Consider the following 111,649-nt stretch of genomic DNA (forward strand, 5'->3'; position numbering starts at 1 on the left):
GAGGCTCGCACGATTACTGTCACTCCGGGGATCTAGGCCGAGGCGGATTCAAGGTGCCCTTGTTACCATCATCGTGTGGATACAACGCAAAACGTCTTGCTTACGGCGGAGGAGGCCGACGCGTTACGGTCCCGTATGCGGGACCTCCAAGCTGCCGTGTCGAGGTACTACGCCGCCACCAGCAAGCAGGGCAATTTTGAGTCCGAACTTCGTGCTTTCATTACACACACGCAAGCGATCAATGATCTTCTAACGGAAGCAATAGCCAATAGGACGTCCTTTAAAATTGCTCTTGAGTCACAAGGAGAGGACGCGAAGAAACTTCTAGACGCTATCAAGTACATCCGTAATATTGATCAGCACCTGCTTTATTCCGTCACACCTGATTCCGAGAACGTGCGTATCGTCGGAGGGTCATTTGGATTTCGCTTTTTCCCCGTCTGGAAGTCGATCCCACTTGCCGTGCACGATCGGCTGCGCTCTAGCACTCGGAAACTGCAGCCTGCTTTTAACGACCGTCTCGTGGGGCGGGAAATTTCCGGATCAATGATGGAGGTGCTTCGCCTTTTGGGCGCGCTGATTCCTGAAGCGGTGCATCGTGACGGCAATAACGAGTGGTCGGGATTTCCGTTAATGTCTCAACCCGGTATGGGCTACCCGCTGCATCCGAACGAACCACTTGATCATTCTCAAGTAATGGATTGGCTTTCTAAGCGAATACCGAACGGAGACCTTCGCGTTGCCATGGGTCTCCGCATTCATCAAGGCGTGAAGTACTTGTACGGCAACACATGGGTCAAGAACTATTCATTCACGCCATTTATGGAAACAATCGAGCAAGTGCAAGCGGATATCTCTGCTGGCTTCACGTATCTAGTTTGCGAAGATATGCACACGCTGAAGTCAGTTAGTGATGAGTTTGCCGATGCCTTGCAAGGTGGGGTTCTCCGCTCTATCGTCGACGTCGCCGAACAGGGGCCACCGGTGACTGAGCTTCATCTCACCGAAGAATGGATCACTCCCGGGTCGGAAGTGTTTTGGGACGACGTAAATATCGAGGTTCACAAGAACTTGCCCGAAAGCTGGCTCTTCGAGGTTCGACGCGCACGTCGCCTGAACGCGCTCGTGCCGCCGTCGTTCATTTCTGCCTGATCGAGCACGCCGCCACTCAGGTTTTGGTGCAGGGAGCGGCTCGTCGAAATCTTCTCTGGCGCGTACTGTCCGGTAGGAGATCCTAGGGCGGTAGATTCGTTGCATGGCAAGTGATCATGTCTTCATCTCATATATCAGCGAGGACGCTGAGCAGATCGATGAGTTGCAAGGGGCTCTGGAAGCTGCTGATTTCATTGTATGGAGGGACAAGGATAAGCTCTGGCCGGGCGATGACTGGCAAAGCGAAATCCGCAATGCGATCCGGAGCGGCTCGTTTGTTTTTCTAGCTTGTTTTTCTTCAAACCTCGCCAAGAGGGAAAAATCGTACCAATTTGAGGAGCTCACGCTCGCTGCGGAAGAGTATCGCTTGAGACCACCGGGTGCGTCATGGCTTATGACTGCTCGATTGGACGAATGTGAGATACCCGAGATTGATCTCGGGACTGGACGCACTTTGGGGAGATCAATTCACAGAGCAGATTTGTTCGGAACCTCAAAGAGTGCTCAGCTCAGTCGGCTCGTTGTCGCAATTCAGCGATCCATCGGGTCCTCGCCTGGTATTCCGCCTGCGTCGGTGTCTGCCGTTGCTTCAGAAGCCGCCGAAGCAAAGAGTGACGTCGTGGAAACGCTCAGGAATCTCCTTCGGAATCCATCACTGGTAATGGACTACGACGACTACCTGTCTGATCTGCGTGAACCAATTCGTGACGCCCTTAAAGATCGGAATCGATTCCCGCTGTCCGTGCCGCAAGGAACAAAAATGGACAAGGTTTTTGCGCGAGAATGGGTCAACCGTGTCAGGCGCTACGATGATCTGCTTGCTCCGGCGCTAGTGCCACTGAAGCTGATAGCAATGTACGGAACACAGTCTCATGAACAAGAATTGGCGCAGACGATAAGGATCCTCGCCCAAGAATCGAAACAAGATGCTGGAACCGATATCCTTCGGTCTGTTAGTGAGTACCCGGCAATTCTCGCGACCTACGCCGTTGCACTCGGCGCCCTCGCAAAGCAAAACTACTCGATGCTGCGAGCCGCAACCGTTGACGTCCGAACTGTGATGAGTCGTGGCCAGTCAATCCCGTTCATTCTCGACTCCGGAAGTCAAAGCGTGATCGGCATCGACCGTTGGCGTGCACTTGGCACTTTGCTGTGCCTTGAGGACGATAAGAAAGCACCCGATGACGAAGCGGCCGAGAAGCTCTTGGCCGCTAGTGGCGGGCATAGACTTACGCCTATCTCGGATCATCTGTTTACAGTGCTCGCGCCCCTGAATCACCAGCAGTTCGCGGGAGACTCCGAGTACGCAGAAGCTTTTGACAGGGTCGAGGTTTTCCTTGATGCGATTTCTGAAGACGCGCGTGCTCAATCGGGTGAATTTTACGGCCCGCACGGCGGCTACGGCCGCTACACTTGGCGCCACAGGCACAGTAGTCAGGGCCCTGAGACAACTATGCTCCAGGAAGCACGAGCACAAGGTCAGGGGTGGACGCCTTTGCTTGGCGGCCTGTTCGGCGGTGAGTCGGAGCGGGCTATTGCCGCACTTGAGTCCGTCGAGGAACTGGCAGGTCATGTTCGTTCTTCGCGGTGGTGATAAGCGCAGGCCCAGGCGTTTTAACGTTCAAAGGCTAGACAGACCCGCACCCGATATTCCGAAACGGAAAGCGTACGGACCTAGTTGAGGGGCGAATCCGCTCCCATAGGTATCTACTGAGGATTCGACCGGGCGCCCGCTTCACGATCGTGAGTATTCGAGGGAGCCCTAGATGCGTTTTCGCGCGGGATTGAGTTCCGCGCTCCCGGCGCTGCTGAGGTCTGGAATCTCTCCGCGATCAATTCGGGCCTAGCCGTGCCCCTCGGGCGCCCCAGCGCTGACGCCGAGGTCTTCAGTTCCAGATTTGGCAGATTTGCCGGCGCGGGCCAGAGCGATTGAGGGCTGTCAGATCGCTCCGAGATCTAGCTTGTGCACGACGAGCCTTCGAAAAGCAAAATGAACTCGATGCTAACCAAGGAGAAGGCAACCCCGCTGTTAACCAGATCCCAGGAACTCAGTGTGTAGCTCGCATTGTGTGTGCCTCCGGGGCCGCATTTGCTGCTTGGATTGGGTCATGAAACTATCGCCGTTCGAATCCGAGTATGCAGATTCAGCCCTGCCGACATTTGAGGGTGGCCCAGCCACACATGATGTGGCACGCACCAACGCGAACGCAGAGGCTCCATGGACACAGATGTCGGTCCTCTTGGGGACAACAGTGATCCAAGCTGTCCAGAGCTTCTACCTGGCAAAGCGGTCCAGACAGTACTTCCGTGATCTACCGGAGAACGACGATCGGGTCGGTCAGGCGATCGAGGGCATCAACAGCCGGTTGATGCGAATGGCGGTGCTTGACATCGCCGCGCTCAACGACGGCGGGCTGGGGCGCCACGATCCCGACAACAGTCGGACCGCGTCATTGCCCACAGCCCATCAACGAATGAAGCGGCATCTAACCGACGCCGACGCGTCCGCTGCCGACCTGGAGAACCTGAACAAGCTGCGCACTGACATTAACTCGGATCATTACTTACCGTTGAAGTATGTCCGCCACCTCCGCAACAAATGGGCAGGGCACCCTTCTTTGGACCGCCGTTTCGACTCTTGGGCGAGTGCCGACAAGACGCTTTCGATCGCTGCGGTAGAGGCAGCCTTAGCTCGGCTAGTCAACAATGCCCATGACACTGCACTGTTTGTCTCTACAGCCCCTGCTTTGCAAAGCTTTCGCCAGCCCCTGGCGGCAGCGAGGCCTGACGGATCGATACCTATGCAGGTTGAACTGAGCGAGGTAATAGTCTGGGCGGGACTCATGCGGGAGTACACCGGCAAGAATATCCGTGCCCTCCGTGCTCAGATCACAGGCGAGAGCATGCTCGAGCGTCTGGTTCATACGGAGGCCTACCGAGGTGAGCAGTACTAATACTGCGTAGGTCTGCGTTGTTGCGTGAATACGCTTCAGTCGTGTCATGGGCACCCGTGCAACGCTGTCAGCCCCGCTGCGTTGCCGCGTTGCGGGACTCCTTGGGTTATAAAACCTCGTGCTAATTCTGTTGCCTTCCGTAGCAGCCTCGCCGCGGATGGTCGTCTGCCGACCACATCACTCGCTTCCGCACCTTAGCGGTGCGCTTATGGGCCCGCCAGCGTTCGCCCGCTGACCGGCCCAATTTCGAACCCGCGGGCGTTCAGAACGGGAGTAACAAGTTGAGTTGAACTTTCCATTCCTCGCTGATCGCAACCGGAGTGCTACACCGAGTTGCCGTGGGACCGAACTACTTCCGCGCAATATCGACGAGGGTCGGCTTCTGCGCGGTCGCCTTTGAGCGATACCGGCAGTGGAATCCTCGAGGTTGGGCCGCTCGCATCTCTCTCGCACAGTAGCCAGATCCCTTTCCGCAGGGGATCCGAACGGGATAGCCTGAGCAGAGACCTGCGATAGTCGATCTCGTGACCGCGCCGTAGCGAGATCATTCATTGTGAGGAGTGACATGTCCGGCAAGCCAAAGCGGCACCATACAGTGCCGAAGTTCTATCTCGAGGGTTTCGCTGACGGAAAGATGCTCCACGCGGTCAATATTCAGGATGGCAGTGAGCACAACACCAACGTTGTGAACGCAACAGCGGAGTCGCACTTCTACAGGGTTCCGGATCATCCGACGGACCCTGATGCCTTCGAAGCTGCGCTCTCGGAGGCCGAGGGCGTTGCAGCTGGGATTCTGCGGTCGATTGCCGCGGGCGCCTGGCCTTTGAGCGCCAACAATCGTTTTGCGTTCGCGCAGTTCATGACGTTGCAGTTCCTCCGTGTGCAGAGTCACCGGCGACAGATGCACCACGCCATCGCCGCCATCCTGAGAGGGCTGGCGACTGATGAGCCAGCTGAGTTCGAACGTATCCTTGCACTTCCCGGCGCCCCGGAAGGTGTCGACTTCGCGAACGGAGAAGTGCCCCCGCTTGTCTCATCGGCTGTCCACATCCAGCAGATATCGACGTTGATTCCCGCACTCGTGGGGCACCTACTTGACCGTCCCTGGGGACTGGTCAGATTCGATCAGCCATCACTCATTACGTCCGACGAGCCGCTCACTCCTATTCCGAACCCACGCGAGAGTCATAACCTGGGTCTGGGACTCGAGAACTCTTGGGCGTTGCTCTTTCCATTGACGCGCGAAGTCGCGCTCGTAATGTTCCGGACTCCCATCCCTTCGCAGATGACGCCTGTGGATCAACAAATCGTCGAGGGCTACTTTGACTACAGCCGCGAGGGTGACCCAGCCTCACTTCAAGCATTCAACGCCAACACAGTGATGCACGCGCTCAGGTTCGTGTTCCACCATCCGTCCGACGCTCACCTAATGCCCTCGAACGCCATGGATCTCGCGAAGTTGGGTGGTCGAATCAACCTCGATGACTTTCGAGAAGACCTTCGAGCGGCACCGTGAGAAGCCGAAGCAAACGGGGCGGTCCGGGCGGCGGTGTGTCTAGACCCCTGAGACTCCTAAACTGCTGAGTGTTGGGCGGTGTCAACGGCGGGTTGTGTTGGTGTTTATCCATCAATTTGACATTGCCTGATCAGGATCCGCCGCAACTGAAGAACGGGCTAAGTGAATTGCGCCGCCGCCGCTCACCTGCGAAACGCATGTCTTCGCGACGTCACGAGACGCCATCTACGCATTAGTGAGTCGCCGATCGTTGCATTGTGATGCAGCCCGCTAGGCCGCAATTGCCTGCAGCCTAGCGAGCGCGTTTTAGCCCCAGGTGCGCGCGTCGCCGTTCTGGCGGTAGTCAGGCCAGGGGAGATCGATCGGCGGCTGGAAGTCCGCCGGCAGCAGGGCGGGCATCGGTTCGTCAGCGACGCGCTGGTCGAACTCGTTCTTCGCCTCGGCGAGGAGTGCCGGGTCAACCAGCAGGTCGATGAACGTGCCAGCAACGGTCTTGCCCGCGGTCTCGATCGTAGGGTCGATTGTCTCCGGGATTCCACCAAGAGCATTCATGACCCAACCGGGGTAAGCGCCCTTGCCGGGTGCAGGCTTGAGAGCAGGTCGCGAGACATAGAAGCGCACGGTCGGTGCGTAGTGCGTCATCTCGACGTAGTCATCGCTCGTCCAGTTCTGCTGCCACGGTGCGAGGTGCTCGCGCAGTGCCTTCTCGGCATCCTGCGGGGTGATGAGCTGCTCGCATTCGTCGAGGAACGGCTTCTCCATGGCGTCGAGGCCAAGGTTGCGCTGAATCTCTTGCGCAACAGCGATCGCGTCAGCGCCGTAGCTGGGGGCTCCCACGGCTTCGAGGTTGTTGTAGAGAACGGTCGACATCGCATGGTTGGTGCGGCCGGGGCGGCTGCGCGCCACCCACGTGGTCTCCACGTCGCAGTGAGCCATCGCCCCGGCGTGTTCAGCGTTGCGGTCGAGCACGGCGAGCACGTGCTCTGCCATTTCGATGTTCGGGGTGCGCCACGAATACTGGATGCGGGCGACGCGCGCCGGCAGATTGTCGGCGGTCGCTTGGCCGTCAAGCAAGATGGCGTCACTGAGACTCCACCCTCCAAAGCTCGGGAGCATGGCATCCTGCATGATGCGCGACGAGGTGTACATCGACATCAGGGCAACGTTGGCGCCGGGAGCGCGCGCTGCGGAGTGCGAAGCAGGGATGGGGGAGTTGGGGTTGGCGTTGAGCTGCCACGACTCCGGCTCGTCACAAATGAAGGTGTAGACCTTGCTGTAGTACGCACCGCACTGAGTGTCCCAGCGGGCGGTGTTGCACAGCGGCAGCATGTAGAAGGGGTGAAAGCTCACGATGGCATCCACGTCGTCGTAGTAGCCGCGCAGGCCGTGAACGACCTTGGAGCCGTGCATCTTTTCGGCGGGCTCGCCCGTGTACTTGAGGGTGCCGGGGATGTTGTGCTTCTCCATGGCGTGCTTGGTGGCGAGCAGCCCGGCGAGCGTCGAAATGCCGAGCGCGGAGTGCGGGTCGGTGTGACCTGGAGCGAAGCGGCTCATGCCCTCACGGCTGTCCTCGGTAACGGATGCCGACTGGTTGTTGCCGGGCACAGCGTCGTATTCGGCGTAGCTCAACATCGTGGGGCCGCCCGTGCCGTTGCTCCATTCCGCGCTGAAAGCGGTCGGCATCCCGGCCGAACCTTCTTCAACCGTGAAGCCCTCGGTGCGCAGCAACTCGACGTACCACTGGGCCGAGCGGAACTCGCGCCAGGCAGGCTCGGCGAGCTGCCAGATGTGGCTGTGCCACTCCGAAAGGCGCGGCATATTGTCATCCACCCACGTGCGGGCGGTGGCTTTAGCGTCGGCGGCGAGAGCGAGTTCTGTCATGTCGTGATCCTTGAGCTGAAGAGAAGAGGTGAAGTGGTGAGGTGAGGTGTGTTGCTGCCAGGCCGGCCCGCGGGCCGCAGTGCTAGCCGTGTGCGGCTTCGAAGATGCCGAGCGGCACATGAACGAGCGCGAGCCCCGGAGTCGCAATGGCCTGAGCCACCGTCTCGGTGAGTTGCTCAGGCTGGGTTACCGAGAAGCCGTGACCACCAAAGGCTGCCGAGAGTACCGACCAGTTGGGTTGCGCGAGCACAACTCCCACAGGAGCGATGCCGCGGTCGCGTTCGTTCTGGTTGATTTCGGCATAGCCGCCGTTGTCGACGCACACGATAGTGACATCGAGGCCTTGTTCGATAGCAGTGATGAACTCTTGAACGGCGAACATCAGCGCACCATCGCCCAATACACAGACCACGGGACGATTGGGCGACGCTACCTTGGCGCCCAGCGTTGCTGGCAGTCCGTAGCCGAGCGTGGCGTAGGCAGGGGTGTAAAGGAACGAGTGTGAAGTTTCTTGGCGTACGACGCTCGCCATCCCGAAATATGTGATCTGCGAGGAGTCGCCCGCGACGATCGCGTTCTCGGGGATCGCTTCGTTGATCATGGTCGCCACTCGGTGCAGAGTCGGCGAGACTTCTTGTGCCTCACGAACCGCGGTTTCGCGCACGGCGTCGAGTTCCGCAGCCGTTATCGCGTTGCCCGTGATGGGCTGTGTAGCCAGAGCGTCGCGCAACTGGCCAACGATTACCGCGCTATCTCCCACTAATCCGAGATCGCTCAAGACGTTCTTGTTGAGTTGCGATTCCAAGATATCGATGCGGATGACCGTGCCGGCCGGCGCGATGACGCCGCCCCACAGCTCCGCTTCGCCCAGCTTTGAACCGATGATGAGTAGGGCATCCGACTGGTTAATGAGCTCGTGAATGACCGGTAAACGGATCTCGGAGGCCAGCGAAAGCGGGTGAGTCTCTGGAATCGACGCCTTGCCGTTGAGCGTTGTCACGACGGGCGCATTCAGTGATTCGGCGAGAGCGGTGAGCTCGCTGCCGATGCGGCTCGCACCACCACCGGCGATGATGACGGGATGCGCGGCGGACGCCAAGATCTCGGCGGCGCGTTCGACGGCGCCGGCATCAGCGGTGGCGCGGGCACGCTCAGGGCGGGCCTGCAGCAGCTCCTCCGGGCAATCGCTCGCTGACTCGAGCACGTTGAGGGGAATCTCGATGTGCACGGGGCGCGGACGGCCGTAGCGGAATAGTTCGAAAGCATCGTGAACGGCGGTGACGGCATCCGTTGCGCTCGTGACTCGACGGCTCCACTCCACGATCGCGCCAGCGGCACCCGTGGAATCTTTGGTCTCGTGCAGTGCGCCGTTGTCGGCAAACTCGCTGCCCTCGGCAACGCCGGGGGAGATGAGGATCATCGGGCGGGATTCGCAATAGGCAGTGCCCGCGCCCGACAGAGCGTTGAGCAGGCCGGGGCCAGAGGTTGTTATTACGACACCGGGCAGGCCGGTCTGCTGCGACCAGCCATCCGATCCGTAGCTCGCTCCCTGTTCGTGACGAGTGGTCACGGGGTGAATACCGAGCGCGCTGAGGGGGCGATACAGCTCAAGGTTGTGGGTGCCGGGAATCCCAAACACAGTGTCGATGCCGTAGTTGCGCAGCACCGTCATGATGGCGAGACCCGCGTTGTTGACGTCGACTCCCACGCCTAACGCTGTCGCTGTCGCCTCGGCGGTGTAATTGTCGCTGCTATTCGAGGTCATCGCGGTGCTCACTTCGCTTCGGCGCTGTACTGGCGAACGCCATCAACCCACGTTTCGGCGACAGTGATCGCACCGATCTGAGCACACTCGGTTTCGAAAATGTCGGCGGTCAGCACGGCAAAGTCAGCACGCTTGCCGACCTCAAGGCTGCCCAAGTCATCTTCACGCCCCAGAGAATACGCCGCGTTGATGGTGTGAGCGCGCAATGCCTGTTCGCGACTAATGGCAAGCGAGTCAGGCCCAAGCTGAGCGCCGCGGCGAGTGATGCGCGTGGTGGCCGCCTGAATGGCTTCGAGCGGGCGCGGGTCGGCGACCGGGGCATCCGAACTGATCGTGATCGGAACGCCAGCAGCCGCAAACTCTCCAAGCGGGTTGAAGCGCTCGCCGGGAGTACCGATGGCCTGTTCAACGCCTTCGCCCCAATTGAAGTGGTGCTGCGGTTGGTTGACGGGCCGGATGCCGGCTGCCGCCATCCGGTTAATCTGGCCGGCGGTGGGAAGGCCACAGTGTTCGATGCGGTGCCGGGCGTCACTCGTGGGGTTTTCTGCCTGCGCCGCTTCGATTGCGTCGACGACCATTTCGATGGCGGTGGGGGACTGGGCGTGGGTTGCGGTCTGGAGACCGACGGCATGAGCGCGGCTGATGAGCGCCTTGTAGTCGGCGGGCTCGTGGTAGAGCTGGCCGGTGCGGCACGGGTCTCCGACGTAACCGTCAGGGAAGTACGCGGTCCAGCCGCCAAGAGTGCCGTCGGCGTAGAACTTGATGCCCGAGAAGCTCAAGTGGGCGTTGCCGAAGGCTCCGTGCATTCCGGTTTCGATCGCTTCGTCGAGCAAGTGCGAGAGCAAGTACATCGAGATGCGGGTCTTGAGCTGGTTCTCCTCGGCTAAGCGTAAGTAGGTGTCGAATTCGCGACGGGAAACCTGGGCATCACCGATTGTCGTGACGCCACCCTGGAGGAACGTATCCTGCGCCACCGCAAGCTGGCGCACGTGCTCCGCGGGGGTGTCGGCGAGGTGGAAGTTGGGGCCGTGGTGGCCGACCTTCACCCCACCGAGGCCGGTGAGGATGTTGCAAGCGGCATCCGAAAGCTCGCCAGTGAGATCGCCATCGGCGTCACGGAAAAACTCACCGCCCTGGGGATTTTCGGTCTCACGGGTGATGCCAAAGAGCTCGAAGGTGTAGCTGTTAACGACACCGCCGTGGCCGGAGGCGTTCATGAGGTACACCTCGCGGTCGAGGGCGACTTCGTCGAGTTCGGTGCGGTGCGGATGACGCTGCTCAGCTAGGTTGCGCTGTTCGTACCCATAGCCACGGATCGGCTGACCCTCGGGGACGGTGTCGGCGGCCGCTTTCAACAGCGCCACGATCTCAGGAATGCTCGATGCCTTGTCTGGCCCGCAATCGACCCAGCTCATCATCTGACCGAGCATGAGCGGGTGGGCGTGGGCGTCGATGAAGCCCGGCACGATCACCTGGGTTCCGAAGTCAACACGTGCAGGCTTCGCTGGTGACAGTGTCGCGGCTGCGGTGAGGCACTCGTCAACGGTCCCGGCGGCGGCGACCTTGCCTGCGAACATAAGGATGGCGCTCGCGACGGTGTTCTCGGCATCGAGAGTGTGGATCGCGCGCGCGGTCACAATCGTCGGGGTGAATTCTGAAAGTGGCACATCAAAGGCCGAAAGCTTGCGCATGAGTACTCCGGTGAGGTTCTTAGTGAGTGGAGGAGAGAGAAGGTGCCGCTATCGGCACGAGAGGAGTGTCTGGTGTACCTCGTTGGGCCCACGAGACAACATTGTGGGCTTGCATCCGCACGTATTCTGCTTCGCTGCGACCAGAGAAGTAGGCGACGTGCGGCGTGATGAGAGCACGCGGATGACCGAGGAGCGGATGCTCGGAGCCCGGCGGTTCGACATCTAAGACATCGAGGCCAGCGCCAGCAAGGTGTCCGCTGTCGAGGGCTTTGCGAAGTGCTGAACTATCGACGAGACCGCCCCGGCTCACGTTGATGAGGTACGAGAGCGGTTTCATCGAGCTGAGGAACGCGGCGTCGACCATGTTGGCGGTGTCGGCGGTGAGGGGCAGATGCAGCGAGAGAAAGTCCGAGCTCGAACGAGCTGTTGCTGCATCGACCCGGCGCACTCCAGCTGCCGTGAAGCGTTCACGAGTTTCATCAGTGTCAGGAACAAGCGGATCGTAGCCGATGATCTCGCCGAACAGCGGGCGAGCGAGTTCAGCGAATTTCATGCCGATTCGGCCCAACCCCAGCAGGCCGAGAGTGCATTCGCTCAGGCGCGGCTGCACGAGAGTGTCCCGGTCGTTCCAGCGGTCAAAGACGACGGCCTGCTGCGAGAACGTGATTCCACGAGCCAAATGAAGCGCCATCGTCAGTGCGTGCGTCGCTACCTCTTCGGTAGCAGCCCCCACGATCGTCGTGACCCAGATTCCGTGTTCGGTTGCCGCATCCACATCGACGTTGTCAAAGCCCATCGACATGAGAGCAATGATCTTCACCGAGGGCATCCGTTCGATCATCGAACGAGTGACCCTGGCGTAGCCGACGAGCAGCGCGCTGGCACCGGCTGCACCGGTGACGATGGTCTCGGCATCCAACGAATCAAGATAGCTGACGTCGAATCCTGCAGAACTTAAGAGTTCTCGTCCGGCGGTGAAATCTGTACCATCGAGATCGGTATAGACGGCGCGAAGTGCAATGCCGCTATTAGTGGACATGGCTCAAGAACTGCTTTGTACGCTCGTGCTGTGGGTTCTCAAAGAACGCGGCAGGTTCGGCCTGTTCGACGATCACTCCGCCGTCAAACAGAGTCACCTCGTCAGCGGCTCGACGGGCAAAGCGCACTTCGTGGGTGACGACGATCATTGTCATTCCCGCAGCGGCAAGATTCTCCATTACTTCGAGCACTTCACCTACCAGCTCCGGGTCAAGAGCGGATGTCGGCTCATCGAAAAGCATGACGTGTGGGTTGAGAACGAGAGCGCGGGCAATCGCAACACGCTGTTGCTGGCCGCCGGAGAGCTCGGAAGGGAAATGTCCGTCGCGCTCGGCGAGGCCGACCTTGTCGAGAATCTCGAAGGCTCGTTCTCTGGCCTCCACTTTGCCGACGCCCTGCACATCGGTAAGCCCGAGGGCTACGTTGTCGAGCGCGGTGAGGTGCGGGAACAGATTGAACTTTTGAAATACCATGCCGATATCGCGTCGTTGCACGGCGAGCCTGCGCTCGGAGTGATGAGCGATGCGGCCATTGTTATCGGAGGCGCCGATGCGTTTTCCGTCGAGCAGAATCTCACCAGAATCGGCAGGCTCTAGCAGCGCCATGAGGCGAAGCATCGTCGATTTTCCCGAACCAGACGGTCCGAGAACGGCCTTCACTTGCCCCTTATTGACGGCAAACTCGACGCCCTTGAGCACTTCATTTCCGTTGTAGGCCTTGTGGAGGTTTGACACTTGGAGGGTAGGCACGGTGGCCGGAGTCTCGTTGCTCATGCTTACTTCTCCTTGGGGATCGTCGCGAGGGCGCGTGTGCTCAGTGAGAGCGGTGAATTGTTCTTCTTGAGACCTCGCGAGGTCCACAGGAATCGCTTCTCAATTCGACTCTGAATGAGCGTGATAATCGACACGATCACGAGGTAGTAAATGATCGCGACGGCGTAGTACTCGGCGTAGCGGAAGGTGATGTTGACCCCAACCTGAGCGGTCGTGAGGAGCTCCTTCAGAGAGATCACCGATGCCAGCGAAGAGTACTTAATGAGACCGATGAACTCGTTACCCGTTGGCGGCAATGCGGTGCGAATCGCTTGCGGCAGGATCACCTTGCGCATGACGGAACCGGGCTTCATGCCCAGGGCCCGGCCAGCAAGCTCTTGACCGTCATCCACACTACTCAGCGCCGAGCGGATGATCTCGGCCATGAATGCTGCTTCAACGAGACCGAGACCGATGGATGCCGCGATGAATGGCGTATACCAGTCAGAGCGCAGCGCGGGAAGAACTTGGGGCAGCGCGTTCCACATGATGAGAAGAACGAGAAGTGCGGGAAGGGCGCGGAAGAACCACACATAGAGGTGCGAAGGCCCCCTGAGGTAGGACTTCTTTGAGGTGCGTCCGATGGCGAGAAAAAAGCCGAGAACGGTCGCAATGACGAGTGACAGTGCTGCGACGCCGATCGAGGTGAGAGCTCCCCACAGATAGGCGGGGTTGACGAGTTGCTCGAAGAAGATTGCTGGATCAAAGATCATGTGGTGTGACTCCCTGGTTGTGGGTGGTCACTCGAGGCGACCACCCACAGTCGAGTGTTCTTAGTAAACGTCGACGATCGATGCGTCGAGGTTGTAGTCGGCGGCGATTTTTGCAAGCGTTCCGTCGTCGTAGAGTGCGCGAAGTGCTTCGGCGATGGCGGGGCTCAACTTGCCATCCTTGGGAGTGAAGACTCCGAAGGTGGTGTCGGGGTCAAATACGCCATTGGCGACTGCGAGGAGTCCGTCGTTTTGGGTCGCCATATAGGCAGCGGCAACGTTGGTTTCAACGAGAACGTCTGACTTGCCGTTGATCACGGCGAGAACCGTTTCTGCGGTCTTGGGGTACTCCGTGTTCGTGATGGGTTCATCGCCCGCAGCAACACAGTCATCGCTGAGCTTCTGAACACTCACGCTGTTGCTGGATGCCGCTTGGGTCGCCACTTTGAGCCCGCAGAGGTCGCTGCCCTCTTTCAGCTTTGCTGCGAGGTCGGGAGCTGCCAAGGCGGCGGGGCCAGCGTTCATGACGGCGGCAGCATCGGCGATCTGTAGGCGTTCCTCGCTCATGTAAAGGCCGCCGAAGATGACGTCGCACTTACCCGACTGAAGCCCAGGCATGAGGCCGTCGAATGAAGTCACTTCAAACTTGGTTTCGACTCCCCAATAGTCCGCGACAGCGCGGATGCCGTCTGCATCGAAGCCGATAATGTCACCACCGGTCGAGTCGGCGTAGTACTCGAGGGGAGCGTATTCGGGGTCAATGCACGCGGTGAATGTGTTCGCGTTGACGAGTCCTTCGGGGGCATTGGATGATGCAGAGCTGCCGGTGTCGGTGCTGGAGTCTGTGCCGGCGGCACAGCCAGTCAGCAGGGCCGCTACTGAAATGCCGGCGGCGAGGCCGATGATCGATTTCTTCATTGTTTCTCCTGGGGCTGCAGAACGATTCACCCGGTGACGGTGCTGGGAGGGTGATGTGGTTGTCACCATTGTGTTCACGCGCACCGATCTTGTCAATGCATATTTGCACTCTGGTAACTAAATCGACGCAAAGTTGAAACAATCTTCTCGTCTATATGGGTCAAATCGAGGTTTCTGCTTCAATAATCTGACAAAACGCTACTCAACAAGTGCTCGCTGAGATAGTCTGGCCGCGTGGACCAGATAACCGAGCAATCTTTCGCAATCTTGCGCCAAGACGGCAGAACGTCGTTTAGCGACATCGCGCGCCAGCTCGACACCAACAGGGCTAGCGTCGCCAAGCGCATCAATCCCTTGCTGCAATCTGGAGACATCCGCATCATTGCTGCTGTGCATCCGCGTCTCCTGGGGTTGCACGTGCTTGCCCACTTGTCGATTCAAACCGAGGGAGACGCTGGCGGCCTCGCCGAACGTATTTGCCAGCTCAATTCACCCGTCTTCGTCTCAGAACGCACGGGCAAGTACCAACTCATCTCCGAGTTGCACACCACCACGATGGCCGAACTGCACGAAGAGATCCGTGCGATTCGCTCGCTGCCGGGTGTAGTCGACGTTCAAGTGCTGGTCTACGAGCGCACGCTCAAGAGTTTTTTCTTGGGCGAAGAGCCGGAACTGGCTGACCTCCCCATCGACGCAATCGACCTCAAACTCATGGAACTGCTTCAGCATGATGGGCGCATGGGGTACGCCGAATTGGCCGACGCTGTCGACCTCTCGATTAGCGGCTGTCGAACGCGCATCAATCGGCTCACGGAGACCGGAGCAATGCGGATCGGTCTGATGCGCCAGCGCACCGACATGACCTCGCACCTTACGTTTGGGTTCGGTTTCATCACACACGGCGACATGGAGCCGATCTTTGATTTGATTTCGGCACAGGCCGGGGTCGAGTTCATGGCGCGCACAATCGGTCGCTTCGACTTCGTTTCGACGATCTCATTCCCGACGCTGAATGAGTTCAACGGTTTTGTTGCGGCGCTGCGGGCGATCGACGAAGTGACATCGCTCGAGACGTGGTTACACGCTCGCATTCATAAAGAGCGGTACCAGCACAGCCTCCACCGCATCCGCGAGGCTGCCGCGGTGCTGGTTGAACAGAGACCGCTCGCGGCCTCTTAGGCTGTGCCGCTAGCGCAGCTCTTTCTTCCACGCGCTCTCGTAACCGATGGGCTCGAAGCCGACGGCCTCATTGACCGAAAGCATGTGGCGGTTTTCTTCAGCGTTATAGGTAACGACCGAGGGGTGGCCCGGGGTGACTCGTTCGAGATGCGCGAGATTGAGCACCTTCAGCAGATTGCCGAGGCGGTGTCCGCGATGCTCGCTCACAACGATCGTGTTGTCCTGAATCACAGCGAGCTCCAGCTGCTCCGGCACGGTGAGAGCGGTGTACGCAACGAGCTCACCCGACTCGACATGCTCGATGGCCGCGTACACGGTTGTCACGGTGCTGCTCGCGAGTCGTCGTTCGTGCTCCATGAGACGTTCAACCGTCCAGACATCTTCCGGAGGCTCAAGGCCAGCACTCGGTTCATCAGTGCTCATGCGGGTGTACAGCAACGCGAGGTCTTCCCGCCACTGTTCCGGGCACGATCCGACCCACTCGTGAACGGCGTAGTCCCGACTGCAGCGTGCGATGGCGTCATCGACTAAAGAACGCAAGCCGGGAACAGGAAGCGCAAGTCGGCTCACGCGCTCGACTTGCTCAAAGCTGTAGCCGTGCTTCTGAAGAAACTGGACACCGGCGGCATCACGAGGAACAGCACCGTAGCCTGTGGGGGCGGCGAGGAGCGCACCGTCGCGGGGGAGGGTCGGCACATACATGTGGACCTTGCGCTTGCCAGCATCCGCCGCAATTTTCTCTAACCCGGCGAGGAGCCGACTGCCAATGCCGCGGTGGCGGTAGTCAGGATGAACGAATGCGTTGATCCACGCGGTATCTGCTTCTTCGCCCACATGCGTCTCGTAGTCACCACGCCCCACAATGCGGTCGTTGTCACGAGCGACGAGCATGGTGCGCTCGGCGAATTCACTGGGCTGCCACACGCCGATTTCGACAGCAGCGTCATAAGCGAGTTCGGGATACAGCGCCACGATTTCATCAGTGCTGTTGCGGAGGGTGTTCGCGACAGTGAAGTCATCCGAACCGTCCGGGGCGACAACGACAGGGATATCGAGGGGCGAAATCTCGATCTCTGACATGAGTGCACCAATCTGCGAGGGAAGGCGCTACGGAGGTAGCCGACCAGAATACGCCGAGAGGGCGCGCAGCGCTAGAGTCCGTGGTGCCATGCTCTGCGCGGCAGAACGGCGGAACCCCGCGCATCCGGTACCGTATACCAAGGTTCTGACCAGCAACTTGGCCAGCAGAGACAGGGCGGTGACGTGTACCTCAAGAGTTTGACCCTCAAGGGGTTCAAGTCGTTCGCTCAACCGACCACTTTTGCGTTCGAACAGGGCGTGACGTGTGTCGTCGGCCCCAACGGTTCCGGCAAATCGAATGTCGTGGATGCTCTCGCCTGGGTTATGGGCGAGCAGGGTGCCAAAACTTTGCGCGGCGGCAAGATGGAAGACGTCATCTTTGCGGGTACAGCTACGAAGGGCCCGCTCGGTCGTGCCGAGGTCGTACTCACGATCGACAACGCTGACGGCGCGCTGCCCATTGAATACAGCGAAGTCACCATCAGTCGCACCCTGTTCCGCAACGGCGGCAGCGAATACGCGATCAACGGCACTCAATGCCGTCTGCTCGATGTTCAAGAATTGTTGAGCGACTCGGGTCTCGGTCGCGAAATGCACGTCATTGTTGGTCAAGGCCAACTGGATGCGGTGTTGCATGCCAGCCCCGAAGACCGTCGCGGTTTCATCGAAGAAGCAGCCGGCATCCTCAAGCACCGTCGTCGCAAAGAGAAGACGTTGCGCAAGCTTGACGCCATGCAGGCCAACCTCACGCGGCTCTCTGACCTGGCGGGCGAGATCCGCCGTCAGCTCAAGCCGCTGGGTCAGCAGGCCGAGATTGCCAAAGAGGCGGCCTCCATCGCGTCTATCGTTCGGGATGCCCGCGCCCGCCTCCTTGCGGACGAAGTTGTCGAACTGCGCTCGAGCATCAACGACTTCAGCCGCAGCGAGAGCGAACGCAAAACGCAGCGCATCGTGCTTCAAGAGCAGCTCGACCAGAACAAGCTGCGCGAGGCCCGCCTCGAACAGGCGCAAGTTGGTGACGACGTCGACGAGGCCCGCCGTGTGGCCTTCGGCCTCGAATCCGTTCAAGAACGACTGCGCAGTCTCTACACGCTCGCCAATCAGCGACTCTCGCTTCTGGGGCAGCAAAGCGAGGCGCCGGTGTCGAGCAATAACGTCAGCCAAACCCTCGTCGACGAAGTCAACGCGGAAGCCGACCTTCTCGCTGCCGGTGTCACGGATGCCGAAAAAGCTGTCGCCGCCGCCGCTGCGGCAACCGCCACGGCGAAGGCCGCGCTCGACTCGCTTGACGAAGAAATCGCCGCACAAAGCGCGCTCGTTTCGCGCCACGAGTTGGAGAGCGCCGGACTCACCGCTCGCGTTGAAGTCGCCACCTCCACTCTGACGGCAGCCCAGGGCGAGCTCGTGCGCCAGCAGCAGGCGCTCGCAGAAGCTCAGGCTCGTCGCGAGGCAGCCCAGGCGGAGTTTGAGGCCCTCGAAGCCGAGGCCGGTAATTCCACAATCGACAGCGATGGATCCCTCGACAGCGCGTACGAAGCCAGCGAGGCGAAGGTCTCGAGCATCCAAGCGGAGATCGAAGCGCTGCGCGAAGCCCTCCATGCCTCCGAGCGTGAGCGCGATGCGCTCGCTGCCCGTAATTCAGCGCTGTCGCTCGCTGTTGATCAAAAAGACGGCTCGAGCGCTCTCGTCGCGGCCACACTCTCGGGCATCCGCGGTCTCGTTGCTGAGCACGTCAAGATCACGCCCGGCTACGAAGCGGCGATTGCTGCCGCTCTCGGAACGCTCGCAGACGCGGTGCTCGCCGATGACCGTGATTCGGCGATCGACGCGCTTGCCGAGTCTGCCTCGCGCGATTTCGGTCGCGTCGAAGTTGTCGTAGCGAACGCCGCGAAGCAGTCGGTGTCGTTGGGAAGCGCGGCTGGCACCGTGCCCGCTACTGACGTTGTCACAGCCCCGGATGGCGTTCACGGCCTCCTCACTCACGTGCTCATTGCTGACGACCTTGAGGCTGCCCGCGCAGCCTATGGCTCGCTCTCGAACTCTGCCGAACTCACCTTCGTTACCCGTGACGGCGACGTTCTCACGCAATTCGTTCTGCGCGGTGGCTCTGGCGCCAAGCGTTCGCGCCTCGAGCTGGTCGCCGAGCGGGATGCCGCCGCCGACAAGCTCGGTGTTGTCACGAGCCAGATTGAGCGAACAAGTTTCGAGCTCGACGAGAAGCGCCGTGAACTCACCTCCGCGAAAGCGGATGCCGAAGCCGCTCTCGGAGCCTTGCGTGAGTATGACGCGCAGCTTGCCGCGCAATCTGAGTTGCTCGGTCGCCACCGCATTCAGGCCGAAGCTGCTCAGGCCGAATGCGATCGACTCGCCCGCGCCGTTGACGTCGCCGAAGAAGCAGTGGCCGAGGCGACTACCGAAGTTGCGCGCGCTCAAACAGCCGCCGACAAATACCAAGCGGCGCCACGCCCCATGCTCGACGTTTCCGAACGCGAGCCGATGCTCGCCGAAGTGGATGCCGCCCGGGCTCACGAAGTCGAGTTGCGCATCCAAATGGAGACCGTCCGTGAGCGTGTGCGCGCCGAGCGAGCCCGAGCCGAACAGCTGGCAGCGCAGCTCGTACGTGAGCGTGAAGCAGCCCAAGAGCAGGCTCGACTGGCCGTTATCCGTCAACGTCAGATCGCCTCCGCGACGAAAGTCGTCGACATGCTTCCTGCCGTGCTTGATTCGGTCGACCGGTCGCTGTCCGAAGCACGCGTCTCGCTCGCCTCGAAAGAAGCCGAACGCTCGGCCCAGAATGAAGAGCTTTCCGGGCTCCGCCGTGAAGAATCGGCGCTGCGAGAACGACTCTCTGCCGTGAGCGACAGCGTTCACGGGCTCGAAATGCAGATCTACGAAAAGAAACTGCACCTCTCCAGCCTGCTCGAACGATCCGGCGAAGAACTCGGTCTCGTTGAAGATGTGCTCGTTGCGGAATATGGCCCGCACGTGCCCGTTCCTGACGATCGACTCGCGGATCCGTCCGACGAGAGTTCTGCGGGCGAGAATGCCACTGACGGCGATGCTGCGCACAGCGTGAGCCGCGACGGTGACGAGAGTAGCAGCGACGGCGACTCCGATGCGAGCGCCGAGCCCGCGGCATCCGGGCGTCCCTTTGTTCGTTCCGAACAAGAGGCGCGACTGCAGAAAGCAGAACGCAAACTTGCTCGGCTCGGCCGAGTCAACCCGCTCGCCCTCGAAGAGTTCGATGCGCTCGAGCAGCGGCACAAGTTCTTGACCGAGCAGCTCACCGACCTCACGAACACTCGCAAAGACCTGCTCACGATCATCGAAGAGCTCGACGACAAGATGCAAACGATCTTCTCGAGCGCTTTTGAAGACACCAAGAACGCGTTCAACGACGTGTTCCCTGTGCTCTTTCCCGGGGGCACCGGCAGCATTTTTTTGACGAACCCGGATGACCTGCTCACGACCGGCATTGAAGTTACTGTGAAGCCAGCGGGTAAGAAGATCGAGCGCTTGTCCCTGCTGAGCGGTGGTGAGCGCTCGCTCGCTGCTGTCGCCCTCTTAATTGCCATCTTCAAGGCGCGCCCCAGCCCGTTCTACATCATGGATGAGGTTGAGGCTGCGCTCGATGACGCCAACCTCGGCCGACTGCTCGCGATCTTCGAAGATCTGCGCAAAACGAGCCAACTCATAGTCATTACGCACCAAAAGCGCACGATGGAAATCGCGGATGCTCTGTACGGCGTGAGCATGCGCTCCGACGGAATCAGCGCCGTTGTGGGGCAGCGCGTCGCGAAAGAGACTGCCTCAAGCGAAGCGGTTTAAGCGCCTCGCGTGAAGCGCCTTGTGTCGACTGTGGTCTAGTCCATCCACGCGAGGGGTTCGCCGTTGACGGTGCGCACAGCCCAGCGGTCGCTGAGACGCTCAATGGTCGAAATCGAGCCATTCAGAATGTGGTCAAAGTCGCGCCCCGCAAGCTCAGACAGGGTGTAACGGATGATCGTGCCGTGGCACACCACAATGGCTTTCTTATCGCCGTAATCGGCAGACACCTGATCGAGAGCGGCAATACCGCGCTTCACTACGGAGTCCAAGGACTCTAGGCCGGGATACACCTCAACATCGGGCCATTTCTCATCGATCTCAGCCTTCGTGAGGCCCTCGCCCTCGCCATAATTGCGTTCGATCAGCAGGTTGTAGCTGCGTCCCAACTCAAGGCCGAGCCCGTCAGCGATGATCTGCGCGGTCTCGCGGGCGCGCTGCAGCGGAGAGCTGACAATCACATCCCAGTCGGTGCCGCGCAACGCCTCGACGGCATCCTGCGCCTGCTGGCGACCAGTGTCGTTGAGGGGAATATCGCTGGAGCCTTGCATGCGTCCAGCAGCATTCCAGTCGGTTTGGCCATGGCGAATCAATGAGAGCATCCAAAAACCCTAGCGCGGCACGATGACAGTCACGTTCACGTCGGAGTGTGCGGCAGGTAGGGCGCGGGCGCTTCCCTGCCTTAACCTGTACGTATGGCAGCATCATGGTCGCTCTCGGGCGCACTCAAATCTATGTTCGCGCGCGACACGATCGACGCTGACACCTGGAACGATCTCGAAGACGCAATGATTTCGGCCGATTTTGGCCCCGACATCACCGAGTCGGTCATTGACGAGTTGCGGGCGAGCGTTGCTAAGTACCGCACCGACGATCCTGCTGACTTGAAGCGTATGCTCCGCGAGACCCTCGAGGAGCGTCTCGCGCGTCTCGACCCGACTCTCACGCTCAGCGCCCGCCCCGCGGTCGTGCTGGTTGTGGGCGTCAATGGCGTTGGGAAGACCACGACGATCGGCAAGTTCACGAAGTTCCTCGTGGGCCACGGCCGCACGGTGGTTGTGGGCGCTGCCGACACGTTCCGTGCTGCCGCTGTTGAGCAGTTGGCGACGTGGGCTGAGCGCGGGGGAGCCGAGATTGTGCGTCCCCAGCAGCAAGGCCAAGATCCGGCATCCGTCGCGTTCCAGACAGTCGAGCGCGCCCAACGCGAGGGTATCGACATTGCCATCATCGATACCGCTGGTCGTTTGCAGACCAAGAGCGGCCTAATGGATGAGCTCGGCAAGATTCGTCGGGTTGTCGAAAAGCAGACCGAGATCGCCGAAGTATTGCTCGTGCTTGATGCAACGACGGGCCAAAACGGTGTCGCTCAGGCGGAAGCGTTTATTCAGCACGCTGGCGTGACCGGCCTCGTTATTACCAAGCTCGATGGCTCAGCGAAGGGTGGCTTTGTACTCGCGGTTCAGGAGCGCACCGGCATTCCGATCAAGCTAGTTGGCCAGGGTGAAGGCATCAACGACCTCACCGGTTTCACGCCCCACGTGTACGTGCAGGGTCTCGTCGGCTAGGTTGCGGCAACTCCGCTAGTTGCTGATTGCCTTGTGCGCAGCCGACAGCTCGAGGTAAAGCGCCGCATTATTGCGAATGCCAGCTTTCTCGTCGTCGCTAAGTTCATGGCGGACCTTCGCGGGCACTCCGGCAACGAGTGATCCGGGTGGGATGACCGTGCCTTCGAGCACGACCGCGCCTGCGGCAACGAGCGAACCGGTTCCCACTACTGCACCGTTGAGCACGGTGGCGCTCATGCCGATGAGGCAGTCATCTTCCACAGTGCAACCGTGGAGCACAGCGCCATGACCCACACTAACGCCCGCCCCTACGGTGGTTGAGATGCCTCGATCGCAGTGCACCGTGACGTTGTCTTGCAGATTGGAGCCTTCGCCGATCGTGATGGCGTCGGTGTCGCCGCGCAGCACGGCGCCGTAGAAGATGCCTACCCGCTCGCCGAGCGTCACGTTGCCGATGAGAGCAGCGGTGGGCGCAACGAAGGCGCTGTCGGCTACCTGGGGTGTGTGTCCGGCAAGAGTCACGATAAGAGCAGTCATGTCTCTAAGTTAGCGCGTGGCCTGTGTTGGCTTCGAGCGTGCGGTGCTCATTCACGCCGAGAACCGGGAGGCGACCTCGATCAGCACACTCTCTTTGCCGGCGTAGATGCCGTCGGCGCGCGGCCAGTGCCCAATGACGTCGGTAAAGCCCAGCACGGTGGCGCGCCCGACGGCGTCTTCCCAGGTGTCGACGCTCTCGAGACTGAACTGGGGTGCGCCATCCAGATTGAGGTAGCGATCGAGGCTGGCGGATGCTCGGCCTGCCTTCTCGAGGGCATCATCCATGCGCGCAGACGTGTCGGCGACAATCTGCCACCACTCGGCGAGGGTGTCGGCGGTGCGGCCGAGAGTAAGCCAGCCATCGGCCAATTCGGCGGCAAGGCGGAGCCCACGCGGGCCTTCGGCGGCAACCACGAAGGGCAAGCGTGGTCGCTGGGCGGGGGCCCCGACCATCCGCGCATTCACTGCGGTAAACCAGTCGCCGCTGAAGCTGATGCCGCCGCTGCCGGGATCCTCGAAGCGCAGTAGTTCGTCGAGGCCGCGCACGAATTCTTCAAACCGAGCATGACGCTCGCGCGGGGTGAGTTCGCTCTGACCGAGCACCGTCGCATCGAAGCCAGTGCCGCCTGAGCCAACGCCGAGCAGAAAGCGGCCAGCGCTCACATCGTCGAGTGTCGCGAGCTCTTTCGCGAAGGGAACCGGATGCCGGTAATTGGGCGAGGCGACAAAGGTGCCGAGCCCGATGCGGCTCGTCACGCTCGCGGCTGCCGTAAGCGTGGGAATGGTGGCGTACCACTGCTCGTCAGCGAGAGTCCTCCACGACAAGTGGTCGTAAATCCAGGCGTGATCGAAGCCGAGTTCTTCAGCCTGAATCCAGCGATGTTGGGCTTCAGCCCACGGTTGTTGGGGGAGTATGACGATTCCGTGTCTCACGTTCTCACCCTACTCGGAGCCTCTGTCGGCGGCGTGGGGTCGCTGGCTGACGAAAGACACCTTAAACTGGTGTGATCATGGCCACTTTTGGAAATCTCACCGACCGCCTCGCGGATACCTTCAAAAACCTGCGCGGCAAGGGCAAACTGAGCGAAGCGGATGTCGATGGCACCGTTCGCGAGATCCGCCGCGCCTTACTCGATGCTGACGTTGCGCTCGAGGTTGTTAAGGAGTTCACGGCTCGAGTTCGCGAACGTGCTCTTGGCCATGAGGTTTCTGGCGCGCTGAACCCGGCGCAACAGGTCGTGCAGATCGTCAACGACGAGCTCGTGACGATTCTGGGTGGCGAGGCGCGTCGCATCCAGTTCGCGAAGAACCCACCGACGGTCATCATGCTCGCGGGACTTCAGGGTGCCGGTAAGACGACACTGGCCGGAAAGCTGTCGAAGTGGCTTGCCGCCGACGGCCACACTCCGCTGCTGGTGGCAGCAGACCTCCAGCGCCCGAACGCTGTCACGCAGCTTCAGGTGGTGGCTGAGCAGGCTGGCGTTGCGGTCTTCGCTCCTGAGCCCGGCAATGGCAAGGGCGACCCGGTTAAGGTCTCAAAGCAGGCCATGAAGTTTGCTAAAGACAAGCAGCATGATGTTGTCATCATTGACACCGCTGGTCGTTTGGGTGTGGATGCCGAGCTGATGAAGCAGGCAGCAAACATCCGTAAGGCTGTCGACCCCGACGAAGTGCTCTTCGTTATTGACGCCATGATCGGTCAAGACGCCGTGACGACCGCTCGTGCTTTCCAGGAGGGTGTCGACTTCACGGGTGTTGTGCTGTCGAAACTTGATGGCGATGCTCGCGGTGGTGCAGCGCTTTCTGTTGCCTCCATCACTGGCCGCCCGATCATGTTCGCCTCCACGGGTGAAGGCCTCGACGATTTCGAGCCGTTCCACCCCGACCGTATGGCGAGCCGCATCCTCGACCTAGGTGACATCCTCACCCTTATCGAGCAAGCGCAAAAGACCTTCGACGAAGAAGAGTCGCGCAAGGTTGCGGAGAAGTTCGCCACTGACAGCTTTACGCTCGACGACTTCCTGCAGCAGATGCAGCAACTCAAGAACATGGGCTCGATTAAGGGCATGCTCGGCATGCTTCCCGGAGCGAAGGGCATGCGCGAGCAGCTCGACAACTTCGACGAGTCTGAGATCACGCGCACCGAGGCCATCATTCAGTCGATGACGAAGCAAGAGCGCACGATGCCGAAGCTGCTCAACGGGTCTCGCCGCGTGCGAATCGCTCGCGGTTCGGGAACGACCGTGACCGAGGTCAACGCTCTCGTGAACCGATTCGAGCAGGCTGCCAAGATGATGAAGACCGTGGCGAAGGGTGGCGTGCCGCAAATTCCGGGTATGGGCCCGATCCCCGGCGGTCACGGCGGCAAGGCGTCGAAGAAGAACCAGAAGAAAAAGGGCTCCAAGTCGGGCAACCCTGCGAAGCGTGCTGCAGAAGACGCGGCGCGCGCTCAGGGCGCGATTGCTCCCTCTGCTCCTTCTGGCTCAGGATTCGGCCTCGGCGGTTCGAAGGCTCCCGCAGGTGGTCCCTCGCCTGAAGAGCTGGAAAGCCTGCAGAAGTTCCTCGGTCGCTAGCGCGCGCTCAGGGCGCTGGATGCGTTCGGCGATCGTCGTAGAGCGCAGTGACCTCTTCGTCGTGTCGCTACCTCGGGATACTGTGGAGTCATGACTCAGAGCCGCCCCGTTCGTATTGCCGTTCAGCTTCAACCCCAGCATGCCGAGTATTCGGTCATTCGTGACCGTGTAATCGAGCTCGAGCAGTTGGGCGTTGACGTTCTCTTCAACTGGGATCACTTCTTCCCGCTCTACGGTGAACCAGACGGCCTGCACTTTGAGGCCTGGACCGAGCTCGCCTCGTGGGCCGAAATGACGAGCCGAGTCGAATTCGGCACGCTCGTGAACTGCAACAGCTACCGCAACCCCGACCTGCAGGCAGACATGGCCCGCACCCTCGACCACATCAGTGGCGGTCGTTTTATCTTCGGCACCGGTTCAGGTTGGTTCGAGCGCGATTATCAGGAATACGGCTACGAGTTCGGTACCGCCGGTTCGAGGTTGGATGCTCTCGCCGAGGCCTTGCCTCGCATCGAGTCACGCTGGAGCAAGCTCAACCCGGCGCCGACCCGCAAAATCCCCGTACTCATTGGTGGTGGGGGAGAGAAGAAGACCCTCAAGCTCGTGGCCAAGCACGCCGACATTTGGCACAGCTTCGCCACCGGTGACGAACTCGTGCACAAGCTCAGCGTTCTCGCCGGCCACTGTGACGCCGTAGGTCGCGATATCAACGAGATTGAGATCTCTAACGAGCTGCGAGACAAGAGCGTTGAAGATGCTGACAGCATGCGCGAGCAGGGCATCACTCTCTTCACGCTGGGCATTACGGGCCCGGAATACGACCTCACCGCGGCCAAGCAGTGGCTCGCGTGGCGTGACGCGCAGAACGGTTAACGGCACCCGTTTGGGTCATTATTGGCTGTCGGTTCCCGAAGCGTGCAAAACTCTGGCAGAATAGGCGGTTGAGTCCTCCGTAGCCCGACCCTCTAATCAGGCCCGGATGGAATCCACTAGAGCTTTTCTGCCGAGTGTGCCCCCACGCTCACGGCTAGCGGTTCGCCACCAATAAACATTTAAATCAGGAGAATTGTGGCTGTAAAGATTCGTTTGAAGCGCATGGGCAAGATCCGTGCACCGTTCTACCGCATCGTCGTTGCCGACTCGCGCACCAAGCGCGATGGTCGTGTCATCGAAGAAATCGGAAAGTACCACCCCACCGAGGAGCCCTCGTTCATCGAGGTCGAGTCCGAGCGTGCACAGTACTGGCTGAGCGTTGGCGCGCAGCCTAGCCCGCAGGTTGAGGCAATCCTCAAGCTGACCGGCGACTGGGGCATCTTCAAGGGTGACAAGAACGCTAAGAGCACCGTCAAGGTGAAGGAAGCCAAGGTTGAATTCCAGGCTGACGAGAAGAAGAAGCCTGTTCTCAAGCCCAAGGCTGAGAAGACTGAGCCCAAGGCTGAAGAAGCACCCGCCGCAGAAGCTGCTGAAGCTCCCGTCGTAGACGAGACTCCTGCTGCTGACGAGGCTGCCGCCGACGCAGACAAGGCCTAGCAATTGCTCGCTCCCGCTTTAGAACATCTCGTCAAGGGAATCGTTGACCACCCCGAGGAGGTTCAGGTCGTTGCAAAGAACACGCAGCGCGGTGACCTTCTCGAGGTTCGCGTGCACCCAGAGGATCTCGGCCGTGTTATCGGTCGCTCTGGTCGCACCGCGAAAGCTCTGCGCACGCTGATCACGGCTCTCGCCGATGGTCGCAAGGTGCGTGTCGACGTCGTCGACACTGACTTCTAGACAGTGAGCGAAGCAAAGATTCCCCGCGAAGGTCGCACACAGCTGCGAGTGGGGCGCTTGACGAAAGCTCACGGGCTTAAGGGAGCGATCAAGGTTGAGATGTACACGGATGCCCCGGAACGTCGTTTCGTTCCGGGCGCCGTGTTTTCTCTCCAAGTGCCCACGAGTTCTCCGTGGCACGGAAAGACACTAGAGCTCGTCGAGCTCAAGTGGTTCAACGCACAGCCGGTCGCGTTCTTCAAGGGCGTTCCTGACCGCAGTGCTGCAGAAAAGCTGGTGAAAGCTATTCTGTGGATCGATCACGATCCCAACGAGGCCCCAGAAGAAGATGCGTGGTTCAACCACCAGCTCATCGGGCTCAAAGTCATCCGTGACGGCAAGCAGGTCGGAACGCTCGCACAGGTTGATCATTTCCCTGCGCAAGACCTTCTTACTGTCACGACGGAGAACGGCGACGTTCTTGTGCCGTTCGTGAAGTCGATCGTGGCGAGCGTCGATATCGAAGCGGGCGAAATGGTTGTCACGCCGCCGCCCGGGCTCTTCGAAGAGATTGCGGATGAGTCGCCGGCAGCTGAAGCTCCCGCCGCCGATGCGGTAGCTGACGACGCCACCGACGTCACCGAATCCGACTAGCGGTTAGGGTCGACGGGTGCGCATCGACATTCTGACGATCTTCCCCGATTTTTTCGGGGTGCTCGATATTTCCCTCCTCGGCAAGGCGCGCGAGCGTGGAATTATCGAGCTCGGCGTGCACGATCTGCGGGATTACACGCACGATCGGCACCGCACTGTTGACGACACTCCTTATGGCGGTGGCGCGGGTATGGTGATGCGTCCAGAACCTTGGGGTGAAGCGCTGGATGCCACGCTCACGCCCGATACGGTAGTGATCGTTCCGACTCCTGCCGGTGTTCCTTTCACGCAGGCAGCGGCCCGCGAGTTGGCGCAGGAGAAGCATCTGCTCTTTACGTGCGGACGCTATGAGGGCATCGATCAGCGAGTGATCGACTATGCGGCATCCACTGTTCGTGTTCGCGAGATCAGTCTCGGCGATTACGTGCTCAACGGTGGTGAGGTTGCGACGATGGCAATGATTGAAGCAATCGGTCGACTCGTGCCTGGTGTGATCGGCAACCCAGAAAGCCTCACTGAAGAAAGCCACGAGCAGGGTCTGCTCGAGTACCCCAGCTACACGAAGCCGTCGACGTGGCGTGAACGGTCAGTGCCCGCGGTGTTGCTCAGTGGCAATCACAAAGCGATTGCCGATTGGCGTCACGAGCAGCAACTCGAGCGCACTCGTCGGGTGCGGCCCGACCTCTTGCCTGAGGGAGAGTAGCGCAACGCTCTTGCCGTGTTGCCCTACCCCCAGCCCAGCTACGCGCGGGCAGTCAGAACGAGCGGACCTTCGGGAGTCACTGCGACGGTGTGCTCGAAGTGCGCAGCGCGGGAACCGTCGATGCTGCGCAAGGTCCACCCATCATCATCCGTAAAGATTTCGTCGGTGCCGATCATGAGCCACGGCTCGATCGCGAACACGAGGCCTGGCTTCAGGGGCATGCCGCGGCGCGATTTGCCGTCGTTGGGGATGTGCGGGTCGCCGTGCATTTCGCGACCTACGCCGTGACCGCCGAAGTCGAGGTTCACTTCGTAGCCAGCACCATAAGCGACATCGCCGATCGCAGCAGAGATGGCTCCGATGCGGTTGCCGACGATGGCAGCAGCGATGCCGGCGTCGAGGGCGCGTGAGGTGGCATCCATCAATTTGAGGTCTTCGTCGCGCGGGGTGCCGACGGCAAAGGTGATCGCTGAGTCAGCAACCCATCCGTCGACCGAAACGGCGAAATCGAGGCTGACAAGGTCGCCGTCTTTGAGGGTGTAGTCGTGGGGGAGGCCGTGCAGCGCGGCATCGTTGACTGAGGTGCAAATGACCTTGCCGAACGGCGAAGCGCCGAAGGAGGGGTGGTAGTCGATGTAGCAGCTCTCGGCGCCGCGTTCACGAATCATGCTGTGGGCGAGCGCGTCGATCTGAAGCAGGTTTGTGCCCACCTTGGATGCCGCTTGCGTGGCCGTCAGCACGCTGGCCACAAACTCGCCAGCCGCTTTCATCTCATTGATTTCGGCGGGGGTTCTCAACTCGATCATGCGGTGGGTGCCTCTTTCGTGTGCGGTGCCAAGAGTTGCGCGATGAACTCTCGAAGTCTGGTGATGAACGGTTCTTCGCCGCGTGGGTTATACAAGAATGCACGTTCCAGCAGCGAATCGGCGATTTGCACCGTCACTTCGATGTCGAATGCGAGTTCTTCTGAGGCGGGAACCTGGTAGGTGGTGGTGAGTAGGTCGGTCAAGATCTCGGCCAGCGCCGTGTTGTTGCTCTTGCGGTCGACGTTGAAACGGCGGTCGATGATGTTTCCGAAAGACAACACGCGAAAGCCGGGCTCAGTGCGGCAGAGTTCAACATAGACATCGATCGCCGCGTTGAGTGCTTCAAGGGCATTCGTTGCGCGCTTTTCGAGAGTTGCGTTGAGCCCGGCGCGATACTTCTTGAAGTTTCGTTCGGCGAGACCACGAAGCAGAGACTGGATGTTGGGAAAGTAGCGATAAATGACGCCGACAGAGGAGTTCGCTCGCTTCGACACATCGCTCGTCGTGAGGGCGTCGATCCCGACTTCGTCGAGCAGCACTGCTGCTGCATCGAGGAGCACGTTGATGCGTTCAGCACTCCGCTCCTGCACTGGCTGGGTGCGGATGTTCGCCGGGTTTGGCACGGAAACTACCTATGTCTTTCGGAGCGGTTCTTCTCAGCATTCCTGAGCACTTCGAAGATACCCTGTGAACCATGATGATCAGGCGTGCTTTTTACTACTGGCAATTCATCGCTGTAATCGTATTGCCGCTGTGGGTGTTGATTGCTCGCGGCATCTACGGTTCGAGCGTGGGGTGGGACTTCGTGCTGTTCCTCATCCTGTGCCCCATCTTGGCTGTTGTGCTGTTGGCTATCGCCGGACTCACGACCGCAAGAAAGAGCGTGCGCAGCTCGAAGAGCGTCTCCTGGATCGATGCTGGAGTGCTCACGGTGTGGCACGCAGCGATCATCGTTTATGGTTTCGTTGATGCTTCCTTCCCGGCCGCTCTCATCGTCATTGTCGCCATCGCGGCATTCTGGATCGCACTGTGGCAACTCGTCACCGAGACGCGTAACCGCTTTACGAGCCTCGTTGAGGGTTTCGAGCGTGAGGCGCAGCGACCGTCCCGGCCGGGGGAGAACCTCAACAATGGTCGAGTGATTATCCTTGAGGCAGAGGAGAATCGTACTTTCGACTGAATGTGTGGCAGAATTATCGATTGTGCTCGCGCACGACTCTGCCATGAGGGCGTCGTAATCGCTTGAAGCACAACTTTTCTTATCTAACTAGGTGCGTTCGACTCATGGCGGGCGCAGAGAGCGATCAATAATGCATATCCTCGATGGCGTCGACAAGGCGTCTCTCAAAGACAACATTCCTGACTTCCGTGCCGGCGATAACGTCAAGGTTCACGTAAACATCATCGAAGGTACGCGTTCGCGTATTCAGGTGTTCCAGGGCGTTGTCATCGGTCGTTCGGGCCACGGCGTTCGCGAGACCTTCACGGTCCGCAAGGTGAGCTTCCAGGTGGGTGTTGAGCGTACCTTCCCCGTTCACTCCCCAGTAATCGACCACATTGAGGTCGTTTCGCGTGGACTCGTTCGCCGCGCCAAGCTGTACTACTTGCGCGATCTTCGCGGCAAGAAGGCAAAGATCAAAGAGAAGCGCGACAACTAACACTCTCGCAATTCACAAACCAACGGCTCCCGGCGGCATATGCTTGCTGGGAGCTTTGGGGTTAAATGACAAACAATACTGTTGATGGCGCGCTGCCGCGTAGGCACGATGAGAGCCGCCACGCGGCCAAGAAGACCGCAGGATGGAAGCTATTTCTCCGCGATCTGCTGGTCATCGTTGTGGCCGCGATTTTCATCTCCTTCATGATCAAGACGTTCTTGGTTCGATCGTTTTACATTCCATCGTCGTCGATGGAGAATACTCTGCAGATCGATGACCGCATCTTGGTCAATCAGCTGGAGCCTGCAATCTTCCCGGTTGACCATGGCGATGTGGTTGTCTTCACCGATCCGGGCGGCTGGCTTCCCGCAATCTCTCAAGAACCGCAGAACTGGTTTGTGGGCGCTGTCGATGGCGTTCTCGCCTTTGTCGGACTGAGCGCCCCAGACAGTAGCAATCACCTCATCAAACGTGTCATCGGGCTGCCAGGCGACACCGTGGAATGCTGCAATGAATTCGGCCAGTTGATTGTCAACGGCATCCCGCTCGAAGAGCCGTACATCAAGCTGCCGGATGCTGTGACAAAAGCAACCGAAAATGACTTCTCCGTCACGGTGCCTGACGACTCGATCTGGGTCATGGGTGACAACAGGTACAACTCTGCCGACTCGTCTTTTCACAAAGATGACCCCACGGGTGGATTCGTGAAGATGGATTCCGTCGTTGGGCGCGCTTTCTTGATCAGTTGGCCCACCGATCGGTGGAGCGTGCTCGACAACTACCCGACGACTTTTCAGCGGGTAACGCAGAACGCTGAGTAGACCGTGGCGGTGTCAGACCCGAACAGCGACGTCGAGCTCGAACTGTTTCGTGCGGGCGCGCGTGCTGTTATCGGCTGCGACGAAGTCGGCCGCGGCGCGATAGCGGGGCCGGTAGGCGTAGGAATGACGGCGATGATGCCTGCCCACAGTGCCTGGCCAGTGGGCTTGCGTGACTCCAAAATGCTCAGCCAGAAACGTCGAGAGCTCCTCGAACCTCTCACGTTAGAGTGGGCTCCGCTATCTGCTGTGGGCTACGCGGATGCCACCGAGATCGATGCTCTCGGCATCACCGCCGCTCTGGGACTCGCCGGCAAACGCGCGCTCATCCAATTGCACGAAGCGGGCCACGACGTGATGTCCAGCGTGGTGCTCTTGGACGGCAGCAGCGACTGGCTCAGCAGCGCCCTAAAAGTTGCGCCGCGAGTGCACACCCGCGTCAAGGCTGATCGTGACTGCGTATCGGTGGCTGCGGCATCCGTCGTGGCAAAAGTGCACCGCGATCGGCTCATGATTGAAGCCGACTTGGAGTACCCGGGCTATGGCTGGCCGAGTAACAAAGGCTACGGTTCGGCGGCGCATTTCGAGGCAGTGCGCAGCTTGGGGGCCACCGAACTTCATCGGCACACATGGTTGCGGTAGTGCGGCCTACAATAAGGGCAGCATGGATGAAGACGAGTTTGAAGACTACGACCGCGAGGTCGAGCTTGCGTTGTACCGCGAATACCGTGATGTAGTGAGCCAGTTCCGTTTCGTGATTGAGACGGAACGGCGGTTCTACCTCGCCAACGAGGTCGATTTGGTGCGCCGCGATACCGAGCACGACTTCTATTTTGAGCTCTCTATGACTGACGTGTGGGTGTGGGATGTCTACCGCTCTGATCGCTTTGTGAAGAGTGTGCGCGTGTTGACGTTTAAGGACGTCAACATTGAAGAGCTCAGCGCGAAAGACCTTGAGTTGCCGAAGGAACTCGCACTCGACGAGTAACAACTAGGGGAGCGCGGTGCACGTTGCCTCGCACGAGCGCTCCGAGGGGGAGAGTGGGATGTCCGCCACGGTCGATCCGGCAGAGTTCGTTCGCCTTATCCGTGCTCGTGCGCTGTCAGAACTTGCGAGAAACGTGAGATCGACGCCGATCGATGAGATCGTTCCTGTTCTCGAAGCGCTTCCCAGCGATGACGCGGCGATTGTCTTCCGGCTGCTGGGCAAAGACGAATCGATCAGTGTGTTCGATTCGCTCGATTCTGGTGCCCAGGCAGACCTCATCGCTGAACTCGGCGATGGACAGATCGCTGCCGTCTTCACGGCGCTCGATCCTGAAGAGCAAGCGTGGCTCCTCGATGAATTGCCGGCCAAGGTCGCGAAGCGATTGATGGCTTCCCTCAATCAGGCAGAGTTCAGCGCGGCGATGACGCTGTTGGGGTACCCGAACGATTCGGTGGGACGCCGGATGTCGCCGGTGCCCGCCACGATCGCGGCGACCGTGACGGTCGCCGAAGCTCTTGAGTCTGTGCGCCGAAGTGATGCTGATCTGGATGTCCTCGGCGCTATCGCTGTTATCGCGCCCGATCGCACGCTTGTGGGAGTTGTGGACTTGCTCGCGCTGACCCGCAGCCCCGAGGGCGCGCTCGTGGAGTCCGTCATGATGCCCGCGGTTTCTGCCCGTACCGAGGATGATGCCGAGCAGGTCGCTCGCCGCGCTCTCGATGGCGGAATCCTTGTGTTGCCTATCGTTGATCGTGAAGACAGACTCGTCGGCGTATTTCCTATCGTGGATGCCGCGCGAGTCGACCGTGACGCTGTCGCAGAAGATCAGGCGCGAGCGGGCGCCGCCGAGCCCCTGCGCCGGCCCTACTTACTCACTCCCATCCGCAAGGTCGTGAATTCACGAATCGTCTGGCTTTTGGTGCTTGCGGTGTCGGCGGTTCTTACCGTGAGCGTGCTGGAGTTGTTCGAGACAACGCTCAATCAAAGGGTCGCACTCGCGCTCTTCGTGCCCCTCTTGATCGGTATTGGTGGAAACACCGGTTCGCAAGCAGCAACCACGGTCACTCGCGCGCTCGCCGTCGGGGATGTCACCCCGCGCGATGTGGGAAGAGTCGCGTTTAAAGAGGTCAGAACAGGTCTGCTTCTCGGGTTCTTCTTAGCGATTTTGGGTTTCGCAATCGCGTCCTGGGGTTACGGCTTCGACATCGGTGCCGTCATCGGGGTCACGTTGCTCGTGAACTGCCCGATTGCCGCCACGGTGGGCGGCGTCATCCCTTTGGTGGCACGAGCGATTCGCGTAGACCCCGCCGTCTTCTCCACACCCTTTATCGCCACATTTTGTGACGCAACAGGCCTCCTCGTCTACTTCACCGTAGCGATCAACATTCTGGGGCTGTCTACCTAGACTCGTGCGTGCCTCTAGAGTCAACTCATGCCTCTGATTGCCACCATCGTGCTTGCCGGTTTCGGCTTTGGGCTTTCCCTGATCATCGCGATTGGAGCCCAGAACGCGTTTGTGCTTAGACAAGGCCTCCGCCGAGAGCACATCACGGCCGTTGTGCTGGTCTGTGCTCTATCGGACATTGTCCTGATCGTCGCGGGAGTCGCGGGCCTCGGTGCGCTCATTGAGCAGGCCGGTTGGTTGCTCGTGGTGGCCCGCATCGGCGGCGCACTCTTCTTGCTGGTCTACGCTTTTCTCTCCATTCGTCGGGCAGCCCGACCTCAAGCGCTCACCACAACGGCGGCTGGAACCGGGATGACGCTCGCCGCGGCCCTCTCGACAGCGCTCGCGCTTACCTGGCTCAACCCGCACGTCTACATCGACACGGTGCTGTTGCTCGGCTCAATCGGCGGAACCTACGGCGACAATCGCTGGTGGTTCGCGCTCGGTGCTTGCATTGGCAGCGTCGTATGGTTTTCGGCGATCGGCTATGGCAGTCGATTCTTGAGGCCGCTCTTTGCTAAACCGATGGCTTGGCGAGTGCTCGACATCGTTATTGCGGTAATCATGGTTGTGCTGGCCGCGAGCTTGATCGCAGGGCTCTGAGGTCGAACATCCATTCATTGACCCGGATGGGGTGGCCTTTCGGGTATTCGAAGTCAGCTTCGCCCGCGAGATCAAAACCGGTGCGCCGACACAGCGCATTCGATGCCGAGTTGTCGGTGCGCGGGAACGCGAACACCTGATGTCTGTCGCCTGTGTCTGCCGCATGCTGGAGGCACTCAGCGAGGGCGCGAGCGGCGATACCGTGACCTTGGTGGGCGGTGTGAACGCTCCAGCCAGTTTCATAGACATCCTTGTCGCGCCATCTCTTTTTCCAATAGCCCACTGACCCGACCGGTGCTGTTGCTGACGCGGAGCGGATGCGGAACATCCGTGCATCGCCCGTCTCCCAGAGATGAAGAAACTTGGCGTGCCGTGTCACGATCTGTTGATCACTTTCGGGGCCGCCTAAAAACACCGTCATCTCGGGTGTATTGCTGCGCTCAAGAACGGGCAGGTCATCGACCTGCCACTGCTCAAGCCATACTCGCCCGTCGTCACTGCGCGTCATACCGGCACGATACCGCGTGAGCTGTGAGGCTTGCATAGCTCGTTAGATCGAGCAGCTAGCTAACTAGTCCTCCCCATGCGCTCGCGCGGGGGAGTCTTTTCCCATTGGTGCTTTCTCGCGTTCTCGGTTGGGCTGAACGGCGAACCTTGAGCCATGGCAGCAAAAGACGACCTGGGTAGGCGGGGTGAGAGCCTCGCTGCCGACCACTTAGTCAGCACGGGGCTTAAGATTCTCGACCGCAATTGGCGGTGCTCACAGGGAGAACTTGACATCATCGCGCGAGACCGCGACGAGGTGGTTTTTGTCGAGGTCAAGACTCGCTCAAGCATTCTGTTCGGGCATCCGTTCGAGTCGATAACGGCATCGAAACTCTCCCGGTTACGGCGACTCGCTGCTGCGTGGTGCGACGATCATCCCGGGTCAGGTTCAACGGTGCGCGTCGATGCGATTGCCGTGATTGTGCCCTCGCGTGGTGCTGTTGAGATCGAGCATCTGAAGCGCATCTCGTGATCGGCAGAACCTACGCTGTATCGCTGCTTGGACTCGAAGGCGCGATTGTCGAAATTGAGGCAGACCTCTCCAACAACCTCCCTGGGTTCGTGCTCATTGGTTTGCCCGATACCGCGCTCGGCGAGGCGAAAGACCGTGTTCGGGCAGCCGCGACGAACTCCGGATGCGGGCTACCCAACCGCAAAATCACCGTCAACCTGTCGCCTGCTGCCCTCCCGAAACACGGCTCAGGCTTCGACCTCGGCATCGCGCTCGCGGCGCTCGCCGCCTCCGGAACGATCTCTGCAGAATCGATCGATCGGGTACTCCATATCGGCGAGTTGGGGCTCGATGGTCGGCTACGTCCCGTTAATGGCGTGCTGCCCGCCGTGCTCGCAGCTTCGCGCGCAGGATTCACGACCGTCATGGTGCCGAGTGGCAATGCCGACGAAGCATCACTGGTTCCTGGCATGGGAGTGATCGCCGTACCATCGCTGAGAGATGCCGCCATCTGGCACGGTGGGGAGTTCGAGCCAGAACCGGTCGAAGTGATCACTCGCCCCGCTCCCGAAGCGACGCCCGAGACCTCAGGCGATCTCGCCGACATGATCGGCGGCAGCGATGCGATCGATGCAATGCTCGTCGCGGCAGCAGGCGGCCATCACGTGTTCCTGCTCGGCCCACCCGGTGCGGGCAAAACGATGCTTGCGGCGCGACTACCCGGGCTCTTGCCGGATCTTGATCCGCAAGCGGCCCTCGAAGTCTCGTCCATTCGTTCGCTCGCCGGGCTTCCCGTCGGCAGCAGCCTCACCACGAGACCACCGCTTGAGGCACCCCATCACACCGCTACAGCCGCGGCGCTCGTGGGAGGCGGTAGCTCGCAGATTCGTCCGGGTGCTGCCGCTCGGGCCTCCGACGGAGTGCTTTTTCTCGACGAGGCACCCGAGTTTGCGCCGGCAGCTTTGGACGCGCTTCGACAACCGCTGGAATCCGGGGTCATCAGCATCCATCGGGCGAACGCGATCGCCCACTTTCCTGGGCGCTTTCAGCTCGTGATGGCGGCCAATCCCTGCCCGTGTGGGCAATGGGGTGCTCGTGACAGCGAATGCACGTGCCCACCCAACAGCCGCCGTCGTTACCTCGCCCGGTTGTCGGGGCCGCTACTGGATCGCATCGACATTCAGTTTCGGGTCGAGCGAATCACGAGTGCGCAATTGCGGCTAGCAGGAGAGCGACCGTCTCTCTCCACAGCGGATGCCCGAGCGCGGGTCACGGCGGCCCGCCAACGGGCAGCGGCTCGCCTCGAGGCGACGCCCTGGCGGCTCAACTCTCATGTGCCGGGCTCGTATCTGCGTGGTCGCGAACTGCGGCTCGCCCCCAAAGTCACCTCCGGGCTCGATCGCGCTCTCGAACGCGGCGGCATCACCATGCGGGGCTATGACCGTGTGCTCCGCGTCAAGAGAAATCGTAAAAAACATTAGTAGAAGGGATTGACTGAATATCGTGTTCGACCTCGACAGCCCCAACTGCATCAGTTGTTTAGAGCCGATGAAGCCGTCAGGCAAGGGCTCTGCGGTGGCGTGGGTATGCGCCTCATGTGGGCTTGCCAAGCTCTAAAAGCGGATCAAGCTAATTCTTGAAAGAGGGTCATACACGGCCCTTATGTGGCCGCGTAATCACGTCAAGGTTTTCGCGTCATACCCTGAATTGCAAGATTTCTTCGAGCCGTGCGCACCAAGCGCACAAACTGGTCGGGGCTGAGGACTCTTGGATAACTCAGGGATTCGTCCGACATGAAATCTGAATCAAAGGTCACTACATAGCGCTCACAGAGTGTGTCAGCGTCAGCGCAATCGCGCCCGGTGGCGTAAACCAAGCCGTCTTCGTGGCTAAGGGGAGGGGTCGATTTAGGAATCACTATATTGATCGATGACCCGGAACTTTCCCGCACCACCCAGTCCACTAGATCACACCGCAGTGATTGGGCGTTGTCCTTGGACCAACCGAGTCCAGCATCTTCGGGCTTCTTGAGTTTGTTTTCTTCCTGACCAGCCTTGTATTCGACCAAACCATCGATGTGATCGCTGGACCAAACTTGCAGGGGACTGGTGCCTGCCAAGAATCCGCTTGAGGTGACGGCTACTGCGAGAAGGCACCACTCATCTTTTGTGAGCTCATGCTCTAACTTTTTTCCCACGCTAATCACTCGATCGTTGAAATCCTCCATGGCAAAGGGTTCACCCAACAATCGAGCAATGCCGAGATACACGTTGACATCGAAAACAACGACATGTGTCGTCGGTTCGGGGTTACTCACTCTTCTGCGCGTAGCGCGACGCTGACCCGAGGTTCCCCGAATCGACTAGATTGCCGTTGAAAGCAGGCTCGTTCTCGAAATCAATCGATTTCGGAAGCGAACCCAGAATTGCGTCGATGTCGAGTTCTGTCTGATCGGCTTGAGAGAAAACGCCGTATATTCCGCCCGCGGCAAGGTCGGCAGCAGTGCGGTTGCCTAGCCGTCGGCTAGACCTGTAAAAGCGAGCAATCTCTGCTTCGTTCAGGGGCTCGCGTGAAGTTTCGCCGTCAGCTTTATCGCCCCTAGCGTTCTTCCACGGAACTTCAGCATGCGTGAGCGCAGACAATTCATCGCCGGTTCGCCCACCAAATTCAGCCATAACCAAGTTCAGGATCGACTCTGCGGCCGGAGTTAGTTTGCCGGTCGATGTTCCGTGCATGCGCGTAGCCATATCCATGCGCTTATGTCGGACGTCTTCATGGACGGGGCCATCTTTGTACGCACGAAATGGTTGATCCGTAATCAGCCGTTCGCCTTCGACGGCAAGGTGCCATGCGTCCACGTAGTACATAAGCTTCTGCAGCTTCATCGAGGAGAGTCGAGGTTCTCTGGAAATGATCTCTTCTGCGATCTCGTTTCCTAGCATTCCCGCCTCCATCCTTCGAACATTAGACCATATCCTATCTTTGGTATTTCTGAATCGCCTGTATCCGCGCCGCAGCAGAGTTAAAGGCGCCCGTCGGTTCCGACGAGAGTCTTCAGTTTCAGCCGCTTTTCGAAGCCACACAAGAATGTTCACTCGCTAAATCTCCCTCGCGCGAATCTCTCGCTCGAGCGCGTAATGCGCCTGAATAACCGCCAACCAGCGACGAGTAGTTATCTCAGGTGAACTCACACGCGGAATAACCGCACGACGAGCAGCAAGCCACTTCCGCATCGACTTATGCGTCGCCTTGTCAAACACACGAAGCCCTGCGGGGTAATCCCAGCCGTCTTCTAACGCCACACGACGCTTACGAGCAACCATCAGCGGCCACCCGCATAAACGCCCCGCACAGAGCGAGCAGCAGGCATAGAGCCACCGTCCTCAGTCAACGGCGGAATACCCAAAGTGGCCAACAGTCGAGCCATGACCAGGCGCTGTTGACGAGCCTCAGAAATAGCCGGATGAACACGCAAACCCTGCGAACTCTTCATCATCAAACCATCAGCCTCAACACGCTTATCGAGCTGCACAATACGATCACGAGTACGGCACGCTTCCTCGAGCATCGCCAACTCGTGCTGAGCCCACTCAAAGTCTTCAATACCTGCATCCCAAAGCTTCCTGCCAGCAGCAGCAAGGCCACGAGGTGCATACACTTTCGACCCACTTGCGGGGCCTTTCATTTCATTCATTTTCGCTCCAAATATGTGCAATAGGGGTAATCAAGGGCCAAACGTTTCGACTGCGCACACACAAGATGCGCCTATGCCGCCAGAGGCGCAAAGGGGTGGCCGGGGGGTGGGGTGCCGGGGTGTGGCTGTATGTCGGAGTTCTTCGTTCTTCTTGCTTGGCGCTGTGTGTTGCTGGTGTCGTGCGTGGAAGTTTCTTTGTGTGCGCAGTTGTTGTGTTGGTTCTGAGTCCTGCGTGTGTTCTGTCTGTGGTTCTGTTTGGCAGGTGGGGGTCGGGTTGAAGTTTTGGCTGGGCATCGCCGTTCCTGTTCACTGCAGTGTGGGCCGGCAGCCATGGTTGAGCGCCGGCCCACGTGCTGGAGGTGGGGGTTAGCTTTCTGCGGGGTCGGGGGTCTGGTCTTCGGGGTCGAAAGAGTAGGCCTGTTGCCCGAAGCGTGTGCGTTCGTAGCGTGTCTCTAGCGGCGCTGGTTCGCGGTATGGTGTGTGGTCTTCGAGGCAGCAGGCCTCGATCGATAGGCCGAGTGCGTGAATCGCTGCCCATCGTCCGGTGCGCCCATGTGTTTGCCATGCTTCCCAGACTCGGCGGCGGTGAGAGGTTTCCGGTGCGATTGTTAGCGCGAGCAGTCCGGTGTCTGAGCTGACTTGTGCTCCCGCTAGTCGTGCTGCGGTCGCGAGAGTGCGTAATTGAGAATTGAGTTGGTGAGCCAGAATTCCTGAGTCTGTCCATGCTTTACGTGTCGCGTCGTCGGCACTGATGAGGCCGGCAGGGTCGCTTTCAGGATCGATAACGCTCGCTGCTCTACTGAATGCTTTTCCTGTTGCTGTGAACTTTTTTGCAATTGTTTCGTAGTTCGATTGTGCTGCCTTTGTGATTTCGGCACGCACGGCAGGGTAGATGCTCTCGGCTGCGATGATGCGGATATCAGCGGCTGCGATGGGGGTTGCTTGTTCGGCAAGGGCGAGGGCTTGAAGTTCTCCGACACGTTCCATCGGGGTATCTCCGAGGATTGCGGCGGTGAGTGCTTTAGTTGCTGGCTTGCCTAGTTCGGTGAAGTCGTCCCAGCGGCGGATAAGTCGATCGTATTCTTTGGTTGTGGTGCCTCCTGCGGCCACTACGGTCTTCACGTCGTTGCTAAGGGTCGAGAGTGTTGTGATGGTGTTCATGTGTTGCCTTTCAGTTGAGAGTTTCGTGGTTGTTGTCGATGGGCATTCCGAGTATTCGGGCGATTCCCACGTCGTCGTTGAGTGCTAGCGGGGTTCGGTTGCCCTCGGGGCGCTGCTCGTTGAAGATCGCAAACCCTGTGGGGGTGATCGCTCGTTTGAGCGCTGTTAGAAGTCCGTCGTCTTCGTCCGGGGTGCTGCGGTTCACTGGGTGCCTTTCGTCGTGTTGTTTCGGGGGACTGTGAAGGTGTAGCCGGCTAGTCGTTGTTCTCGGTTCACTGGTGCATAGACTCCGCAACCTGGTGCACGGTGTTCGAGGTGCCCATATTTGAACCGTTCATGTTGGTGTTCCCCTCCGCAGTAGGGGCATTGGACGATCACTTTTCCTCGTGCGGTGACTCTGAGGACGTTGGCTTCGGGTGGGGTTTTCACTTGGTCTCCTCGGGGGAATTGTTTGTTGGCGAGGTGTTGAGGCTCGCCAGAGTGCTCTCGAGCGTTTCTAAGCGCGAATTTATTTGAGCCAGCTCCCGCTCGTGGGCGCGTCCAATGACAGTCATGCCCACTGCGCCAAATGCCGCGTAGTCGATACCGATGGGCTGCTCATCGCGGATTGTCACGAACTGTTTCAGCCCGTTCTCGATTAGATGCTCAGCCATATATCCGACTTCTTGCGGGATGTCATAGGCGGGGTTGTAGTACTCGCTGTCTGGGTCGTCACGCATGGCGACTTGATCTTTGTACTCGTACAGGTATGCGGCACAACGTAAAAACGATTCCGCAGAGTAGGGAACTTGCTCAAGGTTCGTCTTTGTGGTTATCGAAGACGGCGCGTACCCATAAAGGCCAACGTTGCTGCCGTCATATATTTGCCATACGGCTTGCCTGTTGCCCGGAACGGAGCCAAGATTCGTTGTGGCCGCGCCCGAACTCTTCAGCGCGGATGCTGCACTTATTGTTCCGGACGATGTGACATTTCCCGATGCGGAGATGCTGCCCGATGCGGAGATGTTCGCCATGTTGACTGTGCCCGAACTTAGGTAGGAACTCGTTTCTGCGATGACGGTTGCGCTTAGGTCGGCTAGTGCCGCTTGCACCTGATCAACCAGTGATGCGATGTTTGTTCCTGAGGGGCGAGCTAGTTCCTGAACTTTTCTCTCGACGTCGCGAATTTTCTGGACGATTGGTTCTAGGGATTCGCCGGGTGGGGTTGGATACATTGCCATGTCAGTTGTCCTTTGTCGTTGATTTATTGGTGCGGTAGCGTTTGCCGGCCCATACGCCTGCTTTGGGGCGTGCGATCTCTGCATATTCAGCGCAGAGAGTTCGCAGGGGGCAGTCGCTGCAGATGGTTTTGCAGACTTCGATTTCTGCGGGTGTGAGTTCGTCGTCGATAAAGAAATCGAGTTGCGAACACTTGGGGCTTGTCGCGAGCATTGCGATGCTTAGACGCTCGTATGACTCTCTGGCGCGGCTCACGGTTCGACTCCCTCTAAGGGGGTGTTGTTTGTGTTGGTTGTGTTGTTTTGAGAACTGAAACCAACAGAACCAACACTTACAACAGGGGTATAGACGCCCCGGTGTGGGCGATTGACTCGCCCAGATTCGTACGCACGGGAAAGGTAGACCTGTGCCGACTTGTAATCGAGTTGCATCAGAACAGCCAAATCTTGTGGCTTGATGCCCTCTGGGAACTCTCCTACTTTCTCAATGACGTCAGCCATTCGATCGCCAACACCATCTGTCTGCTTGGCCGTTTGTGCTGCTTGTGCGGCTGCAGCCAGATCAGCACCTTTGAGCTCCCACGATCCATCGTTCATTTCCATGGCGTATTCGCCTTCCTCAGCGTCTCTAGAGGTCACTTGGAGGGTCGCGGCCTTGTCCTGCCGATCGCGCTTTAGAACAAGCACTGTGTCCGCTGCGCCAGCGATTCCTTGGGTGCCGCTGACAGCATCGAGGAAGTCGCCTTTCTCACCCTTGTTCGTGTGGTGAACGATCACCAGACTTGAACCAGGTACCGCGTCACTCGTCGCTTTAAGAGCTGACAGCATCTTGTAGTCGTGACCGTAGGCAGACTGGTTGCCGGTTGCAGGTGGCATGACTTTGCCGAGAGTGTCGAGGATGACAACGGGGTCTAGACCGTCATGCCTGAGCATGTACTCGCTGATGATGTCGATGACTTTTGCGTCACCAACTGACGTGATGAACTCGAGCCGGTGGGAGACATCGGACGGGTTCAGCTTCAGCAACCGGTCTTGAAGTCTGCGTTGACCGTCTTCGAGCGCTAGGTATAACACTGGGCGGGGCTTACCGACAGCAATACTGCCGAACGCATGGCCACCATTGCTGAGCTCTAAGCCCAGCCCTAAAACCATCCACGACTTACCGATCTTCGGAGCCGCTACGAGCAGCGTCATGCCTTCAGGGATGATGCCCGGGACGACGTACTTGACTGGCGGGAACGTTTGCTGCATTAGCCACGAGGCATTGAAAGCTACGGGTGCGTTCATCGGACGGCCTCATTCCACAACTCACTTGTTTTGTGCGTGTAGAAGTCGCCACCATTTTTGCCCTTGTTGTTGGCAACGAAGTAGAGAACGTCACGTTCCCATGTGAGGCGGTCGATGCGTGCTTGCTGTGATTCGAAGCCGGCAGACCATCCCGCGAGGTAGACCTCGTAGCGGGGGTTATTGGAGCTTTCGGAAATCGCGACTAGGTCGATATCTCCGGTAATCTTGGAGTTAGCAAAAGGCCTGCCAGCCGATTCGTGTGAAGCCGCTCCATCCAGGGGGCGGCTTTCGGCGTTCATCGGGCACCTCGCGCCCGGTCAACGTTCCGTGCTGCTCGTGCCCCTGTGGGGTCTGCGTACCCAGAAACGGCGTATAGCTCGAACCCTGCCCATGATCGGGCGTCTAGCTCGTTATCGAGGTAGCGAGTGATTGCTGCACGGACTTCATTGCCGGCACGGTGAATGCGACGAATGAACTTGCTCATGCGGGCGGGACGGTACTCAATCCCTGCGGCGGCAAAAGCGTTTGCGGCGAACCTGGTTAGGTCTTCGACTGTTTCGTGATTCCCAGTCGTGGGGTTGTGGGTGCTGACATCCATTAGGCACCACCACCGAGCAGGGCGGCGATGCGGTCACGCTGATCTGACGTGAGAGGGGGAGCGTCAGAAACGACACGCTCAATGTACTGCTCGAGGTTGGCGGCGGCTAAGTCGCGACGAGCTGATCTGACGGCGTTGATGTCGCCGCTGCGAGTGGCAACTCCGAGTTTCGATCGAGCTATTAGAACCGGGGTAGTAGACAAAAAAAGCTCCCGTAGGAAGGCAGATTGCTCTGCTACTTCACTGGGAGCTGTGGGGCTACTTCCTCCGAATGGAGGCCCTGAACCGTGTCGGTGTAGTTTGGTGAGGCTCCGACTACCTCGACTTGAAGTATAAGTGTATGTGTGTTCGAATGTCAAGTCATTCAGCAACTAATTCATTCGAAAGCCCGTTCTTCCGGCTTTTAGGGCCAGCAGCGACCCTTGGAGAACCCGAGCTAGTGAGGTTCGGTGCTTCGAGCCGCACACCGCGCATGTCATCACGACAGATGCCCCATTCTCCCAACCTCTGAGGGTGAGAAGTTCAGGCTTGACGCTGTTGGGCATCGATGACAGCCGCACAACGGCCTTATCATCGACCAGCCCTAGCCGCGCAACGAGCCCGGTCGGGTGACCTTTCTTGCACAGCAGATTAATGCGTGAAGTGCTGCCAGACACGCGAATGCTCGCTCTTAGAAGCTCTGTTGTCTCTTTGCTTGCTGCAAGGGCCTCGAATTCGGCTTGCTGCCTTTTGCTCGATTCCAGCCAGAGTGAAAGCCGCGATAGTTTCTCAGTCATCCTTCTGTTCCTCTCATGCGTCTTGAATAATCCCGCAGGATATTGCGTTGGTGACGCTGCTGCTGGGGTTTGGTGCGTCCCGATGGGGAGATTCGAACTCCCGGCCAAACGGGTAGAAACCGTTTGCTCTGTCCACTGAGCTACATCGGGGGATCCCTTGCCTACACGCGTAGGCAGGGAGAGAGGCTAGTTGTCGGTTAGGGCTTCCGTGTTCTTTTTGAATTCTTCGACCGTGGTGACGGTTGCTTTGAGTTGCGCGATGAAGTCGTCCAGGTGGTCGATTCTGATTTCACCTTCGAAGTGGGAGTAGTGGTAAATGACATCGCCTTCGTCGCGGAGGATGAGACTGATCTCCCCCTCATTGATGCCGTTGACTTCGAGGTCGTCGGTGGGCATTGTGACGTTCAGCACTTCGTGGTTGAGGTCCTCCCAGCGCTCGAGGAGTTCGATCTCGCGGTGTCCAGCACAGTTGGTGACTGAACAGGGGAAGACTTCCGTATTCGAGGTCTCTCGATTGGCAATGCGCTGCCTAACGCCCTTGCTTGCTTCCGCGTAGTTGCCGGCGGTGAGTGCGGGTGTGGTTTCTGCGATAATTGACATGTTCGTTTTTCCTTCACTGGTTTTTCGGACTGCCCTCGAACCGTTACAGCGGTCGGGGGCCCTTCGCTGTCTAGGACAGCCAATCAATCCCCACGGTGTCAGGATTGAAGTTTCTTCTGCCTCGGCCTACAGGGTGGAGCCTGATGACTGCGAGCACTGCGATGATTCCTCGTTTGCGTTCGAGAGCCAGAGATTCCCACGCTGCACGAACATCGGAAGCGTTGACGAGATCTCCGAGAATGTCCACACGGCCGGCGTCGGCCTGTGCTTCCTCTATTTCTTGGTGTCTCTCGCGTAGTCGTTCGGTGGCAGAGCGAAGTTGTGAGCTGGTTATTGCTCCGTCCGCGAAGTCGAGTGCGATCGTTTCTAGCCGTTCGCGGATGCCTAAGAGCTCGAGGCTCAACGCGTCGCTATCGGGGCTTTCGTTCCTCTTCTTTGTGAGCAACGCAGCATCGGGTGCTGACAGGCGCGCAATCATCACTTCTTCGACGTAACTCTCTACGGGGAGGGACATGCGTGCGAAGTGGCCTGCAGACCCGCTGCAGCGATAACCAGGCGTACCTTTTCGAGCATTGCCCCCTGCATGAACTTTCGAGCCACATACGCCACAGAGCGCTAGACCGGACAAAAGGTATCGGCCGCGTTTGGGGGCGTTACGGCGTTCGGGGTGGCGCAGAATGGCGTTAACGGCCTGCCAAGTGCTTTCCTCAACGATCGCAGGCCATTCGGCATCTGCCACGACCTCGCCAAGGTGGGCACGCTTCCCCATGTATCGGGGATTGGTGAGTAGCTGCCTGACCGCGCTCGCAGTCCAATATGAAGGTTCGACAAGTTTCCCGTTTTCATCCCGCGCACCCTTGTAACGCATCTGCGTAGTAACGAGACCCCGCTGGTGCCATGACCGGGCAATTGCTGCGAGGGGGACACCTGCAAGGAAAGACTTGAAACCGTCCTCAATGGCTGCACGCTCAGGCTCTCGGAGTGTGACCCCATCAGCTTCGTAACCGAACGGACGACGGCCACCAGACCGCAAACCTTTAGCGGCACGATCCTTATTGGCGCGAATCTGACGTTCACCTTTGCGGCGAGCTTCGAACCTTGCCATTGCGGTAAGGACGGTGGCTTGCATTTCGCCGGATGCGGACGCTAGATCAATCTCGCCCTCGAGGGTGGTTACAAGGGCGCCGGTGTCCATGAGCGCGGTGAGGTCTTTTTGTGTTCGCAGCAGGCGATCGAGGTTCACTGCGACAACAACGTCGATCTTCCCCCCAGCAGCATCGTTGAGCATCCGTGACCATGCGGTGCCTTCGCCGCGGGACTTCGTCGCAGAGACATCGTTATCGACGTACTCATCGACTACTTCCCACTCGCGAGCAGATGCAAGGTGGCGACACCTGGTGCGCTGACGTTCGATGCCCTCTTGTGTATCGACGGATTGCCGAAAATACAGTGCGGCTTTGAGACTCTTATCGCTCATGGTGTCCTTCCTTTTCATCGATACGAGTGACGTTACGCCAAGTATGTAACAAAGGAGTGCTCCGCGTCGCGTGGTCCCTCGCCGACCTCGCCGACGACTCCCGACCTGACGATACCCACGTTGGGCAAGCGCTCTACCTCAGAAAGGCCATGTCACAGTGAGCATGTTTGGACTCAAAGAATCAGAAGTTGCCACCCTAGTAAAGGCGGTCAGCGTCGGAGGGGGCGATGACCTCGACCGAGATGCAATCGAAGAGCGCTTTGCCCGAGCCACCTGGAGCGGGCTTGCCGAACCTGGTGATCGTCTCGCCGGTCGCGCTATCCGACAGCTTGGTGCGGTGCGCGCGCTCACAGGAGTTGTCGAACACTGGGAGCCAGAACGGTTTGCTGCCGCTCTTTCGCTCGACGGCGATACTGTTGCTGAAGACGATATGGCTCAAGCAATCGACCGGTGGATGCCGCGGCTCAAGTCCAACACCGCGCTCATCGCTCTGCGTCAGGCTGCACGCTTTGGCGCGCGCCTGCTCACACCTCACGACACTCTGTGGCCGTCGCGACTTAACGACCTCGACTGGCACTCGCCCTCAGCGCTCTGGGCTCGCGGAACCGACGAAGCTCTTGCGGGAATCGAGCGCGGCATCGCCCTCGTAGGAGCAAGAGCGGCCACAGGTTACGGCGAACACATCACAATGGAAGCATCCGCCGGGCTCGTCGATCGCGGCTACACGATTGTGTCCGGCGCGGCGTACGGAATCGACGGCATGGCCCATCGCGCTGCTCTCGCAAGTCAGGGACTCACCGTCGCGTTTCTCGCTGGGGGAGTGGACCGCTTCTACCCGAGCGGCCACGACGCGCTTCTCGGTCGCATCGTCGAGAGCGGCGTCGTCATCTCGGAGCTCCCCTGCGGATCGCCCCCAACTAAGTGGCGGTTCTTGCAGCGCAACAGGCTCATCGCCGCGGCGAGCATGGCCACGATCGTGCTTGAAGCAGGCTGGCGTTCTGGCTCTCTTAACACCGCGGGACACGCTGCAACGCTCGGGCGACCACTCGGGGCTGTTCCCGGGCCGGTCACCAGTGCGGCATCCGCTGGGTGTCACCGACTCATTCGTGACTTTGATGCGGTGTGCGTCACGAATCCCGATCAGATGGCGGAACTTGCACCGATCGAACACGGATTGCTTTCCGCCGAAAATGTCGCGGGAGCGGCCGATGGCGTTCACGGATCCGACGAGAAAGCGGATGCCGCTGGCCCCCGCGACACCGAAAGGACGCGCCTGCTGGACGCCCTGAGCGCTCGCAGCGCCCGCACCGCCAATGACGTTGCCGCGCGCAGCGGCCTCGCAATCTCTGCGGTTCGCGCCCAGCTCGGGCTGCTCGAACTTGAGGGTCGCGTCACCGAAACTGAGCGAGGCTGGAAGCGCGCTGCGTCATGAGTCCCGCGAACCGTGCGCTTGAGCCCGCTTCCGCGCCTTGACGAGCCCACTCGCAACCACTTAGCGCAATAAAGCAAAGAAAAAAGACTGTGCGCACCAGAGGTGAAAGCTGTGAATGCGCGCACTGCGGTGCAATAAACCTGCGCACACTGCGAAATCTTGCTGGTTTCGGCAACCTGAGGCAGACAGTTAAGAAAAAGTAATGTTTCCTGCTCAGGGATTGAGATTGTTACTAACCCTTATCTCTGCAAGGGTAGACAGGCTTAACCCACGCACACGCATGAGAAAGGCGACACCTTGAACGATCTAACCTTCCAAATTATTGCGATGGTCATTTATATGGCCGCAATGCTAGGCATCGGCTGGTGGGCCTACAAGAGGACAACCGACCTTGACGACTACATGCTCGCGGGCCGCAAGCTCAGTCCTGGAGTCGCAGCCCTCAGTGCTGGCGCATCCGACATGTCCGGCTGGCTGCTTCTCGGGCTTCCCGGAGCTTTCTACATCGGCGGCCTCGTAGAGGGCTGGATCGCGATCGGTCTTACGATCGGCGCGTGGCTCAACTGGAAGTTCGTCGCTCCACGCTTGCGCGCCTACACGGAGGTATCGAAGAACTCGATCACCGTTCCGAGCTTCTTTGAGAACCGCCTGCGCGACAAGACGCACATTCTTCGCATCACCGCGGGCATCATCATCCTCGTCTTCTTTACGTTCTACGTTTCCTCCGGCATGGTGGCCGGCGGCAAATTCTTCGAGAGTGCGTTCAACTCCGAATACCTCATCGGAATGCTGCTCGTCGGTGGCGTAACCGTGCTTTACACCCTCTTCGGCGGCTTCATCGGAGCCACCTACACTGATGTCGTTCAAGGCATCATGATCTTCCTCGCCCTGATCTTTGTGCCGATCGTCGGCATCTCCCAGGTGGGCGGCATCGACGGCGCTATGGAATCAATCCGCGCCGTCAGCACCGAAGAAGTAGACATGCTCAACCTCTTCGGCGGTTCCGCCATCGCAGCAATTTCGGCTGCAGCATGGGGCCTCGGCTACTTCGGTCAGCCGCACATTCTGGTTCGCTTTATGGCCCTGCGCTCGCCCGGTGATGCCGTAGCGGGTCGCCGTATCGGAATCAGCTGGATGATCATCTCCGTTCTCGGTGCCATGTCATCCGCCCTCATTGGTATTGCTTACTTCCAGCAAAATCCCGACCTCACCCTCGATGACCCAGAGAAGGTCTTCCTCGAGCTCTCGCAGATCTTCTTCCACCCGCTGATCGCCGGATTCGTTCTCGCCGCAGTTCTCGCCGCGGTAATGAGCACAATCTCGTCGCAGTTGATCGTGTCGTCGTCGGCGCTCGTAGAAGACCTCTTCAAGATCGTTGCCAAGAAGGAAGCAACCCCCAAGGCTCAAGTAGTGCTCGGTCGTATGGGTGTTCTGGTTGTTTCGGTCATCGCCATCCTGCTCGCGCTCGACCCCAACTCCTCAGTGCTCGAACTGGTCTCCTATGCGTGGGCCGGCTTCGGTGCAGCGTTCGGTCCGATCGTGCTGCTGTCACTGTTCTGGCGCAAACTCACCACTGCTGGCGCAATCGGCGGAATGATCGCCGGTGCGGTTACCGTCATCGTGTGGGGCAACATCGATGCGCTCTCCGGCGTGATGTACGAAATCGTGCCCGGCTTCGCCCTCAACATCATCGTTGCGGTCATCGTGAGCCTCGCCACCTTCAAGAACAGCGACGGAATCACCGGTGAATTTGATGCTGCCGTCGAAAGCGTTCGCACTGGAACCGTGCAACTGCCCGTCATCGCTAAGAAAGACTAGATTCACTGAGCGCGTGAGTGCCTAGCACAGCACCAGCGACCGAGGATGCCCGCCGCCACAACCGTGGAGGCGGGCATCCTGCGTTAACGTGACAGTGAGTAGGCTGCGGCCGACCACGTCTCCCGAACGCCTGCCCTGTCGAATGACACCCCGCAGGCCTAGGCTGGGCATGTGATACAACTCGGCCAGTACCCTGCCCCCAGCCACGTCATTGCGCACGTCAGCGACACCCACCTCCTCGCCGGTGGCCGTCCGCTCTACGGCACCGCCAACACGATCGATCACCTTCAGCAAGCACTCGCTCAACTGGAACGGTCGACGGCCCACCCGCAAGCGATTGTATTTACCGGAGACCTCGCAGACTTAGGGGAGACCGACGCTTACGTTCGATTGCGCGAGATAGTCGAACCAGCAGCGAAGCGCATGAATGCCGAAATCGTGTGGGTCATGGGCAACCACGACGAACGCGACCAGTACTCGAAGCTTCTCTTTGATGAACAGTCGGATGCCCCGCAAGATCGTGTCTACATGATTGAAGGGCTACGCATCATCTCCTTCGACACCACGGTGCCGGGCTACCACCACGGTGATATCAGCGACGAACAGTTGGAATGGTTGCGCACCGAACTCGCGACACCTGCACCGCACGGAACGGTGCTCGCGGTGCACCACCCGCCCATTCCCACGCCGATGCTAGAAGCCATGGGGATGCTCGAATTGCAGCGTCAAGACCGCCTTGCGGCGGTGCTGCAGGGCAGCGATGTGCGGGTCATCTTGGCGGGGCACCTGCACTACTCGACCCACTCAACATTTGCGGGAATCCCCGTCTCTGTTGCGTCGGCGACCTGTTACACACTCGATTTAAGTGCCGAAAACCGACTGCTCTCCGGCGTCGACTACGGCCAAGCGGTGAACGTTGTGCACGTCTACGAAAAGCAGACCGTGCACTCCATCATCCCGATCGGTGACACCACAGAAATCACCGGACATTCGGCAGATGCGTGGGCGCAAATAGAAGCGATGACGCCTGAACAGCGCCTCGAAACGTTCTCTGCCAAGAAGTCGACATTCAACGCCGCGACTGAAGCCACTGCCTCCGACTAAAGCGGAGATTCCGCGTCCGCTGCTCGTCATGAGCGTCTGATGTGGCGTGCACCGAGCATCCAGTCGAACGTGAAATCATCGGGTTATGACTTTGGGTTCGACGCACACTCCTCCTCTCACTCGAATCGAACAAGAGAAGCGCGAGATCTCAGCAGAGTTCATCACTGACACCATCCGTGTGCTTACGAGTCACGAGTCAATCCGCAGTTTTGAAGAGACGCCGCTTGCGGCCGACGTTCTCGAAGCAATTCTGGTGTCGGCTCGAAGCGCACCGACATCGTCAAACCTCCAAGCGTTCAGCATCGTGGTCGTAGAGGATGCTGACCGTCGCGCACGACTGGCACACCTTGTTGGCGACCAGGCCTACGTCGCTGAAGCACCCGTCATGCTGGTTTTCTGCGCCGACATCTCTCGCTTCCATCACCTCGCCGCACGCCAGGGGCGGTCGTTCGATGCCAACAACCTGGAAATGTTCTTGCTCTCGTCTATCGACTCAGCTCTCGCGATGCAGAACGCGCTTGTCGCCGCAGAGTCTTTAGGTCTAGGTGCCGTCCCCATCGGCTCGATACGCAACAACCCCAGCGCGATTGCTGAAGAGTTGGCCCTTCCGCAGGGCGTTTTTGCGGTTGTGGGGCTCACGATCGGCTATCCGAGCGAAGGAGTCCGTCGGGGGACTAAGCCGCGACTTCCGAGTGAGGCCGTTGTGCATCGTGAACAGTATTCAAGTGCTGACGTGGAGAAGCACGTGCACGAGTACGACGCGGTGATGATCGCGAATGGTCTCTACGCGGGTCGCCACGTAGCTAGCGGCGAGGTCGACGTGCCGGATGAAGAATACGGCTGGGCAGAGCACACGTCACGACGAACGAGCAAACCAGAAGGGGTCACCGGTCCCTACATCGCGCTCCGTGATCACCTCAAAGAAGAAGTCGAAGCACGCGGATTCTCGGTCCGTTAGCCTTCGCCGCTCGTCGCGCGACTGGCGCCAGTCGCGTCAGCGCTCCCAGTCGCAGCGCTACTCGCGCGTGCGACAAACAGAAGAATGACGGGCTGAGTGACTTTCATGAGACCCCAGATGATTCGGTACCGCAGGCTCGGTACTGAGAGTCGGCGGCCGCGAGCGGCTGCGCGCAGCGCAGAACGAACGACTAATCCTGCGTCGAGCCACATCCACTGCGGAGCCATATCGGAGCGTTTGACGCCAAGTCGAGAGTGGAATTCCGTGCGTACAAAACCAGGCGCGACCGCAGTGAATGTCACCCCGCGGCGACGATACTGTGCATGGGCCCAGCTGCTGAAGTTGAGAGCCCACGTTTTCGCGGCCGCATAGGTACCGAGGGGAGCACCGCCAGCGATGCTTGCCACCGTGAGGATCGTCCCCGTGCCTCGTGACAGCATTCCGCCGAGTGCTGCGTGGCTGAGTCGCAGCGGGACCGTGCTCAGGATTTCGAGCATCCGCTCTTCGTCATCGACCGAGTTGATCTCGAATTCTTGTGGCAGTCCGTAGCCGGCATTGTTTACGAGAAAGCTGACCGGGTTCTCTGTGGCGCCCAGTCGCCGTTCGACGTGCGCGCGCTCGGTGGGGTCGGTGAGGTCCGCGCTCAGGATTTCTACGGCCACGCCGAAATCACTGCGCAGAGCTTCGGCGACGCTCTCAAGTCGAGGGCGATCACGCGCTACAAGGACTAGGTTGTGCCCTGCCGCAGCAAGCTGTGTTGCAAACTCCGCACCAAGTCCCGAGGTCGCTCCGGTGACGAGAGCCGTGCGGTCGTGCGAGGGCGAAGGGTGCGCGGTCATGCCGAAACGCTACCGTGTCGCGGCTGATTGTCCCCGCCATGCCTCACGATAGAGGAGTGAACCTGCACCGGCTCGTGGATTCGTTTGTCGAATACCTTTCGGCTGACCGCGGTTTTAGCGTGCACACAATTCGTTCCTATCGATCCGATCTCATGAAACTCGTCGGTTTTGCGGCTGAGCGCGCGGCGACTGAGCCTGTCGACCTCGATCTGGAGCTTCTTCGAGAGTGGTTGTGGCAGTCGTCTCAGGAGGGTCTCGCTAAGTCAACGCTGGCGCGTCGAGCGGCCGCATCCCGCGCTTTCAGCGCTTGGCTTACGGCAAACCGTCACACCGAGTTGGATGTTGCGGCTCGCCTCAAAGCGCCCAAAGCAGAGCGGCACTTGCCTCGGGTTCTCAATCGCGACCAAATGTCTGAGATGTTGCAGAGTGTTGAGGCGCGCGCATCGTCGTCCGATCCGGTCGCGTTGCGGGACAGGGCAATCGTCGAGCTCTTGTACGCATCAGCGCTGCGGGTGAGCGAGCTGGTGGGTTTGAGCGCGAGCGATATTGATGATTCGCGTTTGACTGTGCGAGTGATGGGCAAGGGCTCGAAGGAACGCGTTGTTCCGTTTGGGATTCCCGCACAGCGAGCATTGAACGACTACCGCGAGCGCGGCCGCAGCCAGCTGACGGATGACGCCGAAAGCAGGGCGCCACTTTTTGTGGGGGCGCGAGGCAAGCGAATGAGCTCGCGGACCGTCTACGAAGTGATTGCGCACCTCTTGGTTGATGTGCCGGGCTCTGGCGGTTCTGGGCCCCACACATTGAGACACACCGCTGCGACGCACTTGCTCGATGGGGGTGCTGACTTGCGTGCAGTGCAGGAGCTTCTGGGCCATGCGAGTCTGGGCACGACACAGCTCTATACTCATGTGTCGACCGAGCGGTTGCGCGAGAGCTATCGAACGGCGCATCCGCGGGCGTGATGCTTGCTGGCTGGTCACAAGCCGCTGTTGGTGGCCTACGGCTGCCGCTTAGTTCGTGAAAGCGCTCGGACCGTGAGGTGCTTCGGGTTTCCACGACGACCGTCGAGGCCCCGGGGTATCCGTTGCTGGCGGAGGCACGGCAGGTTTGGGCGCGGGAACCTCAGCGGGGTCAGGCAGCTGTTCTCGATAGACCGTGACGACGTGGTTGAGGTAGCGCTCGATCACGTCTTTCTCGTGGTCGTCGAAGTTGTCGAGCACGCGGTCGATGCCCATGATCATCGGCATGAGGGTCGCCATGGCCGTTGCGACGGATCGCGGGTTGGGAACGACAATGACGCTGCGGCGATCCGTTGGATGCTGTTCTCGCGTGACGTGGCCAACGGTAATGAGGCGGTCGATCGAGGCTGTTACTGCGGGAGTCGAGATGTTGAGCCGGCGAGACAGCTCCGTTGGCGGGAGCGGCCCGCTCATGATCAGGTGTTCCATCGCTTCGAGGTCCGTGGCGTTCACCGACAGGGTTCGACCGACGTGTTCCTCAAACTCTTCGCTGATGTCGAGGATGTCGCGCAACAACTGCGTAGGGCGGCGTGCTTGAGGCCGCTCGATGGAGGGATCGGTGTGTTGCATACGGATAAGTTTACCGGTATGTTTCTAACTTGCCTAATATCTAACTAATCGAAGTACTTTTCTTCAGAAGGAGAGCGATGTCTCGCCTCAGGACGTTCATCACTGCTCGAAAGACGTCGTGGATCGTATTGGTCGCTGCTCTCCTCGCCGCGGGAGCAATTTTTGCTGCCGGTTCAGGCAATGCGGAGGGGGCCTTGCCCGGCGTCGGTCTGCCCGACTCTGCGGAATCTGCTCAGGCCGCGGCTGCCGCCGAGAACTTGCCCGGCGCGGATTCAACCGTGGCTCTTCTCGTGTACACGCGCGACGGTGCCGAGCTGACCGATGCTGACGTTGCCGCGATCACGACCGCAACAGGCACGCTCGCCGATCTTTCCGCCGACGGATTCGTGCCGCCGCCCTCGTTCTCCGACGATGGCACTACGGCGCTCATCACGGTTCCGCTAGACAAGCTCTCTGAAGCAGGGGAGCAAGCAGAACGTGCCGATGCCATCCGTGCAGAAGCAAATGCAGATCTGCCCGACGGGCTCTCCGCGCTGCTGAGCGGTCCCGAAGGATTCGCTGTCGACATCGCGGCCGTGTTTGAAGGCGCAGACTTCACCCTGCTCTTGACCACGGTCATCGTTGTCGCTGTGCTGCTCCTCGTCACCTACCGCAGTCCATGGCTCTGGCTCGTGCCGCTCGTTGTCGTCGGTACTGCCGATGGCCTCGCGGGAATCGTCGCCGCTCGAGTGGCTGCGCTCGCCGGCATCCAGCTTGATGCTTCGGTGACAGGAATTCTCTCGGTGCTGGTATTCGGCGCCGGTACTAACTATGCCCTGCTCCTGATTGCCCGCTATCGCGACGAACTGCGTCTCGTAGAGGACCGCCGGGAGGCAATGTCTCGTGCTCTTCGTGGCGCTGGCCCCGCGATTATCGCTAGCGGTAGCACGGTAGTCCTCGCCTTGCTTACGCTCGTGTTTGCCGAACTGCAGGGCAACCGAGCCCTCGGTATTGCCTGCGCTACGGGTGTCGTTATTGCGATGATTTTTGCTCTCGTGGTGCTGCCCGCCGCGCTTGTGCTTTTCGGTCGCGGTCTGTTCTGGCCCTATATCCCCAGGTTCGGCACTGAAGGCAGTGCTGAGCGCGGGGTGTGGCACAAACTGGGTGTGCTCGTCTCGAAGAAACCTGTCGTGGTGGCGGTGTTGGGTGCGATTGTTCTCGGAGCATTCTCATTGGGCGTCCCGCAGATCAAGATCGGTCTGTCCCAAACCGAGAGCTTCACGCAGGTTCCTGAAGCTGTTCAAGGTCAAGAGCTGATTGCGGATGCGTTCCCGGCGGGCAGCGGCTCACCCGCGTCGGTCATCGTGAACTCTGACTACGCCGAGCAGACGGCCGCGGCCGCTGAGGGCGTAGAGGGCGTCAGTGCTGTTCGAATCGGCGAAAGCACAGACACGATCACTCAGTTGAGTGTGGTGTTGGATGACGCGGCCGAAACTGAAGGCTCGTTTGCTGCCATTGAGGCTCTTCGGGCTGAACTCTCCACGATCGATGGTGCCAATGCCCTCGTCGGCGGCCTGGATGCGCAAGCTCTCGATGTGGAGCGGGCTCAGCAGTCGGACCAGGATCTCGTGATTCCGCTAATTCTGGGGCTCGTCTTTATCGTTCTGGTGCTGCTGTTGCGCTCGCTCGTCGCGCCCATCCTTCTGCTGCTGACGGTTGTCGCTTCGTTCTTCGCCAGCTTGGGCGCCAGTTGGTTGCTCTTTCAGTCGGTCTTTGATTTCCCCGCGATCGACACCAACGTTGTGCTCTTCAGCTTCCTCTTCTTGGTGGCCTTGGGTGTTGACTACAACATTTTCCTTGTCACGAGGGCCCGGGAAGAGGCCGTTGAGAACGGCACCCGCACGGGAATGATTCGCGCGCTGTCGTCGACCGGTGGAGTGATCACGAGTGCGGGCATCTTGCTCGCTGCCGTATTTGCGGTGCTGGGCGTGCTGCCGCTCATCACTCTGACGCAGATTGGAATCATCGTCTGCATCGGTGTGCTTCTCGACACCCTCCTCGTTCGCACGGTGATTGTTCCCTCACTCGCGTTCATGCTGGGGGAGAGGTTCTGGTGGCCGAGTCGTGTGATTTCGGTGGGGGCCGAGGTCCGCACTCCGAAGCACAAGGTTGACCAGTAAGCGCTAGTTCTCCTCGCGAGAATCCTGCCCTAGTCGGCATGCCGTGCTGAACGCTCGGCGTCGACTAGGGCCTTCTCGTTGGTAGGAGAATGGCCCGGGGAATGTCGCCTAAGTAATTGAGCGGCGACACGTAGTTTGCGTCGAGGCGCACTCCGAAGTGAAGGCACGCTACCGTGCAGTGTCCCGGTTCCAGCTCGCCCACGATGTCGCCTTGCGCGACACGGTCTCCGCGCGTGAGCGCAGTGGTGACGGGCTCGTAGCTCGTGATGATGCCTCCGGGGTGCCTGATTGAGAGCACCGGGCGATCGACAACGGTGCCGGCGAAGTGCACTATTCCCGCAGTGGGGGCGCGCACATCGAGTGAGGTGCCGGCGGCGATATCGATTCCGCGGTGCCCCGCAGAGTAGGGCGTTTCGGGCGCAATATAGGGGCGTATGACCGGATGCGGCGCTGCTATGGGCCAGCTCCATCGCGTGCCGGAGTCCGCCGTCGCGCTTGCGCCACTTAGCCCGACGACGAGTAGCGCGAGACTCACTGCAAGAAGGTTTCGAATCATCCATTCAGAGTGGATGGCGAAGTGAGTCATGCGCCCCGACAACCCGCTTCCGGGGAAAGCCTCACGAGGTGATGTTGTTGTGGGGGAGCGATGGTATGATTTTGGCAGCACCGCGTGCATTCGCGGTGACTACGCGTGCCCCGTTGCAGTACAACTACTTCAACACACGGCCGCTATCTCCACTCAGTCCCCTTTCGTGAAGCACTGCGATCGGGGCGGAGGTATGCCCGGGCACTAGGATTCGCGCCAACCGGTAGCGAGTATTAACTGAGAAGGCCATTGCCGCCATGTGCGCCAGTGAGCCAGAAAAGGAGAACGGCCATGGCCGTCGTAACCATCCGCGAGCTGCTTGACAGCGGCGTACACTTCGGACACCAGACTCGTCGTTGGAACCCGAAAATGAAGCGCTTTATTCTGACCGAGCGCTCGGGCAGCCACATCATTGACCTTCAGCAGTCGCTGGGTCACATCGACGCAGTTTACGACTACGTCAAAGAGACCGTCGCTCACGGCGGAACCATCCTCTTCGTTGGTACCAAGAAGCAGGCTCAGGGCTCAATCGCTGAGCAGGCACTGCGCGTAGGCCAGCCCTACGTCAACCAGCGCTGGCTCGGTGGACTCCTCACCAACTTCCAGACTGTTTCCAAGCGTCTTGCTCGCATGAAGGAGCTCGAAGAGGTTGACTTCGATGACACCACTCGTGGTTTCACCAAGAAGGAACTTCTCATTCAGAAGCGCGAGCTTGTGAAGCTGCAGAAGAGCCTCGGTGGTATCCGTAACCTCACGAAGACCCCTTCGGCGATCTGGATCGTTGACACCAAGAAGGAGCACCTCGCGATTGACGAGGCTCACAAGCTTGGTATCCCCGTTATCGCGATCCTCGACACCAACTGCGACCCTGATGATGTTGCGTACCCGATCCCGGGTAACGACGACGCCATCCGCTCGGTTGGCCTCCTCACGCGCATCGTTGCTGACGCTGCTGCCGAGGGCCTCATCCAGCGTCACCAGAAGCCAGAAGAGGGCAAAGAAGTAGAGCCCATGGCTGCATGGGAAGCTGAGCTTCTTGGCCAGGCTGACGCTGACGCTGCGGCTAAGGCTGAAGAGCCCAAGGCCGAAGAAGCTAAGGCTGAAGAAGTCAAGGCTGAAGAGCCCAAGGCTGAAGAAGCTAAGGCTGAAGAGCCCAAGGCTGACAAGGCTGAAGCAAAGCCTGCAGCAAAGAAGACCCCCGCGAAGGCTGCCGACGCAGCTGACGACAAGAAGTAAGGATTCGAACAATGGCAGACTTTAGCCTCGAAGACCTCAAGACCCTGCGCGAGCGCCTCGGCACCGGCATGGTTGAAACCAAGAACGCTCTCGTTGAGGCGGGCGGTGACCTCGACAAGGCCACTGAGCTTCTTCGTCTGCGCGGTGCCAAGAGCAACGCCAAGCGTTCAGACCGCTCCACCAGCGAAGGCCTCATCGCCGCTCAGTCCGCTGGTTCAGCAACGACCATCATCGAGCTCGCGTGCGAGACCGACTTCGTAGCAAAGGGCGACAAGTTTGTGGCTCTTGGCGAAGCAGTCATTGCTGCCGTTGCTAGCGCTGGTGCTTCGACTGTAGAAGAGGGTCTCGCAGCACCTGCGGGCTCGGCTACCGTTGCAGACCTGATCAGCGATGAAGCAGCAATCCTCGGTGAGAAGATCGAGCTGCGCCGCTTGGCCAAGCTCGAGGGCGACTCGTTCGAGATCTACATGCACCGCACCAACAAAGACCTGCCTCCGCAGGTTGGTGTTGTTGTCGCGTACACGGGTGACGACGCGGAGACCGCTCGCGGTATCGCTCAGCACATCTCGTTCGCTGCTCCGTCTTACCTCTCGCGTGAAGACGTTCCGGCAGAAGATGTCGAGAACGAGCGTCGCATCGTCGAGGAAATCAGCCGCGGAGAGGGCAAGCCTGATGCTGCTCTCCCCAAGATCGTTGAAGGTCGTCTCGGTGCATTCTTCAAGCAGGTTTCGCTGCTTGACCAGGATTACGCTCGTGACAACAAGCTCTCGATCGCTAAGGTCGCCGAAGCTGCCGGCATTACCGTTACCGGTTTTGCTCGCTTCAAGGTAGGCGCCTAACACGCACTGTGATAAAGGCCCGAGGCTCTATTGCCTCGGGCCTTTATTGTGTGCGGCCTCAGCGGCGGTGATGGTGTGCGTCTTGCGGCGAATCTGCTGTGCGAGCATGCTGAACACGCTGCAACGCAATAGCCTATATACGAACATCAACACGGAAAGAAGACGATGACAACACAACGCAAACGCCGGGTGCTGCTGAAACTGTCGGGAGAAGCGTTCGGTGGTGGACAGCTGGGTGTGAACCCGGATGTTGTTTCGTCGTTGGCCAAAGAGATTGCTGCCGCGTCAGCTGAGGTTGAGATCGCCATCGTCGTGGGTGGCGGCAACTTTTTCCGCGGTGCGGAGTTGAGCCAGCGCGGAATGGACCGTGGCCGTGCGGACTACATGGGAATGTTGGGCACCGTGATGAACGCCCTCGCCCTTCAAGACTTTTTGGAACAGGCTGGTGCGGCAACACGCGTACAGTCCGCCATCGCAATGACTCAGGTTGCCGAGCCGTACATTCCGTTGCGTGCCGAGCGTCACCTTGAAAAGGGTCGCGTTGTCATCTTCGGTGCTGGTGCAGGATTGCCATACTTCTCGACCGATACTGTCGCCGCACAGCGTGCACTTGAGATCGGAGCTGAAGAGGTTCTCGTCGCCAAGAATGGCGTGGATGGCGTCTACGACGCTGATCCTCGCAGCAACCCCGACGCGCGCAAGCTTGAGTCGATCAGCTTTCAGGATGCTCTAGTCCAGGGCCTCAAAGTGGTTGACTCAACCGCGTTCAGCCTGTGCATGGATAACTCGATGCCCATGCTCGTCTTCGGCATGGAACCCGCAGGAAACCTCACGCGCGCCATCGTGGGGGAACAAATCGGCACTCGCGTGCACGGATAACGCATCGCGGTTCGAAACCCACCAAACCAAATGATTTCCGAGTGCCAGGCAGCGGTCGCAGAGACGACTGCAGGCTAAACTCGGGTGAGACTAAGAGGAGTGCCCTGTGATCAGTGATGTTCTAGCTGAGGCTAGCGAAAAGATGAACAAGGCAGTTGAAGCTGCCAAAGAAGACTTCAGTACTGTGCGTACCGGCCGCGCGAACCCGGCGCTTTTCCAGAAGGTGCTCGTGGACTACTACGGAACACCGACTCCCTTGCAGCAATTGGCCTCGATGGTCAATCAAGAGGCACGCACGCTCATTATTACGCCATTCGATAAGTCTGCTCTCAAAGACATCGAGAAGGCGATCGCCGCAGCTCATCACATCGGTGCGAGCGTAGGAAACGACGGCAACGTCATTCGCGCAACGCTTCCCGAGCTCACTGAAGAGCGCCGCAAAGACTTCGTGAAGGTTGTTCGCGAGAAGGCAGAGCAGGCTCGCGTTTCGCTTCGTAACGTTCGCCGTAAGGCTAAGGATGATCTCGACGCACTCAGCGAGGTCGGCGAAGACGAAGTCGCTCGCGCTGAGAAAGAACTCGAAGCGAGTACAAAAGCTCACGTTGACGCCATCGACGATGCACTCAAGCGCAAAGAAGCTGAGTTGCTCGAGGTCTAATGGTCTCCGAATTCGAAGCTCAGGTTAGAGCAACAAACGACAAGATCAACGCCCGCACGGGGCGTCCTTTAGCGATGGCTCTCATTGTGGGGTTAGCGCTCGGTCTTGCGCTGTTGTTCAGCCTGATCTTCGTCAAAGAGCTCTACATGCTCTTTGCTGGCGTGCTTGTCGCGTTCACCGCGTTCGAACTGGCGAGTGCGCTGCGTTTCTCGGGTCTCAAGATTCCCCGCGTGGGAGCCGTTGTCGCTGCTGTTGCAGTTGTTCCGGCATCCTTCTATTGGCATGCCGAAGGTCAGTGGTATGTCACGCTCGCCGGAATAGCATTTGTCTGGGTGTGGCGACTTCTCGAAGCCGTCATTATGCCCAGCCACCGTGGAACTTTCCGCTCAATCATGCGGGATCTCGGCGCTGGCGTTTTCGTGATGCTGTATGTTGCTTTTCTCGCCAGCTTCACGGTCATCCTCACCTCAGAGGATGGTGGTCAGTGGTGGACTCTCGCCATGCTGATCGTTGTCGTAGTGAGTGACATTGGCGCCTATGCAAGTGGATTGTCGTTCGGTAAGCACCCGATGGCGCCCACGATCAGCCCAAACAAGACGTGGGAGGGCTTCGCGGGTGCCGCGCTTGCGGCTGTTGCCGCCGGTGTTCTCCTCGCCCTGTTTATGATCAACCAGCCCTGGTGGGTCGGGCTGATCTTCGGACTCGTTATCTTGGGCACGGCAACGATGGGTGACCTCGCGGAATCTCTCATCAAACGCGACCTTGGCATCAAGGACATCAGCACCTGGTTGCCCGGTCACGGAGGCTTCCTTGACCGCGTTGATTCGTCACTTTTGTCGGCCGCTGCGGGCTACGCGCTGTTTCTTATCTTTGCGTAAGGCAGAATAGAACCGTGAGCACCACATTCCCCCGCACCCGTAAGTCAAAGTTGGGGTACAACGTCGACCAAGTCGAGGACTTCCTCGAAGAGGCGCGTCGTGCCTACACCGCTGATAGAGGCGACTCCTCTGTCGTATCGTCGCGCAGCATCCGTAAGTTGGCGTTCGCTATGGAAAAGGGCGGCTACTCGACACTTCACGTCGATTCGGCGCTAGAGCGACTCGAAGACGCCTTTGCCTCCCGAGAACGCGATCGTTCGATCGCGGAGCTCGGCGAAACAGCGTGGTATGCAAATGCACGGGCAGAGGCGCAAGAGATTCTCAATCGTCTTGCCCGGCATGATGGCAAGAAGTTTTCCAAAGTGAGTTCGTTCACGATGGGTTACGCAGTAAAAGACGTGGATGCTTTTGCTCAAGAGCTCTCGAACTATTTTCAGCACGGTGCTCCGCTCACAATTGACCGTGTGCGCACGATTGCGTTCCGCAGTGCTAAAGGCGGTTATCGCGAAGCGCAGGTCGACTACTTGCTCGACTCTGTAATCGACGTCATGCTCGCTGTTCGCTAGTTCTCTCTGTTTTTTCAGGTCTATCTACTAGCATCGCTAATACTTTGTTTATTAATTCTCGAGCGGCAATCGTCCGCGCTCAGGCTCGCAGCCAGGGTGCGGATCTTTCTGGACGCCACAAACGAGTCGCGTGGAGCCTTCCTGTTTTCGCCTCCGTGGTCAGTCTCGGCTTCGTTGCCACGCTCATGATGGCTGCCCCCACTCCTGCGAGCGTTGTTTCCGCGGCTCCGGCGCCGCTCAACACTGTTGAACGAGCAGAGGTGCAATCACTCACCGTCGCAGAGGGATTTGTTAACGAAGTATCGCGCGACAAACTTGCCATCAAGGAGATCGTCGTCGAACCGGTGTTGCCCGCTGCCCCGGTTGCCCCTGCGGCGGGTACGCCTGATCCGGGCACTGCGCAAGCAATCGCGCTGTCGATGCTGACCGCACGCGGTCTCGGCTCTGGAGAATACAGCTGCTTGGTGAGCTTGTGGAACCGTGAATCGGGCTGGAATGTGTACGCGCAGAATTCCTCAAGCGGTGCCTATGGCATCCCGCAGGCGCTGCCAGGCAACAAGATGGCTACGGCCGGTGCCGACTGGGCTACAAATCCTGCTACGCAGATCGCCTGGGGACTCAGCTACATCGAAGGCCGCTATGGAACCCCCTGCGGCGCGTGGGAACACTCCGAGACCATCGGTTGGTACTAGACCTCTCCGTATCAGCGCATAAGCTTGATTCATGCCTCGCTCTAACCGCCCTCGAGGGCGTCGTCGCCCCGAAGAGCACGAGAATGGCAACTTGAATCACGTGTTGTTCGGCTCTCGGCACACTGAAATCAAGCGAGATGGTGCGTGGAACGTGCAACCGGTATCGCCAACGAGCGCGGTAAAGAACTACACGTGTCCCGGATGCTCCCAAACCATCACCCAGGGCACTGCCCACACCGTCACGTGGCGTGCCGACGGGATTATGGGGGAAGCAGACGACTTAGCGGCGCGGCGTCATTGGCACCAGCACTGCTGGAAGATCAGATTGTGAGTTCAACTCCGTGAGCGATATTTCTACCAATAACTCATCCGTGCCGTCCGACACCACGGGGGAGCCCATTCGTGGTGCAACAGAGTTGCCTGCGGTGCGTGAAAACATTGAGCTTCACACTGACGATGGACTTACTCTCGTAGGAGAGCTGTCGCTTCCCGAGTCGGGGCATATGGCCGCGACCTTAGTGACGCTTCACCCTCTGCCAACCGCTGGTGGGTTCATGGACTCTCACATCATCCGCAAAGCTGCCGCACGTTTACCTGCACTTGCGGATGTTGCGGTGCTTCGGTTCAACTTCCGTGGGGTCACTTCGCCCCGCGGCACCTCTGAGGGCTCGTTTGGTGAGGGAACCCTCGAGGAACATGATCTCGCTGCGGCAATGGATTTTGTGCGCGAACGCGAGCTACCAAACGTGTGGCTGATGGGCTGGTCGTTCGGCACAGAGGTCACACTCAAGTACGGATTGCGGCATCCGATTACTGGAGCAATTCTGCTGTCACCGCCTCTGCATCGAGCCAGCGCGGATGAGGTTGCAGCGTGGGCGGGAAATGAGCGTCGTCTCGTTGCCGTTATTCCTGAGCTCGACGACTATTTGCGGCCGGAAGAGGCGGCGAAGAGATTCGCATCGGTTCCTGAACTCGAACTCGTTGCGGTCGAGGGTGGAAAACACTTGTGGGTGGGCGAGACGCAGACCTATCGCGTGCTTTCTGAGGTCGTCGAACGCCTCAACCCCGTCGTGCTGCCCTTGCCTCGCACCTGGCCGCCGAAGCCAACAACCGTCGTCTAAAATGCGTGCCCGCGCCGGGCTGGCTAGAGATTTGCCTGACGAGGCACGATGACCTGCTGCACGATGATCAGGATGGCAGCGGCGACGGGGATAGCTACGAGGGCGCCAAGGATGCCCAGTAGCGTTCCGCCGGCGAGCGCTGCGATGACAACGAGCGCTCCCGGAATTTTGACTGCCTTGTTCATGATGCGTGGATTGAGCACATACGCCTCGACTTGCATGTAAATGAGGTAGTAGATACCGACGGCGATCACGCTTGGCGAGCCGTTGAAGAGCAGAACGAGCAGCGTGATGACGACGGAGCCACTCAGCGTTCCCACGAGCGGGATAAGCGATCCGAGGAAGGCGATAAAGGCGAGTAGTGCTGAATATTTCACCGGGAGCCCGAACGCGGGGAAAATCAGTGTGAGAACGATGAACGACAGCACACCGTTGACGAGGGCCAGCGAGCCTTGACCGATTACGTAGCGACCGACCGCTGCGCTCACTTGCTCAGCGAGGTCAATGAACTTGGCGCGCTTGGTCGAGGGTACGAGTTGGTAGATGCCCGATTTGATGTTGTTGAGCGATGAGACGAAGTAGATGGTGAGGATCAGCACGATGATCGCGCCGGTGATTCCTGTGGCGATTCCGATTCCGACAGCGAAGAAGCCTCCGCCGATGGTGGTGAAATCAAGTTCAGCAACCCACGAATTGAACCCATCGAGTAGGTCCTGAACGTCTAACCACGGGAACGCAGCTTCAACGTTCTCTCGCACCGTGCCATCGAAAAAGGCGGTGACGAGTCGGGGAGTGGCTTTAACGGCGTTGCTCACTTGCTCGGCGATGACAGGAACGATGGCGAAGATGAGGCCAGTGAAGACGCCTAGAACGCCTACCAACACGGTGAGAATTGCTGTCCAGCGCGGAAACTTTTTGTTCTCGAGCCACGTGACGACAGGATCGAGCCCTAGAGCCAGGAAGAGTGCTGCGCCCACATAGGTGAGGATTGTCGCGAGCGAAATAACGGTCTGTCCGATCGCGACGGCGACAAGAACCCCTAAACCGCCAAGCACACCGAGTCGGAACGGGTTGAGGATTTTCATAGCACGGCTCCATTCAGCCTGACGCACGCGCGTCAGGCTGAGCGTAATTCTAGGTGCCGCGTGGGCAGTTCCTACTTAACTTCCTCGGCTTGGTTGAGAACTCCACGAAGGTTTTCGAAGTATCCGGCCACGGTCTCGCGCTCGGCCTTGATCTTGGTGAGGCGCTCCTCAGCGTCGCTCACCAGATCTCGCGATCGTTTGTCAGCGTCGTCGACCGTTGTCTTAGCTTTCTGCTCTGCATCCGAGAGTTGCTCTGCGGCGCGAGCCGCGGCGTCAGCGAGCAGTGCTTTTGCCTCGGACTGCGACGAAGTGGTGAGCTCTTCAGCTTCGTGACGCTTCGCATTCGCCTCGCGCACCGCTTCCGCCAACTGCGCTTGGGCCTCTTCGAGGTACTTCTGCGTCTGAGCGGTCGCTTCTTTGTGCTGGGCGAGGAACTCTTTCTCGGCGTCGTCACGCCGCGCGGCGATCTCCTGCTCGAGAGACATTCGAGCCTCTTCTGCCTCGCGCTCCACTGTCGCACGAGCCTCTTCGCTCTGGTGCTGGAGCGAAGCTCGAGTCGACTCGACTTCGTTTGCTAGCTCAGCACGTTGCCGCGCGATGTCGCGTTCGAGATCTGCCGTTTGTTTTTCGACATTATGGGCAAGGGCTGCTTCAGTCTCAGCGACGTGACTCTCAAGGTCTGTCCGCTTGCTGTCGATCTCGGCATCTAGCTCCGCGTGGCGGCGAGCCATCTCTTCTTCCAGAGATGCCGTCGCTGAGGCGATCTCTGCCTCTAGTTCATTGCGACGCGTACTCATCTCGGATTCGAACTCGGTGCGTGCCGTAGCGCTTTCGTGGTCGAAAGCGGCGCGCGCTGCCGTAATCTCTTGTTCGAGGCCCGCTCTGGTCGTATCGACATCACTTTCGAGTGCCGCTCGCGTGCTCGATACCTCTTTCTCGAGCGCTTTCCTCGTGGAATTTACCTCGCGGTCGAGTGCCTTCTTTTCAGCGGCTACATCTGCGGCAAGCGCGCTGCGCGTTGATTTGACGTGCGCTTCGAGTTCTGCGCGAGTCGTCGTCACCTCGTCAGTAAGCGCGGCCTTAGCGGTGGCAACCTCGTGCTCAAGTTCGGAGCGAGTCGTCTCGACCTCTTGTTCGAGTGCGGCCTTTGTAACCTTGACTTCTTGTTCAAGCGCCGTTTTAGTCGTCGACACCTCTTGCTCAAGTGCTGCTTGAGTGCTCGTCACTTCGTGTTCGAGTGCGGCTTTCGTGGTGGCGACTTCGTCTTCGAGCTCCGCGCGTGTTCGCGTAACGTCGCTGTCGAGTTGTTGACGTGCTTCGCGTTCTTCGTTTTCCCACAGTTCTCGCGCTTCGGAAAGCTCGGCATCGAGCGATGCTCGTGTGGTGGTTACTGTCTTCTCGAGCTCGGCAAGAGTTGTTGCTGCTTCGGTGTCGGCGGCGTTGCGTGTTGCCACGGCTTCAGCGTCGAGCGCTGCATAGGCGGCATCCAGCTCGGCCTTCAGCTTTGCTTGAGCGGCATTGGTCTCATTCGCAAGCTTGGTGTGGGCCGCTGTGGTTTCATTGGCAAGCGTGGTGTGCGCAGCCTTTGTTTCGTTGGAGAGCTTCTCGCGGGCAGTAGCTGTCTCCGCTTCGAGCTCCGCCCGCGCCGTCTCAATCTCGCGAGCCAGATCTGTGCGGGCTTGTTCAACGTCTCGCTCAAGGTCTTCACGCAGTTTGGTGTTCTCGGCTTCGAAGGTGGCGCGGCCGAGTTCGGCATCTCGGGCGAGAGATTCCGCCGCTTCTCGTGCTTCGGCAACTTCACTGGCCGTGCTCGCGCGCAACTCTGTCATGGCACGTTCGGTCTCAGCGCGCAGCGCGGCTGCTTCGCGCTTGGCTGACGTGCGGGCATCCGCTGCTTCGGTAGCAACGGCACCGCGAATAGTCGCAGCTTCACGCGTGGCGTCGCTGACTAACTGAGAAGCCTCGTCCTTCGCGCGCGCGATGAGCGTGTCAGCCTCTGCTCGTGACGACTTGGCGAGTGCCGCAGCTTCGCTGTGGGCGTCGTTGAGGATACGCTCGGCTTCGCTCGCAGTTTCGGTGCGTAGTGCTGAGGTTTCGGCTTGGACGGCCTTGCGCATCTTTTCGGCGTCGATGTCCGCTTGGCTGATGAGCTGAGTGGAGTGTTCTTCGGCGACGCGAAGCATGCTCTCCAGTTTGGAGCCGAGGCCGCTATAGGTGGGGCTGCCGGACTCGTCAAGCTCAGCCTGAAGATCTTCGTTGACGGCAAGGAGTCGCTTGACCTCTTTAGTGGAGGCGGTTCGATCTGCTTTTGCGGCGACAAGCTCGCGACGAAGCTCTCCGACAAGCTTGTCGACTTCATCCTTCTTGTAGCCGCGCATCTCAGTGCCGAAATCGGTATCGTTCGCGGCCAAGATTACTCCTCGATGTAAGCGGAATGAACCCTCTGAGTTTAGCGGGGCAAAGAGGCCCGCTGTCATTGTGGTCTCCCTCCCCAGAACCGGCACTCACCCTTCTCCCAGAGAGTTCCCAGAAGAGTAACTAGGTGGGCTGAAGGCGATCGGCTATTCTTGAACGTCTTTGTTGTTGCCCACCCGAGTGGATGGGGCCCTACCTCTAGACCAGCTGAGGTTCTGCCACCGTGGCAAGGGTTTCCTTACCGTGATTCATCCTGGGCAACGCGAAAGGAGAGATAGTGAGATTCGTTCTCGCGATAGTGAGCTTCATGCTCGCGGCCGTCTTGATCGGCTACGGCATCGCACAACAAACCATCCTCGCGACCCCGGATACTGTTTCGGTATCGGCTGAGACCGACGGCACAGCACCACTCACTGTGATCAGCGGCGAAGCCTTTAACGCGTACTCGGGAAACCAGACGATCCGTATTGAAAGCCCGCGTCGTATTGTCGCGGCCTACGGTCGCTCGACAGACGTCTTGGCCTGGGTGGGGGACGCCAGCTACAACATGGTCACACTTGACCCCGAGACAGGTGAGCTCGCTACGGAGACGGTCACCGGCAGCGAGCAAGAAGTTCCTGATCCTTATAACTCTGACCTCTGGCTTGAGAGCTACGAAGCAGAGAACGAGCTTGCGCTCACCGTGAAGATTCCGAGTGATGTCTCGTTTATTCTCGCCTCCGATGGAATCGAGCCAGCACCAAACGCGGTTTCGCTTTCCTGGCCGCTCGACAACAGCACGCCCTGGGCTGGAACGCTCATCGTGGGCGGCGCTGCCGCTTTGCTTATTGGTCTTATTTTCCTGATGTGGGCGGTACATCACATGCGTCGTGCTGGTGGCCCGCGGCGCAAACCGCAGAAGATGCCCAAAGTTCCGAGGAAGCCTCGTTATAAGCCCTCAAAGCGTGCTGCGAAAGCGAGCGATGCAGTATCACTCCGAACGAGCGCTCGCGTTGCGGTTCCCGCTGTCCTCGTCAGCGCATTGATCCTGAGCGGATGCACGGCAACCTCCACGTCCAATTCTGCTGCTGATCAGAGTGCCCCGACTCCGACACCCACGTCGACCTCGGACCCGGCCCCTGTCACCTCGCCAGCGGTCGCCGTGAGGCAGGTCGAGAAGATCGTTGCGCAAATCAGCGCGGTCTCTCAAAAAGCCGATGAGGATCGCGATGCAGACCTCATCGAGACGCGATTCTCCGATGCTGCCCTTGAATACCGCTTGGCCAATTACAAGATGCGCAAGGCTGATGACTCGATTGCGCAACCCGTAGCCATTCCTGACGGCCCGGTTCAGCTGACCCTGCCGCAGCAGACCGATACGTGGCCCCGAACGGTGTTCACGATCATCCTCGATGAGACAGACTCCACGGTTGCCCCGATCGCGCTGTTCCTTGAGCAGGAGACTCCTCGCGATAATTACAAGGTCAGTTACGCCGTAAACCTTGAACCTTCAATCGTGTTCCCGGATGTCGCGGCCGCCAGCGTCGGTACCTCTCGATTGCCCGCAGATAGTGGTCTTCTGCGCTCGACGCCTACTGAGGTTGCTCTCGACTACGCCGAGATCCTTGAACAGGATGTCGATAGCGATTCCTACCTCGACTTTCAAGCTGAAGGAGATAGTTTGCGCGTGAGCGTGGGGCTTGATGTCAAGAAGAAGGAAAAGGCTGAACTCTCGAGCACCGCAACGCTGACGTATGGCCACGAGTTAGGCTCTGCTGATCCGATCGCGATGGCAACGATTGATGCCGGCGCCATTGTTGCGGTCCACCTTTACGAAACGAAGGTTGCGGCGCCTAAGGAAGAGGGATCTGCTGTCACCTTTAGCGGTCAGACTAAGGCGCTTTCGGGAATTTCGATTACCGAAGAGGGTATTAAGTCGACCTACGGCGATCAGCTACTCTTTTATGTTCCCGCAGCGGGCAGTGGCGAGAAAATCGTCTTGCTCGGTTACACCCAAGGACTTGTTGCAGCATCGGAGTTGAAATGACAAACGCCCCCCTAAACGCCGCTAGTCTTCGCGGAGCTGTCGATCTCTCGTCTCTCGTGCGTCAGCACAATTCGCCCAGCCCGGCCCCTGCCGCGAGTGGCGACGCTGCTGCGTCTGCCCCTGGCGACAAGCGTGCGCCGAGCGGTTATGCGACGAACGCGAATGATGCCTCGTTTTCCCAAGTGCTCGAGCTCTCCAATACGGTGCCGGTCATCGTGGAGTTCTTTGGCCAAGGAATTGAACCGTCGCTTGAGCCAACGATCGCGCAGTACAAAGGCCGCTTCGCATTGGTGACTGTGGATGCCACGAGCAACCCGCAGCTAGTGCAGGCCTTCCAAGTGCAAGAGGTTCCGACCGTCGCAGCTGTTATCGGCGGGCGACCTGTGCAGCTCTTCAGCGGAATTATGCCGGAGAACGATCTTAAGGAAGTTCTCGAACAGGTGTTGCAACTCGCTGCCGAAAACAAGGTGACGGGCACGCTGCCGGCCGCTGATGAGGCAGCCGAGGGCGAGGCCTCGGAACCGGTTGAAGAGCCGCTCCCGCCCCTGCACCAAGAAGCTTTCGATGCGATCTCTGCCGGAGATTTTGCGACAGCAATTGATGCGTACAAGTCGGCGATAGCTCAGAACCCACGCGATCAGCAGGCAATTGCTGGCCTCGCACAGGTTTCTTTGCTTGCTCGCCTCGAGGGTCACACTGCTGACTCGGTGCGCAGCACCGCCGCTCAGGCGCCGACTGACGTTGAGGCACAGCTAGCTGTTGCCGATCTCGATGTTTCTGGTGGGCACCTCGGTGACGCCTTCGATCGACTCCTTGAATTGTTTCCGTCTGCTGATGCGGCTGGAAAAAGTGCGATTCGCACACGCTTGCTTGACTTCTTTGAGATCGCGGGAGCGGAAGACCCACGGGTTGCGGATGCTCGTCGCCGGCTGACCCTGCTGCTCTACTAATCGCGCGCGATTGCACCGAGCAGAGCGTCGGTCGCACGGAGCAGATCAGCGGGTGAAAGCTCGATGTCGAATCCGCGCTTGCCTCCGCTGACGAAAACAGTGTCGAAGAGTTCGACTGTTTCGTCGACCACGGTGCGGTGAGTGAGTTTCTGCCCGATTGGGCTGATGCCGCCCAGCACGTAGCCGGTTCGACGTTGCGCGACCACGGGGTCAGCCATCGTCGCTTTCTTCCCGCCGAGGGCGGAGGCGAGCGCTTTGAAGTCGAGCTTTCCTGAAACGGGAACGACGGCGACGACCATGTCGTCATCCACCATTGTCATGAGCGTTTTGAAGACCTGTTCGGGAGCGATCCCGAGAACGGTGGCCGCCTCGACGCCGTAATCCTGGTTGCTGGGGTCGTGCTCGTACGGGTGCGTGGTGAACGTGATGCCGAGCGAATCGAGTGCGACGGTTGCGGGGGTTCCGAGCGCCATCAGCGGTCCTCCGCGCGGGAGCGAGTGAGGTCCGGGTCGAAGCTGCAGTGCATGCGATCTAGAGTAATGAAACACAGCCATCCGCGCGGACGCTGTGGGAGAGCAGCGGAGTTACGGTGACTATTTATCTCGATCATGCGGCAACAACGCCGATGCGCCCGGCCGTCGTGCAGGCCTTCGCGGCCGCGCTGCCGGTTGTTGGTAACCCGTCGTCGATTCATTCGCAGGGTCAAGCGGCGAAGCGAATGCTCGAAGAAGCGCGCGAGACCGTCGCGGCGAGTGTTGGCGCTGACTCCGTCGAGGTCACCTTCACTTCGGGGGGCACCGAGGCAATCAACCTTGCGCTCAAGGGGCTTTACTGGGCCCGAAACTCAGGCTCGGTCGAGCGTCGGCGTGTGCTCGTGGCGCAAGCAGAACACCACGCCACGATCGACGCGGTTGCCTGGATGCAGTCCCACGAAGGCGCCCAGCTCGACTGGATTCCTGTCGATGCTTTCGGTCGCATCGATGTCGAGTATGTGCGCACTGCGCTCGCCGACGATGTCGCGCTGGTCTCCATGCTCTGGGCGAATAACGAAGTGGGCACCCTGCAGCCGGTGACCGAGATTGCTGCCCTCGCGGCGGCTCACGGAATACCGGTTCACGTGGATGCCGTGTCTGCCCTCGGATACGTTCCCATTGATTTTCATGCGGCCGGTGTCGCCGCGCTCAGCGTTTCGGCACACAAGATCGGAGGGCCGGTTGGCGTTGGCGCTCTCGTGATCGCGCGTTCCGCATCCGTCACTCCGCTGATTCACGGTGGTAGCCAGCAGCGTGCCCGCTCGGGAACGATGGATGCGCCCGGCGCGGTTGCCTTCGCTGCGGCCGCCCGCGAAGCCACCGCCGACTTGGCTGAGCAAGCGGCACGACTCACTATCTTGCGCGATTCGCTCATTGCGGGAGTGCAGGCTGCCGTTCCCGAAGCTGTTTTGCGCGGCGACCCGAGTGATCGTTTGCCGGGGAATGCCCACTTCACATTCCCTGGTTGTGAAGGTGACTCGCTGCTCTTCTTGTTGGATGTTGCGGGCTTCAGCGTTTCGACCGGCTCGGCTTGCCAGGCTGGCGTGCCCGAAGCGAGCCACGTTTTGCTGGCGATGGGTCTCGACGAACCTACGGCGCGCGGAGCGCTGCGAATCTCGCTGGGGGAGTCCACCACCACCGATGAGGTGGAGCAGTTCGTTGCGGCGCTTCCCCGCGCTGTCGAGCAGGCGCGCAGCGCTGGCTACTCCGACCGGATGACGGTGCTGGGGCGCGGCTAAGTCGCACCCGCGCCGGAGGATTGACTCAGCACATCCATACCTGTAAGTTTTTTATTACAGGTGAAAGGGATGGCAGTGAATTCAGAAGAGCTCGGAGCGTGGTTGGCCGCCGTGGCAAACCCGCAGCGCATGCGCATTCTGGCTGAACTGTCGAGCGGCCAGCAGCACGTAAGTGAGCTCGCTCGCCGCGTCGGAATGTCTCGGGCCCTTCTCTATATGCACCTCGCCAAACTTGAAGAAGCTGGGTTCGTCGCCGGGCATCACGAACTGAGCGATGACGGTAAAGCCCTCAAGCTTTTCGAAGTCGTACCGTTTCGCGTGACCGTTACCCCAGCACTGCTTGCTCGCGCGGTGGCGCAGTCCACCAAAGACGAGGCGGCCGCGAGCGACAGCGCGGGTGCGAATGACAGCGCCGCGCCACAAGCGGATGACGCTTCGTGAATCCGGCCACGGCATCCTCAAGAATCGTTTAGTAGCAACTCTCACAAAGGAAAATAATGGAAGTCTTTTACAGCCTCTGGTTCTGGTTGGGCATCGTCGCGGTCGTGGGCATCATCGCAGGCGTCGTGCACAACTCAATCAACAAGAAGGCAGAAACAGCGAAGTACGTTGCGGATGCTCAAGCCGGTGGTGACTATCGTGCGCTCGCCGATCAGAGCCTCGAAGCCAACCGCGCGTTGCTTCAGCGATTGGATGTTGTGGAGCAGCGACTCGCGAGCATCGAGAAGACGCTCACCGACATCCCGCAGTAGGTCTCGGCTGCGCCCGGCGGCTTAAGGTGCCCACCCGGAACTTGCCCAGCATCGTGTCTCGTACACTGGTCAGATGAAGGTTTTAGCGGCAATGAGTGGCGGAGTCGACTCCGCGGTAGCTGCCGCGCGCGCCGTTGAGGCTGGGCACGAGGTTGTTGGGGTGCATTTGGCGCTGAGCCGGCAGCCCGGAACCCTGCGCACGGGCGCTCGCGGTTGCTGCACGATTGAAGATTCGATGGATGCCCAGAGGGCGGCCAATATCATTGGAATCCCGTACTACGTGTGGGACTTCTCCGAGCGCTTCAAGCTCGATGTCGTCGATGATTTCATCGCCGAGTATTCGGCCGGACGCACCCCGAACCCCTGCATGCGCTGCAATGAGCGCATCAAATTTGCGGCCCTTCTCGAAAAGGCAGTTGCGCTGGGGTTCGATGCGGTTGCGACCGGACACTACGCCAACATCGTCGAAGATGAGAACGGCAACCGTGAATTGCATCGCGCTGCAGCGTGGGCGAAGGATCAGTCTTACGTTCTCGGTGTGCTGACTACCGAGCAGCTTGCGCACAGCATGTTCCCGCTCGGTGCAACGCCGTCGAAGGCTGAGATTCGAGCCGAAGCCGCCGAGCGCGGGTTCTCGGTGGCCAACAAGCCCGACTCCCACGATATTTGCTTCATCCCTGACGGCAACACTCGCGGCTGGCTGGCCGACAAAGTGGGTGCTGAGCAGGGCGAGATTCTTGACCGCAATGGAGACGTGCTTGGCAAGCACGAGGGCGCGTTGGCCTTCACGATCGGCCAGCGCAAAGGCCTCAACGTTGGCTACCCCACGGATGACGGCAAGCCCCGCTTTGTGCTTGAAATTCGTCCCAAGACCAATCAGGTCGTTGTCGGTCCACGAGAAGCTTTGGCGCTGTCACAGGTCGCTGGAACTAAGTTTTCGTGGGCGGGGCTCGATCCCCAAGCATCCGGCCTCATTTCTGAGCCGGGGGAGAGCTTCGAATGCCACGTGCAGGTGCGAGCTCACTCTGACCCGATGCCCGCAGTTGCTCGCATCGCGCCTGCTACTGAGGGCGACGACAACGTCGGAGATGCGACTGGCCCCGAGCTAATCGTTACTCCGCACGAGCCTCTCAACGGTGTGTCGCCTGGTCAGACCGCGGTGATTTATGTGGGTACTCGAGTGCTCGGTCAGTGCACTATTGCGCGCACCGTATCTGCGGTTCCTGCCGCCGTTTAGAGCATCGTCGCTCTCGGTTGTCACACCGATAAGTCAGTGCTGCTGTTTACACTTGACCTGTGGCCAATAGCACTGTGAACTCGGGTTCTTCCAACTCTTCTGACGAGCAAGTTCCCGAGACTGTCGATCCCGATCTCGCCGAAGCGCGGGATGAGGTGCAGGAGCTAACGTCGCGCATTCTCGAACTGCGAGACGCATATTACGTTCGTGATCAAACACTCGTTGATGACGCAGAATACGACGCGCTCATCCGGCGTCTCGAGGAGTTAGAAGAGGCGCATCCAGAACTGCGCGGGCAAGACAGCCCGACGCAACGCGTGGGCGGTCGAGCGGCTACTCTTTTTGATCCAGTCGAGCATGCCGAGCGCATGTTGAGCCTCGACAACGTGTTCTCGCTCGAAGAATTCGCGGAGTGGGCAGCAAAGGTTCAGCGTGACTCGGCTCGCCACATTGATTTTCTGTGCGAGCTCAAGATCGATGGCCTCGCCATCAACTTGCGCTACATTGACGGGGTTCTCGTCAGTGCCGCGACGCGGGGAGATGGTCGAGTTGGCGAAGACGTCACCGAGAACATTCTGCGTGTGCAAGGAATACCTCAGCGGCTGGCGGGGTCGGGGCATCCGCCCATCGTTGAGGTGCGCGGTGAGGTCTTCATCCCCCTGGAGCTGTTCCGTGAACTGAACGCTGAGCAATCTCGAATCGGTGAGAAAGTTTTTGCTAACCCGCGCAATGCTGCAGCGGGTTCGTTGCGCCAAAAGTCTGAGGGCAAGAGCGAAGAGAAGCTTGCGCATATGCGTCGTCGGTTGTCGTCGTTGCGGATGCTCGTGCACGGCATTGGGGCGTGGAATGGCGAGCGTCCCGATCGCGAACCCATCCGCAGCCAGAGCGAGGTTTACGGCGTTCTCGCGGAGTGGGGGCTCCCGACCAGTAGCTACTACCGAGTCGTGCCAACAGCGGCCGAGGTTGAAGAATTCATTCGGTACTACGGGGAAAATCGCGACAGCGTTGTTCACGAAATTGATGGCATTGTTATCAAGGTCGACGAGCTTGCGCTGCATGACGAGCTAGGCGCAACCTCGCGTGCGCCGAGGTGGGCAATCGCCTACAAGTACCCGCCAGAGCAGGTCAATACGAAGCTCCTCGACATCGTCGTGGGCGTGGGGCGCACGGGCCGTGCAACGCCATATGCCGTCATGAAGCCTGCGCTAGTTGCTGGGTCGGTGGTGCGTCAAGCAACCCTTCACAACCAAGACGTCGTCAAGCGCAAGGGTGTGCTGATCGGCGACACTGTTGTGCTGCGCAAAGCAGGAGACGTGATCCCCGAAATTTTGGGTCCTGTCGAAGAACTGCGCGATGGTTCTGAATACGCCTTCGTAATGCCGACGAATTGCCCGGAGTGCGGAACACCGCTGCGCGCGATGAAGGAGGGCGACATCGATCTGCGGTGCCCCAACGCGCGCAGTTGTCCCGCGCAGGTGCGGGGTCGCATCGAGCACACCGGCAGCAGGGGCGGACTCGATATCGAGGTGCTCGGTGAGGTCATCGCACGTGCTTTAACTCAACCACGAGAACCCAAAGTGCCGCCGCTCGTCAACGAGGCAGGACTTTTTGACCTCACCGTCGAAGACATCTTTCCGATTGTTGTTGCCGTGCGCGACTCTGAAACGGGGGAAGTTCTCACGAACGACGACGGCACTGAACGCCTCGTCACGCCCTTCCGCCGCGCTCGCAAATCCACAGGCAAAGATGCCGATCCCGAATACGACGCGAAGTCCAACACGTTTGCGGGCACTCCCGACTGGGTGCCGTCGAGCAATGCGATAAAACTCATCGCTAACCTGCAGGAAGCTAAGTCAAAGCCGCTGTGGAGATTATTGGTGAGTTTGAGCATCCGCCATGTGGGTCCAGTCGCCGCTCGAGCTCTCGCCGATTACTTTGGCTCCCTTTCCGCAATCCGAGAAGCGACGCGTGAAGAGCTTGCCGCTGTTGATGGGGTCGGCCAGATCATCGCCGATTCTGTACTCGACTGGTTCGAAGTGGACTGGCATCAAGAAATCGTTCAACGATGGGCAGATGCTGGCGTGCAGTGGTCAACGCCGGATCACGCGGGCCCAGGCGCTGCTCAGTCGAACGAAGGAATTCTTGCGGGGCTGACCATCGTCGCTACAGGAAGTCTGGAGGGGTTCACTCGCGAAGGAGCCCAAGAGGCAATCATTGCGGCTGGCGCGAAAGCCGCGTCGAGTGTGAGCAAGAAGACTGATTTTGTGGCCGCAGGCCCCGGTGCCGGCTCTAAACTCACGAAAGCCGAGCAGCTCGGAATCCCTGTCATAGACTCTGCACAGTTCGCTCGACTGCTTTCAGAAGGACCTGACTCCCTTAAAGCATAATAAAATCTGACTATTGCCTTCAGTTCACCCCCGAACGGGGTTATTTCCCCTTAGGATTAGCTGAACGTGATCGTGCGCGGGGATGGTGCGCGGTCAACGTTCCTGAGGGGAACACCCGACGTTGCTCATCGAAATTGCACTGGTTTTAGCTACCTCGGTCGCAGGCTTACCCGCCACCGAGGCCTCTAGCGCGCCTGCAATACAGTTTCAGTCGACTGTTGCGACTGATGCGACTGCACCTTTCGTCGGTCCGGTAGTCGACACGACTGGTTCTCTCGGCACAGCAACTTTCAGCGCACGCGCCTTGACCTCATTGGCGAGCATCCCCGCCGATAACATCTCTCAATATTTGGCATCACGACCGGGTGTTGTGGAACAGATTTTGGCCGAGCAGCCTCCAGCTCAAGAAGTTGCGCTGTGGTGGGGTGACTTGGCTACTGATCGTCAAGCGGCGTTAGAAAATGCCAGCCCGCAGCTGTTGGGCAATCTTGAGGGCGTTCCTTACACAATCCGTGACATCAGCAATCGCACTGTCCTCGACGAGACCATTGTCGAACTGTCAGCGGTCGTAGATTCGGATGCGGGCAGAGCAGTTCAGCAGGCTGCTCAGCAACAGCTCAATATGCTCTCCTCTATTTCAGCATCGCTCGTCTTTGATAAGGCGGCCCCAGAACGAACGCTCATCACGTTGGACGTGACAGGGCAAGGGCGCGCCGCCATCGTGCTCGGAGACCTGAGCGATGCCGACTATGTCAGCTTCTTAGTCCCCGGAATGTTCTTCACCATCGAAGGCCAAATGTCGTATTGGGCAGACGCAGCGTCCACCCTGTATTCCGAACAGCAGATGTGGCTCGATCACTTCGACTCGCAGTCGGTGTTTACGCGAAACGAAACAGTCGCGACGGTGGCTTGGATCGGCTACGACACCCCCAACCTCACTAATGTGGGTGCGATTGATAACGCTGTTCAGGGGCGTGACACTCTTGCTCATGCAATTCTGGGTTTGCAGGCCCAGCGTGGCGCAGATCAGCCCTACATTTCGGTCGTTGCTCATTCGTATGGAACGACCGCCGCCATGATGGCGCTGTCAGAATACGATTTCGAGATCGATGCCCTCGCTATGGTCGGCTCACCCGGCAGCCCTGCCGGCTCTGTCGAGGATTTGAACGTTCGTGACGGCAACGTCTTCGTCGGAGAAGCGGCCTGGGACCCGATCCCCAACAGCTCATATTTTGGTGCGGATCCCGGCACCGAATCGTTTGGTGCGCACTCACTGGGGGTGAGTGGTTCCTTTGACGTCGTGATGAAGCAAGAGCTCACGGGTTCTATCGGCCATAACGAATATTTCACGCCTGGCACCGAATCGATGCGCAATTTTGCACTGCTCTGCATTGGACGCAGCGACCTCGTGATCCCTGAACAGGCTTCCGTAGTTGAGCGCGCGATCTCGTTCGCCTCGCGCGACGAGAGTTGATGGCTGCCCTGTCGCTCATCGCTGCTCGCTAACCCGAATACACTGGAAGAGTTCCCTGTCTGTTTCCCATCTTCGGAGCTCCATGACTGACACCAATTCGGGTGCGATCACTACTGAGGTCGTCACACACCTTGCATCGCTTGCCCGCATCGCCCTTACCCGCGACGAAATCGAGAAGCTCACCGGTGAGCTTGGCGCGATTGTTGATTCCGTGGCCAAGGTCAGCGAGGTCGCAACCGATGAGGTTCCGGCAACGAGCCACCCGATTCCTTTGAGCAACGTGTTCCGTGCGGATGTTCCCGGCGTCACCCTCACGACCGAACAGGCGCTTGCTGGAGCGCCCGAGCACGACGGTTCACGCTTTGCCGTGAGCGCAATTCTGGGAGAAGAACAGTAATGGCGGCACTGAACGACCTCACGACAATGTCGGCAGCAGATTTGGCCGGCAAGCTGGGCTCGGGCGAAGTCTCGTCTGTTGAGGCAACTCAAGCGCACCTCGACCGCATCGCTGCCGTCGACGACCGGGTTCACGCCTTCTTGCACGTGTCGGCGGATGCCCTAGCCAACGCGAAGCGCATCGATGAGCGTCGCGCAGCAGGGGAGTCGCTTGGCGAACTCGCCGGTGTTCCCGTTGCCATCAAAGATGTTCTCTGCACGATCGACATGCCCACGACCGCGGGCTCCAAGATTCTTGAAGGGTGGGTTCCGCCCTACGACGCAACTCCGGTAGCGAAGTTGCGGGCCGCTGGCCTGATTCCGCTCGGTAAGACGAACATGGATGAGTTCGCCATGGGTTCGTCGACCGAGCACTCGGCCTATGGTCCGACTCGTAACCCGTGGGACCTCGACCGTATCCCCGGCGGCTCCGGTGGCGGTTCGGCTGCGGCAGTGTCTGCGTTCGAAGCTCCGCTTGCCCTCGGTTCTGACACCGGTGGATCGATTCGCCAGCCGGCATCCGTCACAGGTTCCGTGGGCGTAAAGCCCACTTACGGTGGTGTCTCGCGATATGGCGCGATTGCGCTCGCTTCGTCGCTCGACCAGGTTGGCCCTGTCTCGCGTACCGTGCTCGATTCAGCGCTGTTGCACGATGTCATCGGCGGGCACGACCCGCGCGACTCCACCTCGCTCAACGACCAGTGGCCGTCGTTCGCTGCAGCGGCTCGCGCTGGTGCCGCTGCAGAGAGCCTCAAAGGCGTTCGCGTTGGTGTCATCAAGCAACTCGACAGCCCCGGCTTCCAAGCGGGTGTTTCGCAACGCTTCCATGAAGCTCTGCAGTTACTCACCGATTTCGGTGCTGAGATTGTTGAAGTGGATGCTCCGCACTTTGAGTATGCCGTCGAGGCGTACTACCTCATCCTCCCGGCCGAGGCCTCGAGCAACCTCGCTAAGTTCGACTCGGTCCGCTTTGGCCTTCGCGTAACGCCCGAGGGTGGCGGTACCGTCGAAGACGTGATGGCAGCGACCCGTGAGGCCGGTTTCGGTCCCGAGGTCAAGCGCCGCATCATCCTCGGCACGTATGCGCTCAGCGCTGGCTACTACGACGCTTACTACGGCAGTGCTCAGAAGGTGCGCACGCTTATTCAGCGGGACTTTGCTGCGGCATTCGAGAAGGCTGACGTGCTCGTGTCTCCGTCGGCGCCGACCACTGCATTCAAGTTCGGTGAGAAGCTTGAAGACCCGATGGCGATGTATCTCAATGACGTCACCACGATCCCTGCAAACCTCGCAGGTATCCCGGGCATGGGGCTGCCGATGGGGCTAGCTCCTGAAGACGGCTTGCCGACAGGTTTCCAGATCATGGCTCCGGCGCGCGGCGACGCGCGACTGTATGAACTCGGTGCGACGCTCGAGCGTTTGCTCGAACAGCAGTGGGGTCACACTCTTCCGAGCCAGGTTCCGGCACTCGGTTAAGTAACTTTATCGCGCAGTCAACCCGTGTTCATCGAGAGCACGGGTTGACTGCGTTAAAGCGATCACATTGCCGAGGCGCAGCTAGTTGTCGGCCGCTTGCCGTTCGCGATAGGCGATCTGATTCATTCTGTTTCCGCAGCGGATACTGCAGAAGCGGCGGGAGCCGTTGCGGGAGAGATCAGCCATGAGGCCTTCGCAATCGGGTGCTTCGCAGCGCCTTAAACGCCACATGGCGTCGGAGCGCACGACGTCGACAAGCGCGAGCCCCACTTCGGCTTGGATGCGCTCGGCGAGGGGTGCTTCAGGGTCGTTGGCGTGAAGGTGCCAGTCGAAGCCATCATGTTTGGCTAAGAAGGGGAGTGCTTTTGCTTCGGCGAGCATCGCGTTAATCTCGACGGCGGCATCATCGCGGGTCAGTTTCCAGACCCCTCGGATGCGATCGCGCACGTCGCGCACTTCAGCGACTTCGTCGTCGTCTCGGTCGATTCTTCCGCTGAAGCGAAACTGGGTGATGAGGGCCTGAACTTCACTGACCGTCACGAGTTCGTCAGAGCCGGTTCTGCTTGCCAATTCGTGAGTATTTCCGAGCAAGACGGCAAACTCAAGACTCTCCACGGTGTCAGGGGCAAAATGCAATTTGACTCCTTATTTGCTTCGAGACTAGCGTCAGCATAAATACTCGTCAATCTCGTTCAAAGTAGTCGACCATGAAACGCTCAACCACGACCCTCGGGTTGCTCATTGCGGTTATCGCCGCAGCTAGCTTCGGGCTGTCTGGTGCGCTCATCAAGCCTGTGCTCGAAGCGGGGTGGAGTCCGGCCGCAGCAGTGACGGTTCGGGTGCTCATCGGCGGCGCGGTGTTGGCTCCCTTCGCGATCGTCGCCCTCAAGGGGCGGTGGATCGCGCTCTGGTACGCGCGCAGCCGGATCCTACTCATGGCCATTATCGGTGTCGCAGGCACCCAGCTCGTGTACTTCGCCGCTGTAGAACGCATTCCGGTGGGGATCGCAATTCTGCTCGAGTACATGGCTCCGCTGCTTCTCGTCGCATTCGCCTGGGTGACCACTCGCCGCATTCCCAAAGTGGTCGTGCTGATCGGCTCTGTGGTTGCGCTCGGCGGACTAATCCTCGTCGTGTCTCCTGAAGGCTCCGGTTCGCTTGACCCCATCGGCGTTATTTTCGGTGTCTGCGCTGCGGTCGGGGCCGCCGTCTACTACGTTGTGGCTGCCCGCACGAGCGAGGGTCTGCCGGCTGTTGCTCTCGCCGCTTCAGGCTTGCTGATCGGCGGCATCATCTTAGGCCTCGTAGGTCTCGTCGGGATCGTGCCGTTCGACATGCCGATGGTGGATGTCTCGGTGCTGGGTTTCGTGGCTCCGTGGTGGGTGCCGCTGCTCATCGTGGGTATCGTCGCGACCGGTATTGCGTATTCGACGAGCATTATGGCGAGCGAGATGCTCGGCTCCCGACTCGCCTCGTTCGTGGGTTTGCTCGAGGTTGTCTCTGCCGCAATCTACGCCTGGCTGCTGATCGGCGAGAACCTGTCGATTATGCAGTTCATTGGTGGGGCCCTGATTTTGGCGGGAATCGCGTTCGTCCGCTCCGAGAAGTCCGACGAGATCGGGGACTTCACGATTGAAGCGGAAGCTTTCCCGAGCGAAGATGACGAACCAACTTTGGCTCCAGCATCCGCGCCGCTCGAACCGGGTACCGATACGGTGCCGCTGCGCCACGTACAATCATCTGGTGGCTAAAGCTGAATTGATGGATTACGACAAAGCTCTCGAACTCTTTGAACCGGTTCTCGGTTTCGAAGTGCACGTTGAGTTGAATACGCAAACCAAGATGTTCTCGGATGCTCCGAACCCGGCTGCGGCCGGTGCGGAGCATGGTGAACCGAACACCATGATCACTCCGGTTGATCTCGGTTTGCCCGGCAGCCTGCCTGTCGTCAACGAAGAGGCGGTCAAGTATTCGATCTCGCTGGGGCTCGCTCTTGGCTGTGAGATCGCGCCAAGTTCGCGCTTTGCCCGCAAAAACTATTTCTACCCTGACTTGGCGAAGAACTACCAGATCAGCCAGTTCGATGAGCCGATCGCGTTCAACGGTTCGGTCGAGATTGAGCTTGAGAGTGGTCGCACGATCACTGTGCCGATTGAGCGAGCCCACATGGAAGAAGACGCAGGCAAGCTCACTCACGTGGGTGGCTCGACAGGTCGTATCCAGGGCGCTGAGTACTCGCTGGTTGATTACAACCGCGCTGGTGTTCCGCTCGTCGAGATCGTCACGCACATGATTACGGGTGCTGAAGCGGATGCTCCCGAAGTCGGCAAGGCTTACGTCTCGGCTATTCGCGACATTGTTCGTTCGCTGGGCATTTCTGAAGCACGCATGGAGCGCGGCAACTTGCGTTGTGACGCCAACATTTCGTTGAGCCCGCGTGGTTCCGGAAAGCTGGGCACGCGCACCGAGACCAAGAACGTTAACTCGATGCGCAGCGTCGAGCGCGCGGTTCGCTACGAAATTCAGCGTCAGGCCGCCATTCTCCACAAGGGCGGCACGATCATCCAAGAGACTCGTCATTGGCACGAAGACACCGGAGTCACGAGCGCGGGTCGTCCCAAGAGCGACGCTGATGATTACCGGTATTTCCCTGAACCCGATCTTCTTCCGGTTGAGCCATCGGCTGAGCTGATTGCGGAGCTGCGCGCGGCTCTTCCTGAGCCCCCTGCCGAGCGCCGTAAGCGCCTGCAAGAGGCTTGGGGTTTCACTGACCTTGAGTTCCGCGATGTCAACAATGCGGGGCTGTTCAGCGAGATTGAGGCGACCGTTGAAGCGGGCACTACGGCTGCTCAGGCGCGCAAGTGGTGGACTGGCGAGATTGCACGACTCGCGAACATTCAGGGGGCTGACGCAAGTTCGTTGATTAGTCCCGTGGATGTTGCGGCTCTCGTGTCGCTCATCAACGATGGTGTTCTCAACGACAGTCTGGCCCGCCAGGTTCTCGAGGGTGTTATTGCGGGCGAGGGTTCTCCTGCCGAGGTTGTGGAGAGCCGCGGACTCAAGCTCGTGTCTGACGATGGCCCGCTGATCGCCGCCATCGATGAAGCTCTTGCTGCTCAGCCCGATGTTCTTGCGAAGATCCGCGAGGGCAAGGTGCAGGCTGCTGGCGCGGTTATTGGTGCTGTGATGAAGGCGATGAAGGGTCAGGCCGATGCTGCTCGCGTTCGGGAATTGGTCTTAGAGCGCGCTGCTACTGCCTAGCGATTGCAGCGAACTGCGCTGGGTGTTGCTCGAGCGTCAGTTGTAGGCAGTACCGTTGAGGCATGTCTGAAACTGCCGAGCTTGTCGTCGAGATCCATGTTCCTCTTACCGCTGACACTGAGGTAGCGGAGGGCGAAAGCCGCTTCCCATGGATCGAATCACTCGTGGAGTTCACGAGCGAACTCGATGAGGGTGGCGAGGTATTCGTCGTGGAAGAGGGCGACGTTTTCAATGACGCCTATGTCATCGTGATTACGGGTGCTGACGAGTCAACGCTGATGGGTGTTGCGAATCGTGTCGCGAACCTGCCGGGCATTCCTACGGGTGTCTTTGCGGTGCAAACGGATGCTGATGCTGACGAACTCGGTCAGGGCACTGTTGTCGAGATTTCGTAGCGGCCAACTACTCCAACTTAGTCAAATTTGTTGGTTTTGAGCTTCGCCGGGCGTACACTGAAAGAGCGCCGCAGCCGCCAGTAAGTGCGCGTGACTGAGTCACCGCCCTGACGAGGGACGATCCGCCCCGTCTGCAGTAGCTTCGTACTACTGAAGAGCACAACACCATGACGAGCAATACCCCGGTGGGCACCCCCACGAGTCCTATTCCTATCCCCGTTCCCTCCAGCATTTTTTCGCCGCAGGTGATGTGGACAACGATTGGCGCTTTTGCGCTGATTTTCTTAGGAGCATTCGAGACCCTCGCGGTCACGACGATCATGCCGACGATCAGTCGCGATCTGGATGGCCAATCGCTCTACTCTGTCGCGTTCTCGAGCACCCTCGCCGCGAGCGTCATCGGAATGGTGTTAGCGGGCCAATGGTCGGACCGTACCGGACCTGCCAAGCCGTTGGTTGCCGCCATGGTGGTGTTTATGACGGGCCTGCTCGTGGCCGGATTCGCCGGAACGATGGGTATTTTTATCGTCGGGCGCTTCATGCAGGGGCTGGGTTCGGGCGCGCTAATAGTGGCGCTGTATGTCGTCGTTGCCCGCCTCTATCCCGCGGTTCTGCATCCGAAGATCTTTGGGCTCTTCGCTTCTGCGTGGGTACTGCCTTCGTTAATCGGACCACCGCTCGCCGGGGTCGTCGCTGAGCAAATTAGTTGGCACTGGGTGTTTTTCGGGGTCGTTTTTCTCGTGATCGCCGCGGGCGCTGCTATCTTGCCAGCGGTACGTGTGTTGCTGAGTCAACCAGCGACGACGGGAGAGAAGTCATCCGGCAAGCGTGCCGTCGCCTGGGCGCTCGTGGTCGCCGTTGCCGTCATGGGCATCAGCTTGGGCGGTGAACGGGAGGGGCCGCTCGCGTGGCCCTTGGCGATTGGGGCATTCGTTATTGCCATTATCGCGCTGCGCCCTTTGCTGCCTGCCGGGGCGCTAAAGTTCCGACGCGGGCTTCCCGCGACGATCGTGTTGCGCGGTGTCTTTGCGGCCGCTTTCTTCTCCACGGAGGTGTATTTGCCGTACCTTCTCAACGAACGCTACGGCTTGCCGGCGTGGGCTGCCGGTCTCATCCTCACGGTCGGCGCAGTGTCGTGGGCCACTGGTTCGGCCCTGCAGGGGCGTTTGCCGGAGTCGGTGTCGCATAGTCGGGTAGTTGTGCTCGGTTCACTGCTGTTGAGCGTCGGTATTGCTACTCAGTTCATTACGGCGTTCTTCACGCTCCCGCTCTGGATCGCCGCCGCTGGTTGGCTTGTCGCCGGTGCGGGAATGGGCGTCACGTTCCCGCGGCTTTCTACGCTGGTGCTTAGCCATTCGAGCGTTCGCGATCAGGGCTTCAATAGTGCTGCATTGTCGATAGCGGATGCTGCGGGCGGCGCGGTCGCGATTGCCTTCGGCGGTCTCGTTTTCGCCGCGGTTGGCGGACTCGTGAACGGCGCCGGATTCGTCGCAGCTCTGGGCTTGGCTGCGGTCTTGGCTGTAGCGTCCATTCCTGTAGCGCTGCGGGTGCGCATACGCTGACATTGCGTTCGCGCTGACGGCAACGCTCCTGAATTCGGCCGATCAGGGCCAGGCGGGCAGGTGCGAGTCGCCCAATGTTAAGCAGTGTGTCGGGCTATTACGTCACACTCGCACCTTGGTGGAGGATTGAGATTACCGTCTCCCCATGACACTTCTCAGCTCTGCATCCACGTCCACCGATATCGCCACCGACCGCGCCGCTCGACTTACTGCTGCGGGAGCAGCATGGAGCTCGCGCATCGCGGCGAAGCCGGCCGCTGCTGAACTCACCTATGCCGTGACGGGTAAGGGTGAAGGCTCTGTCGGCACTGTTCTCAAAGCCGGTAAGCATGTCTTCCACATTGATGAGCCGGAGGGGCTTGCCGGAGATGACCTCGCCGCGAGCCCTGTTGAGATCGCGCTCGGAGCGCTGATCGCGTGCCAGGTTGTCGTCTTTCGTCTTTATGCTCAGGCCCTCGATATTCCCTTCGACGATATCTCCGTGAAGGCTGAAGGTGACCTCGACGTGCGCGGCCTGTTCGGAGTTGATGAGAACGTACGCAATGGCTTCGGCTCAATTCGGCTCAACATCACAATCACCGGGCCAGAGTCACAAGAACGCTATGAGGAGCTTCGCGATGCAGTTGATGCGCACTGTCCCGTGCTCGACTTGTTTGCGAACCCCACGCCGATCACGAGCCAACTCGTCAAGGGCTAGCAGCCTTCGGCACGCACTTACGTCTCTCTGGTGTGCCAATCAGACCACCGATAGGCTGCAAACATGAGCCGTACTTTCGAACGTGGTCCTTGGATTCGCCGGCGGTCGAGCAAGGCCGGTGTCATCGCTCTCGCACTCGGCGTCATTGCTGGGCTCATCTGGACACTCAGCCCGTGGCCAGCGACTCTTATGATTCGAGCCCTTTTTGACAAGGATGCTGCCTCGACCGTCGACGAGATGGAGCGCTACGCCACCGACGTGCCCCTGACTGAATCGCTCGACGAGCAGTACGGCGATTCTGGTACGAATACCTCTTTCGATGTCTACTCGCCGGCTGGTTCAACTGGACCCCTCACTACAGTCGTCTGGATTCACGGCGGAGCATGGATTTCGGGGGATAAGTCGAATGTCGCCCCGTATGTTCGCAAACTTGCTGCTGAGGGTTTCACAGTCGTCGCAGTGAACTACACAGTGTCGCCGGAGGCGATCTATCCCGCGGCGATCACTGAGCTCAATGAGGCACTCGCGTATCTCCTCGACAACGCTGATCGGCTGCGAATTGATCCAGACAACATCGTGTTCGCAGGGGACTCAGCGGGTTCGCAACTGAGTGCACAGCTCGCTACAGCCATCACTAATCCCACGTTCGCGTCAACCATGGGAATGACGCCAAGCCTCTCTGCAGATCAGCTTCAGGCTGTCGTACTCAATTGCGGCATTTACGACGTTAGCGGCATCCCGAACGCGCCCGGGCTTGGCGGCTGGGGATTCCGCGTAGCGTTGTGGGCCTATATCGGTGTGAAGGATTGGTCGAACACCCCGGGTGGGGAACAGATGTCGGTCATCGACGACGTGACGGCAGAGTTTCCGCGCACGTGGATCTCGGGAGGCAACGCCGACCCGCTCACGGCTACGCAATCGGTGCCGTTCGCTCAGAGGCTAACCGAGCTGGGCGTCGAGACGACAACACTGTTCTATCCGGACGATCAGGTCGAGCAGTTGCCGCATGAGTACCAGTTCCACCTTGACTTCGAGCAAGCTCGTTCTGCCTTTACGTCTACAGTGCAGTTTCTGCACGGCATCAACCAATAACGCTCACTGGCTGGAGTTGGCATTCCCGTCACGCCTCGCACCAAAGAGATAGCCTCAAAGCATGAAGCCTGCGTTCGAATTCACCTCTGAACTGACGCCGTGGGCGTCCAAACCGAGCGTGCACTTTCTGCAGGTGCCGCCGGATGTCGGTGTCGAGATCAAAGACATTCCCACGCCCCCGCGCGGTTTCGGCGCAGTCGCAGTTGAGGTCACTATTGGCGCAACAACGTGGAAGACGTCGATTTTTCCCAACGGAAGTCCCGCCGATAGCTTTTTCTTGCCCGTCAAGGCCGCTGTGCGGCGCGCTGAAGACTTAGAAGCTGGGGACACGGCCGACGTGACGCTTCAGCTGCTCTAGCGCCGGGAACGCCCATAGCGTCGTGATGGCCTCGTCGCTCGACGAACCCGGTGTCTACGCGGGCCACACCCCAATGATCAGCGCCATGATCACGATCGTGACGAATTCGTGGCTCACATTGAGAACGGTGAGTCCGTTGGGGCGTCCATCAAACTGATCGTGAGTGATGAATCGAGCAGCGGTGAATCCGCCCCACAGCACGATGCTGGTGAGCAGAGAGTTCACAAAGAAACTGCCGCCGTAAAAGTCGAACGCGATAAAAGCTGCGCCGGCGAGAACCCAGGCCGTGATGAAACTGACGATCACGGTCACGACGATCGGTCGGATGGCATCCGCAGCATTTCCCGTCGGCGTGATGCCAGCGGCTTTCATCCAGTAGTTGCCGAACACTCGCGGTGAATACCAGACGGTGCCGACGATCATGCTCGAGAGAGTCGCAACTATTACGGCGATGTAGTTAATTTCGGGAACCATGGCAGCCTCCGGTTGATAGTGGTGGCCGAATCATACTCTTCGAAAACTCAGCCGGTAATGCTCTCTTCGAATCTCTGAACTGGGTCATACCAGCCCTGCTCGAGAACATAACTTTGGAACTGCTTGTCGAGACCCAGGATCACGGCAAGGCCGACGATAATCACGAGCACTCCGATGACGCGCTTGAAGACACCGTTGGGGTTCGCGAGCCAACCCAGTTTTCTCGCGAAGGCCTGGCCTAAGAACGCGATCAGGAGTAGGGCAATGGCGAGACCAAGTGCGTACACGACGATATAGAGCAGACCCTCGCTAAACGAGACGGGAAGCACTGTCGCGAGTATGAGTGCGTAGGTGGGGGAGCAGCTGCTGAACGTGGGACCGAGGGCGGCTCCGAGAATCACATCTCCGCCGAGGCCGCCGCGGGAGTACGACCGGTTCAGCGCCTCGTTGGTTCGATTCTGGATACCCGTGGCCAGCATGAAACGCTCCCAGAGCGCCGGGAACAGCAGAGTGAGGCCGAAGATGATGAGGATGCCGCCAGCGATTATCTGCCACACCAATTGTGGAATTCCCAGGAGCGCGGTTGTCGCCTTAAGAAGCAACGTGAAGAGGATGACCGAGCCAGCCAGACTCACCGCGATAACGACGGGACGAAACCATTGCCGCTCGGCAACGGTGTCGTCACTGCTCGTGCGTGCGATCGAACCGCCCACGATCACCGGGAGCAGGGGAAGCACGCAGGGGGCCGCGACCGTGAGGACTCCCGCAACGAACGAGAGAAGAAGGAGACTGAGCATTGCGGTCTAGTTGAACGCGGTGAGAACGGCGTTCAGCGTCGGCTCGGCATAGGCAACAAAGTTGTCGTTAACTTTCTCTCCGCTGGAATCGACCTCAACGAATGTTGTTTGCTGAGTCACCCCGTATTTGGCGCGGAGGTCCTGATTCGTGTCGTAGTCGACTTTCACGATTGTGATACCCGAGGGAACACCCGAGGCCTTGATGTCGCCATCTGCAGAAACGCACTGTGGGCACCACGTGGCGTGGAAGAACAGGAGGACACGGCCATCGGCATCTGCGATGGCGCTCGGGCTGTAATCGACGTAGGCACCGCCCCCATCGTTGACGGGCGCTGCGCTCTCGTCTGTGACGGCGGAGTACTCCGACGAGGGAGAGCCGCCGGTCGATGCCGGGGAGTCGTTTGCATCGTTGGAGTTCTGGACTGCGACAATCGACACGGCTGCGATGACGATGACGGCGAGTGTGACTACGACCGCGACAATTCGCGTGTTCATGCCCTCTAGTAACGCACGGCATCGTTCGCAACGATTGTCGGGAGCGAAATTTTGAGCCTATACCCAGACTTCAGCAGTGTGCGAATACAACTTGAGTTCGCCAAAAGTGAGCGCGCCGGTGAATCGTGCCCGCGTGTAGGGGAGCAAAACCATGAGGGCCGCCCCTGCCTTGTGCTCGATACGAACCTCAATTGCGTCTGACTTCATCGATGTGATGCGAGTGTTTGAGATGATCGCGCTACACCGAGAGATTGCTGCCAATTGGCGCAACTGCGTCACGGTCTGAGCGATGAGGGCGTTGGCATCCAAGTGTTTTTTCTTGAGCGCTTCATCAGCCGACATCTCGAGCACTCGTCCGGTCGCATCGGTCATGAGTGCGAACGTCATGAACTCGCTGGCGTGACTCAAATGATTGCGCGCCACATTGAGCGACGAGTCGAGTATTCGATCAACGTCAGCCTGCTGCTCGGCGTTGAGCGCGTCCCTCCACGATTTCATATCCAAACCGTAGCGAGTCAGATGGCCCCTTGTCCCGCGAAGCGCCCAAATCACCCGCGTTTTGGTGTCATGGCTGGTTTTGCTCAGTCGTGCTCGATTGCCCCGTTTTTCCCGATGCAACATCGTGCTGCGCTAACGTCGGATCACGGAAAAAGCTCAGCTCGGCGGGCACGACGTGCACATTGTCTCGTCGACGGGATTCAGCGTCGAAGTGTGCAGGGTTTTTACCGCTAAGGCATTCGCACATGCTGTGCCGCTGCAGCAAGCGTCGAGACGTCAGGGTGATACTGGGAATAGAAATTCGACCGAGAATACGTTGTAGAGGTATCGAGCAGAGAGTGCAAAATGACGGCACGGATTGACACACTGATCGTCTTGGGCGCGGGCGGAGACCTTACATCTCGGCTGCTGTTGCCCGGGCTCGCCTCCTATCTGGCGAGCGACGACGCTCACTCGCTCACTCTCGTTGGAGTCGATCGTCAAGAGATGGATGACTCGAAGTGGCGTGCGCGAGTGGCTACCTCATTCGCGGGCACCGTTTCTTCCGCGGCTGACGCCGTGGCGAGTGCGTCGCACTACGTTCAGGCCGATGTCACTGACCCGGACGCCTTGCGCGACCTGATCTCGTCGGCGTCGGGTCGCGTGGCGCTGTATTTCGCTCTGCCGCCGGCGATCGCGCAAAAAGTTGTGTCGGTCTTGGCGACAGTGACGTTGCCCGAGGGAATCGTGCTTGCGCTCGAAAAGCCGTTCGGTAGTGATGAGGCGAGTGCTCGTGATCTCAACCGTCTGCTGCAGACCATTGTTCCTGAAGAGCAAGTTTTTCGGGTTGATCATTTCTTGGGCAAGTCGACTGTGCTGAACCTGTTGGGACTCCGTTTCGCGAATCGGGTCTTTGAGCCGCTATTGGCTGCGCCAAACGTGGCGAAGGTGGAGCTCATTTTTGATGAGGCTCTCGCATTGGAAGGGCGCGCGGGCTATTACGACCATGCGGGTGCCGTCGTCGATATGATCCAGAGCCATTTGTTGCTGGTGCTCGCCCTCACAGCTATGGAGCCGCCAGCGAGCGTGAGTTCGGAAGATTTGCGCGGATCGATGGCACAGGTGCTCCGCGCGACTCGCGTGCAATCCGTGGATGGCACGTGTGCGCGTCGCGCCCGCTACACGGCGGGAACCATCGGCGACCGTCGTCTCCCGGCCTACGTGGACGAAGAGGGTGTTGACGCTCAATTGGGCACTGAAACCCTCGCCGAAGTAACTTTTGAGATCGATAACTGGCGCTGGGCCGGCGTTCCCTTTGTGCTGCGTTCGGGTAAAGCGCTCGGAGATGCGCGTCAAGATATCGTCATTACTTTCGCGCCAGTGCCGCATTTGCCCAACGGGCTGACGGGTAGCGCGGAGCCTGCCAAGCTTACGATTTCCATCAAGCCGGCGACGCTCGAACTCGACCTCATCATCAATGGTGAGGGTGACCCATTCACGCTCGACCGAACCCAGCTGACGACAACTCTCGGCGACGCCGCGATGAGTGCCTATGGTGAGGTCATCGCGTCGCTCATCGACGGCGATCCTGTGCTTTCTGTGCGGGGCGATGTCGCCGAACAGTGTTGGCGCATTGTGGCGCCTGTGCTTGACGCGTTTCGCAACGATCGAGTTCCTCTTGAGGAATACCCCGCAGGGTCGACGGGGCCCGAAGCATGGAGCACGTCGTGACCGGCAGCATGGAACGTGCGGTGATCGCTCGTGCAAGCGCGCTCACGCGAGCGAGCGCTCGTCAGGCTTATGAACTATCGGGTCCGCTGGATCCGACTGAGTTTTATCCCCGGTTCGGCCCGCTACCGGCAGTCGTCGCGGTATTAGACCAGTCGGGTTCCTGGGACACCGTCGGCCGCACCCGTCGTTTGGTTCTCTCCGACAGCGGCCACGTCGTTGAAACGATCACCGACACGGAGCTGCCGAGCTTCTTCGCCTACGAACTCGCCGACTTTCAGAAGCTGTTCGGGATGCTGGTCTCCGGTGCCCGCGCAGAGTGGCGTTTCGACGACAGCATCCCCGGTGCCCGCATCTCGTGGAGTTACACCTTCTTCGCTAAACCGGCCCGCCGCTGGATCGTGTGGCTCATTGTTCGCCTCTGGTGGGGGCGCTACATGCGCCGCGTTTTGCCGCCCATCGCGCGTGAGATTGAGCGGCTCGCCGCGAACTAAGTCAGCTCAGTTACTGAATCGTTGTGTGATTGTGAGCCGTTCACACCCGGTACGCATCGTTCTCACAACTTGCACGAAGTTGCACTTGTGACAATGTTGGTATGTTCCGATCGAGATTCGCAGTTGCCGCCGCGGCCGCGCTGTATTTCGCCGCTTTGGCGAGTCTCGCTTTCGTGATTGCGCCAGGCGGTGATGATCGTTTCTGGTTATGGAAAACCATCGCCTTTATCCCCGTCGGGCTGTTTCTTGTCGGTATGTTTGGCCGACGCCGATGGTGGGCTGCACTCGCCTTCAGTATCGTCGCGGGAGCGTGGCTAGAAGCGGCGCAAACCGTGTGGATGCCCGCAGGCTATGCAAGTGTCGTCGACATTCTGCTCGCCAGTATCGGAGCGGGTATCGGTGTTTCAGTGGCTGTGGTCGTCGCGATACTGCGCGAACATGCCGAAAGCCCCGCACGTCGGCGCGCGACGCCCACCACGAACCTCGCGACCACTCGTCGCGCCTCCGCCGGCAACGCTGCAACACCACTTAACCTCGATCGGTGACTGACGACCGCTACTCCCACGACGTTCTCGCCGATTTCAGCATCCAGCGAGGCCCCGCTGTGCTTCCGAAAGTGCCAATCGAGCCCGGCATGGTTATTGAAGTGTTGGCCGACGGCTACGTGGGCGCGCTCGTTCGTTTCACCGATGGCCTCATGGAACTCGAAGATCGGAGCGGCCGCTCGCGCGCCTTTCCGCTCGGCAGCGGCTATTTGATCGATGGTGTTGCTGTGGAGTTGGTCAAACCAGCTCCTAAAGTCGGTGCGGCTGCCACTCGCAAGACAGCGTCAGGTTCATTCGCGGCGCCTGAGCAGCGCGCTCGCACGGCTCTCGCGAGTCGCATTTACGTCGAGGGGCGCCACGACGCTGAGCTCGTAGAAAAGGTCTGGGGAGACGACTTACGCGCCGAGGGAGTTGTCGTCGAGTTCCTCGGCGGCATTGATGACCTCGAAGCGATCGTCGCGGACTTTGCGCCTACCTCCGAACGCAAGCTGGGCATCCTCGTCGATCATCTTGTTGCCGGGTCGAAGGAGAGCCGGATTGCAGAAGCCGTGGGGCGCGGCAAGTATGGCAAGCACGCGCTCGTGGTCGGGCATCCATTTGTGGATGTCTGGCAGGCGGTCAAACCTCACAGTCTCGGAATCACTGCCTGGCCCACCGTGCCGCGCACGATCGAGTGGAAGCACGGAATCTGCGAGGCGTTTGGGTGGCCGCACGCGGATCAAGCCGACATCGCGCGGGCGTGGCAGTTTATCCTCTCGAAAGTGAAGAACTACGGCGACCTTGAGCCTGCGCTGCTCGGACGGGTCGAGCACTTGATCGACTTTGTGACGGTCGACCAAGACTCCTAGCGATAATCGCGTCGACCCTTCTAGTCGAGCTGAGGGAGCACTTCGCGAGCGAGAAAGTCGAGCTGGTCCAGGTCGTGGAAATCCATGACCTGAAAGTACACACGGGTGAAGCCGAGTGTTTTCAGCTCAGAGATCTTGTCGACCACTTCGCTAGCTGTGCCCGCAAAGCCGGTGTGGCGAAGATTTTCGGCCGTGCTGTTCGCCGCAGTGGCCCGCGTATCGATCTGAGCTTCCGTAGCGCCGACGGCTGTTGTGCCCGCAATCGAGAGTACGAGCGTTGACGGGTCTCTGTCGATCATTTCACAGGCCGCCTGAACGCGGTCGAGGCGTTCTTTGAGCGGGGCAACCGTTGCAAACCCCGCGTTGTACTCGGCGGCGAATGTGGCTGTCAGCGCGGGGGTGCGGCTCGGGCCGCTGCCTCCGATGATGATCGGCAGCGGGCTCTGAACCGGTTTGGGCAGCGCGGGGGACTGGGTCAGGGTGTAGTGCTTTCCCTCATAGGAGAACATTTTCCCCGGTTCGGTGCCCCAGATGCCCGTAATCACGTCGAGCTGTTCTTCGAGCAGCCCGAATCGTTTGGCAGGAAAAGGGATTCCATAGGCTTCGTGTTCACGCTCGAACCAGCCGGTGCCCAGACCCAGCTCGATCCGCCCGCCAGACATATCGTCGACTTGAGCAACCTGAATCGCCAGAATTCCCGGATGCCGGAAGGTCGCCGATGACACGAGCGTGCCGAGCCGAATGGTGGACGTCTCGCGCGCAAGCCCCGCCAAGGTCGTCCACGAGTCAGTCGGTCCAGGAATGCCACCGTTGCGGTCATCCATCGTCAGATAGTGGTCCGATCGAAAGTAGCCGGTGAACCCGAGTGACTCAGCTGCTTGCGCCAGCGTGAGCTGATCGGTGTAGCTCGCGCCGTTCTGAGGTTCGGTAAAGATGCGGAAGTCCATCGTCTGAGCCTATTGATGATTAGACTGGGAGGCGAACACGGGAGTCCGGTGAGCCGGGCTGAGAGGGAGCTTCTCCAAGCTTCGACCGTCGAACCTGATCTGGATCATGCCAGCGCAGGGAGCAGACACTCTTGAAACCCGTGCCATTCACTAGTGAAAGGCACGAAAGTGACCACAACAGCATCATCCTCGTCAACTACTCGCCCATCGACTCCGGGATCGCGTTTTCAGTGGCGCGTCATCGATATTGTCGTCGCCAGCGTCATCGGTGTTGCGAGCGGACTGATCTTCGTCATCTGGAACGTTGCGTCGACGCCGGCGCTCGCTCCGTTCTCTGCGCTCCTGCCGGGCCTGCAAGCAATCGGCGGGGGTTTTTGGCTGTTCGCCGGTGTGCTCACGGCCCTCGTCATCCGCAAGCCTGGTGCGGCCATCTACGGCGAAGTTGTCGCGGCATCCGTCTCTGCGCTCATCGGCAACCAGTGGGGCCCCCTGACGCTCGTGAGTGGCGTCACGCAAGGTCTCGGCGCTGAGCTCGTGTTCGCGGCATTCCTCTACGCCAACTGGCGGGTGAGCGGTGCCATTCTCGCCGGTGCTGGCGCCGGGCTTGCCATGGCCATGACCGACCTCATCCTCTGGTACCCCGGCTCGGCACTGCCGTTCATCCTGATTTACACCGCTGCTGCCATCGTCGGCGGAATGCTGATCGCAGGCCTGCTGTCGTGGCTTGCCACTCGAGGGCTCGCAGCAACCGGAGCGCTCAACCGTTTCGGTGCCGGTCGTGAGATTGCGAAGCGAGTCTGAGCTCCGTCACTCCTGCTGGCGTCACCGTAGAAGGATGGGGGTGGCGCCACTCCAGCAGGCTCGCCTGGGCAGTGCGCGGCCTCGATCTGCGCATCGAACCGGGCGAACGAGTGCTTATCTTGGGGGAGTCCGGGGCAGGAAAGTCGACATTCCTCCACGCCCTTGCCGGGGTGGTCGGTGACGACGAAGGGGAGTCAGAAGGTTCCCTTCTCGTAGATGGCCAGCATCCGGCATCCATTCGCGGTCGCACTGGCCTGGTGATTCAAGACCCCGACAGCCAGGTGATTCTGGAGCGCGTTGGTGACGACGTCGCATTTGGGTGCGAAAACCTCGGGGTGCCGCGCGACGAGATCTGGCCACGAGTGCGCCACAGTCTCGATCAGGTCGGGCTCGACGTTGCCTTGGATCGAAACACGAGTGCGCTCTCCGGCGGGCAGAAGCAGCGGCTTGCGCTCGCCGGTGTGCTTGCCATGCGGCCGGGACTCATCGTGCTCGATGAACCCACCGCCAACCTTGATCCCGAAGGAGTCACCGAAGTTCGGGATGCCGTGATCAGGGTTGCTGAAGCGACCGGCGCAACCATTGTGGTTGTCGAGCATCGCGTGTCGGTGTGGAGCGATGTTGTCGACCGAATCGTTGTGCTTGCCGCCGGTGGGGGCGTCATCGCTGACGGAGCGCCAGCGGAAGTGCTTTCGCGCCAAGGTGAAGAGCTTGCCGCGCGCGGGGTCTGGATTCCGCAGTTTCCGCCACCGCGACCTCAACGCTCAGTGCGGGCAGAGCAGCACACGCTCCTCACAGCAGACCGACTCGCATTCGGCCGCGCCAATAAAGCCATCGGAATCCCGTTCGACCACGAAATTCTTAGCAGTCATGCCCTCGCTATCACTGGACCGAACGGCGCGGGAAAATCCACCCTCGCGTTGACACTCGGCGGGCTACTCGCACCGGTAGACGGTGCTGTGGTCGCGAACCCTGCACTCGCGAAGGGTGCTGGCGTGCATCCGATTCGGTGGAAGTCTCGCGAACTACTCACGCGCATCGGCACCGTTTTTCAAGATCCAGAGCATCAGTTGCTGACGAGCACGGTCCGCGCCGAACTTGAAGTTGGCCCGCGGGCGCTGAAACTTTCCGCCGCTGAAACGCGCGACAGAGTAGATGAACTACTCACGCGTTTGCGCCTCGACCGGCTAGCTGAAGCAAACCCATTCACCCTCTCTGGTGGCGAGAAACGTCGTCTCAGCGTCGCTACAGCCCTTGCTACGCGCCCTCCAGTGCTCGTGCTCGACGAACCAACCTTCGGCCAAGATTCCCGCACGTGGAGTGAACTTCTTGCACTCCTTGCCCAGCTAGTGGATGACGGCAGCAGCGTCATCGCCGTCAGTCACGATCGTGAGTTCCTCGACGCGCTCGCAGACTCTACGGTGGTGCTCACGTGATCCCCATCACGGCCGTGAATCCCGTAGCCAAGCTAGGAGCGGGGCTCATTGTGAGTCTCTTCCTGATCGTCACGATCGACTGGGTCTCTGCGAGTACTGCGCTTGTTCTCGAACTAGCGATTATTGCTTTCCTCGGCATTGAGCCACGACGTTTCTGGCTTCGTACCTTGCCGGTGTGGATCGCCGCACCGCTCACCGCTCTCACCATCCTCCTGTACGGCCGCTACGAGGGCGAGGTCTACTTCGAGTTCCTTCTCATCCGTATCAGCGATGGCTCGATCGAGCTTGCGCTGGCGACCTTCCTGCGGGTGCTCGCTATCGGCCTGCCCGCCGTTGTGCTCTTCATCTCTATTGATCCCACGGACTTCGCCGATGGTCTCGCACAGCGGCTTCGGTTGCCCGATCGTTTTGTTCTCGGCGCGCTAGCGGCAGTGCGGATGGTCGGCCTCTTCGTGGAGGATTGGCGCTCGCTAGAACGTGCCCGGCGCGCTCGCGGTGTCGCTGACCGCGGCAGGATCCGTCGCCTTTTCGGGCAAGCGTTCGCCTTGCTTGTGTTATCGATCCGACGCGGAAGCAAGCTCTCTATTGCGATGGAAGCACGGGGTTTCGGCGGCGCAACGTCCCGCACGTGGGCACGCGAATCGCACTGGGGCGGTGCCGAGTGGCTCACTCTTCTCGTAGGTGTAGCTATCGGCATTGCCGCTACCGTTGTTGCTGTGCTTACGGGAAGTTGGAATCTCATTGTCAGTTGATTCTGCCGAGCCCTGTTCGCCGCTCCCAGTTGCGCGTTCCCTCGCGCCTTCGTCAGGAGGATCTGAAGTGCGTGGCTTGCCTTCGCCGCGTTGGCGCTGTCTCATCGACGGGCGCTCCGGTTCAGGCAAGACCGAGCTCGGGCGAGCGATGGCTGCAGCTTGGCCCGAGGTTCAACTCGTCAAGCTCGACGATTTCTATCCAGGGTGGGACGGGCTGGATGCCGCTAGCGCCCTTGTCCCTCGCATCCTCACGCAACTGCGCTGGCGAGAGTGGAACTGGGTTAAAGGTTCGCCCGGCCAGTGGCACGAGCTGGATGCCCGGCGCCCCATTGTGATCGAGGGAATCGGGTGTCTCAGCCGCGCCTCGAAGCCCCTTGTCGACCACAGCATCTGGGTAGACCTTGACGACGAGGCACGCAAGAAGCGCGCGCTCGACAGAGATGGAGACACCTATGCTCCGCACTGGGACCGGTGGGCTCGGCAAGAGCTGAGCTTCATCGAACGCGAAAAACCGCGAGAGTTAGCGGACGAGATTGTTGACGGAGTCGATATCTCTCGGTGGTTTGACCGACGCTAGCTAGCCTTTGCCCAGATCTGGATGAGGTCGGTTCCCCGCGGGTTGATCGTCATGACGTCAGCCTCACACGTAAGGATGAGCCCGACAACGTCATCGAAGTCGCTGCGCGGGATGGTGTAGGCCAGCTCTTCAACGGGCTCATCAGCGATAGTCGCCGAGGTTTCTACGGTGTAGTCCGAGACATCCCAGTTTTGGGGGATCGCCACGTCGACGTTGATGAGCGCTTTGCCCTTGACGGTGCCCGTGTACGACTGCGTAATGATCATGGTCTGGTCTTTTTTGGGCTCGGCTGTGATCGTGAACACAAGATCAGACTCGATCGTGACCGCGCCGTTTTTGTCCCAGGTGAGGGTTTGTCCTCCGCTGGGTTCTACTGCCTTGGCAGGAACGTCTTCAGAGGGCAACGACGCGAGAAGTTTCTCAGAAAGATCAGCGGTGTCGAGCGACCACGTGTGACCCTGCGCGCACACTTCCATAGCGGTAGGCGGCTCGCTGGTATCGGCAGGTTCGATCAGGGCGCAACCGGTCAACACCAGCATGATCGCAGGGGCTACTGCCAACGCACTCGCGCGCTTGCTCGAAATCATCAATCCTCCTGAGGTTCGTGACACTCACGAAATCCTACGCGTTCATGACCGCAAGACTGCTCAACGACAGCTAGGCCCAGCCGAGTTCGTTCAATTGCTCGTCGTCGATGCCGTAATAGTGGGCGATTTCGTGCACGAGCGTGATGTGGATCTGTTCTTTGAGGTCGTCTAGCGATTCGCTGACAGCCAGAAGTGGCTCCCGAAACAGGATGATGCGATCGGGGAGTTCACCGAAGCCATATTGTCCGCGTTCGGTGAGGGCAACACCGTCGTAGAGACCGAGTACCGAGAGGGAGCCATCTTCAGGGCGGTTCTCGGTCACGAAAACAACGTTGTCGAGCCCCTCGACGATCTCGTCGGAGAGCGCATCAAGTTCGTCAACAACGAGTGCCTCAAACTCTTCCTCGTTGAGGTTCTCCATGACTACACCTTGCCAGTAGTAGCGTGCTGAGCGTGAATTGCCGACTTGGTGTTTAGTCACGCTGCGACTTGTCGCTAAATAAACGTGTCGTTAAATAAAACAGTGGCTTGGCTATGCGCGAGATTACGCGTGCCAAACCACTGTTTTCTTGGGGTGAACGACGGGGCTCGAACCCGCGACATCCGGCTCCACAAGCCAGCGCTCTACCAACTGAGCTACGCCCACCAAGGTTGTCTTTCACCTTTCGGCGAGAAGCAACTCTACTAGTGTATTACAGCCGCGAGGCGAATCCGTCCACTACGTCAGCAGAAATTGCTTGAACTTGCTCTGTGGTCGGTCCTGGTTCGCCAACAAACACTGCTTTTCGGTAGTAATCCAGCTCACGGATCGATTCCAGAATGTCCGCCAGTGCACGGTGTCCGCCATCTTTCGAGGGGGCATTGAAGTAAACGCGCGGGAACCAACGCTTCGACAATTCCTTGATCGAAGAAACATCGACACTGCGGTAGTGGAGGTGCGTATCAACGCTCGGCATGTATTTCGCCAAGAATGTGCGGTCGGTGCCGATCGTGTTTCCTGCCATCGGCGCAGTGCGCGGGTTCGGCACATGCTGCCGGATGTAGTTGCTCACCGTAGCTTCTGCTTCGGAGAGAGAGACGCCATGAGGCATTTCTTCAATGAGGCCGCTCGAGGTGTGCATTGCGGTGACAAACTCGCCCATATTGTCGAGGGCCGCTTCGCTTGGCTTGATGACGATCGTCATTCCCTCATCGACGGGAACGAGGTCGTAGTTGGTGATCACGACCGCAACTTCGACGAGTTCGTCGATTTCGACATCCAACCCCGTCATCTCGCAGTCGATCCAAACCAGATAATCAGCGTGTGATGCCATGTGTTGATTCTACCGCCGATGAAATGTCACCAGCGTTCGCCCACTCTTGTCTGCTAAACCTGAGGGTATGAGCGAAACAACTCCCACACTCGCGCACGGCGACGAGTACATCGTGTTCTTTGTTGGCGGTCCTTACAACGGCCAGAACGATACGCGCATTGCAACCGAAGCAGGATGGGATGATTATGTGACCCTGATCGCTGCAGATGCCGAAGGCTCGGAGACGCAATTGCGTTACGACTCCCCGGTAGCGAAGCAGGTCGGCGATAAAGTCCACGTGACCTACACGTGGGATCAGGCCGATAGCGAACCTCTGGAAGACCTTGACGAACGAAACGACCTCTAACAGCACCACCAGTGAACAGCCAACGGTGCTGTTCTTTTCGTCTGCTTTTTGTGATCCGTGTGCAACGGCGCGTCGCACCCTCGATGAGGTGGCGCGCCTTGTGCCCGCGGTCACCTATGCCGAATTGGATGTCGCACGTGAGTCCGATCGAGCCGAGCAGGCCGGAATCACGTCGACTCCGACGATCGTGATTATCTCGGCGGAGGGCGAAGAAGTGTTTCGCGCTCAGGGTGCGCCGACGCTCAACCAGATGCTTGTGGCGCTCGCGAAAGCTGTATAGCGGTCGACACGCTATCGTTTAAGCCGTATACCCCGCCCTCGTAGCTCAGGGGATAGAGCAGGAGCCTTCTAATCTCTTGGTCGCAGGTTCGAATCCTGCCGAGGGCACCCGCAACAAAGGGGACGGTCGCGTGACTAACAAGCCGAACAAGACTGCTGTGACAGCGGTGAGGGTCGAGGAGTTCATCGCTGAGATTCCCACTGATCGTCGCCGTGCCGAAGCAGAAACTCTCGTGGAGATCTTCTCTCGAGCATCCGGCCAGCCCGCCGTAATGTGGGGTTCGTCGATTGTTGGATTCGGCTCAAGCCATTATCGCTACGCCACTGGGCGTGAAGGCGACACCGCCACGATTGGTTTCTCTCCCCGTAAGGCGAAGATCTCGTTTTACACGGCGCGCAATTTTCGTGAGTTCCCTGATCTCTTAGAACGCCTCGGGAAGCATGAGCTTGCCGTGGGCTGCCTCTACGTCACAAAGCTTGACGATGTCGATCTTGCAGTTCTCGAAGAACTGCTGACGCGCAGCTACGAGGTAGGGCGTTTCGATTACGATGCTGAGGCAGAGGCAACTGAACGGTGGAGATGATTTCTCGCAGCAGGGGCGGTTTGCGTCTAGCCAGGCTCGCTGTCGTCGTCTCGATTTTGCCAGTGGTGTTGGTTGTGGCTGGATGCAGTTCGGGCCCCGAACCAACGGTCGCTACTTTTGAGGTTGCTGGCGGGGAACAATTCAGGATCGAGTTGGCCACTCCGGAGCTAGTGGAGCACGCCAAAGGATTGCTGGCGGGGGAGAGCCTCGCGGCAATCCCCAACGGCGTTGTCGTGCGCGGTGATTCGAGCGTGAATGCGCCGTGGTCGTGGCACATTGATCCGGCAACCTTAGAATTCGCGAACGTCACAATTGAAGTGTGTGATGGAATACCGCAGCATGTCGAAGATGAGATCGTCACTTCAGACCGGTTTTGTCCGTGGTCGGCTCGTGTCGTCGCGGTTGAAGGACCCGACGCCTAACGCGCGAGGCCCTTTCGCCGGCTAGTTGCGGTCGGTGGTGACGACTACCGTTGGCGTGGTTTCTGGCGCCTTCTGCGCGGAATCTGAGGTCGTGCTCGACGGTGTTGACGGTGCTGAACTCGCAGTCGACGGTGCTGGTTTTGCTGCGCCTTCTGCTGCCTGCCGTGAAGCCCACTCTTGCTGCTTCACTACGAGTTCGTCTTCGGCTTCGCCTGTTTCGTACTTCCAACTCGTGAGGTCTTGTGAAAAGAGTTTCTTGGCGCGGCCGGGGCGAGCCTGCCACTCAATGAGTCCGTCTTGCAGCTCTGCCAAGTCTTGCTCGGCCTGGAAGCTGTAATTGACCGAGTTCTTTTTCATGGCGGCGAGCTTGTGCGCAGCCCAGTCGGCGGCAATGTTTGCGCCCTTGAGGGGGAGGAGTCGCACTCGAACTTCTGCTTCGCTCGCTTGGTGATCGACGTGTTCTTTTTCGCCAGCGGAGAGAGTGCTCCAGACGGCGGCGCGGCGGCCAGAAGCGATGAGTGCTGCGACGGCGGCTGCTTTTGCTTGGCGATCTTGCTGAGCAATGAGGCGACGCAGCGACGAGCGCGCGATCATGCCGACAATGATTCCTCCGACAACTATCGCCAGGAAAGGCACGAGCGCACCCGTAACGAATGTCCACCCCTGATCGGAGTTAAACCAGTCAATGAGATCGTTCCACCACTCAAGAATCATGTTGGCACTGTAACCCCGCTACGCACTGCAGACGCAGAGCGACAGGCGCGTCCCATCAAAACCGGAAGATATCCAAAGCATCATCGATCGTCCAGAAATCTCCGAGCGGCAAGAAGCGGCGTTGCCGCTGCAGCATGCGCTTGGCCTGATACCGCGAACCGGCAGCCGAGGCCCAGCGGTGCACGTAACCCAACACCTCTCCGTCGGGGCGGGTGATGCGCCACAAATCGTCGTTCAGTTGGACTGTCACGATCCCCGAGCGGATTGATTGCGCGGGGCCGGCAAAGTCGAGAGTGGTCATGGGGAGCTCCTTCAGTCGCTGGGCACGAGTATCGAGTAGTTCGAATATATGTTCGAACACTGACATTGTGCTGTTGGGCTCCACGACCGCGGCAAGCGCAGGGGCCGGGCTCCGCGCATGGTGCGCTGAACCCGGCCCCTGCCGCTGCTGTGTGTCGACTACCGAAGAGTCGTGCCGTCGACCGCAAGCGGCTCGATAGCGGCGAGTTCGTCATCCGTCAATGCTGGTCCTTCAAGGGCTGCAAAGTTGTTCTCCAGCTGAGCAACACTGCTTGCGCCGACGAGAGCCGACGTGACCTGCGGATGGCGCAGCACCCACGTGAGAGCAAGCTGCGCGAGACTTTGCCCACGCTTCTGAGCAATCTCGTTGAGGGCGCGTACACGCTGGAGGTACGTGTCGCTGAGCGGACCCGGCTGGAGCCAGCGGCCCTCAGCGGCACGCGAACCGTCAGGGATCGTGCCATCCATGTATCGGTCAGTAAGAAGCCCCTGAGCGAGCGGGGAAAATACAATGCTGCCGGCGCCGATTTGATCGAGAACGGGGAAGAGCCCGTCTTCGATGTGGCGATCGAACATGTTGTAGCGGGGCTGGTGAATGGTCAGCGGGATGCCATATTCAGCGAGTGCCTCGTGAGCAGCAAGCGTCTGCTCGGGGTTGTAGTTCGAAACCCCCACGTAGAGCGCCTTGCCGGAGTTGACCGCGGTTGCGAGGGCACCCATGGTCTCCTCGATGGGGGTCTCGGGGTCAGGGCGGTGGTGGTAGTAGATGTCGACGTAGTCGAGACCCATCCGGTCGAGGCTCGCGTCGAGTGAGGAGATCAGATACTTGCGCGATCCGAAGTCTTGATAAGGACCTTCGCCCATTGTGTAGCCGGCTTTGGTCGAGACAATCATTTCGTCGCGGTACGGCTCGAAGTCGTCGGCGAAAATCTCGCCGAAGTTTCTTTCTGCTGCGCCGATCTCGGGGCCGTAATTGTTCGCGAGGTCGAAGTGCGTTATTCCCAGGTCGAAAGCGCGGCGAAGAATGGCGCGCTGCGTCGCTTGCGGGCGATCGGCACCAAAGTTGTTCCACAATCCGAGAGAGATTGCGGGAAGTTTGAGGCCACTGTGACCTACACGGTGGTATTCGGTGGAATCGTAGCGGTGGGGTGAGGCGTCATAAGGCATGCGTTCAGCATATGCCCAGCAACTGAGGGAACACGGAGCGTTGAATGAGCGTTGTATGAGACATCCAGCCCAAGAAAGTAGGCTCAAGTAATGCACACATTTCATCTCGCAGGCGGCTGTTTCTGGTGCCTCGATGCGGTTTATCGCACCCTCAACGGCGTCACTGACGTAGTTTCCGGCTACACCGGCGGCTCAGTGCCCAATCCCAGTTACGAACTGGTGTGCACCGAAACAACGGGTCACGCCGAAGCGGTTGCTGTCACGTTCGACCCCGAGGTCATTCCCGACGAGGTCATCCTCGACGTGTACTTCACCCTCCACGACCCGCGCCAGCTCAACAGGCAGGGTAACGACGTCGGCACGTCGTATCGTTCGGCGATGTTCTACGTCGGCGAAGAGCAAAAGGCACTGTTTGAGGCTGCCCGAGATCGCGCATCCGAATACTGGGACGGTGGCATCGTGACCACGATCGAACCGCTCGACACCTACTACAACGCGGAGGACTATCACCAAGACTTCTTCGCGAAGAACCCTGGTCAGGGCTACTGCATGGCGGTGGCATTGCCCAAGGTCAACAAGATCCGCTCGTCGTTCTCGAGCTACATCAAGTAGTTCGCTCGCAACGCTGCGACACGTACGCCGTTTCGTCACGAAGGTCTTTATCTTCGTCGCGAGGCGGCGTACGGTCGTAAGCGAGCGACACTGGCGTCGTTCCCTTAATTCGAAGGAGGTTCGGAAATGACTAATCACACTCTGACCGGACAAACCTGGGTTGCATTTACTCAGGCAGGAGCAGTTGGCTCGGTTCACCGGGTGACAGACGGGTTCACCTTCAAGTTATTGAAAGACGAAGACTATCGAGCGGTGTATCCGACGTTGGATGCCGCAAAGTCTGCTCTTCACGCGAGCCTGTTGCCCGGCACGGCGTGGCCGGAGTTCCGCGAGCACTAGAACCGGCAGAAGCCGACTTCTCCTAACCATGGCTGCGGCAGCAGACGGATCCACAGATCGCTGTTGCCGCGGCGGCTCCCGGCGTTAGCCAAGAAAACTGGTGTCAGACGGATGCCGGGTCGGCTTCCCGGCACGAGTGTCGGCCCGCATCTGTTTCCCCTTCGGTCGCGCAATTCTCTGCGCGACCCTGATCTAGGAGCAGATATGTCAGACACCATTACCGTTTCGGGCCTTGTCGCCACAACCCCGCGGCACATCGTGACGAGCGAGGGCTTGCCCATCACCTCGTTTCGCCTTGCCTCAACGCAGCGCCGTTTTGACCGCAGCAATCAGCGGTGGGTCGATGGCGAAACCAACTGGTACACGGTCACCGCGTTTCGCCAGCTCGCGATTAACAGCGCGACGTCGATCGGCAAGGGGGACCGCGTCGTTCTTGCGGGTCGCCTCCGTATCCGCGAGTGGGAGAACGCCGACCGCAGCGGAACAAACATCGAGATCGAGGCGGACTCTCTCGGTCACGACTTGATGTGGGGCACAGCGCAGTTCTCGCGCACCATTTCGACCGTGGGCCCGGCGAGCAACGACACCGAGAGCGCCGACAAGTTTCCGGATGCTGACGCCGACGCCAATGGTTCAGAAGACGGCGAGCTCATCTCGGCGGGAAGCGGTGCAGAGAAACCATTCTGAGTGGATCGTGCGCGCAAGCAATCTAGACTTGATGCGGCCGAAGTCTCGTGGCCCATGAAGGGAATGCAATGCGCGTACGACCCGCCAGCCGCCTCGGTGCTGTGCTAGCCCTAGTGTGTGCGGCTGCCGTTGCTCTCAGCGGTTGTGTAGCGCAAGAGTCCGAGCCGGTTGCGACGCCAAGCACAGAAGTCAGCAGCACTCCCGAACCCGGTGCGACGCCGACCGGGCCGATCCTGCGTCCGGGAGAGGCCGCCGCAGGCAACCGTCAGTTCTTCGACATGCTCAACAACGACTACTTCGACGCCAACGGTCGAGGTGACGGCCGCAGTATTGTCGACAAACTCGTCGACAACGGTTTCGAGAAGCAAGACATGGAAGTCACCCCAGACGCCACCGCTATCGGACTCGCTGCAGACTCCATCGTGGTTTCTGTGCGAATCAAGGGGGAATGCCTCATCGGGCAGTTCACTGCAGACGATTACGTGTCATCCATCGAGCCGTTGCTGGCAACGGGAAGCTGTCTCGTCGGAAAGACCCGCCCGATCGACTGGTAACACCCCAACGGGTTCGACTGAGCCCGAACGCTCCGTAGAATGGTCGTATGGCCGAATTCATTTATTCCATGGTGCGCGCGCGAAAAGCGGTCGGCGACAAGCTCATCCTTGACGACGTCACAATGTCGTTCTACCCCGGCGCGAAGATCGGTGTGGTCGGCCCCAACGGTGCCGGTAAGTCCACGATCCTCAAGATCATGGCTGGGCTCGACACCCCCAGCAACGGTGAAGCTCGTTTGAGCCCCGGCTACAGCGTCGGCATCCTCATGCAGGAGCCCGAACTCGACGAGAACAAAACCGTTCTCGAAAACGTGCAAGAAGGCGTTGGCGAAATTAAAGCAAAGGTCGACCGTCACGCTGCGATCGGCCTCGAAATGGCAGAACCCGACGCTGACTTCGATGCCCTGATGAGTGAAATGGGCTCGCTGCAAGAAGACATTGACGCCGCCGATGCGTGGGACCTCGACTCCCAGCTTGAGCAAGCAATGGATGCCTTACGCACGCCGCCAGGAGACTGGCCCGTCAACAAGCTCTCCGGTGGAGAAAAGCGCCGCGTAGCGCTCACCAAGCTCCTTCTCCAGAAGCCTGACCTGCTGCTTCTCGACGAGCCCACTAACCACCTCGACGCAGAAAGTGTTCTCTGGCTCGAGCAGCACCTCTCCAAGTACCCGGGCGCCGTACTCGCGGTCACTCACGATAGGTACTTCCTCGACCACGTTGCCGAATGGATCGCCGAAGTCGACCGCGGTCACCTCTACCCCTATGAGGGCAACTACTCCACCTACCTTGAGAAGAAGCAAGAACGCCTCCAGGTGCAGGGCAAGAAAGACGCCAAGCTCGCGAAGCGACTCTCAAGCGAACTCGAATGGGTGCGCTCAAACTCCAAGGGCCGCCAGACCAAGTCGAAGGCACGACTCGCACGCTACGAAGAAATGGCGAACGAGGCGGAGAAGACCAGAAAGTTAGACTTCGAAGAAATCGTCATCCCGATGGGCCCGCGCCTGGGATCACAGGTCATCGATGCCAAGAACCTCAAGAAGGGCTTCGACGAGCGCATTCTTATCGACGGCCTGAGCTTCACGCTTCCCCGCAACGGAATTGTCGGCGTCATCGGCCCCAACGGTGTCGGAAAGACCACGCTGTTCAAGACGATCGTCGGCCTCGAACCCCTCGACGAAGGAACGCTCAAGGTCGGCGAGACCGTTGATATTTCCTACGTTGACCAGAGCCGCGGCGGAATCGACCCCAACAAGACACTGTGGGAGGTTGTCTCCGACGGTCAGGACTACATCCAGGTCGGCAAGACGGAGATCCCTTCGCGCGGTTACGTCTCGCAGTTTGGTTTCAAGGGTCCAGACCAGCAGAAGAAGGCTGGTGTGCTCTCCGGTGGTGAGCGCAACCGCCTCAACCTCGCGCTCACGCTCAAGCAGGGCGGAAACCTCTTGCTGCTTGACGAACCGACTAACGACCTCGACGTTGAAACTCTCGGAAGCCTCGAGAACGCACTGCTTGAGTTCCCCGGCTGTGCTGTGGTGATTACTCACGATAGGTGGTTCCTCGACCGCATCGCGACCCACATCCTTGCGTACGAAGGCAGCGAAGAGACTCCGGGGTACTGGCACTGGTTCGAAGGAAACTTCGAAGCCTACGAAGAGAACAAGATTGAGCGGCTCGGCCCCGACGCCGCCAAGCCGCACCGCAGCGCCTACCGCAAGCTCACTCGCGACTAGATGAGACTTCACGTACCGCTCCCGCTGCGCTGGTCAGATGTTGACGCGTACCAACACGTCAACAATGCCGAAGTGTTTCGCCTCCTTGAAGAGGCGCGCATCCACGCATTCTGGCCGGCAGCGGGAGGGGATGCGCCCCTCACCGCCGTGCTCGATGGTCGCCCAGGCGGAGCCACGATGACACTCATCGCGCGGCAAGAGATTGAGTACCTGTTGCCGATCCCGTACCTGCGGGAACCCATCGATATCGAGATGTGGATCGGCCGAGTCGGCGGAGCAAGCCTCGAGGTCTGCTACGAAATCTATACGCCGGTGAACGTTTCCCCGCGCGAACTCTATGTACGGGCATCCACAACTCTCGTGCTCGTCGACAGCGCTACTTCACGTCCGCAACGCATTAGCGATGAACAGCGTGAAGTCTTTGGGCGTTACGTTGAACAACCGCTGGAGTTCGCCAAACGGCGTTAGCGGCTAATCGCTTTCCGCGGCGATCCCGTCGCCCTCGTCGTCCCGAAATTCTTCGTCGAGATCGGTGGGGTCAAGCCATTCGGCAATCGCGTGGGCTCCTCGCGCTTCGAGCAGAGGAGCAGCATATTGAAAGAGTTCCTTGCGATTTTCGACGCCGGAACCCAGCGGTAGTGCTGCATCAATTCCGGCTGAAGACCATTGCTCCGGTGTCAGGTCGACAATCGCAGCCACAACAACAAGGAATGCTGTGGTGCTTTTAGCGCCACGCAGATAGTCGACGACTTTTCCTTCGAGCGACTGAGCATCGAGCCGACCCTCACCGCTGATGATTACGTCAGCGGTGCCAATCTCGTCACTCAGCCCGATCGTGTCGGCGACGAGCTGAGCGCCACGAACGAGCTCAGCACCGAAGAGCGCAACCAGTGGGGCGGCGGTTCCGCCGGCGGCTCCGATTCCGGGCAGCGCCGCGATTCCCGCCGCTGAGAAGCCGCGTTGGGCGACGAGGGGAGTCGCGGCGAGTACTTCCGCCAAACGGGTGAGCCCGGCATCCAACACGGCAACATCGGATGCCGTTGCCCCTTTCTGAGGAGCAAAAACGTGGGCCGCGCCGTGGCTTCCGGTCAGCGGATTGGTGACATCGACGGCGATACGCCAGCTCGTCTCCAGAACGCCAGGCTTGAGCGCACTCAGGTCGATCGTTTCGAGGGAAGCCAACGCGCCGCCTCCGGGTGCCAACTCGGTGCCGTTAGCGTCGAGAAAGCGCGCACCGAGGGCGCGGAGCAGGCCACTGCCTCCATCTGTGCTTGCAGAGCCGCCGAGAAAGATCGTCACGTCGCGGGCGCCACGCTCGATGACACTCGCGGCGATCAGGCCGACGCCGTAGCTGTCAGCGCGCAGTGGCTCAGGGGTGGCGTCGAGCACGTGGGGGAGCCCATTGGCTTGCGCGGCTTCGATGACGGCACGGTGACCGTCGAGGTCGAGGCCGTAGTGCGCGTCCCGGCTGCGTCCGAGAGCGTCGACGGTTGACATCGTGAGGGCGGGCTGAAGCCAGGCGGCGAGAACGGCGTCGAGGGAGCCTTCTCCGCCGTCGGCCATGGGAAACGTGAGCACTGTTGCGGTGTCGGGGAGCATTTCGCGTGCGCCACGCTCTAGGGCTGCTGCGGCATCCGCAGCGCTCAAGCTGCCTTTGAAAGAGTCGGGAGCGATGATGACGACGGGGTTCTCGATTTCTGGCACCCTTCGACCCTAGCGCGACAGGGGAGAGCGCCCGCGCGCACGCAAAAAGGGGCCGCCCGAAGGCGACCCCTTTTTGTGAGTTACAGCACCGAAGTGCTGAAAGCTAAATCAGTATTAGCTGGTGAGACTGTCAACGTAGTCCTGGTTCGCTGCGATCCAGTCAGCAACGATGGGCTCGTAGTCGGTTCCCTCGTACTCGTTGTACATGACGTTCTCGAGCGAGTAGAGCAGCTCGGAGTCCATCTTGAAGTTCGAGATCCACTCGGTGATCTCTGGCATGTCGTCACTCAGTCCCTCGCGTGCGAAGGAGTGAATTTCTTCGACGTCGCCCAGAGTTCCCTCGGGGTCAGCAAGGTCCTTGATGTCGAATGCATCGTAGGCCCAGTGCGGACGCCAGAGCGTTACGGCAATGTTCTCGCCGTTGTCGAGCGCTGCCTGCAGTTCAGCAAGCATGGCAGGAGTCGACGAGGTGAGGAGTTCCATTCCGTCGAGGCCATAGGTAGGCATGGTGTTGTCCATGACTGCCTCGGTAAGGCCCGCGCCAGGCTCGATGCCGACGATGCGGTTGTCGAACATGTCAGCGTTTGCTGCGAGCTCTTCGAGCGAGTCGATGGGAGCGTCAGCGTTTACAGCAACGGTCAGTCCCGCTTCGCTGTTCCAAGCGCCGAGGTCGTCGATCGTTGCGCCGTATTCTTCCATCAGGCTGGCGTGAGTGATGGGGAGCCATCCGTCAAGCGCTACGTCGTAGTCACCGGTGCTGAGTCCCGAGAAGATCGGGGTTACGTCAGCGTATTCGAGCTCGACGTTGTAGCCCTTGTCTTCGAGGATTGCCTTCCACAGGTACGAAACTGCTTCGCCCTCGGGCCAACCGTTGAAGACGGCAATGCTCAGGTCCTTGTTCTCAGCGGCGTCTCCGCCAGCAGTGTCGTCTCCGCCTGCGGCGCATGCCGACAGACCGAGGAGCGTTGCCGCTCCGATTGCAATTGCAGCACGTGTCTGCTTTTTCATTGTGTCGTCCTTTTCTGTCAACGCGAAAGCGTCGACGGTGTTGACGTCGATGCACACAGGATTTTTCTGTGTGCCGGAAACGAGCGCGGGGTGGCGCCCGAAAATTAGCGAACGGGAGGGGTCAGTTCGGCTGGTTCAGCTGAGGCTGCGCCGGAATCTGCGGTCGTGCTCTCCGTTGAATCAGATTCGGAGCGGCGGGCCCGAAAGTTGAACGAATCGAGAATGAATCGGAAGTAGCCCTTGCCGGAGCCGAACGATGCGGTGAGCCGGTCGAGGAAGATGGCCAAGATGACGACCGAGAGTCCGGCTTCGAAGCCGAGTGCGACATCCGCACGGCTCAGGCTCTGGATAACGGGACCACCGAGGCCGCCGGCGCCAACCATGGCCGCGATGACGACCATGGAGAGAGACAGCATGATGACCTGGTTGATGCCGGCCATGATGGACGGGAGCGCGAGAGGCAGCTGAATTTGGCGCAGGATGCGGCCGGGCGATGCACCGAAGGCCTGACCGGCTTCGACAACCTCATGGTCGACGCCGCGAATGCCGAGTTCGGTCAGGCGAACGCCGGGAGCGAGGGCGAAGAGCACTGTTGCCACGATTCCGGGAACGTCACCGATGCGGAACAGGATGAGCGCGGGGATGAGGTAAACGAATGCGGGCATCGTCTGCAGAAAGTCGAGAATCGGCTTGACGATCGTGGAGACGGTGCGGTACTTCGCCGCGAGGATTCCCAGCGGAACGCTGATGAGCACGGCGATCGCTGCGGCGACAAGCACCAGAGCGAGGGTGTCCATGGCGTTCTCCCACTGATCCAAGCTGAGGATCAAAAGGAAGCCGAGCGTGGTGCCGAGCGAGAACAACCACCCTCGTGCAACGAAGGCGAGTGCCGCGAAGATGATGAGCATCACCCAGAACGGCGGCGAAGCGAACGCGAAGCTCATTCCGTCGGCGATCGAGGAGATGACCAGCTTAATGAAGTCGAAAAGGAAGCCGAAGGTGGACGTGACGAAGTCAATGAAGTTCTCAACCCATTGGCCGAGGGGAATTCTAAGGAAGTCATTCATCGTGCATCCTCCTTCACTGAGGAGTCGCTATCGCTGGACGCAAGAGCGTCCGTGATGACAGCGGAGGGGACGGTAAGCCGAGGTTCGAGAATCTGAATGTCACCGGTGTCTGTGGTGACGTTGCCGAGTGCAGCAAGCAGAGTGACGCGAGGAACGACGCCTACGAGGCGGCCATTCGCATCGACAACAGCGAGCGGCAGGGGGCTCTCGACAGAGGGAACGAAGAGTTCAGACAGTGAGGTGTCTTCTTGAACGGCGTTGAAATCGTCACTCAAGATGGAGGACAAATCGGTGACGCCCTTGCGCACGAGCTTCATAGCGTCGGCGTCACGCACGACTCCCTGGAGCTTACGGTCACGCCCGAGCACGAAGGCGGTCGAGGTCTGCAGATCGCGCATGGTTTTGAGCGCTGCACGGGGGCCAGCGCCAGCAAGAACGGTACTGCGAGCTGGTTCCATGACGCTTGAGGCTGTCAGAACGCGCGCACGGTCAACGTCTTGTACGAACTGTTCGACATAGTCGTTCGCGGGGTCCGTGAGGATATCTTCTGGTGTTCCGATTTGAACAATGCGGCCGTCGCGCATCACCGCGATGCGGTCACCCAAGAACATAGCTTCGTTGAGGTCGTGCGTGATGAAGATGATCGTCTTGCCAAGCTCGTGCTGCAATTCGAGCAGTTGCTCTTGCATTTCACGACGAATCAGCGGGT

The 111,649-nt window shown here is 59.6% G+C and carries 122 protein-coding genes, 3 tRNA genes and 1 riboswitch (1 of these 126 cut by a window edge); of the genes, 74 read left to right on the plus strand and 51 right to left on the minus strand.

Translation table 11 applies throughout. From position 1 onward, the window contains the following. The first annotated feature begins 75 nt into the window (after positions 1-75). The 4 genes from AACZ26_RS05585 to AACZ26_RS05600 all read left to right on the plus strand — a co-directional run bounded on the left by AACZ26_RS05585 (position 76) and on the right by AACZ26_RS05600 (position 5,622). Positions 76-1,152 carry a hypothetical protein gene (locus AACZ26_RS05585; RefSeq protein ID WP_339619768.1) on the plus strand — a complete coding sequence of 359 codons (1,077 nt, stop codon included), beginning with the start codon at positions 76-78 and terminating at the stop codon, positions 1,150-1,152. A gap of 103 nt (positions 1,153-1,255) precedes the next feature. Then, the gene (locus tag AACZ26_RS05590) at positions 1,256-2,746 is read left to right on the plus strand and encodes a toll/interleukin-1 receptor domain-containing protein (RefSeq protein ID WP_339619771.1); all 1,491 of its coding nucleotides are present in this window, start codon (positions 1,256-1,258) and stop codon (positions 2,744-2,746) included. Between the two features lie 514 nt (positions 2,747-3,260). Continuing rightward, positions 3,261-4,106, plus strand: coding sequence for a hypothetical protein (locus tag AACZ26_RS05595; RefSeq protein ID WP_339619773.1), 846 nt, complete (start codon positions 3,261-3,263; stop codon positions 4,104-4,106). Between the two features lie 565 nt (positions 4,107-4,671). Beyond that, on the plus strand, positions 4,672-5,622 hold the full coding sequence (locus AACZ26_RS05600; protein ID WP_339619775.1) for a DUF4238 domain-containing protein: 951 nt from the start codon (positions 4,672-4,674) through the stop codon (positions 5,620-5,622). A 306-nt stretch (positions 5,623-5,928) separates the two neighbouring features. Here AACZ26_RS05600 and AACZ26_RS05605 read toward each other — a convergent pair whose 3' ends face one another. The 7 genes from AACZ26_RS05605 to AACZ26_RS05635 form a co-directional block, all read right to left on the minus strand. Beyond that, positions 5,929-7,503, minus strand: coding sequence for an amidohydrolase (locus AACZ26_RS05605; RefSeq protein ID WP_339619776.1), 1,575 nt, complete (start codon positions 7,501-7,503; stop codon positions 5,929-5,931). Between the two features lie 82 nt (positions 7,504-7,585). Continuing rightward, positions 7,586-9,268, minus strand: coding sequence for a thiamine pyrophosphate-binding protein (locus AACZ26_RS05610; RefSeq protein WP_339619777.1), 1,683 nt, complete (start codon positions 9,266-9,268; stop codon positions 7,586-7,588). 8 nt (positions 9,269-9,276) lie between these two features. After that, complete coding sequence (locus AACZ26_RS05615) at positions 9,277-10,959, minus strand: amidohydrolase (protein WP_339619778.1); 1,683 nt, start codon at positions 10,957-10,959, stop codon at positions 9,277-9,279. Positions 10,960-10,978: 19 nt separating this feature from the next. Then, on the minus strand, positions 10,979-11,998 hold the full coding sequence (locus AACZ26_RS05620; RefSeq protein WP_339619780.1) for a C-terminal binding protein: 1,020 nt from the start codon (positions 11,996-11,998) through the stop codon (positions 10,979-10,981). Further along, the gene (locus AACZ26_RS05625; protein WP_339619781.1) at positions 11,988-12,770 is read right to left on the minus strand and encodes an amino acid ABC transporter ATP-binding protein; all 783 of its coding nucleotides are present in this window, start codon (positions 12,768-12,770) and stop codon (positions 11,988-11,990) included. Before AACZ26_RS05625 ends, AACZ26_RS05620 begins: the two co-directional genes overlap by 11 nt. A gap of 2 nt (positions 12,771-12,772) precedes the next feature. Then, positions 12,773-13,522, minus strand: coding sequence for an amino acid ABC transporter permease (locus AACZ26_RS05630; RefSeq protein ID WP_339619782.1), 750 nt, complete (start codon positions 13,520-13,522; stop codon positions 12,773-12,775). Positions 13,523-13,582: 60 nt separating this feature from the next. Beyond that, positions 13,583-14,437, minus strand: coding sequence for a transporter substrate-binding domain-containing protein (locus tag AACZ26_RS05635; RefSeq protein ID WP_339619784.1), 855 nt, complete (start codon positions 14,435-14,437; stop codon positions 13,583-13,585). 234 nt (positions 14,438-14,671) lie between these two features. On the opposite strand from AACZ26_RS05635, the gene AACZ26_RS05640 reads away from it, so the two are divergent. Beyond that, positions 14,672-15,616: an Lrp/AsnC family transcriptional regulator gene (locus tag AACZ26_RS05640; RefSeq protein WP_339619786.1), complete on the plus strand. Its 945-nt coding sequence runs from the start codon at positions 14,672-14,674 to the stop codon at positions 15,614-15,616. Between the two features lie 9 nt (positions 15,617-15,625). On the opposite strand, the gene AACZ26_RS05645 is transcribed toward AACZ26_RS05640, so the two are convergent. Next, positions 15,626-16,696 (minus strand): GNAT family N-acetyltransferase, encoded by a 1,071-nt coding sequence (locus tag AACZ26_RS05645; RefSeq protein WP_339619787.1) that lies wholly within the window; start codon positions 16,694-16,696, stop codon positions 15,626-15,628. Positions 16,697-16,879: 183 nt separating this feature from the next. Between AACZ26_RS05645 and smc the strand changes: the two genes are divergently transcribed. Then, entirely contained in the window at positions 16,880-20,524 is a 3,645-nt protein-coding gene (gene smc / locus AACZ26_RS05650) for a chromosome segregation protein SMC (protein WP_339619788.1), read from the plus strand. A 35-nt stretch (positions 20,525-20,559) separates the two neighbouring features. Here the strand turns inward: smc and AACZ26_RS05655 are convergent, their stop codons facing one another. Beyond that, the gene (locus AACZ26_RS05655) at positions 20,560-21,123 is read right to left on the minus strand and encodes a histidine phosphatase family protein (protein WP_339619789.1); all 564 of its coding nucleotides are present in this window, start codon (positions 21,121-21,123) and stop codon (positions 20,560-20,562) included. Positions 21,124-21,216: 93 nt separating this feature from the next. Here AACZ26_RS05655 and ftsY point away from each other — a divergent pair, with 93 nt between their 5' ends. Continuing rightward, a complete protein-coding gene (gene ftsY, locus AACZ26_RS05660; RefSeq protein WP_339619791.1) occupies positions 21,217-22,086 on the plus strand; it encodes a signal recognition particle-docking protein FtsY in 870 nt (289 codons plus the stop codon). Between the two features lie 15 nt (positions 22,087-22,101). Here ftsY and AACZ26_RS05665 read toward each other — a convergent pair whose 3' ends face one another. Together AACZ26_RS05665 and AACZ26_RS05670 are read right to left on the minus strand one after the other, a co-directional pair. Beyond that, positions 22,102-22,623 (minus strand): gamma carbonic anhydrase family protein, encoded by a 522-nt coding sequence (locus AACZ26_RS05665; RefSeq protein WP_339619793.1) that lies wholly within the window; start codon positions 22,621-22,623, stop codon positions 22,102-22,104. 51 nt (positions 22,624-22,674) lie between these two features. Then, the gene (locus AACZ26_RS05670; protein WP_339619795.1) at positions 22,675-23,556 is read right to left on the minus strand and encodes an LLM class flavin-dependent oxidoreductase; all 882 of its coding nucleotides are present in this window, start codon (positions 23,554-23,556) and stop codon (positions 22,675-22,677) included. 77 nt (positions 23,557-23,633) lie between these two features. Between AACZ26_RS05670 and ffh the strand changes: the two genes are divergently transcribed. From ffh to trmD, 6 genes are all read left to right on the plus strand, one after another. Next, the gene (gene ffh, locus AACZ26_RS05675; protein WP_339619797.1) at positions 23,634-25,196 is read left to right on the plus strand and encodes a signal recognition particle protein; all 1,563 of its coding nucleotides are present in this window, start codon (positions 23,634-23,636) and stop codon (positions 25,194-25,196) included. Positions 25,197-25,286: 90 nt separating this feature from the next. Next, a complete protein-coding gene (locus tag AACZ26_RS05680; protein ID WP_339619799.1) occupies positions 25,287-26,069 on the plus strand; it encodes an LLM class F420-dependent oxidoreductase in 783 nt (260 codons plus the stop codon). Positions 26,070-26,264: 195 nt separating this feature from the next. Beyond that, positions 26,265-26,726: a 30S ribosomal protein S16 gene (rpsP, locus tag AACZ26_RS05685; protein WP_339619801.1), complete on the plus strand. Its 462-nt coding sequence runs from the start codon at positions 26,265-26,267 to the stop codon at positions 26,724-26,726. 3 nt (positions 26,727-26,729) lie between these two features. Beyond that, positions 26,730-26,966, plus strand: a complete 237-nt coding sequence (locus AACZ26_RS05690; RefSeq protein WP_339619803.1) for an RNA-binding protein — start codon at positions 26,730-26,732, stop codon at positions 26,964-26,966. A 3-nt stretch (positions 26,967-26,969) separates the two neighbouring features. Next, a complete protein-coding gene (gene rimM / locus AACZ26_RS05695) occupies positions 26,970-27,599 on the plus strand; it encodes a ribosome maturation factor RimM (RefSeq protein WP_339619805.1) in 630 nt (209 codons plus the stop codon). A 16-nt stretch (positions 27,600-27,615) separates the two neighbouring features. Continuing rightward, on the plus strand, positions 27,616-28,302 hold the full coding sequence (gene trmD / locus AACZ26_RS05700) for a tRNA (guanosine(37)-N1)-methyltransferase TrmD (protein ID WP_339619808.1): 687 nt from the start codon (positions 27,616-27,618) through the stop codon (positions 28,300-28,302). A gap of 38 nt (positions 28,303-28,340) precedes the next feature. Here trmD and map read toward each other — a convergent pair whose 3' ends face one another. Beyond that, positions 28,341-29,108, minus strand: coding sequence for a type I methionyl aminopeptidase (gene map, locus AACZ26_RS05705; protein WP_339619811.1), 768 nt, complete (start codon positions 29,106-29,108; stop codon positions 28,341-28,343). Beyond that, positions 29,105-29,731: a TetR/AcrR family transcriptional regulator gene (locus AACZ26_RS05710; protein ID WP_339619814.1), complete on the minus strand. Its 627-nt coding sequence runs from the start codon at positions 29,729-29,731 to the stop codon at positions 29,105-29,107. The genes map and AACZ26_RS05710 overlap by 4 nt, the downstream gene beginning before the upstream one ends. A gap of 71 nt (positions 29,732-29,802) precedes the next feature. Here AACZ26_RS05710 and AACZ26_RS05715 point away from each other — a divergent pair, with 71 nt between their 5' ends. The 7 genes from AACZ26_RS05715 to AACZ26_RS05745 all read left to right on the plus strand — a co-directional run bounded on the left by AACZ26_RS05715 (position 29,803) and on the right by AACZ26_RS05745 (position 34,619). Beyond that, positions 29,803-30,288 carry an MFS transporter gene (locus AACZ26_RS05715; protein ID WP_339619817.1) on the plus strand — a complete coding sequence of 162 codons (486 nt, stop codon included), beginning with the start codon at positions 29,803-29,805 and terminating at the stop codon, positions 30,286-30,288. A gap of 130 nt (positions 30,289-30,418) precedes the next feature. Then, positions 30,419-30,766, plus strand: a complete 348-nt coding sequence (gene rplS, locus AACZ26_RS05720; RefSeq protein ID WP_129071803.1) for a 50S ribosomal protein L19 — start codon at positions 30,419-30,421, stop codon at positions 30,764-30,766. A gap of 65 nt (positions 30,767-30,831) precedes the next feature. Further along, a complete protein-coding gene (gene lepB / locus AACZ26_RS05725; protein WP_339619822.1) occupies positions 30,832-31,587 on the plus strand; it encodes a signal peptidase I in 756 nt (251 codons plus the stop codon). A 3-nt stretch (positions 31,588-31,590) separates the two neighbouring features. Further along, positions 31,591-32,226, plus strand: a complete 636-nt coding sequence (locus AACZ26_RS05730; RefSeq protein WP_339619825.1) for a ribonuclease HII — start codon at positions 31,591-31,593, stop codon at positions 32,224-32,226. A 22-nt stretch (positions 32,227-32,248) separates the two neighbouring features. After that, entirely contained in the window at positions 32,249-32,572 is a 324-nt protein-coding gene (locus AACZ26_RS05735; RefSeq protein WP_009772690.1) for a DUF2469 domain-containing protein, read from the plus strand. A gap of 58 nt (positions 32,573-32,630) precedes the next feature. Next, complete coding sequence (gene mgtE, locus AACZ26_RS05740; protein ID WP_339619837.1) at positions 32,631-33,977, plus strand: magnesium transporter; 1,347 nt, start codon at positions 32,631-32,633, stop codon at positions 33,975-33,977. A 27-nt stretch (positions 33,978-34,004) separates the two neighbouring features. After that, the gene (locus AACZ26_RS05745) at positions 34,005-34,619 is read left to right on the plus strand and encodes a LysE/ArgO family amino acid transporter (protein ID WP_339619839.1); all 615 of its coding nucleotides are present in this window, start codon (positions 34,005-34,007) and stop codon (positions 34,617-34,619) included. Here the strand turns inward: AACZ26_RS05745 and AACZ26_RS05750 are convergent. After that, positions 34,579-35,127 (minus strand): GNAT family N-acetyltransferase, encoded by a 549-nt coding sequence (locus AACZ26_RS05750; protein ID WP_339619841.1) that lies wholly within the window; start codon positions 35,125-35,127, stop codon positions 34,579-34,581. The genes AACZ26_RS05745 and AACZ26_RS05750 overlap by 41 nt on opposite strands. A 153-nt stretch (positions 35,128-35,280) precedes the next feature. On the opposite strand from AACZ26_RS05750, the gene AACZ26_RS05755 reads away from it, so the two are divergent. After that, the gene (locus tag AACZ26_RS05755) at positions 35,281-35,637 is read left to right on the plus strand and encodes a YraN family protein (RefSeq protein WP_339619844.1); all 357 of its coding nucleotides are present in this window, start codon (positions 35,281-35,283) and stop codon (positions 35,635-35,637) included. Continuing rightward, positions 35,634-37,097: a YifB family Mg chelatase-like AAA ATPase gene (locus tag AACZ26_RS05760; protein ID WP_339619847.1), complete on the plus strand. Its 1,464-nt coding sequence runs from the start codon at positions 35,634-35,636 to the stop codon at positions 37,095-37,097. The genes AACZ26_RS05755 and AACZ26_RS05760 overlap by 4 nt, the downstream gene beginning before the upstream one ends. A gap of 200 nt (positions 37,098-37,297) precedes the next feature. Here the strand turns inward: AACZ26_RS05760 and AACZ26_RS05765 are convergent, their stop codons facing one another. From AACZ26_RS05765 to AACZ26_RS05830, 14 genes are all read right to left on the minus strand, one after another. Continuing rightward, entirely contained in the window at positions 37,298-37,933 is a 636-nt protein-coding gene (locus AACZ26_RS05765) for a hypothetical protein (protein WP_339619848.1), read from the minus strand. Beyond that, positions 37,926-38,558 (minus strand): type II toxin-antitoxin system antitoxin SocA domain-containing protein, encoded by a 633-nt coding sequence (locus tag AACZ26_RS05770; RefSeq protein ID WP_339619849.1) that lies wholly within the window; start codon positions 38,556-38,558, stop codon positions 37,926-37,928. Before AACZ26_RS05770 ends, AACZ26_RS05765 begins: the two co-directional genes overlap by 8 nt. Positions 38,559-38,938: 380 nt before the next feature. Beyond that, the gene (locus AACZ26_RS05775; RefSeq protein WP_339619850.1) at positions 38,939-39,301 is read right to left on the minus strand and encodes a P27 family phage terminase small subunit; all 363 of its coding nucleotides are present in this window, start codon (positions 39,299-39,301) and stop codon (positions 38,939-38,941) included. Positions 39,302-39,676: 375 nt separating this feature from the next. Beyond that, positions 39,677-40,471 (minus strand): hypothetical protein, encoded by a 795-nt coding sequence (locus AACZ26_RS05780; protein WP_339619851.1) that lies wholly within the window; start codon positions 40,469-40,471, stop codon positions 39,677-39,679. A 10-nt stretch (positions 40,472-40,481) separates the two neighbouring features. Next, positions 40,482-40,676, minus strand: coding sequence for a hypothetical protein (locus AACZ26_RS05785; protein WP_339619852.1), 195 nt, complete (start codon positions 40,674-40,676; stop codon positions 40,482-40,484). A 220-nt stretch (positions 40,677-40,896) separates the two neighbouring features. Next, positions 40,897-41,691, minus strand: a complete 795-nt coding sequence (locus tag AACZ26_RS05790) for a hypothetical protein (RefSeq protein WP_339619853.1) — start codon at positions 41,689-41,691, stop codon at positions 40,897-40,899. A 249-nt stretch (positions 41,692-41,940) separates the two neighbouring features. Then, positions 41,941-42,975 (minus strand): AAA family ATPase, encoded by a 1,035-nt coding sequence (locus tag AACZ26_RS05795; protein ID WP_339619855.1) that lies wholly within the window; start codon positions 42,973-42,975, stop codon positions 41,941-41,943. Further along, the gene (locus tag AACZ26_RS05800) at positions 42,972-43,274 is read right to left on the minus strand and encodes a hypothetical protein (protein ID WP_339619857.1); all 303 of its coding nucleotides are present in this window, start codon (positions 43,272-43,274) and stop codon (positions 42,972-42,974) included. The genes AACZ26_RS05795 and AACZ26_RS05800 overlap by 4 nt, the downstream gene beginning before the upstream one ends. Beyond that, positions 43,271-43,573, minus strand: a complete 303-nt coding sequence (locus tag AACZ26_RS05805; protein ID WP_339619859.1) for a hypothetical protein — start codon at positions 43,571-43,573, stop codon at positions 43,271-43,273. Before AACZ26_RS05805 ends, AACZ26_RS05800 begins: the two co-directional genes overlap by 4 nt. Continuing rightward, entirely contained in the window at positions 43,573-43,776 is a 204-nt protein-coding gene (locus tag AACZ26_RS05810) for a hypothetical protein (RefSeq protein WP_339619860.1), read from the minus strand. The genes AACZ26_RS05805 and AACZ26_RS05810 overlap by 1 nt, the downstream gene beginning before the upstream one ends. A gap of 168 nt (positions 43,777-43,944) precedes the next feature. Then, a complete protein-coding gene (locus AACZ26_RS05815) occupies positions 43,945-44,349 on the minus strand; it encodes a hypothetical protein (protein WP_339619861.1) in 405 nt (134 codons plus the stop codon). Positions 44,350-44,426: 77 nt separating this feature from the next. Then, positions 44,427-44,499 (minus strand) — tRNA-Arg (locus AACZ26_RS05820). Positions 44,500-44,535: 36 nt separating this feature from the next. Then, positions 44,536-44,949, minus strand: a complete 414-nt coding sequence (locus AACZ26_RS05825; RefSeq protein ID WP_339619862.1) for a hypothetical protein — start codon at positions 44,947-44,949, stop codon at positions 44,536-44,538. Between the two features lie 70 nt (positions 44,950-45,019). Next, the gene (locus AACZ26_RS05830; RefSeq protein WP_339619865.1) at positions 45,020-46,426 is read right to left on the minus strand and encodes a recombinase family protein; all 1,407 of its coding nucleotides are present in this window, start codon (positions 46,424-46,426) and stop codon (positions 45,020-45,022) included. A gap of 26 nt (positions 46,427-46,452) precedes the next feature. Between AACZ26_RS05830 and AACZ26_RS05835 the strand changes: the two genes are divergently transcribed. The 5 genes from AACZ26_RS05835 to AACZ26_RS05855 all read left to right on the plus strand — a co-directional run bounded on the left by AACZ26_RS05835 (position 46,453) and on the right by AACZ26_RS05855 (position 51,738). Further along, positions 46,453-46,587: a hypothetical protein gene (locus AACZ26_RS05835; RefSeq protein WP_339619867.1), complete on the plus strand. Its 135-nt coding sequence runs from the start codon at positions 46,453-46,455 to the stop codon at positions 46,585-46,587. A 2-nt stretch (positions 46,588-46,589) separates the two neighbouring features. Next, positions 46,590-47,858 (plus strand): DNA-processing protein DprA, encoded by a 1,269-nt coding sequence (dprA, locus tag AACZ26_RS05840; protein ID WP_339620637.1) that lies wholly within the window; start codon positions 46,590-46,592, stop codon positions 47,856-47,858. 297 nt (positions 47,859-48,155) lie between these two features. After that, positions 48,156-49,676 (plus strand): sodium/proline symporter PutP, encoded by a 1,521-nt coding sequence (gene putP / locus AACZ26_RS05845; RefSeq protein WP_339619869.1) that lies wholly within the window; start codon positions 48,156-48,158, stop codon positions 49,674-49,676. A 171-nt stretch (positions 49,677-49,847) separates the two neighbouring features. Beyond that, positions 49,848-50,780 carry a phosphodiesterase gene (locus AACZ26_RS05850; protein ID WP_339619871.1) on the plus strand — a complete coding sequence of 311 codons (933 nt, stop codon included), beginning with the start codon at positions 49,848-49,850 and terminating at the stop codon, positions 50,778-50,780. A gap of 85 nt (positions 50,781-50,865) precedes the next feature. Continuing rightward, the gene (locus tag AACZ26_RS05855; protein ID WP_339619873.1) at positions 50,866-51,738 is read left to right on the plus strand and encodes an NADPH-dependent oxidoreductase; all 873 of its coding nucleotides are present in this window, start codon (positions 50,866-50,868) and stop codon (positions 51,736-51,738) included. Here AACZ26_RS05855 and AACZ26_RS05860 read toward each other — a convergent pair. Further along, positions 51,735-52,577 (minus strand): SDR family NAD(P)-dependent oxidoreductase, encoded by an 843-nt coding sequence (locus AACZ26_RS05860; RefSeq protein ID WP_339619875.1) that lies wholly within the window; start codon positions 52,575-52,577, stop codon positions 51,735-51,737. The genes AACZ26_RS05855 and AACZ26_RS05860 overlap by 4 nt on opposite strands. A gap of 38 nt (positions 52,578-52,615) precedes the next feature. On the opposite strand from AACZ26_RS05860, the gene AACZ26_RS05865 reads away from it, so the two are divergent. Next, entirely contained in the window at positions 52,616-53,542 is a 927-nt protein-coding gene (locus AACZ26_RS05865) for a tyrosine recombinase XerC (RefSeq protein WP_339619878.1), read from the plus strand. 48 nt (positions 53,543-53,590) lie between these two features. On the opposite strand, the gene AACZ26_RS05870 is transcribed toward AACZ26_RS05865, so the two are convergent. Then, entirely contained in the window at positions 53,591-54,169 is a 579-nt protein-coding gene (locus tag AACZ26_RS05870) for a MarR family transcriptional regulator (protein ID WP_339619880.1), read from the minus strand. 77 nt (positions 54,170-54,246) lie between these two features. Between AACZ26_RS05870 and AACZ26_RS05875 the strand changes: the two genes are divergently transcribed. Further along, positions 54,247-56,328: an MMPL family transporter gene (locus AACZ26_RS05875; RefSeq protein WP_339619881.1), complete on the plus strand. Its 2,082-nt coding sequence runs from the start codon at positions 54,247-54,249 to the stop codon at positions 56,326-56,328. A 64-nt stretch (positions 56,329-56,392) separates the two neighbouring features. Here the strand turns inward: AACZ26_RS05875 and AACZ26_RS05880 are convergent, their stop codons facing one another. Further along, positions 56,393-56,884: a M23 family metallopeptidase gene (locus tag AACZ26_RS05880; protein WP_339619883.1), complete on the minus strand. Its 492-nt coding sequence runs from the start codon at positions 56,882-56,884 to the stop codon at positions 56,393-56,395. Between the two features lie 321 nt (positions 56,885-57,205). Here AACZ26_RS05880 and rpsB point away from each other — a divergent pair, with 321 nt between their 5' ends. The 9 genes from rpsB (at position 57,206) to AACZ26_RS05925 (ending at position 63,783) form a co-directional block, all read left to right on the plus strand. Beyond that, positions 57,206-58,150 (plus strand): 30S ribosomal protein S2, encoded by a 945-nt coding sequence (gene rpsB / locus AACZ26_RS05885; RefSeq protein WP_339619884.1) that lies wholly within the window; start codon positions 57,206-57,208, stop codon positions 58,148-58,150. An 11-nt stretch (positions 58,151-58,161) separates the two neighbouring features. Beyond that, complete coding sequence (tsf, locus tag AACZ26_RS05890) at positions 58,162-58,989, plus strand: translation elongation factor Ts (protein ID WP_339619885.1); 828 nt, start codon at positions 58,162-58,164, stop codon at positions 58,987-58,989. A gap of 165 nt (positions 58,990-59,154) precedes the next feature. Beyond that, positions 59,155-59,868, plus strand: a complete 714-nt coding sequence (gene pyrH, locus AACZ26_RS05895; RefSeq protein ID WP_339619886.1) for a UMP kinase — start codon at positions 59,155-59,157, stop codon at positions 59,866-59,868. Positions 59,869-59,974: 106 nt separating this feature from the next. Further along, positions 59,975-60,526, plus strand: a complete 552-nt coding sequence (gene frr, locus AACZ26_RS05900; RefSeq protein WP_339619887.1) for a ribosome recycling factor — start codon at positions 59,975-59,977, stop codon at positions 60,524-60,526. Next, complete coding sequence (locus AACZ26_RS05905; RefSeq protein ID WP_339619888.1) at positions 60,526-61,404, plus strand: phosphatidate cytidylyltransferase; 879 nt, start codon at positions 60,526-60,528, stop codon at positions 61,402-61,404. The genes frr and AACZ26_RS05905 overlap by 1 nt, the downstream gene beginning before the upstream one ends. A gap of 14 nt (positions 61,405-61,418) precedes the next feature. After that, positions 61,419-61,970 carry a DivIVA domain-containing protein gene (locus AACZ26_RS05910; RefSeq protein WP_339619891.1) on the plus strand — a complete coding sequence of 184 codons (552 nt, stop codon included), beginning with the start codon at positions 61,419-61,421 and terminating at the stop codon, positions 61,968-61,970. 44 nt (positions 61,971-62,014) lie between these two features. Continuing rightward, entirely contained in the window at positions 62,015-62,662 is a 648-nt protein-coding gene (locus AACZ26_RS05915; RefSeq protein ID WP_339619893.1) for a transglycosylase SLT domain-containing protein, read from the plus strand. A gap of 31 nt (positions 62,663-62,693) precedes the next feature. Next, the gene (locus tag AACZ26_RS05920) at positions 62,694-62,993 is read left to right on the plus strand and encodes a hypothetical protein (RefSeq protein WP_339619895.1); all 300 of its coding nucleotides are present in this window, start codon (positions 62,694-62,696) and stop codon (positions 62,991-62,993) included. 19 nt (positions 62,994-63,012) lie between these two features. Further along, positions 63,013-63,783, plus strand: a complete 771-nt coding sequence (locus AACZ26_RS05925; RefSeq protein WP_339620638.1) for an alpha/beta fold hydrolase — start codon at positions 63,013-63,015, stop codon at positions 63,781-63,783. A gap of 23 nt (positions 63,784-63,806) precedes the next feature. On the opposite strand, the gene AACZ26_RS05930 is transcribed toward AACZ26_RS05925, so the two are convergent. Continuing rightward, a complete protein-coding gene (locus tag AACZ26_RS05930; RefSeq protein ID WP_339619896.1) occupies positions 63,807-64,868 on the minus strand; it encodes an AI-2E family transporter in 1,062 nt (353 codons plus the stop codon). Positions 64,869-64,939: 71 nt separating this feature from the next. Further along, positions 64,940-67,279 carry a hypothetical protein gene (locus AACZ26_RS05935; RefSeq protein WP_339619897.1) on the minus strand — a complete coding sequence of 780 codons (2,340 nt, stop codon included), beginning with the start codon at positions 67,277-67,279 and terminating at the stop codon, positions 64,940-64,942. A 281-nt stretch (positions 67,280-67,560) separates the two neighbouring features. Between AACZ26_RS05935 and AACZ26_RS05940 the strand changes: the two genes are divergently transcribed. Both AACZ26_RS05940 and AACZ26_RS05945 read left to right on the plus strand, forming a co-directional pair. After that, the gene (locus AACZ26_RS05940; RefSeq protein WP_339619898.1) at positions 67,561-69,309 is read left to right on the plus strand and encodes a hypothetical protein; all 1,749 of its coding nucleotides are present in this window, start codon (positions 67,561-67,563) and stop codon (positions 69,307-69,309) included. Continuing rightward, positions 69,306-70,259: a tetratricopeptide repeat protein gene (locus tag AACZ26_RS05945; RefSeq protein WP_339619899.1), complete on the plus strand. Its 954-nt coding sequence runs from the start codon at positions 69,306-69,308 to the stop codon at positions 70,257-70,259. Before AACZ26_RS05940 ends, AACZ26_RS05945 begins: the two co-directional genes overlap by 4 nt. On the opposite strand, the gene ybaK is transcribed toward AACZ26_RS05945, so the two are convergent. Next, positions 70,256-70,732 carry a Cys-tRNA(Pro) deacylase gene (gene ybaK / locus AACZ26_RS05950; protein ID WP_339619901.1) on the minus strand — a complete coding sequence of 159 codons (477 nt, stop codon included), beginning with the start codon at positions 70,730-70,732 and terminating at the stop codon, positions 70,256-70,258. The genes AACZ26_RS05945 and ybaK overlap by 4 nt on opposite strands. 116 nt (positions 70,733-70,848) lie before the next feature. On the opposite strand from ybaK, the gene AACZ26_RS05955 reads away from it, so the two are divergent. The 8 genes from AACZ26_RS05955 to gatA all read left to right on the plus strand — a co-directional run bounded on the left by AACZ26_RS05955 (position 70,849) and on the right by gatA (position 79,791). Beyond that, positions 70,849-72,030 carry a cysteine desulfurase family protein gene (locus AACZ26_RS05955; protein ID WP_339619903.1) on the plus strand — a complete coding sequence of 394 codons (1,182 nt, stop codon included), beginning with the start codon at positions 70,849-70,851 and terminating at the stop codon, positions 72,028-72,030. A 69-nt stretch (positions 72,031-72,099) separates the two neighbouring features. After that, positions 72,100-72,471, plus strand: a complete 372-nt coding sequence (locus AACZ26_RS05960) for a winged helix-turn-helix domain-containing protein (protein ID WP_339619904.1) — start codon at positions 72,100-72,102, stop codon at positions 72,469-72,471. A gap of 56 nt (positions 72,472-72,527) precedes the next feature. Further along, positions 72,528-72,782, plus strand: coding sequence for a hypothetical protein (locus tag AACZ26_RS05965; protein WP_339619906.1), 255 nt, complete (start codon positions 72,528-72,530; stop codon positions 72,780-72,782). A 73-nt stretch (positions 72,783-72,855) separates the two neighbouring features. Further along, entirely contained in the window at positions 72,856-74,019 is a 1,164-nt protein-coding gene (gene mnmA / locus AACZ26_RS05970; RefSeq protein WP_339619907.1) for a tRNA 2-thiouridine(34) synthase MnmA, read from the plus strand. A 59-nt stretch (positions 74,020-74,078) separates the two neighbouring features. Beyond that, the gene (ligA, locus tag AACZ26_RS05975) at positions 74,079-76,406 is read left to right on the plus strand and encodes an NAD-dependent DNA ligase LigA (protein WP_339619909.1); all 2,328 of its coding nucleotides are present in this window, start codon (positions 74,079-74,081) and stop codon (positions 76,404-76,406) included. Positions 76,407-76,755: 349 nt separating this feature from the next. Beyond that, positions 76,756-77,880, plus strand: coding sequence for an alpha/beta hydrolase (locus AACZ26_RS05980; protein ID WP_339619912.1), 1,125 nt, complete (start codon positions 76,756-76,758; stop codon positions 77,878-77,880). Between the two features lie 82 nt (positions 77,881-77,962). After that, positions 77,963-78,277 carry an Asp-tRNA(Asn)/Glu-tRNA(Gln) amidotransferase subunit GatC gene (gatC, locus tag AACZ26_RS05985; RefSeq protein ID WP_339619913.1) on the plus strand — a complete coding sequence of 105 codons (315 nt, stop codon included), beginning with the start codon at positions 77,963-77,965 and terminating at the stop codon, positions 78,275-78,277. A gap of 8 nt (positions 78,278-78,285) precedes the next feature. After that, entirely contained in the window at positions 78,286-79,791 is a 1,506-nt protein-coding gene (gene gatA / locus AACZ26_RS05990) for an Asp-tRNA(Asn)/Glu-tRNA(Gln) amidotransferase subunit GatA (protein WP_339620639.1), read from the plus strand. An 81-nt stretch (positions 79,792-79,872) separates the two neighbouring features. Here gatA and AACZ26_RS05995 read toward each other — a convergent pair whose 3' ends face one another. Next, a complete protein-coding gene (locus AACZ26_RS05995; protein ID WP_339620640.1) occupies positions 79,873-80,406 on the minus strand; it encodes a CGNR zinc finger domain-containing protein in 534 nt (177 codons plus the stop codon). A gap of 92 nt (positions 80,407-80,498) precedes the next feature. Here AACZ26_RS05995 and AACZ26_RS06000 point away from each other — a divergent pair, with 92 nt between their 5' ends. The 7 genes from AACZ26_RS06000 (at position 80,499) to AACZ26_RS06030 (ending at position 87,156) form a co-directional block, all read left to right on the plus strand. Continuing rightward, entirely contained in the window at positions 80,499-81,542 is a 1,044-nt protein-coding gene (locus tag AACZ26_RS06000; protein WP_339619915.1) for a DMT family transporter, read from the plus strand. After that, positions 81,535-83,052, plus strand: coding sequence for an Asp-tRNA(Asn)/Glu-tRNA(Gln) amidotransferase subunit GatB (gene gatB / locus AACZ26_RS06005; protein WP_339619917.1), 1,518 nt, complete (start codon positions 81,535-81,537; stop codon positions 83,050-83,052). Before AACZ26_RS06000 ends, gatB begins: the two co-directional genes overlap by 8 nt. A 62-nt stretch (positions 83,053-83,114) precedes the next feature. After that, positions 83,115-83,447: a glutamyl-tRNA amidotransferase gene (locus tag AACZ26_RS06010; protein WP_339619919.1), complete on the plus strand. Its 333-nt coding sequence runs from the start codon at positions 83,115-83,117 to the stop codon at positions 83,445-83,447. Positions 83,448-83,614: 167 nt separating this feature from the next. Beyond that, on the plus strand, positions 83,615-85,009 hold the full coding sequence (locus tag AACZ26_RS06015) for an MFS transporter (RefSeq protein ID WP_339619922.1): 1,395 nt from the start codon (positions 83,615-83,617) through the stop codon (positions 85,007-85,009). 145 nt (positions 85,010-85,154) lie between these two features. After that, positions 85,155-85,706 carry an OsmC family protein gene (locus AACZ26_RS06020; protein WP_339619924.1) on the plus strand — a complete coding sequence of 184 codons (552 nt, stop codon included), beginning with the start codon at positions 85,155-85,157 and terminating at the stop codon, positions 85,704-85,706. Positions 85,707-85,769: 63 nt separating this feature from the next. Continuing rightward, positions 85,770-86,798, plus strand: coding sequence for an alpha/beta hydrolase (locus AACZ26_RS06025; protein WP_339619925.1), 1,029 nt, complete (start codon positions 85,770-85,772; stop codon positions 86,796-86,798). Between the two features lie 61 nt (positions 86,799-86,859). After that, complete coding sequence (locus tag AACZ26_RS06030; RefSeq protein ID WP_339619927.1) at positions 86,860-87,156, plus strand: DUF1905 domain-containing protein; 297 nt, start codon at positions 86,860-86,862, stop codon at positions 87,154-87,156. Between the two features lie 54 nt (positions 87,157-87,210). Here the strand turns inward: AACZ26_RS06030 and AACZ26_RS06035 are convergent, their stop codons facing one another. From AACZ26_RS06035 to AACZ26_RS06050, 4 genes are read right to left on the minus strand one after another with little or no spacing between them, the layout of a single operon-like run. After that, a complete protein-coding gene (locus AACZ26_RS06035) occupies positions 87,211-87,630 on the minus strand; it encodes a DUF1761 domain-containing protein (protein WP_339619929.1) in 420 nt (139 codons plus the stop codon). A 47-nt stretch (positions 87,631-87,677) separates the two neighbouring features. Further along, positions 87,678-88,427, minus strand: coding sequence for a cytochrome c biogenesis protein CcdA (locus AACZ26_RS06040; protein WP_339619930.1), 750 nt, complete (start codon positions 88,425-88,427; stop codon positions 87,678-87,680). Between the two features lie 6 nt (positions 88,428-88,433). Further along, positions 88,434-88,922: a thioredoxin family protein gene (locus AACZ26_RS06045; protein ID WP_339619931.1), complete on the minus strand. Its 489-nt coding sequence runs from the start codon at positions 88,920-88,922 to the stop codon at positions 88,434-88,436. A 57-nt stretch (positions 88,923-88,979) separates the two neighbouring features. After that, positions 88,980-89,420: a hypothetical protein gene (locus AACZ26_RS06050; RefSeq protein ID WP_339619932.1), complete on the minus strand. Its 441-nt coding sequence runs from the start codon at positions 89,418-89,420 to the stop codon at positions 88,980-88,982. A 345-nt stretch (positions 89,421-89,765) separates the two neighbouring features. Between AACZ26_RS06050 and AACZ26_RS06055 the strand changes: the two genes are divergently transcribed. From AACZ26_RS06055 to AACZ26_RS06070, 4 genes are all read left to right on the plus strand, one after another. Beyond that, a complete protein-coding gene (locus AACZ26_RS06055; protein ID WP_339619934.1) occupies positions 89,766-91,130 on the plus strand; it encodes a glucose-6-phosphate dehydrogenase in 1,365 nt (454 codons plus the stop codon). Next, positions 91,115-91,621, plus strand: coding sequence for an SRPBCC family protein (locus tag AACZ26_RS06060; RefSeq protein ID WP_339619935.1), 507 nt, complete (start codon positions 91,115-91,117; stop codon positions 91,619-91,621). The genes AACZ26_RS06055 and AACZ26_RS06060 overlap by 16 nt, the downstream gene beginning before the upstream one ends. Positions 91,622-91,722: 101 nt before the next feature. Further along, a complete protein-coding gene (locus AACZ26_RS06065) occupies positions 91,723-92,166 on the plus strand; it encodes a VanZ family protein (RefSeq protein WP_339619936.1) in 444 nt (147 codons plus the stop codon). After that, the gene (locus AACZ26_RS06070; RefSeq protein WP_339619937.1) at positions 92,163-93,014 is read left to right on the plus strand and encodes a DUF3097 domain-containing protein; all 852 of its coding nucleotides are present in this window, start codon (positions 92,163-92,165) and stop codon (positions 93,012-93,014) included. The genes AACZ26_RS06065 and AACZ26_RS06070 overlap by 4 nt, the downstream gene beginning before the upstream one ends. A 20-nt stretch (positions 93,015-93,034) precedes the next feature. Here AACZ26_RS06070 and AACZ26_RS06075 read toward each other — a convergent pair whose 3' ends face one another. Then, positions 93,035-93,961 (minus strand): LLM class F420-dependent oxidoreductase, encoded by a 927-nt coding sequence (locus tag AACZ26_RS06075; protein WP_339619938.1) that lies wholly within the window; start codon positions 93,959-93,961, stop codon positions 93,035-93,037. Positions 93,962-93,988: 27 nt separating this feature from the next. Further along, positions 93,989-94,099: riboswitch (TPP riboswitch) on the plus strand. A 30-nt stretch (positions 94,100-94,129) separates the two neighbouring features. On the opposite strand from AACZ26_RS06075, the gene AACZ26_RS06080 reads away from it, so the two are divergent. From AACZ26_RS06080 to AACZ26_RS06095, 4 genes are all read left to right on the plus strand, one after another. Next, positions 94,130-94,762 (plus strand): ECF transporter S component, encoded by a 633-nt coding sequence (locus AACZ26_RS06080; RefSeq protein WP_339619939.1) that lies wholly within the window; start codon positions 94,130-94,132, stop codon positions 94,760-94,762. A gap of 71 nt (positions 94,763-94,833) precedes the next feature. Beyond that, positions 94,834-96,198, plus strand: a complete 1,365-nt coding sequence (locus AACZ26_RS06085) for an ABC transporter ATP-binding protein (RefSeq protein ID WP_339619941.1) — start codon at positions 94,834-94,836, stop codon at positions 96,196-96,198. Continuing rightward, the gene (locus AACZ26_RS06090) at positions 96,195-96,950 is read left to right on the plus strand and encodes an energy-coupling factor transporter transmembrane component T (protein WP_339619942.1); all 756 of its coding nucleotides are present in this window, start codon (positions 96,195-96,197) and stop codon (positions 96,948-96,950) included. The genes AACZ26_RS06085 and AACZ26_RS06090 overlap by 4 nt, the downstream gene beginning before the upstream one ends. A gap of 67 nt (positions 96,951-97,017) precedes the next feature. Continuing rightward, positions 97,018-97,527, plus strand: coding sequence for an ATP-binding protein (locus AACZ26_RS06095; protein WP_339619943.1), 510 nt, complete (start codon positions 97,018-97,020; stop codon positions 97,525-97,527). On the opposite strand, the gene AACZ26_RS06100 is transcribed toward AACZ26_RS06095, so the two are convergent. The 4 genes from AACZ26_RS06100 to orn form a co-directional block, all read right to left on the minus strand. Then, entirely contained in the window at positions 97,524-98,114 is a 591-nt protein-coding gene (locus AACZ26_RS06100) for a hypothetical protein (protein WP_339619946.1), read from the minus strand. The genes AACZ26_RS06095 and AACZ26_RS06100 overlap by 4 nt on opposite strands. 70 nt (positions 98,115-98,184) lie before the next feature. Next, positions 98,185-98,535, minus strand: coding sequence for a metallopeptidase family protein (locus AACZ26_RS06105; protein ID WP_339620641.1), 351 nt, complete (start codon positions 98,533-98,535; stop codon positions 98,185-98,187). A 149-nt stretch (positions 98,536-98,684) separates the two neighbouring features. Beyond that, a tRNA-His gene (locus AACZ26_RS06110) sits at positions 98,685-98,760 on the minus strand. A 46-nt stretch (positions 98,761-98,806) separates the two neighbouring features. Then, positions 98,807-99,427, minus strand: coding sequence for an oligoribonuclease (gene orn, locus AACZ26_RS06115; RefSeq protein ID WP_339619948.1), 621 nt, complete (start codon positions 99,425-99,427; stop codon positions 98,807-98,809). Between the two features lie 67 nt (positions 99,428-99,494). On the opposite strand from orn, the gene AACZ26_RS06120 reads away from it, so the two are divergent. The 5 genes from AACZ26_RS06120 (at position 99,495) to AACZ26_RS06140 (ending at position 101,058) form a co-directional block, all read left to right on the plus strand. Then, positions 99,495-99,773, plus strand: a complete 279-nt coding sequence (locus AACZ26_RS06120; RefSeq protein WP_339619950.1) for an oligoribonuclease — start codon at positions 99,495-99,497, stop codon at positions 99,771-99,773. After that, positions 99,751-100,053 carry a thioredoxin family protein gene (locus AACZ26_RS06125; RefSeq protein WP_339619952.1) on the plus strand — a complete coding sequence of 101 codons (303 nt, stop codon included), beginning with the start codon at positions 99,751-99,753 and terminating at the stop codon, positions 100,051-100,053. The genes AACZ26_RS06120 and AACZ26_RS06125 overlap by 23 nt, the downstream gene beginning before the upstream one ends. Positions 100,054-100,087: 34 nt before the next feature. After that, positions 100,088-100,160: transfer RNA gene (locus AACZ26_RS06130), tRNA-Arg, on the plus strand. 23 nt (positions 100,161-100,183) lie between these two features. Continuing rightward, positions 100,184-100,636 carry a DUF1801 domain-containing protein gene (locus AACZ26_RS06135; RefSeq protein WP_339619954.1) on the plus strand — a complete coding sequence of 151 codons (453 nt, stop codon included), beginning with the start codon at positions 100,184-100,186 and terminating at the stop codon, positions 100,634-100,636. Next, complete coding sequence (locus AACZ26_RS06140) at positions 100,633-101,058, plus strand: hypothetical protein (RefSeq protein ID WP_339620642.1); 426 nt, start codon at positions 100,633-100,635, stop codon at positions 101,056-101,058. The genes AACZ26_RS06135 and AACZ26_RS06140 overlap by 4 nt, the downstream gene beginning before the upstream one ends. A 21-nt stretch (positions 101,059-101,079) precedes the next feature. Here AACZ26_RS06140 and AACZ26_RS06145 read toward each other — a convergent pair whose 3' ends face one another. From AACZ26_RS06145 to AACZ26_RS06155, 3 genes are all read right to left on the minus strand, one after another. Beyond that, positions 101,080-101,772, minus strand: a complete 693-nt coding sequence (locus AACZ26_RS06145; protein WP_339619955.1) for a hypothetical protein — start codon at positions 101,770-101,772, stop codon at positions 101,080-101,082. A gap of 55 nt (positions 101,773-101,827) precedes the next feature. After that, positions 101,828-102,073, minus strand: a complete 246-nt coding sequence (locus tag AACZ26_RS06150; protein WP_339619956.1) for a hypothetical protein — start codon at positions 102,071-102,073, stop codon at positions 101,828-101,830. Positions 102,074-102,231: 158 nt separating this feature from the next. After that, complete coding sequence (locus AACZ26_RS06155; protein ID WP_339619957.1) at positions 102,232-103,239, minus strand: aldo/keto reductase; 1,008 nt, start codon at positions 103,237-103,239, stop codon at positions 102,232-102,234. A 90-nt stretch (positions 103,240-103,329) separates the two neighbouring features. Between AACZ26_RS06155 and msrA the strand changes: the two genes are divergently transcribed. From msrA to AACZ26_RS06185, 6 genes are all read left to right on the plus strand, one after another. Next, positions 103,330-103,851: a peptide-methionine (S)-S-oxide reductase MsrA gene (msrA, locus tag AACZ26_RS06160; RefSeq protein WP_339619959.1), complete on the plus strand. Its 522-nt coding sequence runs from the start codon at positions 103,330-103,332 to the stop codon at positions 103,849-103,851. Positions 103,852-103,977: 126 nt separating this feature from the next. Continuing rightward, on the plus strand, positions 103,978-104,190 hold the full coding sequence (locus tag AACZ26_RS06165) for a methyltransferase (RefSeq protein ID WP_339619960.1): 213 nt from the start codon (positions 103,978-103,980) through the stop codon (positions 104,188-104,190). Positions 104,191-104,394: 204 nt separating this feature from the next. After that, a complete protein-coding gene (locus AACZ26_RS06170; protein ID WP_339619962.1) occupies positions 104,395-104,877 on the plus strand; it encodes a single-stranded DNA-binding protein in 483 nt (160 codons plus the stop codon). A 68-nt stretch (positions 104,878-104,945) separates the two neighbouring features. Beyond that, positions 104,946-105,431 carry a DUF6993 domain-containing protein gene (locus AACZ26_RS06175; RefSeq protein ID WP_339619964.1) on the plus strand — a complete coding sequence of 162 codons (486 nt, stop codon included), beginning with the start codon at positions 104,946-104,948 and terminating at the stop codon, positions 105,429-105,431. Between the two features lie 47 nt (positions 105,432-105,478). Next, on the plus strand, positions 105,479-107,161 hold the full coding sequence (gene ettA, locus AACZ26_RS06180; RefSeq protein WP_339619966.1) for an energy-dependent translational throttle protein EttA: 1,683 nt from the start codon (positions 105,479-105,481) through the stop codon (positions 107,159-107,161). Continuing rightward, positions 107,162-107,629: a thioesterase family protein gene (locus tag AACZ26_RS06185; protein ID WP_339619968.1), complete on the plus strand. Its 468-nt coding sequence runs from the start codon at positions 107,162-107,164 to the stop codon at positions 107,627-107,629. Positions 107,630-107,632: 3 nt separating this feature from the next. Here AACZ26_RS06185 and AACZ26_RS06190 read toward each other — a convergent pair whose 3' ends face one another. From AACZ26_RS06190 to AACZ26_RS06205, 4 genes are all read right to left on the minus strand, one after another. Beyond that, positions 107,633-108,865 (minus strand): glycerate kinase, encoded by a 1,233-nt coding sequence (locus AACZ26_RS06190; protein WP_339619970.1) that lies wholly within the window; start codon positions 108,863-108,865, stop codon positions 107,633-107,635. 114 nt (positions 108,866-108,979) lie between these two features. After that, positions 108,980-109,873 (minus strand): glycine betaine ABC transporter substrate-binding protein, encoded by an 894-nt coding sequence (locus AACZ26_RS06195; protein WP_339619972.1) that lies wholly within the window; start codon positions 109,871-109,873, stop codon positions 108,980-108,982. 104 nt (positions 109,874-109,977) lie between these two features. Further along, positions 109,978-110,940, minus strand: a complete 963-nt coding sequence (locus AACZ26_RS06200) for a proline/glycine betaine ABC transporter permease (RefSeq protein WP_339619974.1) — start codon at positions 110,938-110,940, stop codon at positions 109,978-109,980. Beyond that, on the minus strand, positions 110,937-111,649 hold the 3' portion of the coding sequence (locus tag AACZ26_RS06205; protein WP_339619976.1) for a glycine betaine/L-proline ABC transporter ATP-binding protein. It continues 586 nt past the right edge of the window; 713 of the gene's 1,299 nt are visible here — the last part of the coding sequence; its start codon lies beyond the right edge, outside the window; its stop codon occupies positions 110,937-110,939. The genes AACZ26_RS06200 and AACZ26_RS06205 overlap by 4 nt, the downstream gene beginning before the upstream one ends.

This window comes from uncultured Salinibacterium sp. (genome assembly GCF_963974405.1).
Taxonomy (GTDB): domain Bacteria; phylum Actinomycetota; class Actinomycetes; order Actinomycetales; family Microbacteriaceae; genus Rhodoglobus.

Coding starts and splice junctions, on each gene's coding strand:
- AACZ26_RS05590 (WP_339619771.1), top strand. CDS start 1,256: ATGGCAAGTGATCATGTCTTCATCTCATATATCAGCGAGGACGCTGAG.
- AACZ26_RS05595 (WP_339619773.1), top strand. CDS start 3,261: ATGAAACTATCGCCGTTCGAATCCGAGTATGCAGATTCAGCCCTGCCG.
- AACZ26_RS05600 (WP_339619775.1), top strand. CDS start 4,672: ATGTCCGGCAAGCCAAAGCGGCACCATACAGTGCCGAAGTTCTATCTC.
- AACZ26_RS05605 (WP_339619776.1), bottom strand. CDS start 7,503: ATGACAGAACTCGCTCTCGCCGCCGACGCTAAAGCCACCGCCCGCACG.
- AACZ26_RS05610 (WP_339619777.1), bottom strand. CDS start 9,268: ATGACCTCGAATAGCAGCGACAATTACACCGCCGAGGCGACAGCGACA.
- AACZ26_RS05615 (WP_339619778.1), bottom strand. CDS start 10,959: ATGCGCAAGCTTTCGGCCTTTGATGTGCCACTTTCAGAATTCACCCCG.
- AACZ26_RS05620 (WP_339619780.1), bottom strand. CDS start 11,998: ATGTCCACTAATAGCGGCATTGCACTTCGCGCCGTCTATACCGATCTC.
- AACZ26_RS05625 (WP_339619781.1), bottom strand. CDS start 12,770: ATGAGCAACGAGACTCCGGCCACCGTGCCTACCCTCCAAGTGTCAAAC.
- AACZ26_RS05630 (WP_339619782.1), bottom strand. CDS start 13,522: ATGATCTTTGATCCAGCAATCTTCTTCGAGCAACTCGTCAACCCCGCC.
- AACZ26_RS05635 (WP_339619784.1), bottom strand. CDS start 14,437: ATGAAGAAATCGATCATCGGCCTCGCCGCCGGCATTTCAGTAGCGGCC.
- AACZ26_RS05645 (WP_339619787.1), bottom strand. CDS start 16,696: ATGTCAGAGATCGAGATTTCGCCCCTCGATATCCCTGTCGTTGTCGCC.
- AACZ26_RS05655 (WP_339619789.1), bottom strand. CDS start 21,123: ATGCTCTCATTGATTCGCCATGGCCAAACCGACTGGAATGCTGCTGGA.
- ftsY (WP_339619791.1), top strand. CDS start 21,217: ATGGCAGCATCATGGTCGCTCTCGGGCGCACTCAAATCTATGTTCGCG.
- AACZ26_RS05665 (WP_339619793.1), bottom strand. CDS start 22,623: ATGACTGCTCTTATCGTGACTCTTGCCGGACACACACCCCAGGTAGCC.
- ffh (WP_339619797.1), top strand. CDS start 23,634: ATGGCCACTTTTGGAAATCTCACCGACCGCCTCGCGGATACCTTCAAA.
- AACZ26_RS05680 (WP_339619799.1), top strand. CDS start 25,287: ATGACTCAGAGCCGCCCCGTTCGTATTGCCGTTCAGCTTCAACCCCAG.
- map (WP_339619811.1), bottom strand. CDS start 29,108: ATGATCGAGTTGAGAACCCCCGCCGAAATCAATGAGATGAAAGCGGCT.
- AACZ26_RS05715 (WP_339619817.1), top strand. CDS start 29,803: ATGATGATCAGGCGTGCTTTTTACTACTGGCAATTCATCGCTGTAATC.
- rplS (WP_129071803.1), top strand. CDS start 30,419: ATGCATATCCTCGATGGCGTCGACAAGGCGTCTCTCAAAGACAACATT.
- lepB (WP_339619822.1), top strand. CDS start 30,832: ATGACAAACAATACTGTTGATGGCGCGCTGCCGCGTAGGCACGATGAG.
- AACZ26_RS05735 (WP_009772690.1), top strand. CDS start 32,249: ATGGATGAAGACGAGTTTGAAGACTACGACCGCGAGGTCGAGCTTGCG.
- mgtE (WP_339619837.1), top strand. CDS start 32,631: ATGTCCGCCACGGTCGATCCGGCAGAGTTCGTTCGCCTTATCCGTGCT.
- AACZ26_RS05745 (WP_339619839.1), top strand. CDS start 34,005: ATGCCTCTGATTGCCACCATCGTGCTTGCCGGTTTCGGCTTTGGGCTT.
- AACZ26_RS05750 (WP_339619841.1), bottom strand. CDS start 35,127: ATGACGCGCAGTGACGACGGGCGAGTATGGCTTGAGCAGTGGCAGGTC.
- AACZ26_RS05755 (WP_339619844.1), top strand. CDS start 35,281: ATGGCAGCAAAAGACGACCTGGGTAGGCGGGGTGAGAGCCTCGCTGCC.
- AACZ26_RS05770 (WP_339619849.1), bottom strand. CDS start 38,558: ATGCTAGGAAACGAGATCGCAGAAGAGATCATTTCCAGAGAACCTCGA.
- AACZ26_RS05775 (WP_339619850.1), bottom strand. CDS start 39,301: ATGAAAGGCCCCGCAAGTGGGTCGAAAGTGTATGCACCTCGTGGCCTT.
- AACZ26_RS05780 (WP_339619851.1), bottom strand. CDS start 40,471: ATGAACACCATCACAACACTCTCGACCCTTAGCAACGACGTGAAGACC.
- AACZ26_RS05790 (WP_339619853.1), bottom strand. CDS start 41,691: ATGGCAATGTATCCAACCCCACCCGGCGAATCCCTAGAACCAATCGTC.
- AACZ26_RS05795 (WP_339619855.1), bottom strand. CDS start 42,975: ATGAACGCACCCGTAGCTTTCAATGCCTCGTGGCTAATGCAGCAAACG.
- AACZ26_RS05800 (WP_339619857.1), bottom strand. CDS start 43,274: ATGAACGCCGAAAGCCGCCCCCTGGATGGAGCGGCTTCACACGAATCG.
- AACZ26_RS05805 (WP_339619859.1), bottom strand. CDS start 43,573: ATGGATGTCAGCACCCACAACCCCACGACTGGGAATCACGAAACAGTC.
- AACZ26_RS05815 (WP_339619861.1), bottom strand. CDS start 44,349: ATGACTGAGAAACTATCGCGGCTTTCACTCTGGCTGGAATCGAGCAAA.
- AACZ26_RS05825 (WP_339619862.1), bottom strand. CDS start 44,949: ATGTCAATTATCGCAGAAACCACACCCGCACTCACCGCCGGCAACTAC.
- AACZ26_RS05830 (WP_339619865.1), bottom strand. CDS start 46,426: ATGAGCGATAAGAGTCTCAAAGCCGCACTGTATTTTCGGCAATCCGTC.
- dprA (WP_339620637.1), top strand. CDS start 46,590: ATGTTTGGACTCAAAGAATCAGAAGTTGCCACCCTAGTAAAGGCGGTC.
- AACZ26_RS05855 (WP_339619873.1), top strand. CDS start 50,866: ATGACTTTGGGTTCGACGCACACTCCTCCTCTCACTCGAATCGAACAA.
- AACZ26_RS05860 (WP_339619875.1), bottom strand. CDS start 52,577: ATGACCGCGCACCCTTCGCCCTCGCACGACCGCACGGCTCTCGTCACC.
- AACZ26_RS05865 (WP_339619878.1), top strand. CDS start 52,616: ATGCCTCACGATAGAGGAGTGAACCTGCACCGGCTCGTGGATTCGTTT.
- AACZ26_RS05870 (WP_339619880.1), bottom strand. CDS start 54,169: ATGCAACACACCGATCCCTCCATCGAGCGGCCTCAAGCACGCCGCCCT.
- AACZ26_RS05875 (WP_339619881.1), top strand. CDS start 54,247: ATGTCTCGCCTCAGGACGTTCATCACTGCTCGAAAGACGTCGTGGATC.
- AACZ26_RS05880 (WP_339619883.1), bottom strand. CDS start 56,884: ATGATTCGAAACCTTCTTGCAGTGAGTCTCGCGCTACTCGTCGTCGGG.
- rpsB (WP_339619884.1), top strand. CDS start 57,206: ATGGCCGTCGTAACCATCCGCGAGCTGCTTGACAGCGGCGTACACTTC.
- tsf (WP_339619885.1), top strand. CDS start 58,162: ATGGCAGACTTTAGCCTCGAAGACCTCAAGACCCTGCGCGAGCGCCTC.
- pyrH (WP_339619886.1), top strand. CDS start 59,155: ATGACAACACAACGCAAACGCCGGGTGCTGCTGAAACTGTCGGGAGAA.
- AACZ26_RS05905 (WP_339619888.1), top strand. CDS start 60,526: ATGGTCTCCGAATTCGAAGCTCAGGTTAGAGCAACAAACGACAAGATC.
- AACZ26_RS05920 (WP_339619895.1), top strand. CDS start 62,694: ATGCCTCGCTCTAACCGCCCTCGAGGGCGTCGTCGCCCCGAAGAGCAC.
- AACZ26_RS05930 (WP_339619896.1), bottom strand. CDS start 64,868: ATGAAAATCCTCAACCCGTTCCGACTCGGTGTGCTTGGCGGTTTAGGG.
- AACZ26_RS05945 (WP_339619899.1), top strand. CDS start 69,306: ATGACAAACGCCCCCCTAAACGCCGCTAGTCTTCGCGGAGCTGTCGAT.
- ybaK (WP_339619901.1), bottom strand. CDS start 70,732: ATGGCGCTCGGAACCCCCGCAACCGTCGCACTCGATTCGCTCGGCATC.
- AACZ26_RS05960 (WP_339619904.1), top strand. CDS start 72,100: ATGGCAGTGAATTCAGAAGAGCTCGGAGCGTGGTTGGCCGCCGTGGCA.
- AACZ26_RS05965 (WP_339619906.1), top strand. CDS start 72,528: ATGGAAGTCTTTTACAGCCTCTGGTTCTGGTTGGGCATCGTCGCGGTC.
- mnmA (WP_339619907.1), top strand. CDS start 72,856: ATGAAGGTTTTAGCGGCAATGAGTGGCGGAGTCGACTCCGCGGTAGCT.
- gatC (WP_339619913.1), top strand. CDS start 77,963: ATGACTGACACCAATTCGGGTGCGATCACTACTGAGGTCGTCACACAC.
- AACZ26_RS06000 (WP_339619915.1), top strand. CDS start 80,499: ATGAAACGCTCAACCACGACCCTCGGGTTGCTCATTGCGGTTATCGCC.
- AACZ26_RS06010 (WP_339619919.1), top strand. CDS start 83,115: ATGTCTGAAACTGCCGAGCTTGTCGTCGAGATCCATGTTCCTCTTACC.
- AACZ26_RS06015 (WP_339619922.1), top strand. CDS start 83,615: ATGACGAGCAATACCCCGGTGGGCACCCCCACGAGTCCTATTCCTATC.
- AACZ26_RS06020 (WP_339619924.1), top strand. CDS start 85,155: ATGACACTTCTCAGCTCTGCATCCACGTCCACCGATATCGCCACCGAC.
- AACZ26_RS06025 (WP_339619925.1), top strand. CDS start 85,770: ATGAGCCGTACTTTCGAACGTGGTCCTTGGATTCGCCGGCGGTCGAGC.
- AACZ26_RS06030 (WP_339619927.1), top strand. CDS start 86,860: ATGAAGCCTGCGTTCGAATTCACCTCTGAACTGACGCCGTGGGCGTCC.
- AACZ26_RS06035 (WP_339619929.1), bottom strand. CDS start 87,630: ATGGTTCCCGAAATTAACTACATCGCCGTAATAGTTGCGACTCTCTCG.
- AACZ26_RS06040 (WP_339619930.1), bottom strand. CDS start 88,427: ATGCTCAGTCTCCTTCTTCTCTCGTTCGTTGCGGGAGTCCTCACGGTC.
- AACZ26_RS06045 (WP_339619931.1), bottom strand. CDS start 88,922: ATGAACACGCGAATTGTCGCGGTCGTAGTCACACTCGCCGTCATCGTC.
- AACZ26_RS06050 (WP_339619932.1), bottom strand. CDS start 89,420: ATGAAATCGTGGAGGGACGCGCTCAACGCCGAGCAGCAGGCTGACGTT.
- AACZ26_RS06055 (WP_339619934.1), top strand. CDS start 89,766: ATGACGGCACGGATTGACACACTGATCGTCTTGGGCGCGGGCGGAGAC.
- AACZ26_RS06060 (WP_339619935.1), top strand. CDS start 91,115: ATGGAGCACGTCGTGACCGGCAGCATGGAACGTGCGGTGATCGCTCGT.
- AACZ26_RS06065 (WP_339619936.1), top strand. CDS start 91,723: ATGTTCCGATCGAGATTCGCAGTTGCCGCCGCGGCCGCGCTGTATTTC.
- AACZ26_RS06075 (WP_339619938.1), bottom strand. CDS start 93,961: ATGGACTTCCGCATCTTTACCGAACCTCAGAACGGCGCGAGCTACACC.
- AACZ26_RS06100 (WP_339619946.1), bottom strand. CDS start 98,114: ATGATTTCGAGCAAGCGCGCGAGTGCGTTGGCAGTAGCCCCTGCGATC.
- AACZ26_RS06105 (WP_339620641.1), bottom strand. CDS start 98,535: ATGGAGAACCTCAACGAGGAAGAGTTTGAGGCACTCGTTGTTGACGAA.
- orn (WP_339619948.1), bottom strand. CDS start 99,427: ATGGCATCACACGCTGATTATCTGGTTTGGATCGACTGCGAGATGACG.
- AACZ26_RS06120 (WP_339619950.1), top strand. CDS start 99,495: ATGAGCGAAACAACTCCCACACTCGCGCACGGCGACGAGTACATCGTG.
- AACZ26_RS06140 (WP_339620642.1), top strand. CDS start 100,633: ATGATTTCTCGCAGCAGGGGCGGTTTGCGTCTAGCCAGGCTCGCTGTC.
- AACZ26_RS06145 (WP_339619955.1), bottom strand. CDS start 101,772: ATGATTCTTGAGTGGTGGAACGATCTCATTGACTGGTTTAACTCCGAT.
- AACZ26_RS06150 (WP_339619956.1), bottom strand. CDS start 102,073: ATGACCACTCTCGACTTTGCCGGCCCCGCGCAATCAATCCGCTCGGGG.
- AACZ26_RS06155 (WP_339619957.1), bottom strand. CDS start 103,239: ATGCCTTATGACGCCTCACCCCACCGCTACGATTCCACCGAATACCAC.
- msrA (WP_339619959.1), top strand. CDS start 103,330: ATGCACACATTTCATCTCGCAGGCGGCTGTTTCTGGTGCCTCGATGCG.
- AACZ26_RS06165 (WP_339619960.1), top strand. CDS start 103,978: ATGACTAATCACACTCTGACCGGACAAACCTGGGTTGCATTTACTCAG.
- AACZ26_RS06170 (WP_339619962.1), top strand. CDS start 104,395: ATGTCAGACACCATTACCGTTTCGGGCCTTGTCGCCACAACCCCGCGG.
- AACZ26_RS06175 (WP_339619964.1), top strand. CDS start 104,946: ATGCGCGTACGACCCGCCAGCCGCCTCGGTGCTGTGCTAGCCCTAGTG.
- ettA (WP_339619966.1), top strand. CDS start 105,479: ATGGCCGAATTCATTTATTCCATGGTGCGCGCGCGAAAAGCGGTCGGC.
- AACZ26_RS06185 (WP_339619968.1), top strand. CDS start 107,162: ATGAGACTTCACGTACCGCTCCCGCTGCGCTGGTCAGATGTTGACGCG.
- AACZ26_RS06195 (WP_339619972.1), bottom strand. CDS start 109,873: ATGAAAAAGCAGACACGTGCTGCAATTGCAATCGGAGCGGCAACGCTC.
- AACZ26_RS06200 (WP_339619974.1), bottom strand. CDS start 110,940: ATGAATGACTTCCTTAGAATTCCCCTCGGCCAATGGGTTGAGAACTTC.